This is a genomic window from Amycolatopsis suaedae, assembly GCF_004214935.1.
In the GTDB taxonomy this organism is placed as follows: Bacteria; Actinomycetota; Actinomycetes; order Mycobacteriales; family Pseudonocardiaceae; genus Amycolatopsis; species Amycolatopsis suaedae.
The window spans coordinates 1-114,192 of sequence record NZ_SFCC01000012.1; the positions used below are offsets into that span (position 1 = coordinate 1).

The 114,192-nt window shown below is 72.9% G+C and carries 106 protein-coding genes (1 of these 106 only partly in view); 51 read left to right on the forward strand and 55 right to left on the reverse strand.

Going from position 1 to position 114,192, the window contains the following annotated elements:
- From EWH70_RS23220 to EWH70_RS23260, 9 genes are all read right to left on the reverse strand, one after another.
- A partial coding sequence (locus EWH70_RS23220; protein ID WP_240687164.1) for a beta-ketoacyl synthase N-terminal-like domain-containing protein occupies positions 1–3,090 on the reverse strand: 3,090 nt, incomplete at its 3' end.
- Positions 3,087–4,211, reverse strand: coding sequence for a nucleotide disphospho-sugar-binding domain-containing protein (locus tag EWH70_RS23225; protein WP_130477624.1), 1,125 nt, complete (start codon positions 4,209–4,211; stop codon positions 3,087–3,089). The genes EWH70_RS23225 and EWH70_RS23220, both read right to left, overlap by 4 nt.
- The gene (locus tag EWH70_RS23230) at positions 4,211–9,208 is read right to left on the reverse strand and encodes a type I polyketide synthase (protein WP_240687165.1); all 4,998 of its coding nucleotides are present in this window, start codon (positions 9,206–9,208) and stop codon (positions 4,211–4,213) included. Before EWH70_RS23230 ends, EWH70_RS23225 begins: the two co-directional genes overlap by 1 nt.
- Entirely contained in the window at positions 9,205–10,266 is a 1,062-nt protein-coding gene (locus EWH70_RS23235; RefSeq protein ID WP_130477625.1) for a ketoacyl-ACP synthase III family protein, read from the reverse strand. The genes EWH70_RS23230 and EWH70_RS23235 overlap by 4 nt, the downstream gene beginning before the upstream one ends.
- Before the next feature lie 176 nt (positions 10,267–10,442).
- Positions 10,443–11,651 (reverse strand): nucleotide disphospho-sugar-binding domain-containing protein, encoded by a 1,209-nt coding sequence (locus EWH70_RS23240; protein WP_130477626.1) that lies wholly within the window; start codon positions 11,649–11,651, stop codon positions 10,443–10,445.
- Entirely contained in the window at positions 11,648–12,862 is a 1,215-nt protein-coding gene (locus EWH70_RS23245) for a cytochrome P450 (protein ID WP_130477627.1), read from the reverse strand. Before EWH70_RS23245 ends, EWH70_RS23240 begins: the two co-directional genes overlap by 4 nt.
- Positions 12,859–13,986, reverse strand: coding sequence for a glycosyltransferase (locus tag EWH70_RS23250; RefSeq protein ID WP_130477628.1), 1,128 nt, complete (start codon positions 13,984–13,986; stop codon positions 12,859–12,861). Before EWH70_RS23250 ends, EWH70_RS23245 begins: the two co-directional genes overlap by 4 nt.
- 24 nt (positions 13,987–14,010) lie before the next feature.
- The gene (locus tag EWH70_RS23255) at positions 14,011–14,904 is read right to left on the reverse strand and encodes an SDR family oxidoreductase (protein WP_165436377.1); all 894 of its coding nucleotides are present in this window, start codon (positions 14,902–14,904) and stop codon (positions 14,011–14,013) included.
- Positions 14,901–15,740, reverse strand: coding sequence for a ParB/RepB/Spo0J family partition protein (locus tag EWH70_RS23260; protein WP_240687166.1), 840 nt, complete (start codon positions 15,738–15,740; stop codon positions 14,901–14,903). The genes EWH70_RS23255 and EWH70_RS23260 overlap by 4 nt, the downstream gene beginning before the upstream one ends.
- Positions 15,741–15,915: 175 nt before the next feature.
- Here EWH70_RS23260 and rfbH point away from each other — a divergent pair, with 175 nt between their 5' ends.
- Positions 15,916–17,220 carry a lipopolysaccharide biosynthesis protein RfbH gene (gene rfbH, locus EWH70_RS23265; RefSeq protein ID WP_130477629.1) on the forward strand — a complete coding sequence of 435 codons (1,305 nt, stop codon included), beginning with the start codon at positions 15,916–15,918 and terminating at the stop codon, positions 17,218–17,220.
- A 36-nt stretch (positions 17,221–17,256) separates the two neighbouring features.
- Here rfbH and EWH70_RS23270 read toward each other — a convergent pair whose 3' ends face one another.
- The gene (locus EWH70_RS23270) at positions 17,257–18,804 is read right to left on the reverse strand and encodes a glycosyltransferase family 39 protein (RefSeq protein WP_240687167.1); all 1,548 of its coding nucleotides are present in this window, start codon (positions 18,802–18,804) and stop codon (positions 17,257–17,259) included.
- A 220-nt stretch (positions 18,805–19,024) separates the two neighbouring features.
- Between EWH70_RS23270 and EWH70_RS23275 the strand changes: the two genes are divergently transcribed.
- Both EWH70_RS23275 and EWH70_RS23280 read left to right on the forward strand, forming a co-directional pair.
- Complete coding sequence (locus tag EWH70_RS23275) at positions 19,025–20,095, forward strand: hypothetical protein (protein ID WP_130477630.1); 1,071 nt, start codon at positions 19,025–19,027, stop codon at positions 20,093–20,095.
- 39 nt (positions 20,096–20,134) lie between these two features.
- Positions 20,135–20,974: a serine hydrolase gene (locus EWH70_RS23280; RefSeq protein WP_240687168.1), complete on the forward strand. Its 840-nt coding sequence runs from the start codon at positions 20,135–20,137 to the stop codon at positions 20,972–20,974.
- Here the strand turns inward: EWH70_RS23280 and EWH70_RS23285 are convergent.
- Positions 20,962–21,846 carry a bile acid:sodium symporter family protein gene (locus EWH70_RS23285; RefSeq protein WP_130477631.1) on the reverse strand — a complete coding sequence of 295 codons (885 nt, stop codon included), beginning with the start codon at positions 21,844–21,846 and terminating at the stop codon, positions 20,962–20,964. The genes EWH70_RS23280 and EWH70_RS23285 overlap by 13 nt on opposite strands.
- Positions 21,847–21,941: 95 nt before the next feature.
- Between EWH70_RS23285 and EWH70_RS23290 the strand changes: the two genes are divergently transcribed.
- Positions 21,942–22,868 (forward strand): LysR family transcriptional regulator, encoded by a 927-nt coding sequence (locus EWH70_RS23290; protein ID WP_130477632.1) that lies wholly within the window; start codon positions 21,942–21,944, stop codon positions 22,866–22,868.
- Between the two features lie 103 nt (positions 22,869–22,971).
- Positions 22,972–24,135: an NAD-dependent formate dehydrogenase gene (locus EWH70_RS23295; protein ID WP_130477633.1), complete on the forward strand. Its 1,164-nt coding sequence runs from the start codon at positions 22,972–22,974 to the stop codon at positions 24,133–24,135.
- A gap of 63 nt (positions 24,136–24,198) precedes the next feature.
- On the opposite strand, the gene EWH70_RS23300 is transcribed toward EWH70_RS23295, so the two are convergent.
- The 5 genes from EWH70_RS23300 to EWH70_RS23320 are packed head-to-tail and all read right to left on the reverse strand — an operon-like array spanning position 24,199 to position 31,304.
- A complete protein-coding gene (locus EWH70_RS23300) occupies positions 24,199–25,317 on the reverse strand; it encodes a VWA domain-containing protein (RefSeq protein WP_130477843.1) in 1,119 nt (372 codons plus the stop codon).
- 26 nt (positions 25,318–25,343) lie between these two features.
- The gene (locus EWH70_RS23305) at positions 25,344–27,527 is read right to left on the reverse strand and encodes a DUF5682 family protein (protein ID WP_130477634.1); all 2,184 of its coding nucleotides are present in this window, start codon (positions 27,525–27,527) and stop codon (positions 25,344–25,346) included.
- Positions 27,524–28,609: an ATP-binding protein gene (locus EWH70_RS23310; protein WP_130477635.1), complete on the reverse strand. Its 1,086-nt coding sequence runs from the start codon at positions 28,607–28,609 to the stop codon at positions 27,524–27,526. The genes EWH70_RS23305 and EWH70_RS23310 overlap by 4 nt, the downstream gene beginning before the upstream one ends.
- On the reverse strand, positions 28,606–29,994 hold the full coding sequence (locus EWH70_RS23315) for a DUF5691 domain-containing protein (protein WP_130477636.1): 1,389 nt from the start codon (positions 29,992–29,994) through the stop codon (positions 28,606–28,608). Before EWH70_RS23315 ends, EWH70_RS23310 begins: the two co-directional genes overlap by 4 nt.
- Positions 29,991–31,304: an SWIM zinc finger family protein gene (locus tag EWH70_RS23320; protein ID WP_240687169.1), complete on the reverse strand. Its 1,314-nt coding sequence runs from the start codon at positions 31,302–31,304 to the stop codon at positions 29,991–29,993. Before EWH70_RS23320 ends, EWH70_RS23315 begins: the two co-directional genes overlap by 4 nt.
- A 601-nt stretch (positions 31,305–31,905) precedes the next feature.
- Between EWH70_RS23320 and EWH70_RS23325 the strand changes: the two genes are divergently transcribed.
- Genes EWH70_RS23325 through EWH70_RS23340 form a run of 4 tightly spaced genes read left to right on the forward strand, consistent with a single transcriptional unit; the run spans position 31,906 to position 35,048 of the window.
- Positions 31,906–32,403, forward strand: coding sequence for a hypothetical protein (locus EWH70_RS23325; RefSeq protein WP_130477638.1), 498 nt, complete (start codon positions 31,906–31,908; stop codon positions 32,401–32,403).
- 55 nt (positions 32,404–32,458) lie between these two features.
- The gene (locus tag EWH70_RS23330) at positions 32,459–33,313 is read left to right on the forward strand and encodes a DUF4097 family beta strand repeat-containing protein (RefSeq protein ID WP_130477639.1); all 855 of its coding nucleotides are present in this window, start codon (positions 32,459–32,461) and stop codon (positions 33,311–33,313) included.
- A 20-nt stretch (positions 33,314–33,333) separates the two neighbouring features.
- The gene (locus tag EWH70_RS23335; RefSeq protein WP_130477640.1) at positions 33,334–34,284 is read left to right on the forward strand and encodes an ATP-binding cassette domain-containing protein; all 951 of its coding nucleotides are present in this window, start codon (positions 33,334–33,336) and stop codon (positions 34,282–34,284) included.
- The gene (locus tag EWH70_RS23340; RefSeq protein ID WP_130477641.1) at positions 34,281–35,048 is read left to right on the forward strand and encodes an ABC transporter permease; all 768 of its coding nucleotides are present in this window, start codon (positions 34,281–34,283) and stop codon (positions 35,046–35,048) included. The genes EWH70_RS23335 and EWH70_RS23340 overlap by 4 nt, the downstream gene beginning before the upstream one ends.
- Positions 35,049–35,115: 67 nt before the next feature.
- Here EWH70_RS23340 and EWH70_RS23345 read toward each other — a convergent pair whose 3' ends face one another.
- From EWH70_RS23345 to EWH70_RS23365, 5 genes are all read right to left on the reverse strand, one after another.
- Positions 35,116–36,435 (reverse strand): type I glutamate--ammonia ligase, encoded by a 1,320-nt coding sequence (locus tag EWH70_RS23345; protein WP_420809087.1) that lies wholly within the window; start codon positions 36,433–36,435, stop codon positions 35,116–35,118.
- Positions 36,432–38,174 (reverse strand): IucA/IucC family protein, encoded by a 1,743-nt coding sequence (locus EWH70_RS23350; protein ID WP_130477844.1) that lies wholly within the window; start codon positions 38,172–38,174, stop codon positions 36,432–36,434. Before EWH70_RS23350 ends, EWH70_RS23345 begins: the two co-directional genes overlap by 4 nt.
- A 74-nt stretch (positions 38,175–38,248) precedes the next feature.
- Complete coding sequence (locus EWH70_RS23355; protein WP_130477643.1) at positions 38,249–39,556, reverse strand: lysine N(6)-hydroxylase/L-ornithine N(5)-oxygenase family protein; 1,308 nt, start codon at positions 39,554–39,556, stop codon at positions 38,249–38,251.
- Positions 39,553–40,998, reverse strand: a complete 1,446-nt coding sequence (locus tag EWH70_RS23360; RefSeq protein WP_420809088.1) for a pyridoxal phosphate-dependent decarboxylase family protein — start codon at positions 40,996–40,998, stop codon at positions 39,553–39,555. The genes EWH70_RS23355 and EWH70_RS23360 overlap by 4 nt, the downstream gene beginning before the upstream one ends.
- A 74-nt stretch (positions 40,999–41,072) precedes the next feature.
- A complete protein-coding gene (locus EWH70_RS23365) occupies positions 41,073–42,440 on the reverse strand; it encodes an alpha/beta hydrolase family protein (protein ID WP_240687170.1) in 1,368 nt (455 codons plus the stop codon).
- Between the two features lie 63 nt (positions 42,441–42,503).
- On the opposite strand from EWH70_RS23365, the gene EWH70_RS23370 reads away from it, so the two are divergent.
- Entirely contained in the window at positions 42,504–43,079 is a 576-nt protein-coding gene (locus EWH70_RS23370; RefSeq protein WP_130477645.1) for a helix-turn-helix domain-containing protein, read from the forward strand.
- A 107-nt stretch (positions 43,080–43,186) separates the two neighbouring features.
- Here the strand turns inward: EWH70_RS23370 and EWH70_RS23375 are convergent, their stop codons facing one another.
- Positions 43,187–44,140, reverse strand: coding sequence for an LLM class F420-dependent oxidoreductase (locus tag EWH70_RS23375; RefSeq protein ID WP_130477646.1), 954 nt, complete (start codon positions 44,138–44,140; stop codon positions 43,187–43,189).
- The gene (locus EWH70_RS23380; RefSeq protein ID WP_130477647.1) at positions 44,137–46,212 is read right to left on the reverse strand and encodes a S9 family peptidase; all 2,076 of its coding nucleotides are present in this window, start codon (positions 46,210–46,212) and stop codon (positions 44,137–44,139) included. Before EWH70_RS23380 ends, EWH70_RS23375 begins: the two co-directional genes overlap by 4 nt.
- Positions 46,213–46,343: 131 nt before the next feature.
- Between EWH70_RS23380 and rocD the strand changes: the two genes are divergently transcribed.
- Together rocD and EWH70_RS23390 are read left to right on the forward strand one after the other, a co-directional pair.
- Positions 46,344–47,561: an ornithine--oxo-acid transaminase gene (gene rocD, locus EWH70_RS23385; protein ID WP_130477648.1), complete on the forward strand. Its 1,218-nt coding sequence runs from the start codon at positions 46,344–46,346 to the stop codon at positions 47,559–47,561.
- 23 nt (positions 47,562–47,584) lie between these two features.
- Positions 47,585–48,949, forward strand: a complete 1,365-nt coding sequence (locus tag EWH70_RS23390; RefSeq protein WP_130477649.1) for a DUF2252 domain-containing protein — start codon at positions 47,585–47,587, stop codon at positions 48,947–48,949.
- A 205-nt stretch (positions 48,950–49,154) separates the two neighbouring features.
- Here the strand turns inward: EWH70_RS23390 and EWH70_RS23395 are convergent, their stop codons facing one another.
- Complete coding sequence (locus tag EWH70_RS23395; protein ID WP_130477650.1) at positions 49,155–50,777, reverse strand: ABC-F family ATP-binding cassette domain-containing protein; 1,623 nt, start codon at positions 50,775–50,777, stop codon at positions 49,155–49,157.
- 65 nt (positions 50,778–50,842) lie between these two features.
- Between EWH70_RS23395 and EWH70_RS23400 the strand changes: the two genes are divergently transcribed.
- Positions 50,843–51,418, forward strand: coding sequence for a phosphatase PAP2 family protein (locus tag EWH70_RS23400; protein ID WP_240687171.1), 576 nt, complete (start codon positions 50,843–50,845; stop codon positions 51,416–51,418).
- Here EWH70_RS23400 and zapE read toward each other — a convergent pair.
- Complete coding sequence (gene zapE / locus EWH70_RS23405) at positions 51,360–52,385, reverse strand: cell division protein ZapE (protein WP_130477651.1); 1,026 nt, start codon at positions 52,383–52,385, stop codon at positions 51,360–51,362. The genes EWH70_RS23400 and zapE overlap by 59 nt on opposite strands.
- Positions 52,386–52,449: 64 nt before the next feature.
- On the opposite strand from zapE, the gene EWH70_RS23410 reads away from it, so the two are divergent.
- From EWH70_RS23410 to amaP, 10 genes are all read left to right on the forward strand, one after another.
- Positions 52,450–53,193: a pyrimidine reductase family protein gene (locus EWH70_RS23410; protein ID WP_130477847.1), complete on the forward strand. Its 744-nt coding sequence runs from the start codon at positions 52,450–52,452 to the stop codon at positions 53,191–53,193.
- Positions 53,190–53,729, forward strand: coding sequence for an RNA polymerase sigma factor (locus EWH70_RS23415; protein ID WP_130477652.1), 540 nt, complete (start codon positions 53,190–53,192; stop codon positions 53,727–53,729). The genes EWH70_RS23410 and EWH70_RS23415 overlap by 4 nt, the downstream gene beginning before the upstream one ends.
- Positions 53,726–54,154, forward strand: a complete 429-nt coding sequence (locus EWH70_RS23420; RefSeq protein WP_130477653.1) for a nucleotidyl transferase family protein — start codon at positions 53,726–53,728, stop codon at positions 54,152–54,154. The genes EWH70_RS23415 and EWH70_RS23420 overlap by 4 nt, the downstream gene beginning before the upstream one ends.
- Positions 54,155–54,247: 93 nt before the next feature.
- Positions 54,248–54,700 carry an Asp23/Gls24 family envelope stress response protein gene (locus tag EWH70_RS23425; protein ID WP_130477654.1) on the forward strand — a complete coding sequence of 151 codons (453 nt, stop codon included), beginning with the start codon at positions 54,248–54,250 and terminating at the stop codon, positions 54,698–54,700.
- Complete coding sequence (locus tag EWH70_RS23430; RefSeq protein WP_240687172.1) at positions 54,697–54,978, forward strand: hypothetical protein; 282 nt, start codon at positions 54,697–54,699, stop codon at positions 54,976–54,978. The genes EWH70_RS23425 and EWH70_RS23430 overlap by 4 nt, the downstream gene beginning before the upstream one ends.
- Positions 54,975–55,196, forward strand: coding sequence for a hypothetical protein (locus EWH70_RS23435; RefSeq protein ID WP_130477656.1), 222 nt, complete (start codon positions 54,975–54,977; stop codon positions 55,194–55,196). Before EWH70_RS23430 ends, EWH70_RS23435 begins: the two co-directional genes overlap by 4 nt.
- 26 nt (positions 55,197–55,222) lie before the next feature.
- On the forward strand, positions 55,223–55,399 hold the full coding sequence (locus EWH70_RS23440) for a hypothetical protein (RefSeq protein WP_130477657.1): 177 nt from the start codon (positions 55,223–55,225) through the stop codon (positions 55,397–55,399).
- Entirely contained in the window at positions 55,396–55,767 is a 372-nt protein-coding gene (locus tag EWH70_RS23445) for an Asp23/Gls24 family envelope stress response protein (protein WP_240687173.1), read from the forward strand. Before EWH70_RS23440 ends, EWH70_RS23445 begins: the two co-directional genes overlap by 4 nt.
- A gap of 18 nt (positions 55,768–55,785) precedes the next feature.
- The gene (locus EWH70_RS23450; RefSeq protein WP_130477658.1) at positions 55,786–56,322 is read left to right on the forward strand and encodes a DUF6286 domain-containing protein; all 537 of its coding nucleotides are present in this window, start codon (positions 55,786–55,788) and stop codon (positions 56,320–56,322) included.
- A complete protein-coding gene (amaP, locus tag EWH70_RS23455) occupies positions 56,319–56,921 on the forward strand; it encodes an alkaline shock response membrane anchor protein AmaP (RefSeq protein WP_130477659.1) in 603 nt (200 codons plus the stop codon). The genes EWH70_RS23450 and amaP overlap by 4 nt, the downstream gene beginning before the upstream one ends.
- 261 nt (positions 56,922–57,182) lie before the next feature.
- On the opposite strand, the gene EWH70_RS23460 is transcribed toward amaP, so the two are convergent.
- From EWH70_RS23460 to EWH70_RS23475, 4 genes are read right to left on the reverse strand one after another with little or no spacing between them, the layout of a single operon-like run.
- On the reverse strand, positions 57,183–57,569 hold the full coding sequence (locus EWH70_RS23460; protein ID WP_130477660.1) for a response regulator: 387 nt from the start codon (positions 57,567–57,569) through the stop codon (positions 57,183–57,185).
- Positions 57,566–61,438, reverse strand: a complete 3,873-nt coding sequence (locus EWH70_RS23465; RefSeq protein WP_130477661.1) for a HAMP domain-containing protein — start codon at positions 61,436–61,438, stop codon at positions 57,566–57,568. The genes EWH70_RS23460 and EWH70_RS23465 overlap by 4 nt, the downstream gene beginning before the upstream one ends.
- Positions 61,439–61,449: 11 nt before the next feature.
- Positions 61,450–61,980 carry a histidine kinase gene (locus tag EWH70_RS23470; RefSeq protein WP_130477662.1) on the reverse strand — a complete coding sequence of 177 codons (531 nt, stop codon included), beginning with the start codon at positions 61,978–61,980 and terminating at the stop codon, positions 61,450–61,452.
- Complete coding sequence (locus EWH70_RS23475) at positions 61,980–62,384, reverse strand: response regulator (protein WP_130477663.1); 405 nt, start codon at positions 62,382–62,384, stop codon at positions 61,980–61,982. Before EWH70_RS23475 ends, EWH70_RS23470 begins: the two co-directional genes overlap by 1 nt.
- A 66-nt stretch (positions 62,385–62,450) precedes the next feature.
- Here EWH70_RS23475 and EWH70_RS23480 point away from each other — a divergent pair, with 66 nt between their 5' ends.
- The 3 genes from EWH70_RS23480 (at position 62,451) to EWH70_RS23490 (ending at position 65,594) form a co-directional block, all read left to right on the forward strand.
- Positions 62,451–63,530: an ATP-dependent DNA ligase gene (locus EWH70_RS23480; protein WP_130477664.1), complete on the forward strand. Its 1,080-nt coding sequence runs from the start codon at positions 62,451–62,453 to the stop codon at positions 63,528–63,530.
- A gap of 74 nt (positions 63,531–63,604) precedes the next feature.
- Positions 63,605–65,176 carry an alpha/beta hydrolase gene (locus EWH70_RS23485; RefSeq protein WP_205669220.1) on the forward strand — a complete coding sequence of 524 codons (1,572 nt, stop codon included), beginning with the start codon at positions 63,605–63,607 and terminating at the stop codon, positions 65,174–65,176.
- Positions 65,177–65,195: 19 nt separating this feature from the next.
- Positions 65,196–65,594 carry a hypothetical protein gene (locus EWH70_RS23490; protein WP_130477665.1) on the forward strand — a complete coding sequence of 133 codons (399 nt, stop codon included), beginning with the start codon at positions 65,196–65,198 and terminating at the stop codon, positions 65,592–65,594.
- Positions 65,595–65,866: 272 nt separating this feature from the next.
- Here the strand turns inward: EWH70_RS23490 and ligD are convergent, their stop codons facing one another.
- Both ligD and EWH70_RS23500 read right to left on the reverse strand, forming a co-directional pair.
- Positions 65,867–66,886, reverse strand: a complete 1,020-nt coding sequence (gene ligD / locus EWH70_RS23495) for a non-homologous end-joining DNA ligase (protein WP_130477666.1) — start codon at positions 66,884–66,886, stop codon at positions 65,867–65,869.
- Positions 66,870–67,445, reverse strand: a complete 576-nt coding sequence (locus EWH70_RS23500; protein WP_240687174.1) for a GNAT family N-acetyltransferase — start codon at positions 67,443–67,445, stop codon at positions 66,870–66,872. The genes ligD and EWH70_RS23500 overlap by 17 nt, the downstream gene beginning before the upstream one ends.
- Positions 67,446–67,508: 63 nt before the next feature.
- Between EWH70_RS23500 and EWH70_RS23505 the strand changes: the two genes are divergently transcribed.
- The 7 genes from EWH70_RS23505 (at position 67,509) to EWH70_RS35865 (ending at position 72,805) form a co-directional block, all read left to right on the forward strand.
- Positions 67,509–68,195 (forward strand): TVP38/TMEM64 family protein, encoded by a 687-nt coding sequence (locus EWH70_RS23505; protein ID WP_130477668.1) that lies wholly within the window; start codon positions 67,509–67,511, stop codon positions 68,193–68,195.
- A 178-nt stretch (positions 68,196–68,373) separates the two neighbouring features.
- Positions 68,374–69,906 (forward strand): serine/threonine-protein kinase, encoded by a 1,533-nt coding sequence (locus tag EWH70_RS23510; protein WP_240687175.1) that lies wholly within the window; start codon positions 68,374–68,376, stop codon positions 69,904–69,906.
- Positions 69,907–69,915: 9 nt separating this feature from the next.
- Positions 69,916–70,236 carry a hypothetical protein gene (locus tag EWH70_RS23515; protein ID WP_165436398.1) on the forward strand — a complete coding sequence of 107 codons (321 nt, stop codon included), beginning with the start codon at positions 69,916–69,918 and terminating at the stop codon, positions 70,234–70,236.
- A gap of 22 nt (positions 70,237–70,258) precedes the next feature.
- Complete coding sequence (gene msrB / locus EWH70_RS23520; protein ID WP_130477850.1) at positions 70,259–70,681, forward strand: peptide-methionine (R)-S-oxide reductase MsrB; 423 nt, start codon at positions 70,259–70,261, stop codon at positions 70,679–70,681.
- A gap of 80 nt (positions 70,682–70,761) precedes the next feature.
- Positions 70,762–71,667, forward strand: a complete 906-nt coding sequence (locus EWH70_RS23525; protein WP_130477671.1) for a TIGR04222 domain-containing membrane protein — start codon at positions 70,762–70,764, stop codon at positions 71,665–71,667.
- Positions 71,667–72,464: an MbnB/TglH/ChrH family RiPP precursor modification enzyme gene (locus EWH70_RS23530; protein ID WP_205669221.1), complete on the forward strand. Its 798-nt coding sequence runs from the start codon at positions 71,667–71,669 to the stop codon at positions 72,462–72,464. Before EWH70_RS23525 ends, EWH70_RS23530 begins: the two co-directional genes overlap by 1 nt.
- Entirely contained in the window at positions 72,461–72,805 is a 345-nt protein-coding gene (locus EWH70_RS35865) for an SCO6045 C-terminal-like domain-containing protein (protein WP_130477672.1), read from the forward strand. The genes EWH70_RS23530 and EWH70_RS35865 overlap by 4 nt, the downstream gene beginning before the upstream one ends.
- 90 nt (positions 72,806–72,895) lie before the next feature.
- On the opposite strand, the gene EWH70_RS23540 is transcribed toward EWH70_RS35865, so the two are convergent.
- The 4 genes from EWH70_RS23540 to hemE are packed head-to-tail and all read right to left on the reverse strand — an operon-like array spanning position 72,896 to position 76,252.
- Complete coding sequence (locus EWH70_RS23540) at positions 72,896–73,078, reverse strand: hypothetical protein (protein WP_130477673.1); 183 nt, start codon at positions 73,076–73,078, stop codon at positions 72,896–72,898.
- Positions 73,079–73,089: 11 nt separating this feature from the next.
- The gene (gene hemQ, locus EWH70_RS23545; RefSeq protein ID WP_130477674.1) at positions 73,090–73,782 is read right to left on the reverse strand and encodes a hydrogen peroxide-dependent heme synthase; all 693 of its coding nucleotides are present in this window, start codon (positions 73,780–73,782) and stop codon (positions 73,090–73,092) included.
- A complete protein-coding gene (hemG, locus tag EWH70_RS23550; protein ID WP_130477675.1) occupies positions 73,770–75,194 on the reverse strand; it encodes a protoporphyrinogen oxidase in 1,425 nt (474 codons plus the stop codon). Before hemG ends, hemQ begins: the two co-directional genes overlap by 13 nt.
- Positions 75,191–76,252 carry a uroporphyrinogen decarboxylase gene (gene hemE, locus EWH70_RS23555; protein ID WP_130477676.1) on the reverse strand — a complete coding sequence of 354 codons (1,062 nt, stop codon included), beginning with the start codon at positions 76,250–76,252 and terminating at the stop codon, positions 75,191–75,193. The genes hemG and hemE overlap by 4 nt, the downstream gene beginning before the upstream one ends.
- A gap of 85 nt (positions 76,253–76,337) precedes the next feature.
- On the opposite strand from hemE, the gene EWH70_RS23560 reads away from it, so the two are divergent.
- The 6 genes from EWH70_RS23560 (at position 76,338) to EWH70_RS23585 (ending at position 83,604) form a co-directional block, all read left to right on the forward strand.
- Complete coding sequence (locus tag EWH70_RS23560; RefSeq protein ID WP_165436378.1) at positions 76,338–76,886, forward strand: DUF3000 domain-containing protein; 549 nt, start codon at positions 76,338–76,340, stop codon at positions 76,884–76,886.
- A 701-nt stretch (positions 76,887–77,587) separates the two neighbouring features.
- Positions 77,588–78,304, forward strand: a complete 717-nt coding sequence (locus EWH70_RS23565; protein WP_130477677.1) for a response regulator — start codon at positions 77,588–77,590, stop codon at positions 78,302–78,304.
- Positions 78,305–78,372: 68 nt separating this feature from the next.
- Positions 78,373–79,608, forward strand: coding sequence for a ribonuclease D (locus EWH70_RS23570; RefSeq protein ID WP_240687176.1), 1,236 nt, complete (start codon positions 78,373–78,375; stop codon positions 79,606–79,608).
- Between the two features lie 43 nt (positions 79,609–79,651).
- Positions 79,652–80,206 (forward strand): GNAT family N-acetyltransferase, encoded by a 555-nt coding sequence (locus EWH70_RS23575; protein ID WP_130477678.1) that lies wholly within the window; start codon positions 79,652–79,654, stop codon positions 80,204–80,206.
- Between the two features lie 102 nt (positions 80,207–80,308).
- Positions 80,309–81,499, forward strand: coding sequence for a thiolase family protein (locus EWH70_RS23580; protein ID WP_130477854.1), 1,191 nt, complete (start codon positions 80,309–80,311; stop codon positions 81,497–81,499).
- Positions 81,496–83,604, forward strand: coding sequence for a 3-hydroxyacyl-CoA dehydrogenase NAD-binding domain-containing protein (locus EWH70_RS23585; RefSeq protein ID WP_130477679.1), 2,109 nt, complete (start codon positions 81,496–81,498; stop codon positions 83,602–83,604). The genes EWH70_RS23580 and EWH70_RS23585 overlap by 4 nt, the downstream gene beginning before the upstream one ends.
- 83 nt (positions 83,605–83,687) lie before the next feature.
- On the opposite strand, the gene EWH70_RS23590 is transcribed toward EWH70_RS23585, so the two are convergent.
- Genes EWH70_RS23590 through EWH70_RS35870 form a run of 7 tightly spaced genes read right to left on the reverse strand, consistent with a single transcriptional unit; the run spans position 83,688 to position 88,964 of the window.
- Positions 83,688–84,071 carry a type II toxin-antitoxin system VapC family toxin gene (locus tag EWH70_RS23590; RefSeq protein WP_240687177.1) on the reverse strand — a complete coding sequence of 128 codons (384 nt, stop codon included), beginning with the start codon at positions 84,069–84,071 and terminating at the stop codon, positions 83,688–83,690.
- Between the two features lies 1 nt (position 84,072).
- A complete protein-coding gene (locus EWH70_RS23595; RefSeq protein ID WP_130477680.1) occupies positions 84,073–84,369 on the reverse strand; it encodes a type II toxin-antitoxin system Phd/YefM family antitoxin in 297 nt (98 codons plus the stop codon).
- 43 nt (positions 84,370–84,412) lie between these two features.
- Positions 84,413–85,237, reverse strand: coding sequence for an aldo/keto reductase (locus EWH70_RS23600; RefSeq protein WP_130477681.1), 825 nt, complete (start codon positions 85,235–85,237; stop codon positions 84,413–84,415).
- Between the two features lie 21 nt (positions 85,238–85,258).
- Entirely contained in the window at positions 85,259–85,630 is a 372-nt protein-coding gene (locus tag EWH70_RS23605) for a hypothetical protein (RefSeq protein ID WP_130477682.1), read from the reverse strand.
- Between the two features lie 28 nt (positions 85,631–85,658).
- Entirely contained in the window at positions 85,659–86,795 is a 1,137-nt protein-coding gene (locus EWH70_RS23610) for a sensor histidine kinase (RefSeq protein WP_130477856.1), read from the reverse strand.
- On the reverse strand, positions 86,795–87,466 hold the full coding sequence (locus EWH70_RS23615) for a response regulator transcription factor (RefSeq protein WP_165436379.1): 672 nt from the start codon (positions 87,464–87,466) through the stop codon (positions 86,795–86,797). Before EWH70_RS23615 ends, EWH70_RS23610 begins: the two co-directional genes overlap by 1 nt.
- A 46-nt stretch (positions 87,467–87,512) precedes the next feature.
- The gene (locus EWH70_RS35870) at positions 87,513–88,964 is read right to left on the reverse strand and encodes a PucR family transcriptional regulator (protein WP_205669223.1); all 1,452 of its coding nucleotides are present in this window, start codon (positions 88,962–88,964) and stop codon (positions 87,513–87,515) included.
- 103 nt (positions 88,965–89,067) lie between these two features.
- On the opposite strand from EWH70_RS35870, the gene EWH70_RS23630 reads away from it, so the two are divergent.
- From EWH70_RS23630 to EWH70_RS23645, 4 genes are read left to right on the forward strand one after another with little or no spacing between them, the layout of a single operon-like run.
- Positions 89,068–90,507, forward strand: a complete 1,440-nt coding sequence (locus EWH70_RS23630; RefSeq protein ID WP_130477684.1) for a sodium:solute symporter family protein — start codon at positions 89,068–89,070, stop codon at positions 90,505–90,507.
- 13 nt (positions 90,508–90,520) lie between these two features.
- On the forward strand, positions 90,521–91,474 hold the full coding sequence (speB, locus tag EWH70_RS23635) for an agmatinase (RefSeq protein WP_165436381.1): 954 nt from the start codon (positions 90,521–90,523) through the stop codon (positions 91,472–91,474).
- A gap of 2 nt (positions 91,475–91,476) precedes the next feature.
- On the forward strand, positions 91,477–93,120 hold the full coding sequence (locus EWH70_RS23640) for a thiamine pyrophosphate-binding protein (RefSeq protein ID WP_130477685.1): 1,644 nt from the start codon (positions 91,477–91,479) through the stop codon (positions 93,118–93,120).
- Between the two features lie 8 nt (positions 93,121–93,128).
- Entirely contained in the window at positions 93,129–94,532 is a 1,404-nt protein-coding gene (locus EWH70_RS23645) for an aminobutyraldehyde dehydrogenase (RefSeq protein ID WP_165436382.1), read from the forward strand.
- On the opposite strand, the gene EWH70_RS23650 is transcribed toward EWH70_RS23645, so the two are convergent.
- The gene (locus EWH70_RS23650; RefSeq protein ID WP_130477686.1) at positions 94,529–94,954 is read right to left on the reverse strand and encodes a hypothetical protein; all 426 of its coding nucleotides are present in this window, start codon (positions 94,952–94,954) and stop codon (positions 94,529–94,531) included. The genes EWH70_RS23645 and EWH70_RS23650 overlap by 4 nt on opposite strands.
- Positions 94,955–95,026: 72 nt before the next feature.
- A complete protein-coding gene (locus EWH70_RS23655) occupies positions 95,027–95,683 on the reverse strand; it encodes a GntR family transcriptional regulator (RefSeq protein WP_130477687.1) in 657 nt (218 codons plus the stop codon).
- Between the two features lie 41 nt (positions 95,684–95,724).
- On the opposite strand from EWH70_RS23655, the gene EWH70_RS23660 reads away from it, so the two are divergent.
- A complete protein-coding gene (locus EWH70_RS23660; protein ID WP_130477688.1) occupies positions 95,725–96,141 on the forward strand; it encodes a VOC family protein in 417 nt (138 codons plus the stop codon).
- A gap of 4 nt (positions 96,142–96,145) precedes the next feature.
- Here the strand turns inward: EWH70_RS23660 and EWH70_RS23665 are convergent, their stop codons facing one another.
- On the reverse strand, positions 96,146–97,723 hold the full coding sequence (locus EWH70_RS23665) for an outer membrane protein assembly factor BamB family protein (protein WP_130477689.1): 1,578 nt from the start codon (positions 97,721–97,723) through the stop codon (positions 96,146–96,148).
- Between the two features lie 176 nt (positions 97,724–97,899).
- Here EWH70_RS23665 and EWH70_RS23670 point away from each other — a divergent pair, with 176 nt between their 5' ends.
- The gene (locus tag EWH70_RS23670) at positions 97,900–98,478 is read left to right on the forward strand and encodes a hypothetical protein (RefSeq protein ID WP_240687178.1); all 579 of its coding nucleotides are present in this window, start codon (positions 97,900–97,902) and stop codon (positions 98,476–98,478) included.
- 10 nt (positions 98,479–98,488) lie between these two features.
- On the opposite strand, the gene EWH70_RS35555 is transcribed toward EWH70_RS23670, so the two are convergent.
- The 5 genes from EWH70_RS35555 to EWH70_RS23690 all read right to left on the reverse strand — a co-directional run bounded on the left by EWH70_RS35555 (position 98,489) and on the right by EWH70_RS23690 (position 104,696).
- Positions 98,489–98,665, reverse strand: a complete 177-nt coding sequence (locus tag EWH70_RS35555) for a hypothetical protein (protein WP_165436383.1) — start codon at positions 98,663–98,665, stop codon at positions 98,489–98,491.
- A gap of 460 nt (positions 98,666–99,125) precedes the next feature.
- Positions 99,126–101,699, reverse strand: coding sequence for a hypothetical protein (locus EWH70_RS23675; protein ID WP_130477690.1), 2,574 nt, complete (start codon positions 101,697–101,699; stop codon positions 99,126–99,128).
- A complete protein-coding gene (locus EWH70_RS23680; RefSeq protein ID WP_240687179.1) occupies positions 101,696–102,568 on the reverse strand; it encodes a carbohydrate ABC transporter permease in 873 nt (290 codons plus the stop codon). Before EWH70_RS23680 ends, EWH70_RS23675 begins: the two co-directional genes overlap by 4 nt.
- The gene (locus tag EWH70_RS23685; RefSeq protein WP_130477691.1) at positions 102,565–103,446 is read right to left on the reverse strand and encodes a carbohydrate ABC transporter permease; all 882 of its coding nucleotides are present in this window, start codon (positions 103,444–103,446) and stop codon (positions 102,565–102,567) included. The genes EWH70_RS23680 and EWH70_RS23685 overlap by 4 nt, the downstream gene beginning before the upstream one ends.
- Positions 103,443–104,696 carry an extracellular solute-binding protein gene (locus tag EWH70_RS23690; protein ID WP_240687180.1) on the reverse strand — a complete coding sequence of 418 codons (1,254 nt, stop codon included), beginning with the start codon at positions 104,694–104,696 and terminating at the stop codon, positions 103,443–103,445. Before EWH70_RS23690 ends, EWH70_RS23685 begins: the two co-directional genes overlap by 4 nt.
- A gap of 123 nt (positions 104,697–104,819) precedes the next feature.
- Here EWH70_RS23690 and EWH70_RS23695 point away from each other — a divergent pair, with 123 nt between their 5' ends.
- Together EWH70_RS23695 and EWH70_RS23700 are read left to right on the forward strand one after the other, a co-directional pair.
- Complete coding sequence (locus tag EWH70_RS23695; protein WP_130477693.1) at positions 104,820–105,881, forward strand: Gfo/Idh/MocA family protein; 1,062 nt, start codon at positions 104,820–104,822, stop codon at positions 105,879–105,881.
- Positions 105,878–106,702 (forward strand): DUF6807 domain-containing protein, encoded by an 825-nt coding sequence (locus tag EWH70_RS23700; protein ID WP_165436384.1) that lies wholly within the window; start codon positions 105,878–105,880, stop codon positions 106,700–106,702. Before EWH70_RS23695 ends, EWH70_RS23700 begins: the two co-directional genes overlap by 4 nt.
- On the opposite strand, the gene EWH70_RS23705 is transcribed toward EWH70_RS23700, so the two are convergent.
- The 4 genes from EWH70_RS23705 to EWH70_RS23720 form a co-directional block, all read right to left on the reverse strand.
- Positions 106,686–107,069 carry a hypothetical protein gene (locus tag EWH70_RS23705; RefSeq protein ID WP_205669224.1) on the reverse strand — a complete coding sequence of 128 codons (384 nt, stop codon included), beginning with the start codon at positions 107,067–107,069 and terminating at the stop codon, positions 106,686–106,688. The two genes, EWH70_RS23700 and EWH70_RS23705, sit on opposite strands and share 17 nt — an antisense overlap.
- Positions 107,070–107,243: 174 nt before the next feature.
- Entirely contained in the window at positions 107,244–109,412 is a 2,169-nt protein-coding gene (locus EWH70_RS23710) for a xanthine dehydrogenase family protein molybdopterin-binding subunit (RefSeq protein WP_130477696.1), read from the reverse strand.
- Positions 109,409–110,386: an FAD binding domain-containing protein gene (locus EWH70_RS23715; RefSeq protein ID WP_130477697.1), complete on the reverse strand. Its 978-nt coding sequence runs from the start codon at positions 110,384–110,386 to the stop codon at positions 109,409–109,411. Before EWH70_RS23715 ends, EWH70_RS23710 begins: the two co-directional genes overlap by 4 nt.
- Complete coding sequence (locus EWH70_RS23720) at positions 110,373–110,825, reverse strand: (2Fe-2S)-binding protein (protein WP_130477698.1); 453 nt, start codon at positions 110,823–110,825, stop codon at positions 110,373–110,375. The genes EWH70_RS23715 and EWH70_RS23720 overlap by 14 nt, the downstream gene beginning before the upstream one ends.
- Positions 110,826–110,992: 167 nt before the next feature.
- Here EWH70_RS23720 and EWH70_RS23725 point away from each other — a divergent pair, with 167 nt between their 5' ends.
- The 3 genes from EWH70_RS23725 to EWH70_RS23735 all read left to right on the forward strand — a co-directional run bounded on the left by EWH70_RS23725 (position 110,993) and on the right by EWH70_RS23735 (position 113,488).
- Entirely contained in the window at positions 110,993–111,625 is a 633-nt protein-coding gene (locus tag EWH70_RS23725; RefSeq protein ID WP_130477699.1) for a TetR/AcrR family transcriptional regulator, read from the forward strand.
- A 15-nt stretch (positions 111,626–111,640) separates the two neighbouring features.
- Positions 111,641–112,786 (forward strand): MalY/PatB family protein, encoded by a 1,146-nt coding sequence (locus tag EWH70_RS23730; RefSeq protein WP_130477700.1) that lies wholly within the window; start codon positions 111,641–111,643, stop codon positions 112,784–112,786.
- Between the two features lie 123 nt (positions 112,787–112,909).
- Positions 112,910–113,488, forward strand: a complete 579-nt coding sequence (locus EWH70_RS23735) for a hypothetical protein (RefSeq protein WP_130477701.1) — start codon at positions 112,910–112,912, stop codon at positions 113,486–113,488.
- Here EWH70_RS23735 and EWH70_RS23740 read toward each other — a convergent pair.
- A complete protein-coding gene (locus EWH70_RS23740) occupies positions 113,460–114,002 on the reverse strand; it encodes a hypothetical protein (protein WP_205669225.1) in 543 nt (180 codons plus the stop codon). The genes EWH70_RS23735 and EWH70_RS23740 overlap by 29 nt on opposite strands.
- Before the next feature lie 150 nt (positions 114,003–114,152).
- Between EWH70_RS23740 and EWH70_RS23745 the strand changes: the two genes are divergently transcribed.
- On the forward strand, positions 114,153–114,192 hold the start of the coding sequence (locus EWH70_RS23745) for an HNH endonuclease signature motif containing protein (RefSeq protein ID WP_130477702.1). The gene runs 1,151 nt beyond the window's last position; 40 of the gene's 1,191 nt are visible here — the first part of the coding sequence; it begins with the start codon at positions 114,153–114,155; the stop codon falls past the right edge of the window.

The following is a 114,192-nucleotide window of genomic DNA, read 5'->3' on the forward strand; positions in this document are numbered from 1 at the left end:
ATGCGCATTCGTCCCCGAAATACCGAACGACGACACACCCGCCCGACGCGGACCCTCCGGCCACGACACCGGCTCCGCCAGCAACTCCACCGCACCAGCCGACCAGTCGACATGCGGGCTCGGCGCGTCGACGTGGAGTGTCCTGGGCAGGAGTGCGTGCCGCATGGCGTACACGGCCTTGATCACCCCGGCGACACCGGCGGCGGCCTGGGTGTGCCCCAGGTTCGACTTCAGCGATCCCAGCCACAGCGGCCGGTCCCGGTCCTGGCCGTAGGTCGCCAGCACCGCGTGCGCCTCGATCGGGTCACCCAGCCGCGTCCCCGTCCCGTGGGCTTCCACCATGTCCACATCGGACGGCGACAGCCCCGCATCGGCCAGCGCCGCCCGGATCACCCGCTGCTGGGACAGGCCGTTCGGGGCGGTCAGGCCGTTGGACGCACCATCGGAATTCACCGCACTGCCCCGCACCACCGCCAGCACCCGGTGCCCGTTCCGCCGCGCGTCCGACAACCGCTCCAGCACCAGCATCCCGGCACCCTCGGACCAGCTCGTCCCGTCGGCCGCGGCGGCGAACGCCTTGCAGCGGCCGTCGGCCGCGAGGCCGCCCTGCCGCTCGAACTCGGTGAACATGCCCGGGGTCGCCATCACCGACACGCCACCGGCCAGCGCCAGCGTGCACTCCCCCTGCCGCAACGCCCGCACCGCCAGATGAATCGCCACCAGCGACGACGAACACGCCGTATCCACCGTCAACGCCGGACCCGTCAACCCCAGCGTGTACGCGATCCGCCCGGACAACACACTCGGCGTGCCGCCGGTCAGCACATGGCCGCGGACCTCGTCGCCGGCGTCGGCGAGCCGCTGGCCGTACTGGTGGTCGGTCGCGCCGACGAACACCCCGGTGCGGGTCCCACGCAGCGAGTGCGGGTCGATCCCGGCCCGTTCGACGGCCTCCCACGAGGTCTCCAGCAGCAGCCGCTGCTGCGGGTCCATCGCCAGCGCCTCCCGAGGGCCGACACCGAAGAACGCGGCGTCGAACAGTGCCGCACCGGGCAGGAACCCGCCGACGACCGGTGTGTCCCAGCCCCGGTCGGCGGGCGGGCCGGACACCGCGTCCACGCCTTCGGCGACCAGTCGCCACAACGCCTCCGGGGTGTCGGCCCCGCCCGGGTACCGGCACCCTGCCGCGACAATCGCGATGGGCTCGGAGTCGGCCACCACGCGCGGCTCCGGCTCGGCCGGGTCACCGGCCAGTTCGGCGTGGACGAACCGCGCCAGCCGCCGCGGCGTGGGGTGGTCGAACACCGACGTCGACGGCAGCCGCAGGCCGGTGAACACGGTGTCGAGCGCGGCACACAGTTCGACACCGGCCATGGAGTCGATGCCGAGGTCGGTGAACGTCGCGTCGGCGTCGGCCGGTGCACCGGTCAGCTCGGCCACGGCGGACCGGACGGCCGCCAGCACGTCGGCCTCGGGCACCGCCACCGGAGTGTCCACAGTGGCCTGTTCGGGCCAGAAGCGGCGGCGCTGGAAGGCATAGGTGGGCAGCGGCACCCGGCGGGCGCCGAGTGCGGCCCAGTCCGGCGGCGCGACCGGGGCGGACGGCCGGAGGTCGGCGAGCCCGGCGAGCAGTTCCTCCCGGCCGGCCGCCACCACGGTGGCCTCGTGCTCGAACCGGGTGCGGGTGGTGGCCAGCGAGAAGGCGACGTCGGCCACCCGCAGCTCCGGGTGCTCCAGCAGGTACGCCCGCAGCCGCGCGGCCTGCGCCCGCAGCGCCCCGGGCGTCCGCCCGGAGACCACACACGGCACCGGAACGTCAGGACGGTGGCCCTCCGGTGTCTCGGCCGGGGACTGCGCCAGGACCACGTGACAGTTCGTCCCGCCCATGCCGAACGAGCTGACCCCGGCGATCCGCGGCCCGGGCCACGGGCTGGTCTCGGTGACCACCCGCAGCCCGTCCAGCACGACCCCCGGCCGCTCGAAGTTGAGGCTGGCCGGGATCTGCCCGTGTGCCACCGACAGCACCGTCTTGAGCAGGCCGGCGATCCCGGCCGCGCCCTCCAGGTGCCCGATGTTGGTCTTGACCGAACCGACCGGCAGCGGGTCCGGCCTGCCCAGTACCGCGCCCAGCGCGGCGGCCTCCACCGGGTCGCCGACCCGGGTGCCGGTGCCGTGCAGCTCCACGTAACCCACGTCGGCCGGGGCGACGCCCGCGTCCGCGCATGCGGCACGGACGACCTCCCGCTGCGCCGTCTCGTCCGGCGTGGTCAGCCCGGTCGTGGCACCGTCGTTGTTGACCGCGCTGCCGCGGATGACGCAGTACACCCGGTCGCCGTCGGCGACGGCCGCGGACAGCGGCTTGAGCACCACGAACCCGCCGCCCTCACCGCGGGCGTAGCCGTTGGCGCGGGCGTCGAAGGTGTAGCACTCGCCGTCCGGCGACAGGCCGCCGAACGCGCGGGCCGCGACCGTGCCCTCGGCCAGCAGGTTCAGGTGCACCCCGCCGGCGAGCGCGACGGCGGACTCGCCGCGGCGCAGGCTCTGCACCGCCAGGTGCACCGCGACCAGTGCCGACGACTGCGCGGAGTCGACCACCACGCTCGGCCCGCGCAGGCCGAACGCGTGCGAGATCCGGTTGGCGATCAGGCCGCGGGTCACGCCGGTCAGCGTGTGCGCGGTGGTGGCGGCCATCCCGCGGCGGGCCAGCAGGGTCGCGTAGTCGTCGCCGATCGCCCCGGCGAACACCCCGGTGGCGGTCCCGGCCAGTGCCGCCGGGACGACGCCCGCGTCCTCCAGCGCCTCCCACGCCAGCTCCAGCGCGAACCGCTGCCGGGGGTCCAGTTCGACGGCCTCGCGGTCACCGATACCGAAGAACTCCGCGTCGAAGTCGGCCACGCCGTCGACGAACCCGCCGCGGCGCACCCCGGCCCGTTCCCAGGCGTCCCGGTCGTCGCCGGAGACCTCCCAGCGCCCGGCGGGGACCTCGGTGATCGCGCTGCGGCCGTCCCGCAGCAGCGCCCAGAACCGCTCCGGACCCGCCGCTCCCGGCAGCCGGCAGGACAGTCCGACCACCGCGACCTCACCGGTCACAGCAGCCGCTCCACGATCCCGGCCACCTCCACCGGCGACGGCTGGGCCTCGATCCCGGCCCGCACCTGGGCCGCCCGCTGCCGGTAGGCCGGTTCGGCCACCAGCTTGGCGCAGGTGTCGGCGACGTCGCCCGGGTCGGTCGTGCCGGTGGTCAGCGCGACGCCCACGCCGAGCCGCGCGACGTCGCCGGCGTAGCCGAACTCGTCGGTGAACAGCGACATCGCCACCTGCGGGACACCGAGCGCCAGCGCGGTCATCGTGGAACCCGACCCGCCGTGGTGCACCAGCGCGTCACAGGTCGGCAGGATCTTGCCCAGCGGCAGCCAGCCGATCAGCCGGACGTCGTCGGGCAGCTCGGGCAGGTCCGGCCGGACCCGGTGGCCCACGGCGAGCAGCACCTCGAAGCCGTCGCCGATCAGCCGCCGTGCCGTCTCGGCGAGCCGGCCCGCCGCACGCGGGCTGTTGCCCGCGGTGTTGCCCGAGGTCAGGCACACCCGCGGCCTGCCGGACGGCCGCAGTGTCCACAGTGGAAGCGAGCCGGTGCCGTTGAACGGGATGAACCGCATGCGCTGGACGTCCGGGGTGGCTCCGTACAGCTCGGCGGGCCGGGCCTGGATGGTCAGTGCCGGGTGGTCGACGTCGGCCGCGGCCAGCTCGTCGGCCAGTTCCTCGCGGGAGGCGGGCGGGATCTCCGCGGGGATCGGCATCCCCCACTCGTGCAGCACCACGGGGATGTCGCGCCGGGCGGCGGCGATGCGGGCACCGAACTCGACGACGTCGGTCACGACGAGGTCGGGCCGCCAGGTGTCCAGCAGCCGTCCGGTCGGTTCCAGCAGCAGCCTGCTGGCCCGGCCGAACCCCCGGCCCTCCCTGGTGAGCTTGCCGGACATGGTCGACGGTTCGGGAAGTTTCTCACCGCGCGGGCCGAAGCCGGCCAGCGAGGCGACGTCCAGCTCGTCGAGCACCGGCACGTGGGACAGGCCCGCGCCGGTGATCCGGGGTGCCAGGTCGGCGGGCGCGGACACCAGCACGTCGTGGCCCCTGGCCTGCAGCACACTGGCCAGCGGCACCATCGGCGCGAAGTGCGACCAGTGCGGCAGGAAGCTGAACAGTACGCGCATCAACGCTCCAGCAGGGGTAGGAGATGGTCGGCGATGGCCGAGACCGTCGGCGACTGCCACAGCAGGGTGGGCGGCAGGGTGGTGTCGAAGCGCTTGTCCAGCCGGCGGCGGACCATGATCGTCAGGATCGAGTCCAGTCCCTGCTCGGCCAGCGACCGCTCCGGGTCGAGGTCGGCCGGGGAGAGCTTCATCTCCCTGGCGATCTGCGCCCGGACCTCCTCGACGAGACCGGCCCGGTCCAGCACGGCGGGTTCCGCTGCCGCCGGCTCACTGTCCGTTTCGGACAGTTCGGACAGCACCGGCGTGGTGGTGTCCAGGCCCGAGGGGCGCAGCACGGTGTAGGCGCCGCTGCCGCGGGCGGCGGCGTGGTCCCACGCGGCGATGACGTCGTCCTCGGTGACCCCGGGCACCAGGCCCAGGACGAGGGTGAGCCCGTCCCCGGCGGCCCGGTGCGCGACGATCGCGTCGACGAACGCCGCCGCCGACCCGTCACCGGCCCGTTCGCTCACCCCGGCGACCTGTTCACCGGAGCTGACCAGCACCAGGAAGTCCAGGTCCGCCGTGCCGAACCGCTCGTGGACCAGCCACGGGCCCAGCGCACGGGTCCGCAGCGCCACCCGCAGGTCGGTGTCGTCGACCTCGGCCAGGCCCGGTTCCTCCGCCGCCGCCGTCACGCACACCACGCCGCGGATCGGCGGCAGGCCGTACCGGTCGGTGTCGCTGAGCAGCGCCGCCTGCGACGGGTCGGTGATGTCGAGGTTGACCACCCGCACGGCGATCCCCGCCGCCTCCAGGCCACGCACGTTGTCGATCTGGGCCAGCATGTGTTCGTCCGTTGTGGACTCCCACTTCGACCGGGCGGGGAACCGCTCGGCCGTGGTGAACAGGATCCGCCGCGCACCGGCCTCGGCCAGCCGCCGCGCCACCCGCAGCCCGAGCGACGTCGGCCCGCCGGTGACCAGGTAGGTGCCGTCCGGCCGGCACCGCGGCGCCTCACTGGCGGGTTCGCGGTCGGCCCGGCGCAGCCTGCCCACCAGCGCCCGGCCGCCGCGCAGCGCCACCACCGGCTCCCCCGGCGCGGCCCGCACCACCGACCGGACCGCCTCGGCTGGCGTGTCCGGTTCGACGTCGACGATGCCGCCCCACAGGCCGGGATGCGACGTCGCGGCGACCCGGCCCAGGCCGGCGATCGCGGCGGCGGCCGGTGCCACCGGCTGCTCGCCGTCGGCGCCGGTGACCACGCCGTTGGTCGTGACGCACCACAGGCGGACGGTGTCGTGGCCGGCGTAGCGGCGCACCGTCCGGGCCAGCAGGCCGGTGTAGGCGGCGGCCGACTCCGGTGCGGCCGGGGCCAGCACCAGCACGACGTCGGCCGGGCCGGTCAGCGTCGCCGGGTCGAACGCGCTCGCGGCGGTGACCGGCCGGTCACCGGCCAGCCGCTGGGCCAGCTCCACGTCCTCGCCGACCACGACCAGCTCGCGGTCCTCGCCCGGGGTCAGCTCGACCGGACGCCACACCAGCTCGTGCACGAGCCTGCGCGGGTCGGCGTCCAGTGCCTGGTCGCCGATCACCGCGTAGACGAGGCCGGTGACGGTGGCGGCGACGTCGCCGGACGGCCCGGTGACCGTCACGTCGACGGCGTCCGGCCGCCCGGCGCACACGGTGATGTCGACGGTCGCGGACTTCGGCGGCTCGCCGGTCACGGCGATCCGGTCGGCCGCGACGACCATGCGCAGTACCGGGTCACCGGGGTAGGTCACCGGCGCGAGCGTGAGCACGGCGTCGAGCAGCGGTGCCCAGGACGGGCGGCCGCCCGGGTCGAAGGTGACCTGGCCGCGCAGCGCGCCCTCGCCGCGGCCCAGTTCCGCGACGGTCCAGTCGAACCCGGTGGACGGCACGCCCACCGCGCTCAGCCGGTCCCCGACCAGCGTGGGCGGCACGGCCGGAAGGCCCGCCGGTGCCGCGCCGGCGCGGTCGAGCACGGCAGGGCCGGGCCCGTCCACCACGGCGTCGGCGTGGGTGATCCACTGGCCGTCCGGGGCGCGGGAGGCCAGCCGGACCGCGTCGCCGTCGGCGACCACCTGCACCTCCCGTGGCTCGGCGGTCATCAGCGGGCGGCGCAGCGCCACGTCCCGCAGCACCGGTGCCGGGCCGTCGGGTGCGGCGGCGTCGAAGAACGAGGTGAGGAACACGGCGGCGGGCACGATCTCGACGCCGTTGATCGTGTGGCTGCCCGGGTAGGGCCTGCTGCTGTCGTCGAGCGTGGTCTGCCACAGCCGCAGCCCGCTGCCCGCGACCGGGGTGACGGCGCCGAGCAGCGTGTGGCTCGCCGGGTCGTGCGGCCGGGGGCCGCCGCCGGACTCGGGCGTCCACCACAGGCGGCGGTGCCGCCACGGGTTGACCGGCAGGTCGGCGGGTCCGGTGGCCGGGAACAGGCGGGACCAGTCGACGGGGACACCGGCGCAGTGCGCCTCGCCGAGCGCGGCGAGCATGGTCTCGTGTTCGGGCCGGTCGCGGCGCAGCGTCGAGCCGACGAACGCGTCGATCCCGTGGTGTGCCAGCGTTTCGCCGATCGAGTGGGTCACCACCGGGTGAGCGGAGATCTCCAGGAACGCGCGGTAGCCGTCCTGTGCCGCGGCCAGCACGGCCGGTGCCAGCCGCACCGGGTTGCGCAGGTTGGCCGCCCAGTAGGCGCCGTCGAACTTCACCTCGGCCCGCGGGTCGTCCAGTGCCGTGGTGTAGACCGGCAGGACCGGGGCGGCGGCCGGCAGGTCCGCGACGGCGGCCAGCTCGGCGGTGAGCGGGTCCATCTGCGGGCTGTGGAACGCCACGTCGGAGGCGACGCGGCGCACCGTGATCCCCTCGGCCTGCCACCCGGCCACCACCTCGCCGACCGCGGCGGGATCGCCGGAGACCACAGTGGACACCGGGGAGGACACGATGGCCGCCTCGACGCCCTCGGTGCCGGCCAGCCGCCGCGTGACCTCGTCGAAGGGCAGGCCGACCATGGCCATCGCCCCGTTGCCGGCCACGCGCTCCAGCAGCCGGGAGCGCCGGCAGATCAGCCGGGCACCGGACTCCAGGTCGAGCGCGCCCGCCGTCACCGCCGCGGCGATCTCCCCCACCGAGTGGCCGATCACCGCGTCCGGGACGACCCCGTGTGCCTTCCACAGCGCGGCCAGCCCCACCTGGACGGCGAAGATCATGGTCTGGACCCTGGCGACGTCGGCACCGTCGCCGAGGTCACCGCCGAGCAGGACCTCCCTCGGGGTGAAGCCGATCTCCTCGGCGAACACCGGCGCCAGCTCGTCGATCACCGACGCGAACACCGGATTCGACCCGATCAGCTCGCGGCCCATGCCCGCCCACTGCGAGCCGTGGCCGGAGAACACCCACACCAGTCCCGCGCCCGCCGGTGCCGCGGTGGCGGTGGCGACGGTGTCCGCGGGCTCGTCGGCCGCGACCGCGTACAGGCCCGCGGCCAGCCCAGCCAGGTCCGCGGCGACCACGGCCGCCCGGTGCGGCAGGTGCGACCGGCGGCAGGCGAGCGTGTGACCGACCGACGCCGGGGTCAGGGCCGCGTCCGGCTCGCCGAGCCGGTCGGCCAGGCGGCCGGCGTGCAGGCGCAGCGCCTCCTCCGAGGCGGCCGACAGCGGGAACACGCGTGGCCTGCCGGTGCCGCCCACCGTGGCGGGCGCCCGGTCGGGTGCCTGCTCGAGCACGACGTGGGCGATGGTGCCGCCGTAGCCGAAACCGGAGACGCACGCGCGGCGCGGGCCGCCGGTGTCCGGCCAGGGCAGTTCCTCGGCGGCGATCCGCAAACCGTTGTCCTGCCACGGAATCGCCGGGTTCGGCCCGGTGGCCAGCGGGCTGGCGGGGATCCGCGCGTGCCCGAGCGCGAGCACCGCCTTGACGACGCTGGCGATGCCGGCGGCACCCTCCAGATGCCCGATGTTGGCCTTGACCGAGCCGACCGGGCAGGCGCTGTCCCGCCCCGCCCCGTAGACGGCGCTCAGCGCCGCCGCCTCCAGCGGGTCGCCGAGCAGCGTGCCGGTGCCGTGTGCCTCGACGAAACCGACCGTGTGCGGCTCGATCCCGGCCGCCCGGCAGGCACGGACCATCACGTGTTCCTGCGCGGCCCCGTTGGGCGCCATGATGCCCGGGGTGTGGCCGTCCTGACTGACCGCGCTGCCGCGGACCACCGCCAGCACCCGGTCACCGTCGCGCTCGGCGTCGGCCAGCAGTTTGAGCACCACCACACCGCAGCCCTCGCCTCGGCCGTAACCGTCGGCCGTGGCGTCGAACGCCTTCGACCGGCCGTCGGCGGCCAGCGCGCCCGCCAGGTCGAGGGTGACCGTCTCCCCCGGTGAGACCAGGATGTTCACCCCGCCGGCCAGCGCCAGCGTGCTCTCGCCCAGGCGCAGGCTCTGGCAGGCCAGGTGCAGCGCGACCAGCGACGCCGAGCAGGCGGTGTCCACTGCCAGGCTCGGCCCGCGCAGGTCCAGCGCGTGCGACACCCGGTTGGCCACCGCGCAGCGGGCGGCGCCGATCCCGCTCCAGGCGTCCATGTTGGCGATGTCCTCGAGCAGGTGCCTGCGGTAGTCGTCGGTGCACGAGCCGACGAACACCCCGGTCTCGCTGCCTGCCAGCGACCGGGGCGGGATGCCGGCGTGCTCCAGCGCCTCCCAGGCGACCTCCAGCAGGATGCGCTGCTGCGGGTCCATCAGTTCGGCCTCGCGGGGCGAGATGCCGAAGAAGTCGGCGTCGAAACCGGCGATGTCGCCGAGGAAACTGCCGCGCCGCACGGTCGCGGCCAGCGCGGCGGCCTGCCGCGGGCCGGCGTCGGCATAGGACTGCCACCGCTGCGCGGGGACGTCGGTGGTGGTGTCGCGGCCCTCCCGCAACAGATCCCAGAACCGCTGCGGGGTGTCGGCGTCGCCGGGGAACCGGCAGCCGATCCCGACGATGGCGACCGGGGCGACCGGGTCGGCGTTCACGCTGTGGTCCCTCTCTTCGGCGTTGCCCAGGACGGAATCCCGGTGATCTGCACGACCGCGCAGGACACGACGACCCCCGGTCCGGAGGCCAGCATCAGCACGTGGTCGCCCGGTTCGAGCTGCCCGGTGGTGAGCAGGTGATTCAGTGCCAGCAGCTGGTCGCTGGCACCGCAGTGCCCGACGGTGCGGCCGAAGTCCCAGGTGGACTTCGACATCGGCAGGCCGAGCGGCACCATGCAGCGCTGCTCGACGATCTCCCGCGAGGTGGTCATGAACGCGACGCGGGTGACGTCGGCCAGGCCGATCGACGCCTCGTCGAGCGCGTGACGCACCACCGAGGGGAACAGGTCCTGCAGCTTGGCCATGGCCGCCGTGCCGTCGCTGATCGCGGCCCTGCGGTGCTGTTCGCCGCGCTGGGCGAAGCTGACCGTGCCGCCGGTGGTGATGCTGGGCGGGAACAGCGGGGTGTCGCCGCGGTGCAGTGCCTCGGCCTCGGGCACGGTGGCCGAGTACACCGACAGCAGCCGGGCGAACCCCTCCTCGCCGGTGGTGAGCACCAGCGCCGTGGCCGCGTCACCGGCGATGTAGCCGGGCCCCAGCCGCCAGCGGTCCATCCGCGGCGTGCCGTAGTTGTCCGCGGCCACCACGAGGGCGCCGCCGCGTGCGGGGTCGGCCAGCAGGTAGCTCGACGCCAGCTCCAGCGCGCTGAAGATCCCGTTGCAGCCCTGGCGGATCTCGGTGGCCAGCAGGTCGCCGCCGGTGAGGTGGCGCTGCAGGTAGGAATGCGGCAGCCAGCCCTCCGGGCCCTGGTGCCACGTGGTGGCGTACAGCAGCAGGTCCACTTCGGACGGTGAACGGCCGCTGCGGCCGAACGCCTCCTTGGCGGCGGACAGCGCCATCTCGAAGGCGGGCACGTCGCCGGCCACCGCCGCCCCGCCGAGCTGGTGCAGCTCGGCCTCCACCGCGGGATAGAGCCCCCGCCGCACCGCGTCCTCGACCGTCTCCGCCGGTGGCAGGTAGACGCCGAGGCCGCTCAGCCGCACCCCGGATGTACGCACAAACCGCTCCCCAGTTTCTCCGGAACCCCCGACGTCAGTCTGGGTGACCCGTCCTTACCTGACAAGGAAATCCGCGATCCGCCAATGCGGATTCCGTATACCTGAAGTACCCCAATGTGGCATTGGGGTACTTGAACTCCCCCAATGCCACATTGGGGGAGTTTTCTCACCCACCGTCACACCAGCGCCGTCAGCGTGCCCACCACGTCGGCAGGCGCCGGCTGCGCCAGCATGCCCGCCCGCAGCGCCCGCGCGCCCGCCCGCACCTCGCCCTCGGCCAGCACGCCGGCGACCTCGTCGCGGATCCGCGCCGGAACCGCGTCCTCGATGCCGACGGTCACGCCCGCGCCGGTCTGCTGCACGCGGGCGGCGTTGAACCGGTAGTGGCCCATGGACACCACCATCACCTGCGGCACAGCGGAGACGCCCGCCGTCAGCAGGGTTCCGGTGCCGCCGTGGTGCACGACGGCGTCGCAGGTGGGCAGCAGCAGGTTCAGCGGCAGGCCCTCGACCAGCCGCACGTCCGGGCCCACCTCGCCGATCAGCTCCCGCTCGGCCTTGCCGATGGCCACCACCACCTCGACGTCCAGTTCGGACAGTCCGGCGAGGACCTCGGGGATGACGAACTCCTCCGGCCCGGTCTTCTCGGTCGCCGTACTCCCCCAGGTCACACACACCCGGGGCCGTTCGCGGGGCTGTTCCAGCCAGTCCGGCACCGTGCCCGAGCCGTTGAACGGCACGTACCGCATCCCGATCCGGTTCGGAATCCCGGGCCGCTGCAGCGCGGCCGAGCAGTTGTCCACGGTGGCCACCGTGTGGTCGCGGGCCGGCCGCACGCCGTAGCGGTCGTAGAGCGCGACCAGCTCGGCGGGCCAGCGTTCGACGGGCGAGTCGCAGCCGGGCAGGCCCATCTCGTGCAGCAGCGCCGGTCCCCACAGGTGTCCCACCAGCGGCGCGTCCACGGCGTGCGCGGCCAGCGGCGCGGCGAGCACCATGTGGTCGGCGATCACCAGGTCGGGCCGCCACCGCCGGGCGGCCTCGACCAGGTCACCGGCCATCGCGACCGCCGTGCCGACGAACGGTTCCAGCCGCATCCGGAACACCTCGTCCTGCTCGGCAGCCGACAGCTCGGCTGCCCCGTCCACCGACACCACCCGGTGGTGCTGCCGGTCCCGCAGCCGCTTGGACAACGCGGCGAACTCGGCGTCGAAGTCGTGCTCGGGCGCGATCGGGACGTGGGTCATGCCGGTGCCGAGGATGGCCCGGTCGGCCGGCGGCTGGGCGGCGACGCGCACGTCGTGCCCGGCGGCGCGGAACGCCCACGCCAGCGGCACCATGTGCAGGTAGTGCGCGGGCAGTCCCCAGGAGGCGAACAGGACCCTCATGCCGACCACCGCACCGGCAGCGCGTGCAGGCCGTAGATGGTGTGGTTCACCTTGAACTCCAGCTCGCCGACCGGCAGCGCCAGGCTCAGCGACGGGATCCGGCGGAACAGGGTCTCCAGCACCACCCTCAGCTCCAGCTTCGCCAGGTGCTGGCCGATGCACTTGTGTGGCCCGAACCCGAACGCCACGTGCCGTTCGGCCCTGCGGCCGATGTCGAAGCGGTGCGGGTCGGCGAACACGGTCTCGTCGCGGTTGGCGGACAGCCCGACGGCGACGATGCCGTCGCCCGGCTCGATGACGGCCCCGCCCAGTTCGATCCGCTCGGTGGCCACCCGCGACGCGATCGAGTCGACGACGGTGAAGTAGCGCAGCAGTTCGTCGACCGCGCCCGGCCACAGCGCCGGGTCGGCCTTCAGCCGGTCCAGCTGCGCCGGGTCGGACAGCAGCGCCACGACGCTGAGCGAGATCAGGTTCGCCGTCGTCTCGTGCCCGCCGAACAGGAACCCGAACGCCAGGCTGATCAGGTGCTCGACGTCGACCTCGCCGTCGGCGCGCTGCCGCTCGATCTGGCGGCTGATCAGATCGTCGGACGGCGTGTGCTGCTTGGTCTCGATCAGCCGGGCGAGGTAGTCGCGCAGTTCCCCGATGGCCGCGGCCCGGGACGGGCCGTCCAGGGTCCGGTCGACCAGCCGCGCCGAGCGCACCTGGAAGAACTCGTTGTCGGCGTAGGGAACGCCGAGCAGGTCGCAGATCACCAGCGACGGCACCGCCAGCGACACGTGCGACACCAGGTCGGCGGGCGAGCCTGCGGCCAGCAGCGCGTCGACGGCGCCGTCGACCAGTGCCCGCACGGTCGGCTCGGCGGCGTCGGCACGGGCCGAGGTGAACTCGGCGGCCAGCGCCCGCCGGACCCGGCCGTGTTCGGGCTGGTCCATGCCGTTGAGCAGCGGCTTGAACTTGGCGAACCCGCCCTGCCCCGGCATGGTCTTGGGGAAGTTGGGGTGCCGCCGGTCGGAGCTGACCCGGGGGTCGGTGAGGATGGCGCGGACGTCGGCGTGCCGGGTGACCAGCCACGCCGTGCCGCCGCCGCCCATGTCCACTTTGCACACCGGCCGCTGCTCGCGCAGCCACCCGTACACCTCGGGCTCGTCGAACGGCGACAGCCGTGACACCGGGTAGGTCAGGGCCTCGCTCGTGGTGCCCGCGGTCATGCCAGCCGCTCGATCATCGCGGCCACCTCGGCGGGCGAGGGCTGGCGCAGCATCTCGTCGCGGACCTCGGCCGAGCGCTGGGCGAATTCCGGTGCGGCCAGGACCTTCGCCGCGGCCCCGGCCACGTCGTCCGGGCCGATGGCGCCGGGCGCCAGCCCGATGCCGACACCGAGCTGGTTGACGCAGTCGGCGTTGATGAACTGGTCCGAGGCGATCGGCATGACGACCTGCGGCACCCCCAGCGCCATCGCCGACAGCGACGAGCCGGACCCGCCGTGGTGCAGCAGCAGGTCGCAGGTCGGCAGCGCCTTGCTCAGCGGCAGCTCGCCGACGTGCAGGACCCGCTCCGGCAGCTCGGGCAGGTCGGCCTTGACGACCTCGCCGACGGCCAGCAGCACCTCGTAGCCCTCCTGCGCCAGCCTGGTCGCCAGGTTCGCCGCCGGGCCCGCCGCCCTCGGGTTGTTGCCGATGATGCCGCCGAAGGTCAGGCACACCCTCGGCGGTTCGCCGCGCCGCAGCAGCTCCAGCGGAACGGTCGCGGCGCCGTTGACCGGGACGAACCGCATGCGCTGGCGGTTCGGGGCCTTCTCCGGCGACAGCACGGCGGGACAGGTCTCGACGGTCATCAGCGGTGACTCGGCGTCGATGCGGGCCAGTTCGTCCTTCAGCTCGGCCCGCAGGGTCAGCGTGGTCTCGTCGGGAATCGGCATGCCCCACTCGTGCATGACCGTCGGGATCCCGCGCCGTGCCGAGCTGATCCGGGCGGCGAACTCCGTCGGGTCGCCGATCACCAGGTCCGGGCGCCAGGTGTCGAAGACCTGCTCCATCGCCTCCAGCGTCGCCAGGCTCGCCCTGGCGAACCCGCGGGCGTTGCGGATCAGCTTGTCGGACAGGTTCGGCGGATCCGGGACCGGGTTGCCGTGCTTGTCGACCCCGATCATCTCGCCGAGGTTCATGTTCTCCACCGTGGGCACGTGGTTCAGCCCGGTGCCGGTCACCATCGCGGCGACGTTGGCCGGTGCCGCCACCATCACGTCGTGGCCCTTCGCCTGCAGGATCCAGGCGACCGGCAGCATCGGCGCCAGATGGGACCAGGTGGGCAGCGGGCTGAGCAGGACACGCATGGAAACTCCCGGAGGGTGCAGGTCTCACGCGACGGCGAGCAGCTTGCCCATCGTCTCGACCGACAGTGGCTGTGGCAGGTTGGCGGGCAGCAGCGCGGTCAGCGCCGAGGCGTCCATCGCGACGTTGCGTGGCCGCTGCCGCCCACCGGGCAGGTCCATCCGCGAGATCTCCTTCAGCCGCGGCGGCTGTCCCAGTGCGACGGCGATTCTGCTCAGAATGTCGTGTGGACTCAACACTTCCGGGCCTGCGGCATGGAACAGCCCGTGTGCCCGGCGCACGCCGAGCTCGACGGCGACGGCCGCGGCGTCCACGAAGGACAGCGGCGTGCGGAACTCGTCGACGCAGGCCGGCAGCGTCTGCCCGGCCCTGATCGCCTCGACCATGCGGGTCCAGGTGGTCGGTCGCGGGCAGACCGGAAGTCCCACCATCAACGGGAACCGCACCACCGCGGCGGCACCGGAGGCCAGCGCCGTCCGCTCACCGGCGGTCTTGTACCGGCCGTACAGCGTGGTCGGGGTCGGCGGGTCCGACGGTGCGTACCGCCCGTCCCGGCGGCCGTCCCAGACGAAGTCCGTCGACGGGTAGAGCAGCCACGCCCCGGTGGCGGCGGCGAACGCGGCGAGCCGCTGGGTCACCGCCACGTGCACCGTCCAGGTGTCCACCTGGTCGCGGTCGGCCTTCGTCGGCGAGGCGATCCCGGCCAGGTGCAGGATGTGCGTCGGCGCGTAGCGGGTCAGGATCCGGTCGAGCTTCTCCGGATGTCCCAGTTCGGTCCGCAGCACCTCGCCGTGGTCACCGGCACACGAGGTGCGGTTGAGGCCCAGCGTCTCCGCTCCCCGGCTGCGCAGCAGCGCGCAGGCGTGCGCGCCGAACTGCCCGCAGGCTCCGGTGACGAGCCAGCGCTGCGTCCCGCTCACGCGTGTCCCTCCAGCCGCCGGTCCAGCCTGCTGGCCAGCCGCTGCCAGCTGTCCGCGTTGTGCCGGGCGAGCGCGACGACCGCGGACAGGCAGTGCTGCGGTACCGTCTCGGCCAGCTCGGCGGGCTCGTTGACGGTGCGCGGCCCGGCGTTGAGCCAGCGCAGCAGCGTGCGGCCGGACTCGGTGTGCCGCAGCGAGGGGTCGGTCCGCAGCCGCCGCACCAGCGCGTCCCAGTCCACGCCCTGTGCCCGTACCACGGGTTCGGCGGGCTCGCGGGCCGGTTCGGCCGCGGCGGCGGTGGGCAGCCGCCGCACGCGCCCGTCCCGGCCGACCCGGGTGGCCGACTGGGGATTTTCCCCAGTTGACTTCCGGCGGACCGCGCCGACCGTCTTGTGGGCCAGCCCGGTGACCTCGGCGATCATCCGGTCCGACCACTGTGGATGCGAGCCGACGATGCGCGCCGCCGCGGCCTTGCGGTCGGCCAGCGACAGTGGCAGCCCGTGTGCGACGTTGGCCCGCACCGACTGGACGAACGCGTCGGCCTCGCTGCCGTCGAAGAACCGCACCCGGATCGTCCGGGCGCCGGTCAGCCGCGCCGCCTCCAGCCGGTGCGCGCCGTCGATCACCCGCATCGTCGCCCGGTGCACCAGGATCGGGTCCAGTTCACCCGCCCGCTCGGCCAGCACCCGCGCGTGTGCCGGGTCGACGCCGCGGCTGCGCGGCGAGTCCGCGCGCGCCACGTTCTCGATCGGCACGTCGGCGATTCCGTCCTCACCGCCGGTGATCACGTACAGGCGATGATCGGACGGATACTCGGCTCTGCGCTGGCTTTCCACTGGCCCCTCCCGGATCCGGCGGTGAACACCCCGGCGAAATCCACGATAGGTCGAGCCGGGCCCGCCGTGGAACGGCCGGCGATTGCGTATGCGTGCCAACGCTCTTACCGACACACCGGCGCGGCGTTAGTGTTCACGGCGGCAGAATCCCTTGTCCGGCCCGAAAGGCGTGAGTATGGACGGCAGCAGGGCCGAGATCCTGGAGCTGGTGCGCAAGTACCACCGGGTGACCGCACGCGACGAGTTCGTCCCCGGGGTGACCCCGGTGCTGTCCTCCGGCGCCGCGCTGGACGAGGACGACCGGGTGGCGCTGGTCGAGGCGGCACTCGACCTGCGGATCGCCGCCGGGGTCAGCTCGCGGCGGTTCGAGCGGGAGTTCGCCGCCGCGCTGGGCCTGCGCAAGGCACACCTGACCAACTCGGGATCGTCGGCCAACCTGCTGGCGCTGTCGGCACTGACCTCCCCCGCGCTGGAGGACCGGCGGCTGCGGCCGGGCGACGAGGTCGTCACCGTCGCCGCGGGCTTTCCCACCACGGTCAACCCGATCCTGCAGAACGGGCTGGTGCCGGTGTTCGTCGACGTCGAACTGGGCACCTACAACGCGACCCCGGAGCGGATCGCCGAGGCCATCGGCCCGCGCACCCGGGCGATCATGATCGCGCACGCGCTGGGAAACCCGTTCGCCGCCGAGGAAATCGCCGCGCTGGCCGAGCAGCACGAGCTGTTCCTGGTCGAGGACAACTGCGACGCGGTCGGGTCCACCTACCGCGGCAGGCTGACCGGGACGTTCGGCGACCTGTGCACCGTGAGCTTCTACCCGGCCCACCACATCACCACCGGCGAGGGCGGCTGCGTGCTCACCGCGAACCTCGCGCTGGCGCGGATCGTCGAGCAGCTACGGGACTGGGGACGGGACTGCTGGTGCGAGCCGGGCGAGGACAACACCTGCTTCAAGCGGTTCGACTACCAGCTCGGGACGCTGCCGCACGGCTACGACCACAAGTACATCTTCTCCCACGTCGGCTACAACCTGAAGTCGACCGACCTGCAGGCGGCGCTGGGCCTGAGCCAGCTGTCCAAACTGGAGGAGTTCGGCGCCGCCCGGCGGCGCAACTGGCGGCGGATGCGGGAGGCGCTGGACGGCGTGCCCGGGCTGCTGCTGCCCGAACCCACCCCGGGCGCCGACCCGAGCTGGTTCGGTTTCGTGCTCACCGTCCTGCCGGACGCGCACTTCAGCAGGGCGGGCCTGGTCTCCTTCCTGGAGTCGCGCCGGATCGGCACCCGCCGGTTCTTCGGCGGCAACCTCACCCGGCACCCGGCCTACCTGGACCGCGAGTTCCGGGTGTCCGGCGACCTGGCCAACTCCGACCTGATCACCGAGAACACCTTCTGGGTCGGGGTGTACCCGGGCCTGTCCACACCGATGATCGACTACGTGGCCGACTCGATCCGGGAGTACGTCGCCGCGGCGGGACGCTGAGTCGCGTGTCCCGCCGGCGGGACCGGTTTCAGAGGATCACGACGACAGCACCGCCATGGTGCGCAGCCCTGGCCACATCCGCGACCACGGTTCCCTCGGCCCGGCGACCAGCAGGAGCGACGCCCTGCCCAGCTCGGTACCCGCGGCCGGCCCGACCTCACCCAGTGGGATCACCTCGGCGAACAGCTCCCTGGCCGTCTCGGGTGCCCAGCCGACCAGGAGCGTGAGCTGTGTGTCGTCGGACGGCGACCCTAGGTAACCGAATCCCCGCGACGGGCTGTACACCGGGTTCGGCAGGTCCCGCCGGGGACCGAGCACCCGCAGCGCCCCGGCTTCCCAGTAGTACCGCGTGACGACCGGGGTGGCCGCCCGCTCCGGCGGCGGGAGTTCGCGCAGGGCCCGCGCCACCGAGTCCGCGAAGGCCGGCCACACGTACTCCTCCCCCGCGGTGTCCTGCATGGCCAGGTCGTCCCGCTGCCCGGCGGCGAACAGTGTGGTGGCGGCCAGCGGAAGCTGGGTGAACGTCAGCACGGCCGACAACGCGATGACCGGCCACGTGGGTACCCAGCGCCACCAGCGCGCTGGGGGCCGCAGCTGCAACTGGACGGCGGCGGCCGCGAAGGTCACCGGGAGGATCCCGAGGACATAGGTGTACCGGCCGCCCGCGATCAGGATGAGCGCGATGACGCCGAGCACCGTCCACCCGAGAAAGCGGTAGTCCCGCAGGTCCGGTGAGGACAACAGCTTCCACAGGCCGAAGCAGAAGAACACGGTGCCCGCCACGAGCCCGGTGACCAGCAGCAGGTGCGGCAGGAACAGCAGCCGTCCGCCGGACAGGATCTCCTGCTCGGCGGCGACGGCCTCGCTCATCGCCAGCTGGGGCCATCCGTTGGCCGCCTGCCACAGCAGTCCGGGTGCGGTGGTGAACAGCGCGAACGCGGCCCCAGCCCACAGCAGGGGCCTGCGCAGCAGATCCCGTGGACCGGCGATCAGGACGCCGATCCCCAGCGCCACCCACAACACGGGGATGAGGAACTTCATCTGCAGCGCGACCGCCGTGGCCACCCCGGCCCACAGCAGCGGCAGGTCGGCGGCCGTCCCGGACGCGCCGTCCCGGCGCAGCCGGACCCAGCGCACCACCAGCCAGGACACGACCGTCCACAGCAGAATGCTGAACGAGTCGGTCTGCAGGGCGCCGCCGTACCAGAGGAAGGCGAGGCCGAACACGGCGGCGGTCATGGCCTGCGCCCGCCGGTGCCCGCCCATCTCCCGGGCCAGCAGCGCGGCCACGATGACACCGGCCAGCACCGCCAGCAGCGAAGGCAACCGCAGTGCGTACACCGATCCCGGGAACCAGGTGTCCATCAGCCAGGCGACGAGCGGCACGAACGGTGGCTGATCGGCGTAGCCCCATTCCAGTTGTGCACCCGCGGCGATGAAGTACAACTCGTCCGGGTCATGACCATGACCACCCAGTGTGATCAACAGTGGTGCCGCGACAGCGGCGACCACCAGGAGCACGGGCCCCCACGCCAGGGGTGCCAGCGCACTCGCACGCGTCCCCATCTCCTTGATTTCGACCATGTTCGAGATGTACCACCGGCAAGAGCGGCATGAACGCGGCCGCCGCGATGTCCATCCCAAGGACGCGGCCGGGCTCACAGCGAGTAGCCGAAAGATCGACTGAGGACGTCCGGTTGCGACGATCGTCGGAGAAGGCAGCGACTTTGGCAGCGGCAGCCGGTACCGACGACCGAGGCGGGGCGTGGTTTCCGGCTCTAGCGTCGTGGGTATGCATCGTGCTATGACGCAGCAGCTGACCGTCCCCCCTTCCCGAGGACAGGATCCGCACGAACCGGGCCGGCCCGGGCGTAGCTGGCGCGACCGGCTGATCTGGTGGGCCCCCGTCGTGGGTCTGCTGTTCCTGGCCCCGTTCTGCGCCGAGTTCCTCAGTGGCTACCAGGGGTCGGTGCTCAACCCGATCGGCCTGCTGATCGGCGTCCTGCTGGTGACGCCGCTCTACGGAAGCGCGGCGCTGCTGATCCGCGAATTCACCCGCCGCGCGGGCCGTGGCTGGCCGACGATGCTGTTGCTGGGCGCGGCGTTCGGTCTGGTCCAAGCCGGACTGATCGACCAGGCGCTGTTCAATCACGGCTCGTTCGCCGACGGGCCCTACTGGCAGACACTGCACACGATCATCCCGGGTGTGGAGATCGACGCCAACCAGCTGATGACGTTCGTGGGCGGGCACATGCTCGTGAGCTTCGCGGCGCCGATCGCCGTGGTGGAGGCCCTGGCGCCGACCCGGGCGGCGAAACCGTGGCTGGGCCGCCGCGGGCTGGTGGTGGTCGTGCTGATGTACCTGGCCGCCGCCGGTTACTACCTGGTGGACTTCGTCATCGCGCCCGAGTTCCGGGCCCGCCCTGTGCAGCTGATCGCGACCGGCGTCACCGCGTTGCTGCTCGCGGCGGCGGCGTTCCTCGTCCCCCGGCTGCGTACCCGCTCACGGGGCCGCGCCCCGTGGCCGGTGCTGGTCGCCCTGCTGGCGACGGCGGCCCACACCGTCTTCATGGTGATCCGTGACCCCGGTAGCCCGGGGAAGTGGGCCTGGTCGAGCATCGCCATCGCGGTCGCGGCACTGGCCCTTCTCGGTGCCGTCACGCTGATCTGCTCCACCCGGCCGGGCTGGACCCCCGCGCACACTCTGGCCGCCGCGGGCCCGGCACTGGTCGTCTACGCCGCCCTCGCCTTCGCCGTGGACCCGAACGGCACCTTCAGCACGACGAAGTACCTGGCCAACGTGCTGAACCTGGCCATCGTGCTGGCGCTGCTGGGCTGGGGCTACCTGCGGACCAGCCGGGCCGCCCGGCACTGAGGCTGTCCGTCACGCACGCGCCGGCGGTACGGTGCCCTGGTGCGCGACATCTCCCGGCGGACCGCCCTCGGCGCCGTCTCCACGATGGCCCTCGGCGGCCTGCTCACCAGCCCGGTGGCACAGGCCGCGCCGGCGCCGAAAGCACCGGGCGGGTTCGACCCGCTGCTGCGGCTGCGCATCGCCGCGGCCGAGCTGTACGCCCGTGGCCGTCCCGGCTTCGCCGGGATGGTGGTGCGTGACCGCGAGACCGGGGCCGTCTGGCGCAACGCCCACTCGGCCACGCTGATCTGGGCGTGCTCGACGCCGAAGCTGGCCATGGTCGTCGACCTGCTGCTGCGCGACGACGCGGGCGCGATCCGGCTCACCGACCTGGACCGGGCGCAGATGCACGCCATGCTGCACACCAGCGACAACGACGCCGCGCACGCGCTGTGGAACCGCTACGGCGGCACCGGCTTCGCCACCCGGTTCCCGTCCTACGGCATGACCGACATGCGGTTCAGCGACGAGCACCCGCACCACTGGGGCTGGATCCTCACCACCGCGAACGACCTGGACCGGCTGATGACCTACGTGCTCGAACGGATGCCGCGGCGGCACCGCGAGTACCTGGTGCGCGAGATGCGGTCGGTGGACGTCAACCAGCAGTGGGGTGTGTGGGGTGCCGGGCCGAAGGCGCGGCCCGGGCTCAAGAACGGCTGGTCCGACGACAACGCCGACGGGTCCTGGCTGGTCAACACGGTCGGCTTCGCCGGTCCCGGTGAGCGCTACACGGTGGCGGTCATGAACAACACCCAGGTGGTCGAGGGCGGCTTCGAGACCGGCCGGGAGACCACCACCCGGATCAGCGAGATCCTGTTCCGCGGCTACTTCGGCTGACCCCGCTCGGCCGCCAGCCGCGCCGGTTTACGCGCGAACAGGTAGGCCGCGATCGTCGCCGGCACGAACATCAGGATGCCGTAGATCGCGCCGGGGACGGCCATCACCTCGTCGCCGAGCACGGTGACCGCGATGGCGATGGCCAGGGTGGCGTTGTGGATGCCGATCTCCATCGCCGAGGCGATGGCCTGCCCGCGTTCCACCCGGAAGGCCCTCGGCACGTAGTAGCCGACCAGCAGGCTGAGCACGCACAGCAGCAGCGCGGCCGGGCCGAGCCTGCCGACGTTGTCCAGGAACGTCTGGAACTCCTGCACCAGCGCACCGGCGATGACCAGCACCAGCACGACCACCGACGCGGTCTTCACCGGGCCGCGCATCCGCTCGGCCCACGCCGTCCACCGCCTGCGCACCAGCATGCCGGCCGCGACCGGGATCAGGACGATCGCGAACACCTGCAGCATCTTCACCGCCTGCAGCCCGACCGACCCGCCGTCGTCCAGGAACGCCGCCATCGACAACCCGACCACCACCGGCAGCGTGAACACGGCCAGTACCGAGTTGACCGCGGTCAGTGTGATGTTCAGCGCGACGTCGCCACCGGCGAGGTGGCTGAATAGGTTCGCCGACGTCCCGCCGGGCGAGGCGGCCAGCAGCATCATCCCGACGGCCAGCGTGCCCTGCAGCCCGAACGCGTACACCAGTCCGAAACAGACCAGCGGCAGCACGACGACCTGGCACACCAGCGCGACCAGTGCCGCTCTCGGCTGGCGCACGACCCTGCCGAAGTCGGCGACCGTCAGGGTCAGGCCGAGCCCGAACATCACCAGTGCGAGCGCGACCGGCAGGAACACCGTGAACACCGTCGATCCCATCGGAGCAGTCAACTCGATCACACGCCGATCGGGAGGTTCGCGACCAAACAGATACGGAATCGCAAAACGGACATCACCACGTGGGATGCTGGGGTGTGCTGTTGCGTCAACTGGAGTACCTGGCGGCCCTGGCCAGGGAGCGGCACTTCGCCCGCGCGGCGGCCGCCTGCCACGTGTCCCAGCCGTCGCTGTCGGTGGCCATCCGCAAGCTCGAACGCGAACTCGGCGTGCCGATCGTCCGGCGTGGACAGCGCTTCGCCGGGCTCACCCCGGAGGGCGAGCGCGTGCTGCTGTGGGCACACCGGATCCTCGGCGAGGTCGACGCGCTGCGGCAGGACCTGTCCACCATGCGGGACAGCCTGTCCGGGGTGCTGCGGCTGGGCGCCATCCCGTCGGCGCTGACCGCGGCGCCGATGCTGACCACGCCGTTCTGCGAACGGCACCCGCACACCCGCGTCTCGCTGGAGTCGTTGTCCTCGCGGGAGATCTCGCACCGGCTCGGCGAGTTCGAACTGGACGTCGCGATGACCTATGTGGACGATGACGAGCTGTCCGGGGTACGGGTGACCGCGCTGTACGAGGAACGCTACCTGCTGCTCACCCCGGCCGACGGCGAGCTGGCCGGCCGCCCGCTCGTGCGCTGGGCCGAGGTCGCGGCGCTGCCGCTGTGCCTGCTGACCCGCCGGATGCGCAACCGGCGCGTCCTGGACGAGTTCTTCGCCGGCGACGGCGTCACCGCGGTGCCCGCGATCGAGACCGACACCGTCGCCTCGCTCTACGCCCACGTCGCCACGCGACGCTGGTCCAGCGTCATCGCCCACGCCTGGCTGCACATGTTCGGGCTGCCCGAGGGCATGCGGGTGGTGCCGCTGGAGATGGCGGCTCGGCCGCCGCAGATCGGCCTGGTCGTCGCCGACCACCATCCCGAGCCGATCCTCGCGCGCGCCCTGCTCGACCTGGCACGCGGGCTGGATCTGCGCGGCACCCTGGACACCCTGCTGCGTGATCACCTCGCACGATAGCCGCGGCCTATCTCCCCATAGCGACTTTCGCTTTGACGGCCGTCACCGGAGGCGAGGAAGGTCAGAAGTACTTACCCCGCAACCATTCTTGGGAGTGACGTCCATGGCGAAGGTGCTGTGTGTGCTCTACGACGACCCGGTCGACGGACCGCCCTCGGGCTATGCCCGCGACGGCCTGCCGCACCTGGAGCGCTACCCCGGCGGCCAGACCCTGCCCACCCCCGGCGGCATCGACTTCACTCCCGGCGAGCTGCTCGGCAGCGTGTCCGGCGAGCTGGGCCTGCGCCGGTTCCTGGAAGGCCAGGGGCACACGCTCGTGGTGACCTCCGACAAGGACGGCGCGGACTCGGAGTTCGACCGGGAACTGGCCGACGCCGACGTGGTGATCTCCCAGCCGTTCTGGCCCGCCTACCTCACCGCGGAACGGTTCGCCAAGGCCCGCAACCTGAAGCTGGCCGTGACGGCGGGCATCGGGTCGGACCACGTCGACCTCGACGCCGCGATCGCGCACGGCGTCACGGTGGCCGAGGTGACCTACTGCAACAGCATCAGCGTCGCCGAGCACGTGGTGATGATGATCCTCGGCCTGGTCCGCAACTACCTGCCGTCCTACCACTGGATCCTCGACGGCGGCTGGAACATCGCCGACTGCGTGGCGCGCTCCTACGACGTGGAGGGTATGCACGTCGGCACCGTCGCCGCCGGCCGGATCGGGCTGGCCGTACTGCGCCGCCTGGCGCCGTTCGACACGCACCTGCACTACACCGACCGGCACCGGCTGCCCGCCGAGGTGGAGCGGGAACTGAACCTGACCTTCCACCCCAGTGCCCAGGACATGGTGCCGCACTGTGACGTGGTGACGATCAACGCACCGCTGCACCCGGAGACCGAGAACCTGTTCGACGAGGCGCTGATCGGGTCGATGAAGCGGGGCGCGTACCTGATCAACACGGCCCGGGCCCGCATCTGCGACCGCGACGCCGTGGTGCGGGCGCTGGAGAGCGGGCAGCTCGCCGGCTACGCGGGCGACGTGTGGTACCCGCAGCCCGCCCCGGCCGACCACCCGTGGCGGAGCATGCCGCACCACGGGATGACGCCACACATCTCCGGCAGCACGCTCTCGGCGCAGGCCCGCTACGCGGCCGGCACCCGGGAGATCCTGGAATCGTGGCTGTCCGGCGCGCCGATCCGCGACGAGTACCTGATCGTCGACGGCGGCAAGCTGGCGGGCACCGGCGCCCACTCCTACTCGGTCACCGCCCGCTGACCCCGCACCGAACGCGTGCCGTGAAGGGGGCCCTCACGGCATCTGGTGCCGTGAGGGCCCCCTTCACGGCACTTCGCCGGACTCGGCCCAGCGGGCCAGGTCGTCACGGCGGATGGCGGCCGCCATCAGGTCGGGGAACCGGTCCGGGGTGCAGGCGAACGCGGGCACACCCAGCTCCGCCAGCGCGGCGGCGTTGTCGCGGTCGTAGGACGGCCTGCCGGAGTCCGACAGCGCCAGCAGCGCGACCACCTGCACCCCGGACGCGGTCAGCTCACCGACCCGGCGCAGCAGCTCGGGCCGTGCCCCGCCCTCGTACAGGTCGCTGATCAGCACCAGCAGCGTGTTCTCCGGCCGGGTGACCAGCCCCTGGCAGTAGGCCAGCGCCCGGTTGATGTCGGTGCCGCCGCCGAGCTGCGTGCCGAACAGCAGGTCGACCGGGTCGGCCAGGTGCTCGGTGAGGTCGGCGACCTCGGTGTCGAACGCGACGTAGCGGGTGGCCAGCGACCGCATCGACGCCAGCACCGCGCCGAACACGCCGGAGTAGACGACCGACTCCGCCATCGACCCCGACTGGTCCACCGCCAGGATCACCTCGCGCTGCACCTGGTGCGTCCGGCGCCCGTACCCGACGAACCGCTCCGGCACCACCGTGCCCAGCTCCGGCGAGTAGTGCCGCAGGTTCAGCCGGATCGTCCGCGCCCAGTCCACATCGGACAGCCGGGGCCGGTGCGTGCGGGCGGCCCGGTCCAGCGCGCCGCGCACGGCCGCCCTGGTGCGCTCGGCCAGCCGCCGCTCCAGCTCGTCGACGACGGTGCGCACCACCTGCCGCGCGGTCTCCCGCGTCTGCTCGGGCAGCACGCCGTTCAGCGACAGCAGCGTGCCGACCAGGTGCACGTCCGGTTCGACCGCGCCCAGCAGCTCGGGTTCCAGCAGCAGCTGGGTCAGCCCGAGCCGCTGCACGGCGTCGCGCTGCATCACCTGGACCACCGTGCTCGGGAAGTACCGGCGGATGTCGCCCAGCCACCTGGCCACCCTCGGCGACGACCCGCCCAGCCCGCCGGTCCGCCTGCCCCGGCCCTGCTCGGGCTGACCGTCATACAGCGACGCCAGCGCCGCGTCCATCGCCGCGTCCTGTTCGGACAGTCCCTGTCCGGTGCCGTCCTCGGCGCCGCCCAGCACCATCCGCCACCGCCGCAGCCGGTCCTCGCTCACGACTCCACCCCCAGCAGCGTCGCCAGCACCGGCAGCACGGCACGGGCCCGCCCGGTGTCGATCCCGGGCTCGCCCCGGACGGCCGGGGCCGTGCCGGTCAGCGCGGCCGCCCGCTCGCCGATCGCCCGCTTCTCCGGCCCGGCGAACGCGCCGAACGTACGGCGCAGCAACGGAAGCACCTCGTCGAACACCCCGGCGGGGATGGTGGCCAGCCAGTCGTCGACGACCCGCAGCAGCCGGTCGTCGTGCACCAGCAGCAACGCGCCACCGGCGAAGAAGCCCTCGACGTAGGCCGCTCCCCTGGCCGGCTCGACACCGGCGGTGAGCACCCGGCCCAGCCGCACCTCGACGTCGGCGGTGCCGAGCCGGTCGGCGTCCAGCAGCAGCCGGGCCAGCCTGCCGCCCAGCAGCGCGGGCAGCCGCGGCGCGTCGACCAGCTCGCCGAGAGTGGCCAGCCACCGCTCCCGTGCGTCGGTGTCCAGCAGCGTGGTGGCGTCCTGCACCCCGTCGACGAGTGTGCTCATCCGCTCGGCCGCCTCGTCGTCGATGCCGCGCACGGCGGGCGGCAGCCCGGCGCAGACCCTGGCCAGCATCCGCTCGGCCACCACCCGCAGCGCGGCCAGGTCGGTGCCCCGGACGTCGCCGTAGCGGGTCGCGCGGGCCAGCGCGGGCAGGGCCGCCATCAGGTGGGCGACGTCGGCGTCGGCCGCCGCGCGCTCGTCCAGCACCCGCAGCACGTCGGTGAGCGCGTCCGCCAGGTCGGCGAGCAGGCAGTCCTCGACGGCGGCGGTGATGTCGGCCAGCGGCGAGGCCGGGGTCACCGCCTGCCGCACGGCCGCGGCCGCCGCGGCTGGCACGGTCGTGCCGTACACCGACGCGGCGATCAGGTCGACCTCCAGCGACGGGTCCCAGGCCAGCTGCCAGGTCTCCCGGAACGTGCCCTTGCCCCGCGTCGCCGACGGTTCCCTGGTGCCCCAGTGGATTCCCAGGATCCGCAGCCGGTGCAGCAGCTTCGACCGCGCCAGCCCGCCGTCGGTGCGCAGGTCCAGGTCCAGCTCGCGGACCAGCGCGTCGCGGCGCAGCCGCAACGTCTTCGCCGTGCCGATCAGGTCGGCGGCCAGCGGCGCCCTGGGCACGGTCTCGGGCACCTCGCCGAGCAGCTCGCCGACCACCAGGCGGCGGGTGACCAGCTCGGCGCGCACCTCGTCGCCGGAACACAGCACGGACAGCGTCGCGTCGCTGACCTCCGCCAGCCCGGCCGACGACCGGTCCCGCAGCGCGGCCAGCGTCTCGGCCAGCCGGACGGCCTCGATCACGTGCGCGGTGGACACCGGCAGATCCTCATCGCGCAGCACCCCGGCGACGGCGGTCAGCCAGCGGGCGGTCACGTCGGACTCGGCGGTGAACAGGTGGTGGTACCACCCGGGCGAGCGGACCCCGGCGCCGTAGCCGCTGGACCCGGCCAGCCTGCCGTGTGTCCACGGCACCCAGGTGCAGGCCACCTTCCGCTTCGGCAGTCCTTTGAGGACGGCCGCGTCCCGGGTGGCCGGCGGCAGCTTCCCGGCCAGCGCGGGCACGTGCCAGGCCCCGCACACCACGGCGATGTTCTCGAAGCCCTCCTTGATCGTGCGGCGCAGCACCGTGCGCATGTACGCCTCGCGCTGCCGTTCCCGCTGCGCGGGCTGCTCCCCCTCGCGCAGCGCGGTCATCGCCTCGGCGATCACCTCGAACGGCGAGGTGTCGCCACGCCGGTGCTCGATGACGTCATCCCACCACCGTTCCGGGTCGTCGTAGCCCGCGACGGCGGCCAGCCGCGCCAGCGGGTCGGCCGAGGCACCGGCCTGGCCGACCGGTTCGTCCGCGGCGAACTGGTGGGTGGCCGGCAGGTCGCAGAAGCGCACCGGCACGTCGTGGGTCACCGCGTGCCGCAGTGCCTGCCACTCCGGGCTGAACACCGCGAACGGCCAGAACGCCGCCCGTGACACGTCGTCGGCCGCGTAGGCCAGCAGCGCCACCGGCGGGCGCAGCCCGTCCTCGGCGGCGTGCCGGACCAGCGCGTCGGCCTCGGGCGGGCCCTCGATGAGCACGACGTCGGGCCGCAGCCGCTCCAGCCGGGCCCGCACGGCCCTGGCCGAGCCGGGCCCGTGGTGGCGGATGCCCAGCAGTGCGACCTCGCTCAACCCAGGATCTCCTGCCCGGCGCGGTAGAAGTCGTCCCAGCCGTCGCGCTCGCGCACCACGGTCTCCAGGTACTCCACCCAGATCGCCCGGTCGGCCACCGGGTCCTTGACCACGGCGCCGTGGATGCCCGCGGCCACGTCGGCGGCCCGCAGCACGCCGTCACCGAAGTGCGCGGCCAGCGCCAGCCCGCTGGTCAGCACGCTGATGGCCTCGGCGGTGGACAGCGTGCCCGACGGTGTCTTGACGGCCGTGCGGCCGTCCTCGGTGCGCCCGGCCCGCAGCTCGCGGAACACGGTGACCACGCGGCGGATCTCGGCGAGGTCGGCGACCTCGGACGGCAGCCGCAGCGACGCCCCGAGCTGCTCCACCCGGCGGCTGACGATCTCCAGCTCGGCCTCGGCGGTGTCCGGCAGCGGCAGCACCACGGTATTGAACCGGCGGCGCAGCGCGCTGGACAGCTCGTTCACGCCGCGGTCGCGGTTGTTGGCGGTGGCGATGAGGTTGAACCCGGGCCGCGCCTGCACCTCGGTGTTCAGCTCCGGTACCGGCAGCGTCTTCTCCGACAGCAGCGTGATCAGCGAGTCCTGCACGTCGGCGGGAATGCGGGTGAGCTCCTCCAGCCGGACGAGCTTCCCGTCCCGCATGGCCCGCAGCACCGGGCTCTCGACCAGCGCCCGCTCGCTGGGCCCCTCGGCGATCAGCCGGGCGTAGTTCCAGCCGTAGCGGATCGCCTCCTCCGCCGTGCCCGCGGTGCCCTGCACCAACAGGGTCGAGTCGCCGCTGATCGCCGCGGCCAGGTGCTCGGACACCCATGTCTTCGCGGTGCCGGGGACGCCGAGCAGCAGCAGGGCCCGGTCGGTGGCCAGCGTCGCGACGGCGACCTCGATCAGCCTGCGCCGCCCGACGTACTTCGGGGTGATCTCGGTGCCGTCGGGCAGGGTGCCGCCCAGCAGGTAGGTCACCACCGCCCACGGCGAGAGCTTCCACGCCGGTGGCCGCGGCCGGTCGTCGGCCGCGGCCAGTGCGGCCAGCTCGGCGGCGTGGTCCTGCTCGGCGTGTGGCCGCAGAACGTCGGTGGTCATGCCAGCTCCTCGTACATCTCCCGGCGGAAGGTCAGGGTCTTGGCCAGTGCGCGCCGCCAGGGCGCGGCACCGGGTTGCAGTGGCTCGACGGCCAGCGGGTGGTCCAGCGACTCCGGCGGCACCGCCCTGGCGATGGTGACCGCGGCGTGCGCGACGAGCCGGTGATCGTCCTGAGTGGACAGCCAGTCGAGCAGGACCGTGCCCAGCTCGGGTGTCCACGGAGCGGGCAGGTCGGGCACCAGCCGCGCGACGGCTCTCGGGTCGGCCTGCCTGCCCAGCCTGCCGACGATCTCCGCCCGGTCGGCGGGGGCCATCACACCGAGCAGCCTGGCCGCGTCCGGGCGTGCCGGGTCGGCCTCGAACAGCGCGCGGGCCCAGCGCGGGTCGCGGTGGCGCAGGGTCGCCACGGTCCAGCCGTCGGCCAGGACCCTGGCCGGGCAGCCTTCGACGTCCATCGCGACCAGCCGCTCGGGCGGCGCCAGCTCGTCCCACACCTCCGGTGGCGCGGCGGCGACGAGCTGACGCAGCCTGCGGGTCCGCTCGCCGCCGTCGTCCTCGGGCAGCGACACGACGAGCACGTCCGGTTCCCGCACCGACAGCAGCGGCCGCAGCCGGTCGGCCTGCCTGCGGCCGTAGGCCGAGCCGGGCAGCCGGGCCAGCAGCGCGGCGGCCTGCTGGCGTACGGAGGCGGCGCGGTCGCCCAGGGCCGACTCCAGGAACGGCTCGTCGCCGGGACGCAAGTGGCCGGCCAGCAGTTCCAGCACGCTGGCGCGGATCTCGGCGGGCTCGCTGGCCCAGGTCGCGGCGACGGCGGCGCGGGCGCCGTCGGGGTCGGCGGCGAGCGCGACCGCCAGCCAGGACCGGCGCTGCGGAGCGGTGCCGAACCGCCAGGCGTCGCCGCCGGCGTCCGGTGCCGCCGCGGTGAGGAAGCGCCACTCCGGGTTGAGCCCGGCCAGCCACCGGCCGCGGGGACCGGCGGCGAGGGCGACGGGACCGCGCAGTGCCGGTTTGGTGCGCGCGGCGTCGGCGAGCGCGGGCAGGCGTTCGGGCGGCACCTGGTAGCCGCGGGCGGCGACCGCGCGCAGCCATTCCTCCAGCAGCTCGGTTCCGGCGGCGCCGAGCAGCCGGGCCAGCCGTTCGCGGGCCGGGCGGGGCAGGCCGGGCCTGCTGTCCGGCTCGACCTCGGGCAGGGTGATCGCGCCGGTGCGGGCGACGCGGCCCGCCCTGCGGTAGGCGGTGAGCGCCGCCGCGGCGGTGAGGGTGGCCGCCGCCGGATCGGTGTCGGTGACCAGCCTGCGCACGTCCGGCGGCAGGGCGTCGAGGCCGGGCTCGCGCCTGCGGGTGCCGAGCAGTGCGGTGCTCACCAGGTCGTCCCACTCCCTCACAGCCGCACCGCCCGGTCGCCGTCCCAGCACAGCAGCGGCCGCAGCCCGGCCGAGGTCCATTCGCCGCCGATGGTGACCGGCCTGCCCGCGGAGACCGCCAGCAGCGGCCACGGGTCGAAGGCGGGGGTGAGCGCCAGCGCCCGTCCGTCCACATCGGACAGGAGGAGTTCGTCGCCCTCGGTGGCGGGCACGAGGTCGGCCAGCAGGGCGGGCCACCGGTCCAGCCACGGGTCGGCCGCCAGCGCCTCGGCGTGGGCGGCCAGCGCGGCGGGCACGGTGTCGCCCCGCGGACACGCGGCAGGAACCGGTTCGCCGCGCTCGGCGACCAGTGCGCGCAGCGGCAGCGCGCCGGGGTGGAAGGCCAGCTCCGCGGTGACCCGGTGCCCCGCCGGCAGGCTGCTGTCCAGCGGGCGGCCGGGCGGCGCGAACGAGAGCACCAGCGCCGGCCGTCCGGTGCGGGTGCCGCGCAGCCAGCAGCGCCGGGTGATCAGCTGGTCGCGTTCCTCGTCGACGACGCCGCAGACCAGCCAGTCGTCGGCGACCCGCTCGCCGGAGGCCAGCACACGGCCGGTGTCGGCGGGGAAGCCGAGCCGGGTGCGGACGGTGTCGGCCAGCGCGTCCGGCAGCTCGTCGACGCGGGTCTGGGCGCCGGCGAGCAGGTAGAGCAGCGACAGTTCCTCCAGCAGCCGCGACGGCCAGTCCCGTCCCCGGCCGGCCAGGCCGGAGGCGCGGCGCAGGCCGGTGGCCAGCCCCGGCGCCTGGGCGTCGATCATCCGGGCGGCCACCCGGCGCAGCTCGTCGGAGCCGGTGCGGTCCAGCCCGGACAGCCCGGCCCGCACCTGGTCGAGCAGCCACTCACGCAGCTCGGCGGCACCGGTGCCGACCCGGCCGGCCCGCCGCTGCGCGCGTTGCGCGGCGGCGGCCTCGTCCTTGGGACCGGCCTCGGCCTTGCGCTGCTCGGCCTTCTCCGCGCGAGCGGCCCGCTCGTGCAGCCAGGCCCGCACCCAGTCCGGCTCGGTGTCCTCGGGCAGCTCGCCCGCCGCCCAGCGCAGCAGCAGGCCCAGGGCGTGCTTGCAGGGGAACTTGCGGCTGGGACAGCTGCAGCGGAACGCGGGCTCGGCCAGCTCGACGCAGGTCTGGTACGGCTTCTTGCCGCTGCCCTGGCAGGCCCCCCAGACGGCAGCCGGCGAGGCGCCCGCGCCCGACCAGCCCACCGCGGCGGCCTGCGCGCGGCCGGCCCGCACCGAAGCCGCGTCCGGCGCCAGCTCCAGCACCCGCTCGGTGCTCCACCGCACCGGCGCCTCCACCACTGGACCTCCCCTGCTCCACCTGCCCGCACAGCATGCCAGTGAGCACCGACACTCCGCCGGGTCCGTGCGCGCCGCTGCCGTGAAGGGGGCCCTCACGGCGTCTGATGCCGTGAAGGGGGCTTTGACGGCATCAGAGGCCAGGGCCCCGGCAAGTCGAGTGGGTCCGGAGCGCGTCATTCGCGTTCCGGAAGACGAGACTCGCGTTCCTGCCCGGCAGCGCCGCGCGAGCGGTCCGTTCGGCCAGCCGAGGACGGGCTGGTCTCGCGATCTGGAATCGACGTGCCGGACAGTGGGACCAGGCAGGCGGGAACGTACAACTCGCGCCCCAGAACGTACGACTCGCGCGAACGGACCGTTCGCGCGGGCGACCGGCACCATCTGAGAACCCGGTCCACATCGTGAGTTCTGCGCTCACGCACGCGAGTTCTGCATTCCGGCCCGCGAGTTCTGCACTCGGGACCACCCACCTGACCCTGCCACACCCCGGACTGTGCCGGGACCTGGCGTCTGATGCCGTGAGGCCCCCTTCACGGCATCCCATTGGCGCCGGTCGACGCCACCCGGGGTTGCGGTGGCGCCACTTTGGTGCCATAGTGGCGTCATGGACCTGACGTCGTATGTCGAGAAGCTCCGCCGGGACCTGGCGGTGGCGGCGGAGGCCGGTGGCGAGGACGCTCGCGCGCTGGCCGACCGGCTGTCCGCCCCGCTGGAGTCGGCGATCCGGCTCGTCCTGCTCGACGCACTGTCCGCCGCGGCCGACGAGATCACCCGTGACCTCGCCCCCGGCTCGGTGGACCTGCGCCTGCGGGGCGGCGAGCCGGGCTTCGTGGTGACTCCCGCACCCGCGGAGCCGGAGGCACGCCACGGTGGCGCCGACGTGGCGCCACCGGCGCCACCCAGTCCCGACGACGGCGCCACGTCCAGGATCAACTTCCGCCTCCCGGAGAGCCTGAAGATCCGGATCGAGGAGGCGGCGGGCCGGGAGGGTCTCTCGGTCAACGCCTGGCTCGTGCGGATCGCGTCCGCGGCACTGGAACCGGGGTCCGCCCCGCGGACGTCCGCGAGCGGGGGCCGCCACTTCACCGGCTGGGTCAGCTAGCCACACGTCCTCGACCTGCGAGGACGCCCGCACACCACCTTTTGAGGGGACAACCATGCCTACTTTCGCCACCACCGGACCCGTCACCGTCTCACTGGCCATCGCCTCCGGTGACGTCCGCGTCGTCGCCGGAGCGCGCGACGAGGCCGTCGCCGAGATCCGCCCGCGCAACGCCGCCTCCGCCGACGACGCCACGCTCGCGGAGAACAGCCGCGTCGACTTCTCCGGCGACACACTGAGCATCAGCGTGCCCAAGCCGCCGACGTCGTGGCGCAACTTCATCGGCTTCGACTACCCGGCCGTCGACATCGTCGTCGAGGTGCCCGAGGGCTCCCGGCTGCGCGGCAAGGTGTCGGCTGGCGACCTCACCTCGGACGGCCGCCTGGGCGAGGTCCGGCTGGAGGCCGGCTACGGCGGCGTCCGGCTCGACGCCACCGGCTCGCTGCACCTGAACTGCTCCTACGGCGACGTCGTGGTGAACAGCACCTCGGGGCACTCCGACATCACCACCGCGTCCGGCACCGTCCGGGTGGCCACGATCGACGGGACGGCCGTCGTCCGCAACAGCAACGGCGACATCACCCTGGGCGAGGTCAGCGGCGACCTGCGGGTCAAGCAGGCCAACGGCGACATCGTCGTCGACCGGACCAGGGCCACGGTCGTGGCCAAGTCCGCCTACGGCGACGTCGTGCTGCGCGAGATCGTCAGCGGCGACGTGGTGCTGGAGACCTCCAGCGGCGACATCGAGATCGGCATCCCGCGTGGCACCGCCGCCTGGATCGACTCGCACACCGACTTCGGCTCGATGCACAACTCGCTCACCACCAACGACGGACCGGCCGAGAACACCGAGAAGGCCAACGTCCGCGCCCGCACCGCCTACGGCGACATCCGCCTCACCCGGTCCTGAACACACTGGAGGGAATCCACATGACCAGCACCGCGATCGCGGTCTCCGGACTGCGCAAGGCATTCGGGGACAAGGTAGTGCTCGACGGCGTCGACCTCGACGTCCGGGCAGGCACCATCTTCTCACTGCTCGGCCCGAACGGCGCCGGCAAGACCACCACCGTCCACATTCTATCCACTTTGGTCACGCCGGACGCCGGCGAGGTCACGGTCGGCGGGCACGACCTGGCACGCGACCCGGACGGCGTCCGCTCGGCGATCGGCGTCACCGGCCAGTTCTCCGCCGTCGACGACCTGCTGACCGCCGAGGAGAACCTGCTGCTGATGGCCGACCTGCACCGGCTCGGCAGGGCCGAGGGCAGGCGGCGGGCCGCCGACCTGCTCGCCCGGTTCGACCTGGCCGGCGTCGCGCAGAAGACGCCCGTGACGTTCTCCGGCGGCATGAAGCGACGGCTCGACCTGGCGATGACCCTGGTCGGCCGGCCGAGGATCATCTTCCTCGACGAGCCGACCACCGGTCTGGACCCACGCAGCAGGCACACCATGTGGCAGATCATCCGCGACCTGGTGGACACCGAGAACGTCACGATCTTCCTCACCACGCAGTACCTGGAGGAAGCCGACGAGCTGGCGGACCGGATCGCGGTGCTCGACGGCGGCAAGCTCGTCGCCGAGGGCACGGCCGCGCAACTCAAGCGGATGATCCCCGGCGGCCACGTCCGGCTGCAGTTCACCAGCGGCGACGACCTGGATCGGGCCGCCCGCCTGCTGGAGACCAGCCTGCGTGATGACGAGGCACTGAGCCTGCAGGTGCCCGGCGACGGCGACGTGCCGGCCCTGCGTTCGCTGCTCAACCTGCTCGACGACCACGCGCTCAAGGTCGACGGCCTGTCCATCCACACCCCCGACCTCGACGACGTCTTCTTCGCCCTCACCGGGCACCCGCAGACCGTGAAGGAAGCCCGCTCATGACCACGCTCGCCGCGACCCTGCACGACTCGAAAACGATGGTGGGGCGCAACATGCGCCACACCCTGCGCAACCCGGTGACGCTGTTCGGCGCGCTGGCCTTCCCCATCATCATGCTGCTGCTGTTCGTCTACGTCATCGGCGGCGCGGTCAACGTCGGCACCGACTACCTGGCCTACATCGCACCGGGAATCCTGATGATGGGACTGTGCCAGGGCGCCGGATCGGTGGCCATCGGCGTGGCCGAGGACATGGAGAAGGGCATCATCAACCGGTTGCGCACCATGGCGATCGCCCGCACGTCGGTGCTGACCGGGCACGTGGTGACCAACGTCGTGCGGTCGGTGGCCTGCGCGGCGCTCATCCTCGGCGTCATGCTGCTGATGGGCCTGCGCCCGAACGCGACGTTCACCGAGTGGCTCGCGGTGGCCGGGCTGCTGGCGCTGGTGTGCTACGCCGTCACCTGGCTGACGGTCGCGCTGGGGCTGGCGGCCAAGACCGTCACCGGCGCCAGCTTCGCCGCGTTCCCGCTGACGTTCCTGCCGTTCGTCAGCAGTGCGTTCGCACCGCCGGGCACGATGCCCGCGGGCGTGCGCTGGTTCACCGACAATCAGCCGTTCACCTCGGTGATCGACACCCTGCGCGGGCTGCTGACCGGCACCGGCATCGGCGCCAGTGGCTGGCTGGCGTTGGGCTGGTGCGCCGTGCTCGCCCTGGCCGGCTACCTCTGGTCCCGGTCGGCGTTCCGCAAGGCCCGCACCAGCTGACCGGCACAGCACGTGAAGGCCACCTTCATTACGTGAGACGTGATGAAGGTGGCCTTCACGTGCTTGGTCAGGAACGCAACGCGCCCCGGGAACGCTGCCAGTCGGTCACCGCGGCCAGGCCGGCGTCAATCTCGGCCGCCAGCAACGCCTCCTGCTGCGCGGCCACCTCCTCCCCCAGCAGCCCGGCGAGCCTGCCGTGGCGCAGCAGCTCCAGCGCCCGCCACGGCGTGGCCGCCAGCTCGCCGGTGACCTCGCCCTCCGGCGGCGGCGACAGCCCGTCGTCGATCCCGGCCAGCCCCGCCGCCAGCAACGCGGCCACCACCAGGTGCGGTTGCGCGTCGGCGCCGGCGAAGCGGAACTCCAGACGCCGCGCGCCGTCCCGCCCGGCCAGGCGCACCGCGGCGGTCCGGTCGTCGGTACCCCAGCGCAGCACCCGGGGGGAGAACGGCGCGGTCCGCAGCCGGACGTAGCTGTTCCAGGTCGGCGCCCAGACCGCGGTCAGCGCGGCCGCGTCGCGCAGCACACCGGCGAGGAACGCCTCCATCCCGGCCCGCGAGCCGTCCATTGTGGACAGCGAGAGGTGCACGTGACAGGAACTGCCCAGGCCGGTGTCCTGCGCGGCGAGGTAGCTCGCCCGCACCCCGTGCCGGGCCGCGGCCTCGCGCACGAGCAGCTGCTGCAGCATCGCGTCGTCGCAGGCCGCCAGCGGGTCGCGGTGGCGCAGCACGCTCTCGAACTGCCCGGGGTGGCACTCCGCCCGCGCCGACTCGACCTCCAGCCCGGCCGCGTCGAGCACCCCGGCCAGCTCCCGGGTCAGCGCCCGGACCGGCTCGGTGCCGCCGACGGCGTAGTCCACCGGCTGCCCGGTCAGCGGGGTGCCGGCGGCGTCGGTGAACGTCACCTCGTGCTCGATCCCCGCCGAGGGCACCAGGCCGTGCCGTTCCAGCGCTGCCAGCGCCGCCGTCAGCGCCGTGCGTGGCGCGGCCGCGACGGCCCCGCCGCCGGGCCACTCCACGTCGCAGACCACGGCGACCGTGCGGTCCGGCAGCCGGGTGACCGTGGCCAGGTCCGGCAGCATCCGCACGTCGCCGAAGCCGGTGACGTACCGCGCCAGCGGACCGTCCGGCACCGAGGCCGGGACGTCGCGGTGCGGGTCCCACGCGAAAACGTAGCTGCAGAGCCCGTAGCCGGCGGAGAGCACCTCGTCGAGCACGAACCGGGCACCCAGCTCCACCGCGGCGAACCGCGCGTGCGGATCGGGCACCAGCAGCAGCACCCGGCCGGCCTCCCCCTCGGCCAGCACCCGCCGCAGCTCCGGCTCGGCCCGCGCGGCCAGCGCGGCGCGGTCGGCGAGCGTACGGGGTCCGAGCGGGCGGACCGCCGTCACCACGCCCCGCCGGGGTCGGGCGCGTGCAGCGGGTTGGGCGCGCGGCCCCAGCGCACGTCGAACTCGTCGTCCCGGTCCACCTTGTCGAACCCGCCACCCGCCAGGTGTTCCCGGTTCAGCGTGACCCGCTCGACGTCCGGCGCGAACAGCAGGCAGGCGTCGAACCGCCGCGCCAGGTCGGGGTTGGCCTCCCGGAACCGGGTGACGACCTCACGCACCAGCGCCCAGAACTCCGCCCGCTCGAACCCCTGCTCGTCGAACAGGATCTCCGCCCAGAACCGCAGCTGACCGGAGAACACCGAGCTGAACAGCGACTGCGCCAGCAGGTGCGGCGGCCAGCGCAGCATGTCCGCGGCGGCGTCCGGCGGCAGTGTCCGGTAACACTCGACGTCCTCGTCGAGCAGGTCGACGCCCTGCGCGAAGTCCTTGATCAGCACCCGCGACGGCGCCCCGGCCCGGTCGAGGACGAGGATCAGGTTCTGGCCGTGCGGGCAGAACCCGACGCCGTAGCGCAGCAGCCACTGCAGCAGCGGCGTCAGCAGCAGGTCGAACACCGAGGCACACCAGCGCCGCGGCCCCAGCCCCGAGGACTCGATCAGCTCGGTGAGCACCGACCGGCCGTCCGGTCCCCGGTAGGGCAGCGCTGCGAACGACAGCGCCCGCTCCCCCTCGGCCAGCCGGGCCGTCAGCGGCTCGCGCCACAGCGCGCCCAGCGTCTCGTGGAACCGGTAGGGCAGCTCCTTGATCGCGCCGAACAACGGGTGACGCACCGACACGCTGGCGACCTCGCCGAGCAGTTCGAAGCGGTACTCCTTGGTCAGCAGCGGGTCGGCGTCGCTGATCTGCCGCAGCCAGGTGGTCACGCCGGGCCCGGCCAGCGTCGCCGCCGACGCCAGCCCCCGGTAGACCAGCGTGTTGCGCACGGAGACGGCCGTCTTGACGTCCCTGCGGTCCGGCCTGCTGACGTTGGCCAGCGTCCGCACCGTCTGGTGTGGACGGTAGTGGTCGAACGAGTCGCCGAGGTCGATCACGGTGCCCCGGGCCAGTTCGGCGGCGTAGAGCGTGCCGACGATCTCGTCGGCCTGCCACGGGTGCACCGGCACCCACAGGTAGTCGGCGGGATCGCCGACCTCGGCCACGACCGCGGTGAACTCGTCCCGGGTGGCCTGGTCCAGCTCCTCGGCGAGCAGGACCTGCTCGCTCAGCTCGGGCACGCACCGGAACTCGGCGTGGTCGCGGTGCACGGCGAACCAGCGCAGCACGACGTCGGCACCCGACTCCGGCGCGTAACGCTCGCGGTCGGCCGCGGAGAAGCCGACCCGGCCCTTGTTCAGCACCAGCCTCGGGTGACCGGTGAGGTGCCCCTCGGCGAAGTTGTAGTCCACTGTGGACAAATGTGCGGCGGTGGGCGCGGTGGCGATCCGGGCGGCCTCGTTGGTCACCGTCGCGGTCAGCTCGGACAGCACGTCGGCCAGCCGCGCGCCGGTCAGCGACAGCGGCCGCCTGGCGTCGACGACGAGCGTGCGCGGGTCGTCGGCCGGGACCGGCTCGCCGTCGCCCGCCCGGCGGACGGCGCTGCCCGGCCGCACCGTCCAGGTGTCGAACGCGCCGCGCCTGGCCTCGAACTCGTAGGTCACCCGCTCCGGCAGGGACAGCCGCCAGCCGCGGTGGCGTCCCGGCTCCTCCGGGCCGGCCGGCTCCGGGCGCAGCAGCCCCTCGTAGGACAGCTCGCCGAGCATCTTGCAGGTGATCAGGCTGCCCGCCGCCCGCCAGGCCTCGGCGGGGCCGGGCCCGTCGGTACTGTCCACTATGGTCACTCGTCCTCCGATGACGTTGCCAGTCCGAACGTGGTGAACGCGGTGCGGTCGGGAAGATCGTAGACGGTGCGGCCGCACACGGTGTTGAGGATCGACGCCGACCGCCACGCCGCCAGCCCCAGGTCCGGCGCGCCGACACCGTGGGTGTGCCGCTCGGCGTTCTGCACGAACAGCGACCCGGTGATCTCAGCGGGCAGTCCCAGCCGGTACTGCCGGTCGACGGTGAGCCTGCCGCTGCGGTCCCGGTGCAGCACCTCGGCCAGCGGGTCGAGCAGGTGCGCGCTGGTCTCGGCGTACCCGGTGGCGGCGACCACGGCGTCGGTGCGCACGGTCACCGTCGCGCGCTGCTGGGAGTGGTGCAGGTCCAGTGCGATCGCGCCGTCGGCCAGGCGGGCGGCGAGCACCTCGGCGCCCGGTGTCATGACCACCTTGGGCCAGCCGCCGCCGATCGAGCGGCGGTACAGCTCGTCGTGGATGGCCGCGATGGTCTCGGCGTCGATGCCCTTGTACAGCTGCCACTGGCTGGGCACCAGCCAGTCCCTGGTCTGCTCGGACAGGCCGAAGAAGAAGTCGGTGTAGTCCGGCGTGAACTGTTCCAGGCCCAGCTTCGAGTACTCCATCGGCGCGAACGACGGCGTACGGGCCACCCAGCGCAGCCCCGCGGTGGTGGGCCGGGCCCGCAGCAGGTCGAGGAACACCTCGGCGCCGGACTGGCCCGAGCCGACCACGGTGACCGTCGGCGCCGCGATCAGCCGGTCCCGCAGTTCCAGGTAGTCCGCCGAGTGGACGGCTGGCACGTCCGGGTCGGCCACCACCTCCCGCAGCGCCTCCGGGATGACCGGCGCGGTGCCGACGCCCAGCACGACGTTGCGGGCCAGCACCCGGCGCCCGCCGGTGAAGGTCAGTTCGAACGCCTCGTCGGGAAAGCTCCAGCCGATCTCGTCGACCTCGTGCGCGAACCGGCAGCTGGGCAGCCGGGTGCTCGCCCACCTGCCGTAGTCGTCGTACTCCGTGCGCGGGATGTGGAAACGCTCGGCGAAGTAGAACGGGAACAGCCTGCCGCGGTCGCGCAGGTAGTTCAGGAACGACAGCGGGCTGGTCGGGTCGACCAGGGACACCAGGTCGGCGAGGAACGGCACCTGCAGCGTGGTGCCCTCGATCAGCAGCCCGGGGTGCCAGCGGAACTCGTCGCGCCGCTCGAAGAACTCCGCGGTCAGCCCCTCGACCGGGGCGGCCAGCGCCGCCAGCGACAGGTTGAACGGCCCGATGCCGACGCCGGCCAGGTCGAGCGTCGCCTGGCTCACGAGGGCACCTGCTCACCCACGGGTGCCGCCGCGGCGGCGATGACGTCGAGCAGCGGCAGGTAGTCCGCGGCCGTGGCGTGCGGGTGCAGCAGGGTGAGCTTGAGCCACAGCTCGTCCGCGCCGTCCGGGCCGGTGGGCAGCGCGGCCCGCCCGACGACCGCCGTACCGGACTCCAGCAGCGTGCGCCGGGCGGTGGCGACCAGCTCGTCCGCGGTGGCCCCGACCGCCGGGCGGAACACCACCGTCGACAGCGCGGGCTCACCCCACAGCCGCAGCGCGGGGTGCGCGGCGACGGCCGCGGCCACCTCGGCGGCCGTGGCGCAGCACCGGCGCACCAGCTCCCCCATCCCCCGCACGCCCAGCGCGCGGAACGTGACCGCCATGCGGAAGGCGTCCGGCCGCCGGGAGGTGCGGATCGACCGGCCGAGCAGGTCGGGCAGGCCGGCCTCGGTGTCGTCGGCGGCGTTGAGGTAGTCGGCCCGCACGGTCAGCGCGTCCAGCCTGCGCGGGTCGCGGCAGGCCAGCAGCCCGGCCGAGATGGGCTGCCAGCCGAACTTGTGCAGGTCCAGTGCCACCGAGTCGGCCTCGCCCATGCCGTCGAGCAGACCGGCCAGCGTGGGCTCACACACGGCCGGCCCGCCGTAGGCGGCGTCGACGTGCAGCTGCGCGCCGTGCTCGCGGCACACCCGCGCCAGGTCCCGCAGCGGGTCGACGGCGCCGGTGTTGGTGGTACCGGCCGTGGCGACCACCACGGCCGGACCATCCACTTCGGACAGACACGCGGCGAGCGCGGACGGGACCATGCGGTCCCGCTCGCAGCCGACGACCACCGGCGCGGGCAGGCCGAGCAGCCAGGCGGCCCTGGCGACGCTGTGGTGGGCGTTGGCACCGCGCACCACCCGCAGTCCGGGCCCGGCGTGCTCGCGGGCCAGCAGCAGCCCGACCAGGTTGGACTCGGTGCCACCGCTGGTCACCACCGCGTCGGCGCCGGGCGCGCCGGGGTAACACAGCCCGGCGACGGCGGTGGTGAGCGCCCGTTCCAGCTCGCTGGCGACCGGAGCCTGGTCCCACGAGTCCATCGACGGGTTCAGCGCGCCGGCGACGACGTCGGCGGCCACGGCGACCGCGAGCGGCGGGCAGTGCAGGTGCGCGGCGCACCACGGCTGGGCCGGGTCGACCGACCCGGCGGCGAGCAGCGTGCTCAGCTCGGACAACGCTGCCCGCTCGCCGACCCCCTCGGCGGGCAGCAGCCCGTCCGGCAGCGCCGCGGCCAGCTGGGCGGCGACGGCGGCGGGGCCGCCCGCCGGGGCGGCGCCGCCCCGTTCCGCCGTCCCCGCCGCCAGCCCGGCCAGTGCCACCGGGACCAGCTCGGCCAGCCGGTCGTGCCCGGCCAGCCCCGCCGTGACCCCCGAGGTGTCCGTTCCGTTCGGTTCGCCCAACACCGACTCCTTCTTAGGTATGCCTACCCTTTGACACACTACGGACACCGTCCGTCCCTCCCATCTTGGGAGTGCGGTCAGGGCAGCAACAGACCCCAGTGGAACGCCCACACCGCGAACACCGCGCCCGCGGCCAGCAGCAGGCCGTGCCGGACGCGACCGCCGGTGCCGCGGCGGTGCAGCAGAACAGCCGTGGCGACACCGGATGCCACCGCGATCACGGCCAACGCCTGCAGCCCCAGCCAGACCAGCGGCCTGCCGGCCAGCAGCGGCGCGGCGTCGATGGTTCCGTTGGTGGTGGGTGTCCCGCCCGCGGTGAACTGCAGCCAGCCGAGGTAGACCGGCGCACCCAGCGCCGCGACGGTTCCGGTCGCCGCCAGCACCCACGCCGGCCACGGCGAGCCGGCCCGGCGCCACAGCGCGGACAACGCGAAGCCGAGGAAGCCGGCGAGCATCAGCAGCAGCGCCGCGATCTGCACGGGCACCGACTCGTACCAGGCCAGTGGCGGCACCTCGACGCTGGTCCTGGTCTGCAGGCCGGTGCCCTCGGCCGACGTCGGGGGCGTGTGGCCGGCGGCGACGTCGCCGACCCAGGAGGCGACCAGTTCCGGGTAGCCGGGTGCCAGGTCCGGGCCCCGGTCGTAGCCGTCGGTGGTGGTGCGCAGGGCGTGCTCGGCGCCGTCGAACGTCCGCAGCGTGTAGCTGGCGGCCAGTAGCGACCGGAACGCCGCGGCGCTTTCCACCGGCGGGCACTGGATGTCCTTGGCTCCCCAGATCCCGAGCACCGGCACGGTCAGCGCCCGCAGGGCCGGGGCGGGATCGTGGTAGGCCTCGGGGAACATGCCCAGGCCGGAGATCAGCCGGTAGAGGGTGCGGGAGAACGCGTCGACGATCGAGCCGTCGAGGCCGCCGTGTTCGGCCTTGACCGCCTCGGCCCAGCTCTGCTGACGTAGCGGGGAGACGCCGCTGGCGCCCACGGTGATGACGAAGGCCGCGTCCGGGTCCCTGGTCGCGGCCATCGGGGCGACCCAGCCGCCCTCGCTGATGCCGAGGAAGCCGATGCCGTCACGCTGGATCTCCGGGCGCCCGCGCAGCACGCCCGCAGCCGCGACGGCGTCGCCGGCGAGCTGGGCGTAGTCCCGCTGGACCATCGAGTAGCCGTCGGTCCGCTTGTCGTAGGCCAGTGTGGCGATCCCCTTCCTGGCGAACGCCTCCGCCTCGGCCCGGTAGTCCTCGCGCGGCCCGGGTCCGGCGCCGTGCACGAGCACGATCGCCGGCGCCGGGCCGGTCGCGCCGGGCGGCAGCCGCAGGGTGGCGGGCAGGACCTGCCCGTCGCTCGTGGTGACGCCGAGTTCCACCTCTCTGAGTGGTTGTTGTGCCTGGGCGGGCACCGCTGTGGCCACGACCGCGACGGCGGCCACCAGCCCGATCCGGATGGCGAGCATGCGTACTCCTTTGCAAAGCTTTGTGCAAAATATTGTGCACATAACTCTGCTAGAGTTGGACGGGTGACGGATCAGGGAAAACCCCGAGAAATCACCGATCCCGCGACCCTGAGGGCGTTACGCCATCCGTTGCGCAGGCAGTTGCTCCGGTTACTGCACCGGGACGGGCCGGCGACCGCGACCGACCTGGCGAAGGCGCTCGGCGAGAACACCGGGGCGACCAGCTACCACCTGCGGCAGCTGGCCGAGCACGGACTGGTCGCCGAGGACCCCGAGCGGGGGCGCGGCCGGGAACGGTGGTGGCAGGCGGTGCCGCACGACCTGCGGTTCCCGCCGCGCAGCCGGATGGACCCGGACCTGCGGGCGGCGTTCGACGCGCTGGAGCGGGTCAGCGTCGACGAGGACGAGGCAGCGCTGGCGCGCTTCGAGCGGCAGCGCGACCAGCTCGGCCCGTGGGGCGACGCGCTGCTGTTCTCCCGCGGCGAGGTGAAGCTGACCCTGGAGCAGGCGAAGCAGTTCTTCGACGACTACCTGGCGCTGCTCACCCGCTATCTGGAGATCTCGGAGCACGCGCCGGACGGCGAGGACGAGGCCCGGCGCATGCACGTGCGCTGGACCGCCTTCCCCGACGTCGACTGACCGCCCGTCGGCGTCGCCAATGCGGCTTCCGTCGCTCCCCCAATGTGGCATTGGGGTACTTCAAGTTCCCCAATGTGGCATTGGGGAACTTCGGCGAAGCGGCCCCGTCAGCGCCGCGGGGCCAGGGCGCGGACCTGCTCGGCCGGGTCGTCGCCGGTGGGCAGCAGCGCGATCACCGGCGTCGTCAGCCCGTTGTCCACATAGGACTGGATCTTCTCCCGGCAGGCGGCCGGGCTGCCGTGCACGATCAGGTCGTCGACGACCTCGTCGGGGATGACCTCGTTGGCCGCCTTGCGGTCCCCCGCCGCCCACAGCGCGTGCATCGGCGCGAGCACCTCCTCGCGGCCCAGCCAGTTGTGGAACTCGGCGTACACCGGCACGGTCAGGTAGCTGCTGATCAGCAGCCGCCCCAGCGCCCGCGCCGACTCGGCGTCCTCGGTGGGACAGACGAAGATCCGGGCGGCCAGTTCCAGATCCGGCCCGATGACCGAGCGGACCGTGCGCACGTCGGCAGGCGAGAGCCAGTTGGTGATGGCGCCGTCGGCCTCGCGCGCGGCCAGCTTCAGCATGCCCGGCCGCAGCGCGGCGAGCATGATCGGCGGCGCCTGCTCCGGCGGGCGCTCCAGCCGGAACTTGCTGACGGAGAAGGTCGGGTAGTCCTCGGTCACCTTCTGCCCGGCCAGTGCGGCCCGCAGAAACCGCAGGGTGTCGCGGGTGCGGCCGAACGGCTCGGCGAACTCGGCGGCGTTCCAACCCTGGACGATCACCGGCGACGACGTGCCGATGCCGAGCACGAACCGGCCCGGCGCGCACTCGGCCAGCGTCGCCGCGCTCATCGCCAGCAGTCCCGGCCCGCGGGTGTACACCGGGACGATCGCCGTGCCCAGCCGCAGCTGCGGTGCCCACTGCGAGGCCAGCAGCAGCGGGGAGAACGCGTCGGTGCCCGCGGTCTCGGCCGACCAGACGTCGGTGTAGCCCAGGTCCGGCAGTTCCTCCACCAGCTCGCGGTGCGCGGCCAGCGGCATCCCGGTGAACGGGATCGTGATTCCCCAACGTGTCATGCCGAGCGCTCCAGTTCGCGTGTCAGCCAGTCGACCTGCATCCGCATCATGTTCTCCGCGACCTCCTCGGCCTGCGGCGTCATGTGTGTCGCACCGGCCAGCGGCAGGAACACGTGTGCCCGGCCCGCGGCCAGCAGCTCCGAGGACAGCCGCAGGGCGTGCGCGACGAACACGTTGTCGTCGGCCAGCCCGTGGATGATCAGCAGCGCCCGCTCCAGCTTCGCGGCGTCGGCGAGCAGCGAGTTGTCCCGGTAGGCGTCCGGCTGCCCGGCCGGGGTGCCCAGGTAGCGCTCGGTGTAGTGGGTGTCGTACAGCGTCCAGTCGGTCACCGGCGCTCCGGCGACGGCGGCGTGGAAGACGTCGGGCCGCCGCAGCACCGCCAGCGCCGACAGGTACCCGCCGTAGGACCAGCCGCGGATGGCCACCCGGCGCAGGTCCAGATCCGGGTACTGCCGCGCGGCCGCGTGCAGGGCGTCGACCTGGTCGGCGAGCGTGACCTCGGCGAGCCGGCCGCCCGCGATCTCCTTCTCCCAGCCGGGACCGCGGCCCGGCGTGCCGCGGCCGTCGGCCACCAGCACGGCGAAGCCCTGGTCGGCCAGCCACTGGGAGGTCAGGAACGCGTTGCGGCTGTGCAGCACCCGCTGCGCGTGCGGTCCGCCGTAGGGGTCGAGCAGCACCGGCAGCTTCTGCCCGGCGACGTGCCCGGACGGCAGCAGCAGTGCCGCGCGCAGCCCGCGTTCGCCGAGCGTGAGCCACTCGGGTTCGGGTACCAGGCCGGGGTCGACGGTGTGCGAACCGACGGTGGCCACCGGCTCGCCGTCACGCAGCACGGCCACCTCCGGCCCGCTGTGCGCCAGGCTCCACGACGACAGCACGGTGACCTCACTGGTCCCGGCACCGACGTGCACGCCGTCCGATGTGGACAGCCGCTGCACGCCGCCGCCCGCGGTGCGGAAGACGTGGATCTGGGTCGGGTCTGTCTCGGAGGCGCTGAACAGGATCTCCGCGCCGACGTCGAGCACCGACCGCACCTGCAGCCCGGGTGGCGTGACCGGCTCGCCGTCGACGATCAGCCGGTAGCTGCCGTCGGCGGCGCTGACCCAGACCAGCCTGCCGTCGGCCGTCCACGCGGGGACGCCCTGGGTGATCTCCACCCAGTGCGGGTCGGTCTCGGTGTGCAGGACCGACAGCTCGCCGGTCGCCACGTCCAGCGACAGCACGCGGGTGGTCCGCTGGTCGCGGGACTGCACGGTGAGCAGCGGCGGCCCGCCTGCCGACCAGTGCACAGCGACCAGATACTCCTCGTCGAGCGGGATGTCGGTCCGGCTGCCGTCCAGCCCGAGCAGTGCCAGCGAGACGTCCACGTTGGACTCCCCCGCCGCCGGGTAGGCGACGGTGTTGACCTCCGCGCCCGGGTTGGCCGGATCGGCGATGTGCCAGCGCGGGACGCCGGTGGTGTCGGCCCGTTCGGCGAGCAGCCACCGGCCGTCCGGCGACCACCAGTACCCGCGGGCGCGGCTCATCTCCTCGGCGGCGACGAACTCGGCCAGCCCCCAGGTGACCTCCGGCGCGGGATCGTCGGCGAGCACGCGGTCGGCGCCGCCCGGCTCGACGACGTGCAGCGCGCCGTCGCGGACGTAGGCCACGTGGGTGCCCTGCGGATTGGGCCGCGGGTCGACGACGGCGCCGTCGACCAGCGTCGCGATCTCGCCGGTCGCCAGGTCGACGGTGTGCAGGCGGCCGGACAGGGTGAACGTCGCCAGCCCGAAGCCGGCGTCGACCGAGTAGCCGACCACGCCGCCGGAGGTCTCCCGGCTGCGCTCGCGCCGGGCGCGCTCCTCCGGCGGCAGGACCTCCTCGCCGGGCAGCAGCTCGGCGGCGTCGACGATCTTCGACTCGGAGCCGGTGGCCAGGTCCAGCGACCAGAGGCTGTGCCGGCGATCCACACCGGACTCCGCACGCAGGAACAGCACCCGGGATCCGTCCGGCGAGACCCGGAACTCCTTGGGTGCGCCGAGGGTGAAGCGCTGGGTACGGGCCTGCTGCCGGAGGAAGGAGACGTCGTCGGTCACGCAGGCACTCTGTCACACGACCGGGCCACACAACAATCGTTCGGTAAACACCGTCAAGTACGCAACGAACGGCGGGTTTGAGCAACGAAACCCGGCTGAACTCACCGCCTCGGACCCCTTAGCCTGAACGCATGACCACGTTCGCCGCCGGAACCACCGACTACATCGCGCTCGACGAGCAGTGGAGCACGCACAACTACCACCCGCTGCCGGTCGTGATCGCCGAGGCGGAGGGCGCCTGGGTGACCGACGTCACCGGCAAGCGCTACCTCGACTTCCTCGCCGGCTACTCGGCGCTGAACTTCGGCCACCGCCATCCCGCGCTGGTCGCCGCCGCCGTCGAGCAGCTGGGCAGGGTCACCCTGACCTCGCGGGCGTTCCACCACGACCAGCTCGGGCTGTTCTGCCGGGAGCTGGCCGAGCTGACCGGCACCGAGCTGGTGCTGCCGATGAACTCCGGCGCCGAGGCGGTCGAGTCGGCGGTCAAGGTCGCGCGCAAGTGGGCCTACCAGGTCAAGGGCATCCCGGACGGGCAGGCGCAGATCGTCGTCGCCGGGTCCAACTTCCACGGCCGCACTACCACGATCGTGTCGTTCTCGACCGACGAGACGGCCCGCGCCGATTTCGGGCCGTTCACCCCGGGTTTTGTCACGGTCAAGTACGGCGACGCCGACGCGCTGGCCGACGCCATCACCGAGCGCACCGCCGCGGTGCTGCTGGAGCCGGTGCAGGGCGAGGCGGGCGTGGTCGTGCCGCCGGAGGGCTACCTGGCGCGGGCCCGGCAGCTGTGTGACGAGGCGGGCGCGCTGCTGATCGCCGACGAGATCCAGTCCGGCCTGGCCCGCACCGGCACGCTGTTCGCGCTGGACCACGAGGGCGTCCGGGCCGACCTGTACACGCTGGGCAAGGCGCTCGGCGGCGGGATCATGCCGGTGTCGGCGGTGGTCGGCCGCCGCGACGTGCTCGGCGTGCTGCGGCCCGGCGAGCACGGCTCGACGTTCGGGGGCAACCCGCTGGCCTGCGCGGTCGGCCGCGCGGTGATCTCGCTGCTGGCCACCGGCGAGTTCCAGGAGCGCTCGGCGACGCTGGGCAGGCACCTGCACGCCCGGCTGGGCGAACTGGTCGGCCACGGGCTGGCCGAGGTCCGCGGCCGCGGCCTGTGGGCCGGTGTCGACATCGCGCCGGGCCGCCTCACCGGCAGGCAGGCCTCGGAGGCGCTGGCCACGCGCGGGGTGCTGTGCAAGGAGACCCACGACAACACGCTGCGGATCGCGCCGCCGCTGGTGGTCACCGCCGAGGAGCTGGACCGCGGGGTCGACGCGCTGGCCGAGGTGATCACCGGGGCCTAGGGGGTTGTGTAAGACTCCCCGGCATGACCGAGGCCGCCAGTCACGACGCCAGTAGCCTGCGCAGGGTCACCGACCCGCGTGAGGTGCATGAACGAGGCAGGGCGCTGCGTGACGCCACCCCGCCGACGGCGCACGACCACGAGGCGGCCGGAGCCGGACGGCCGGCGGTGCTGGACTTCATCGAGGCCAGCAACGCCGGCCGGGTGCCGTCGCTGGTGCCGCTGCGGATGGGCCGCATGCTGGTCTCGCCGTTCGCGTTCTTCCGCGGCGCCGCCGGGCTGATGGCCGCCGACCTGGCCGACGCGCCGGCCAGCGGCCTGCTCGCGCAGATCTGCGGCGACGCGCACGCGGCCAACTTCGGGCTGTACGGCACGCCCGACGGCGAGATCGTCATGGACATCAACGACTTCGACGAGACCGTGCCCGGTCCGTGGGAGTGGGACCTCAAGCGGCTGGCTGCCAGCCTGGTACTGGCCGGGCGCGAGGGCGGGGTGTCCGAGGCGGGCTGCCTGGAGGCGGCCGAGGACGTGGTGAAGTCCTATCGCCGTACCGTGCGCACGCTGGCCGGGTTGCCGTTCCTGCAGTCGTGGAACGCGTTGCCCAACGCCGCCGCGCTGGGCAGGGTGAAGGCCGACGAGCTGATCGACGACTTCGAGCGGGCGGCGTCGAAGGCGCGTAAGAACACCAGCGCCAAGGTGGTGGCGAAGTGGACCCGCGACGGCCGGTTCGTCGAGGACCCGCCGGTGCTCAGCTACGTCGAACCGGCGGTGGCCGAGGCGGTCACCGAGGGCCTGGTGTCCTATGTGGACACGCTGCGGGAGTCGCGGCGCAACCTGATCACCCGCTACGGCGTCGCCGACGTCGCGTTCCGCGTGGTCGGGACGGGCAGCGTCGGGTTGCGCAGCTACGTGGCGCTGCTGCGCGGCAACGGCGACGAGTCGCTGGTGCTGCAGGTCAAGGAGGCGCGGCCGTCGTCGCTGGAGCCGCACCTGGCCGTGCCGCGGGCCGAGCACGAGGGCAAGCGGATCGTGCACGGCGCGCGGCTGGTGCAGGCCGAGACCGACATCCTGCTCGGCTGGACCACGATCGACGGCAGGGACTTCATCGTGCGGCAGTTCCGCAACATGAAGGGCGACATCGACCCGACCGCGCTGCGCGGCGACCACCTCGACGACTACGGCCGCCTGGCAGGCGCCCTGCTCGCCCGCGCACACGCCCGGTCGATCGACCCGCGCCTGCTGGCCGGGTACTTCGACGAGGACGAGGACATGGACGAGGCCGTCGGCCGGTACGCGGTGCGCTACGCCGACCAGACCGAGGCCGACCACGCCGAACTGGTCGCCGCCGTCCGCGCGGGCAAGATCGCCGCCGAGACCGAGGAGGATTGACCCGCGAGTCCCACCTTCGTGCACGCGAGTTCCACGCTCGTGCACGCGAGTTCCACCTTCGCGCCCGGGAGGCCTATGGGCGCGAAGGTGGAGTTCGCGTACCGGAGCGTGGAATTCGCGTACCGGACGGTGGAGTTCGCGTGCACGAAGGTGGAATCCGTCAGGGCCGGAGCGGCTTTAGCGTGCTAAAGCCGCTTCCCGGGGGTCAGCGGGCGCGGGCCACGCGACCCTCGGTCCAGACGGGCTCGTCGGTCTCGGTGACCGTGCCGTCAGCGGTGAACAGCAGGTAGCGGTCGAATGAGCGGGCGAACCAGCGGTCGTGCGTCACCGCGACCACGGTGCCGGTGAAGCCCTCCAGCGCCTCCTGCAGGGCCTCGGCCGAGACCAGGTCCAGGTTGTCGGTCGGCTCGTCGAGCAGCAGCAGGGTCGCCCCGCCCAGTTCCAGCAGCAGCACCTGGAACCTGGCCTGCTGCCCGCCGGACAGCGTCTCGAACCGCTGCTCACCGGCCCGCGCGAGGCCGTAGCGGCTGAGCGCGAACATCGCCGCCTCACGGTCCATTCCGGACCGCAGGCCCTCGCCGCAGCCGAGGATGCCGACCAGCGTGCGGCCCACCCACTCCGGGTGGTGGTGCGTCTGGGCGAACAGCCCGGGAACGACCCGGGCGCCCAGCCGGCACACGCCGGTGTGCGCGACGCCGTCGTCACCGCCCAGCAGCCGCAGGAAGTGGCTCTTGCCCGACCCGTTGGACCCCAGCACGCACACCCGGTCGCCGAAGAACACCTCGGTGTCGAACGGCTTCATCAGCCCGGTCAGCTCCAGCCGTTCGCAGGTGATGGCCCGCACGCCGGTCCGCCCGCCACGCAGCCGCGGCGCGAGCTTCTGCTGCCTGGGCGGCAACGGCGGCGCGCCCGCCTCCTCGAACTTGCGCAGCCGGGTCTGCGCCGCCCGGTAGCGCGAGGCCATGTCGTCGTTGTTGGCCGCCATCTGCCGCATCGTGCGGACCAGCTCGATCAGCTGCTGGTGCTTCTCGTCCCAGCGCCGCCGCAGCTCGGCCATCCGCTCCCAGCGGGCCGCCCGCGCCTGCGCCCAGTTGCCGAACCCGCCGCCGTGCACCCACGCCGTCCCGCCCTCGATGGTGACCACGTGGGTGGCCGCGGCGGCCAGCAGCTCACGGTCGTGGCTGACCAGCAGCACGGCCTTGCCGGTCTCGGCCAGCCTGCTCTCCAGCCACCGCTTGCCGGGGACGTCGAGGTAGTTGTCCGGCTCGTCCAGCAGCAGCACCTGCTCCCGGCCACGCAGCAGCGCCTCCAGCACCAGCCGTTTCTGCTCCCCGCCGGACAGCGTCCGCACCTCGCGGAACCGCGCCCGGTCGTACGGGACGCCCAGCGCCGCGACGGTCACCGTGTCCCACAGCACCTCGGCGGTGTACCCGCCCGCCTCACCCCACTCGGCCAGCGCCGCCGCGTACCGCAGCTGGGTCGGCTCGTCGTCGGTGTCCATCAGCGCCAGCTCGACGGCGTCCAGTTCCGCCGCTGCCGCCCGCAGCCGGGCCGGCGCGACCGCCAGCAGCAGGTCCCGCACGGTCCGCTCGTCCCGGACCGACCCGATGAACTGCGGCATGACGGCGAACCCGCCCTGGACGTGCACGCCACCGGCGGCCGGTTTCAGCTCCTCGCCGAGGATGCGCAGCAACGTCGTCTTGCCCGCGCCGTTGTCCCCGACGAGCGCGACCACCTGTTCGGCACCAACCCGGAACGTGACATCGGAGAACAGCGTCCGCCCGTCGCTCAGGCGGTATTCGAGCCCGGTCACCTCCAGATACCCCATGCCCGCATGCTCGCCCACCACCCGCCGCCGTGGCGAACGGTTTTCCGGCGGTTACCCTCCGCCGGGTGACGAGGTGGGTGGTGGTGGCCGCCGGCATGGCGGTGTTCCTGGCGTTCGGCATCGCGTTCACCGGCGACACCGGGCCGAGCGCGCTCGACACCGCGGTCGCCGCCCTGGTGCCGGAGTCGGTGACGCTGGCGTGGTGGCTGGCCGGGCCGACCGAGCCGTACGTGCTGCTACCGGTCCTCGGCCTGCTCGCGGGGTTCTGCCTGCTGCGCCGCGACTGGCCGGGGCTGGCGCTCACCCTGGCCGCGCCCGCGCTGACCGTGGCCGTCAACACCTGGCTGCTGAAACCGCTGTTCGGCCGCTACTACGGCGGCCACCTCGCCTATCCCAGCGGGCACACGGTGAGCCTGGTCGCCGTGCTGACCGTGCTCGCCCTGCTCACCGCGGGCCGGGCCCGCGCCGCCGTCGTGGTCACCGGCGTGCTGCTGACGGCCGGGGCGGGCGCGGGAATGATCCGGCTCGGCTTCCACTACGCCACCGACGTCGCGGGCGCGGCGGGGTTCGCCGTGGCGGCCGTCACCGCGCTGGCGGCGCTCCCGTGGCCGCGTCGCGGGCCAGCGCCGTCAGCCGGCTGACCGCACGCAGGTACTTCTTGCGGTACCCGCCGCGCAGCATCTCCGCGTCGAACAGGTCCGGCAGCGGCGCGCCGGAGGTGACCACCGGGATGGCCCGGTCGTAGAGCCGGTCGGCCAGTGCGACCAGCCGCAGCGCGACCGTCTGGTCCGGCGCGGGCTTCACCCCGCTCAGATGCACCGCGGTCACGCCGTCGACGAGCTTGCCGTACCGCGAGGGATGCAGGTTCGCCAGGTGCGCGCACAGCTCGGCGAAGTCGTCCACAGTGGACCCCGGCCGTGCCCGGGCGAGCGCGTGCAGCTCGTCGTCGGCGACGGGCGGCGGCGCGTCCGGCAGGCCGCGGTGCCGGTAGTCCGGCCCGTCGACCCGGACCACGTCGAACCGGGCGGACAGGGTCTGGATCTCGCGCAGGAAGTCCTCGGCCGCGAACCGGCCCTCGCCCAGCTTGTCCGGCAGCGTGTTCGACGTCGCCGCGACGAACACCCCGGCCTCGGTCAGCTCCCGCAGCAGGCGGTTGACCAGCATGGTGTCGCCGGGGTCGTCCAGCTCGAACTCGTCGATCGCCAGCAGCCGGTGACCGGCCAGCCGCCGCACCGCCTCGCCGAACCCGAGCACGCCGACCAGGTTGGTCAGCTCCACGAACGTGCCGTACGCCTTCGGGCCCGGGCAGGCGTGCCAGGTCGACGCCAGCAGGTGCGTCTTGCCGACGCCGAATCCCCCGTCCAGGTACAGCCCCGGCCTGCCGGTGCCGGCGCGGCGGCGGCCGAACAGCCCGCGCCTGCCCGTGCGCGCGGTGATCCGGGCGGCGAAGTCCGCGCAGGCCCGCACGGCGGCGGCCTGGCTGGGCTCGTCCGGGTTGGGCACGTAGGTGTCGAAGCGCACGACGTCGAACCGGGGCGGCGGCACCAGGTCCGCGATCAGCTCGTCCGCACCGAGTTCGGGCCGACGGTCGGCAAGCCTGGAAACCATGGGGTCAGCGTAACGAGCCCGATTCGCCGCGCCCGGCGGCCCGTGTTGGGATGAGCACGTGCGGATGCTCCTGCCCGAACCCGGTGACCTGAGCGACGAGGACCTCGAGCGCCTCTACGACTACCCGGCCGGCCTGGACCGGCCGTGGGTCCAGGCCAACTTCGTCTCCTCGGCCGACGGCGCGGTGACCGTCGACGACGTCTCGGAGGGCCTGTCCCACCCGGCGGACAAGCAGATCTTCATGCTCGGCCGCGACCTGGCCGACGTCGTGCTGGTCGGCGCGGGAACGGTGCTCGCCGAGGGTTACCGCGGCGTGCAGCCCAGCAGGCGGCGGGCCGAGCGCAGGCAACGGCTGGGCCTGGCCGAGCTGACGCCGATCGCCGTGGTCAGCGGCCGCTGCACGATCACCCCGGACCTGCCGCTGTTCACCGACACGCAGATCCCGCCGATCGTGTACACCACCGAGGGCGCCCCGGCCGCGCGGCGCGAGGCGCTGGCCGCGGCCGGAGCGGACGTCGTCATCGCGGGCGCGCTGACCGTCGAGCTCACCGAGGCGCTGGCCGACCTGGGCAGGCGCGGGCTGTGCCGGGTCAACTGCGAGGGCGGGCCGCACCTGTTCGGCGCGCTGGTGGCGGAGAACCTCGTCGACGAGCTGTGCCTCACCGTGGCGCCGCTGCTGGCCGGCGCGGGCGCGGGCCGCATCGTCGACGGCCACCTCTCCGACGCCCCCCGGGCGATGGAGCTGTCGTCGGTGCTGCACGAGGACGGCTTCCTGATGACGCGGTACCGCAGGCGCCGGGGCGGATGAACGCCCCGGCCGACGACGTGCTGCTGACCCGCGCGGCCGGCGGCGACCACGTCGCGTTCGACCAGCTGGTGCGCAGGCACACCGGGCGGATGTACCGGGTCGCGCTGCGCATCACCGGCGACAGCGCCGAGGCCGAGGACGTCGTCCAGGACGCCTGGATCGCCGCCTGGCGCGGGCTGTCCGGCTTCCGGCACGAGTCGGCGGTGTCGACCTGGCTGTACCGGGTGGTCACCAACAGCGCGCTGGCACATCTGCGGCGGCGCCGTCCGACGGTGTCGCTGGACGCCGCCTACGACGCCCCGGAGCGCAACTCCGACCCCGAGGGCAAGGCCATCCGCGGCGAGCAGGTCGCGGCGACCCTGCGGGCCATCGCGGACCTGGACGTGGCCCAGCGGGTCCCGCTGGTGCTGCGGGAACTGGAGGGGCTCAGTTACGAGGAGGTTGCCGAAGTGCTCGGCGTCGGCGTGCCCGCCTTGCGTTCCCGGCTGCACCGGGCGAGGGTGGCACTTCTGGCCAGACTCAAGGAAGTGCGATGAGCGACCCACGCCAGGATCCGCACTGGGAGCTGGTCCGCGCGGCGGCGCACCAGGTTGTGCGCACGCCGCCCGGGCTGGTGTCCCGGGTACTGCGGTCGGTGAACGGCCTGCGGGGACGCTTCGGCGACGAGCCCATCGAGATCCCGCAGGAGGGCGGGACGCTGCGGATCGGACGGCGCGCGCTGGTGCTGCTGACCCGCACGCACGGCGCCGACCTGGCCGCGCGGATCGGCGGCATCCACGTCTCGGCGGTGGATTTCGCCGAGGGCGCGCTGGACGTGCTGGTCACCCTGCGCTACGGCGTCACGGGCACCACGGCCACCGCCGAGCTGCGGACCCGGCTGCGTGCCGTGCTGACCGACGTCCTCGGCGTCGACCCGCCACCGGTCAACGTCCACATCGCCGATGTCCACCCGGCCCCGTAACTCACCCGTTCGGGGGACATTGCGGAAGAGCGGAACGGGTCGCGACATCGTAGAACCGTAAGCACCACCACTGAACCGAAGGGGAGAGACTTCATGCCGCAGAGCGAGTCCGGCGCCGCAGTGACCAAGTCGACCAAGGCGGCCGCGGCCCTCAACGAGGACGGCGCGGCCGGCAAGACCACCATTTCCTCCGCCGTGGTGCAGAAGGTCGCGGGGATCGCCGCACGGGAGGTGTCCGGCGTGTACGCGCTGGGCGGCGGGGTGTCCCGCGCGTTCGGCGCCATCAAGGAACGCATCCCCGGCTCCGGCACGGCGACCACGGCCGGTGTCTCGGTCGAGGTCGGCGAGAAACAGGCCGCCGTCGACCTCGACGTCGTCGTCGAGTACGGCGCCCGCATCGTCGACGTCGCGCGGGCGGTGCGGCGCAACGTGATCTCCACCGTCGAGCAGATCACCGGCCTCGAGGTGATCGAGGTGAACATCGCGGTCAACGACATCCACCTGCCCGAGGAGGACGAGGTGGAGGAGTCGTCGCGGGTCGAATGATGACACCGGACCTCACCGACGCCGTGGCCGGCGCGGTCCTCGCGCACCCGTCGGTGGCCCGGCTGGACGGCGGCCCGCTGGGCACCGTCGCCACGCACCTGCCGGGCCGCCGGGTCACCGGCGTGCGGACGACCGGCGAGGGCGTCGAGATCGCGGTCGTGCTGACACTGGACCGGCCGCTGGCCGAGGTGGGCCAGGAACTGCGGGCGCTGGTCCGCGACCTGGCCGGGCCGGTTCCGGTGGACGTCACGGTCACCGACGTGGTGGTCGCGGCGTGAACTCCGAGCAGCGGGCGTTCGTCCGCGCCCATCACCCCGACGTCGGCGGTGACCCGGCCGAGTTCATCGCCGGTCTGGCCCGGCTACGGGCGCAGGCCTCACCGCCGCGACCGGATCGCTTCGACGCGCCGGTCGTGTTCGTCCCCGCCCGGCGCGGGCTGAGCGGCGTTCTCCACCACCTCCGCGAGCGCAGGCGCCGCAAGCCCCGCGTGCAGTGACCGACCAGCAAAGGGAGCGAAAACCCATGAACGCAACCCAGACCGGCATCATCGCCGGGCTCGTGCTCGGCCTGGCCGCGAGCCAGAGCTTCACCGCCTTCCTCATCACCCTGGCCGTCGGCGTGATCGGCCTGGTGGTGGGCCGCGTGCTCGACGGCGAACTCGACCTCGGCGACGTGTTCGGCCGGGGCAGGGACCGGTGACGGCCGTCGACCTGCGCCCCTCGGAGACGCTGCCGGCCGCCGAGGACCGCGGCACGCTGCGGATCGACCAGAGCGTGGTGCGCAAGGTCGCCCAGCGCGCGGCCGACCAGGTGCCGGGGACCGCCCGGGTGGAGCGCAAGCTCGGCCTGGGCACCCACGGCGCGACCGCGCGGATCTCCGGTCACGACAACGACGTCGACATCGCCCTCGACGTCGCACTGCACTACCCCGCCGCCGTGCGCACGGTCGTCGGTGACCTGCGGGCGAAGGTCACCGAGGAGGTCGAGCACATCACCTCCTACCGGGTGCGCGCGCTGCGCGTCACGGTGTCGGCGCTGCTGCCCGACATCCCGCCCCGCGTGCGGTAGAGCCAGAAGGAGACTCTCGTGCGGATTCTCGTCCGTCTGCTGTCGGCGCTGCTCGGCCTCGCCGTCGCGGCGGCCGGTGCGCTGCTGGCCGTCGAGGTGGGCTGGCACTGGTGGCGTCCCGGTGACGCGCCGCTGCTGGTGCCCTGGCCGCAGTGGCGCGACCACCTGGCCGGGCTCGGCTGGGACTCCTACGCCGTGCGGCTGACCGCGGGCATCGTCGCCGGGGCGGGCCTGCTGGTGCTGCTGGCCGCCGCCGTCGCGCGGCGCAGGGCCATCCGGCTGACCGACCCGGCGACCGAGGTCAGCGTGTCCACCTCGCCCAGGGCGCTGGCGCGGCTGGTCGGCCGGACGGTGCGGGCACAGGACAACGTGACCGGCGCGACCGTCACCGCGACCGCCCGCAAGGTGCGGGTGCGGGCGACGAGCAGGCTGTCCACCGAGGCGGAGCTGCGGCCGCGGCTGCGGGAGACGGTGACCGACCTGCTGGCCGACGTCCCGCTGGTGCGCCAGCCCCGGGTCTCCGTCGTCGTCGACTCGCCGAAGGACCGCCGATGAGCCGCAAGTCCGTCTCCGCCAAGGCACTGGCCCGGTCCTACACCGCCGAGCGCACGCTGACCTCGGTGACCGGCGTGCTGGCCCTGCTCGCCGGCGCGCTGGTGCTGGTGATCGGGTTCGGCTGGCTGGGAACGTTCCGCGCCCAGCGGCCGGTGCTCGACCCGCTGGCCGTGCAGTGGCTGGGCCGCGAACCGGTGTGGGCCAAGGTGGCCGCGATCGCGCTCGGCGTGCTGCTGGTGGTGCTGGGGCTGTGGTGGTTCTTCCGCACGCTGCGCCCGGAGGGCAGGCCGGACCTGGAACTGGACCGCACGCCGGGCAGCGAGCTGACCGTCACGGCTGGCGCCATCGCCGACGCCGTGCGGGCCGACGCGGAGTCCGTCGACGGTGTCAGCAAGGCCCGCGCCCGCTGCGTCGGCGACGAGGAGCGCCCCGCGCTGCGGCTGGACCTGTCGCTGCGCGAGGGCGCGGACCTCAAACGCGTGTGGGAGGCCGTCGACACCCACGTGCTGACCCGGGCCCGCGAGTCGCTCGGCGTGGACACCCTGCCCACAGCGGTGCGGATCGAACTGGACGCCGCGGCCCGCCGCCGGGTGCGGTGAGCGCCCCGTTGTGGGGCCACCGGTGTGCGCGGGAGGTGGAGTTCGCGTGCGGGAGCGCAGAACTCGCGTGCACGACGGTGGGACTCGCGCATCCGTGCGGTGGGAGGGTGTCTCACCCGATGAACTCCACGCTCGTGCACGCGAACTCTGCCTTCCGGCGCGCGAACTCCACGGTCCCGCTCGCGCCACGGCACGTGAAGGCCACCTTCACCACGTCTGACGTAATGAAGGTGGCCTTCACGAGCTTTGAGGGGCCGGGCGTCAGGCGGCCCCGCCGATGCGGCGGATGGCGGCCAGGATCTCCGGGTTGGGCGTGCCCTTCACCAGGTATTCGGTGACACCGGCCGAGGTCATCTGCGCGATCGAGCCGGTGTCACCGTGTGCGGAGAACGCCAGCAGCCTCACCTCCGGCATCCGCCGCCGCAGTTCCCGCGCCACCCGTACTCCCCCGCCACCGGGCAGCCGCACGTCCAGCACGGCCACCGACGGCCGGTGCCGCTCGGCCAGCGAGATGGCCTCGTCGGCGTCGACGGCGACGCCCACCACCTCCAGGTCCGGTTCCGGCTCCAGCAGCGCGCACAGCGCGGCACCGATCACCGGGTGATCGTCGGCGATCAGCACCGTCCACTGCCGGCTCTGCTCGCTCATCTCCGCAACCACCGCTGCATGCAGCTCAACAGCTCACCCACGTCCACCGGCTTGGTGACGTAGTCGTTGGAACCGGCGGCCAGCGCCTTCTCCCGGTCACCTTCCATGGCCTTCGCCGTCACGGTGATGATCGGCAGGTCGGCGAACCGCGGCATGTCCCGGATCGCCGCCGTGGTGGCGTAGCCGTCCATCTCCGGCATCATCACGTCCATCAGGATCAGGTCGACGTCCTCGGTCTCCTGCAGCGTCTCGATCCCCCGGCGCCCGTTGGGCGCGTGCAGCACCGACACACCGTGCAACTCCAGCATGCCGCCGATGGCGAACACGTTGCGGGCGTCGTCGTCGATCAGCAGCACCTTGCTGCCCTCCAGCCGGTAACCGTCGGCGACCGGCGACAGGACCGGCACCCGCGGCTGCGCCGGTTCCAGTTCGCTGCCGTCGATCCGGGCCACCGGCAGGTACAGCGTGAACGTGCTCCCGTGCCCCAGCGCGCTCTCCGAGTGGATCTCCCCGCCGAGCAGGTAGGCGACCTCGCGGCAGATCGACAGCCCCAGCCCGGTACCGCCGTACTTGCGGCTGGTCGTGCCGTCGGCCTGCTGGAACGCGCCGAATATCGAGTCGAGGTTCTCCTCGGCGATCCCGATGCCGGTGTCGATCACCGAGAACGCCACCAGCGGCTCGTGCCCGCCCGCCGCGGGCGAGATCATGCTGTTGACCAGGCGCACGTCCAGCCGGACGCTGCCGTTCTCGGTGAACTTCACCGCGTTGGACAGCAGGTTGCGCAGCACCTGCCGCAGCCGCTGCTCGTCGGTGTAGAGCTGCTCGGGGACGTTGGCCTCGACCGAGACGCTGAACTCCAGTCCTTTCTCGACGGTCAGCGGACGGAACGTCGTGCGCACGTACTCCAGCAACTGCCGCAGCGGGAACGACTCCCGCTGGATCTCCATCTTCCCCGCCTCCACTTTGGACAGGTCGAGGATGTCGTTGATCAGCTGCAGCAGGTCCGTTCCGGCGGACTCGATAACCTTGGCGAACTCCACCTGCTTGTCGGTCAGGTTGCGCGTGGAGTTCTGCGCCAGCACCCCGGCCAGGATCAGCAGGCTGGTCAGCGGTGTGCGTAGCTCGTGGGACATGTTGGCGAGGAACTCGGACTTGTACTTCGACGCCAGCGCGACCTGCCGGGCGCGTTCCTGCAGCTCGGTCTGCTGTGCCTGCAGCTCGGCCGCGAGCCGCTGCGACTCGTCGAGCAGCGCGTCGGTACGCGCGTTGGCGATGATCGTGTTCACGTTGACGCCGATGGTCTCCATGACCTGTTCCAGGAACTCCCGCTGCACCGCGGTGAACCGGGAGAACGACGCCAGTTCGATGACACCGAGCACCCGGTCCTCGAACACCACCGACAGCACGATCAGGTTCGCCGGCGCCGCCGCGCCCAGGCTGGACGAGATCCGCACGTAGTCCGGCGGCGTCTGCTCCACGACGATCGGCCGCCGCGTCTGCGCGACCTGACCGACCAGCGCCTGCCCGAGCGCGAACTCCCTGGGCTGCTCGCCGTCGTCGTAGTGGCCGTAGCGGGCGATCTGCCGCAGCCGGGGCGCGCCGTCGCCGCTGTCCAGCAGGTAGAACGTGCCGTACTGCGCGCCGACCAGCGGCGTCAGCTCGTCCACGATCAGCGCGGCCACCGCACGCAGGTCCCGGTGCCCCTGCATCAGGCCGGACACCCGCGCCAGGTTCTTGTTGAGCCAGTCCTGCTCCCGGTTGGCCCGCGTGGTCTCGCGCAGCGACCGGACCATCGCGTTGATGTTGTCCTTCAGCTCGGCGACCTCGCCCTGCGCCTCGACCGAGATCGACCGGGTCAGGTCGCCGGTGGCGACGGCACTGGTCACCTCGGCGATGGCCCGCACCTGACGGGTTAGGTTGCCCGCCAGCTCGTTGACGTTCTCGGTCAGCCGCTTCCAGGTACCCGACACGCCCTCGACCTCGGCCTGGCCGCCCAGCCTGCCCTCGCTGCCCACCTCGCGGGCCACGCGGGTCACCTCGGCGGCGAACGAGGACAGCGTGTCCACCATGGTGTTGATCGTGGTCTTGAGTTCCAGGATCTCGCCGCTGGCGTCGACGTCGATCTTCTTCGACAGGTCGCCCCGCGCCACCGCGGTGGTCACCTGCGCGATGTTGCGCACCTGGCTGGTCAGGTTGTTGGCCATCGAGTTGACGCTGTCGGTCAGGTTCTTCCAGGTGCCCGCGACGTTGGGCACCCTGGCCTGCCCGCCGAGGATGCCGTCGCTGCCGACCTCGCGGGCCACCCGCGTCACCTCGGCGGCGAACGCCGACAGCGTGTCCACCATCGTGTTGATGGTCTGCGCCAGCGCGGCGACCTCGCCCTTGGCCTCGACGGTGATCTTCTGCGACAGGTCGCCGCGGGCCACGGCCGTGGCGACGCTGGCGATGGAGCGGACCTGGTCGGTCAGGTTGTCGGCCATCACGTTCACCGACTCCGTCAGGTTCTTCCAGGTACCCGACACACCCTTCACATCAGCCTGACCACCCAGCCGGCCCTCCGTACCGACCTCCCGCGCCACCCGCGTCACCTCGTCCGCGAACGACGACAACTGGCCGACCATGGTGTTGATCGTGTCCTTCAGCTCCAGGATCTCCCCGCGAGCGTCCACCCGGATCTTCTGCGACAGGTCGCCCTTGGCCACCGCCGTGGTCACCTGGGCGATCGAGCGGACCTGGTCGGTCAGGTTGTCGGCCATCACGTTCACCGACTCCGTCAGGTTCTTCCAGGTACCCGACACACCCTTCACATCAGCCTGACCACCCAGCCGGCCCTCCGTACCGACCTCCCGCGCCACCCGCGTCACCTCGTCCGCGAACGACGACAACTGGTCCACCATGGTGTTGATCGTGTCCTTCAGCTCCAGGACCTCGCCGCGGGCGTTGACCCGGATCTTCTGGGTGAGGTCGCCGGTGGCCACCGCGGTGGCGACCTGGGCGATGGAGCGCACCTGCGCGGTGAGGTTGCCCGCCATGAAGTTCACCGAGTCGGTCAGGTCCCGCCAGGTGCCGCCGACGCCGGGCACCCTGGCCTGCCCGCCGAGGATGCCCTCGGTGCCGACCTCGCGGGCCACCCGCGTCACCTCGTCGGCGAACGACGAGAGCTGGTCGACCATGGTGTTGATGGTGTTCTTCAGCTCCAGGATCTCGCCGCGGGCGTCGACGCTGATCTTCTGCGACAGGTCGCCCTTGGCCACCGCCGTGGTCACCTCGGCGATCGAGCGCACCTGGTCGGTCAGGTTGCCCGCCATGAAGTTCACCGAGTCGGTGAGGTCGCGCCAGGTGCCGGACACGCCCTTGACGTCGGCCTGACCGCCCAGCCTGCCCTCACCGCCGACCTCGCGCGCCACCCGCGTCACCTCGGCCGCGAACGACGAGAGCTGGTCGACCATCGTGTTGATGGTGTCCTTCAGCTCCAGCATCTCGCCCTTGACGTCCACGGTGATCTTCTGCGACAGGTCGCCCCTGGCCACCGCGGTGGCGACCTCGGCGATGTCGCGCACCTGGCCGGTCAGGTTGCCCGCCATCGCGTTCACCGAGTCGGTCAGGTCCTTCCAGGTGCCCGACACCGCGGGCACGGCCGCCTGGCCGCCGAGCTTGCCCTCGGTCCCGACCTCGCGGGCCACCCGGGTCACCTCGGAGGTGAACAGCGCGAGCTGGTCGACCATGCCGTTGAAGACCCCGGCCATCTCGTCCATCAACGGGTCGCCCGACCCGGGCAGCCGCGTGCTGAAATCGCCGTCGCGTACCGCCTTCAAGCCTTCCAGCAGTTGTTGAAGCCCCGCGTCTTTCACTGCAGCCGATCCACCCATGAGGTTCTCCTTCAGCCGGGTGTCGGAACCCAGAAGTCGACCGTTACGCCGTCGCGGCACCAGCCGTCGACGGCCGCCACCCGGGCCGCCGCGAGACCGGCGCCCGCCGGGTCGCCACCACGCACCCGAGTCAGCAGGCCGCCCTCGTGCGGCGTCAACCGGATCTCGGCCGCGGGCAGCAGGCACTGCACCGCGCGGAAGACGGCCAGCGCCACGTCACCGGCCGGTTCGGGCGGGTCCTGCGCGGTCAGCTCGCACTCCGGCGCTACCGCGGCGACGTGCTCGCGCAGTGCCGCCACCAGGCCGTCGTCCAGCGCGGGCGGGCGCAGCCGGGCGATCACCTCGCGCAGCACGTCCAGTGCCCGCGCCGCGGCGGCGGTCACCGTGTCGGCCTCGCCGCGGTGCGGGTCGGGCAGCCTGGCCGCGAGCAGCTGGGTCCGCATGGCCAGTGCGACGAGGTCCTGCACCGGGCGGTCGTGCAGCAGGCCGGCCAGCCACCGGTACTCCGCCTCCACCGGGTCACGGGCCGGTTCGACGGTCATCAGGCCACCCCCGGGTCGACCACCACCCGGCCGGCCGCGGCCTCCCGTACCCCGCTGACCAGCCCGCCCAGCGCACCGGCCTTGAGCAGGACGCCCGCGCCGCCGAGGCGGACCACCCGGTCGGCCAGTGCCGACGTCGCGTCGCCGGTCAGCAGCAGCACCCGGGCACGCGGCGCGGCCGCCAGGAACCGGCTGATGGCCTCGACGCCGTCGCCGTCGGGCAGCCTGCGGTCCAGCAGGACGACGGCGGGCAGCTCCTCGGCCGCGACCCGCACCCCGTCGCCCACCGAGGTGACGGTCGCGACCAGCTCGACGTCGGGGACCTCGGCGAACGCCGACGCCAGCGCGTCCGCGACCATGTCGTGGTCTTCGACGAGCAGTACCCGGACCGGGCCGGTGGGCATGGGCGTCTCCGGGGTCGCTCGGGGTGTCGGGCTCACCCATTGTGGCCCGCCGGAGACAATGAGGCCATGACGCTCCCGCTGTCGCCGCCGGTCAAGCCGATGCTGGCCAAGCCCGCGAAGGCCATTCCCGACTCGGGCAGGCTGCTGTTCGAGCCCAAATGGGACGGTTTCCGCTGCCTGGTGTTCCGCGACGGCGACGAGCTGACCCTGCAGTCGCGGACCGGCAAGCCGCTCAATCGTTACTTTCCCGAGCTGCTGGCCGCCCTGTCCGGAGTGCTGCCCGAGCAGGTGGTGCTCGACGGCGAGCTGGTCATCGGCAGGGGCGGCAAGCTGGACTTCGACGCGCTGACCGAGCGGATCCACCCGGCGGACAGCCGGGTGCGGCTGCTCGCCGAGCAGACGCCGGCCAGCTTCGTCGCGTTCGACCTGCTCGCCCTCGGCGCGGAGTCCTTTGTGGAGGAACCGACCGGGACGCGGCGGGAACGGCTGGAGCGGCTGGCCGCGGACACCGGGCTGTACATCACCCCCGCCACGACCGACCCGGACACCGCGCGGCACTGGTTCACCCTGTTCGAGGGCGCCGGGCTGGACGGCGTCATCGGCAAGCCGCTGGACGCGGGCTACGAGCCGGGCAAGCGGCTGATGTTCAAGTACAAGCACTCGCGGACCGCCGACTGCGTGCTGGCCGGGCTGCGCTGGCACGTCGACGGGGAACCCGGCGAGATGGTCGGGTCGTTCCTGCTCGGCCTGCACGACGAGGCCGGGGTGCTGCACCACGTCGGCGTCGTCGGGTCGTTCCCGGTGGCCCGGCGCAGGGAGCTGGCGGCCGAGCTGGCGCCGTTGATCACCGACGGCCCGCACCCGTGGCTGGGCGAGGCCACCGTCGAGCGGCAGCGGCTGCCCGGCGGGATCAACCGGTGGCGCTCGGCCGAGCAGCCGTGGGTGCCGTTGCGGCCCGAGCGGGTGGTGGAGGTCGGCTACGAGCACACCGAGGGCGGCACGCCGAGCCGGTTCCGGCACACGGCCCAGTTCGTCCGCTGGCGGCCCGACCGGGACCCGTCCTCGTGCGACTACGCCCAGCTGGAGGAACCCGCGCGGTACGACCTGGACGCGGTGTTCCGCGGCGAGGCCGTCCGCACCCGGTGAGGCGTTCACCGGAGCCACACCCGTGGCGTGCAATTCTTGGCGGGTAGGTCGGTGGCAGAAGGTAGGTCTGTGTAGTGGCGCGGCGTGGTACCGCCCGGTGGTCCCGGGCGCCGAAACTCGTGCTCGCCACGCTCGTCCCGGCGATCCTGGCCGGGTGCACGGTCGGGCCGTCGACCCGTCCGCCGGTGGTGGAGAAGGACGGGCCCCCGCCGCAGGTGAAGCCGTCGGCGCCGCCGCCCGCGCCGCTTCCCGAGCTGGTCGAGCCCACCGATCCGCGGGTGTCCTGGAGCCCCTGTGACCCCGACCTGCTGACCCGCATGGAGCCGCCCGCCGTGCCCGCGGGCATGCAGCTGTCCTGCGGCCGCGTCACCACCACGCTCGACTCGCCCGAGCAGCCCGGCCGCGGCGTGGCCAGGGTGTCGGTGCTCAAGGCCGGCACCGGGCCGATCCCGCTGGTCGTGGTCAACGACATCGACAGCGAGCCCGGCACGCTCTACGCCGCCCGGCTGGCCGCGGCGCTGCCGCCCGAGCTGCTGCAGCGGTTCTCCCTGGTCGGCGTCGACCGGCGGGGCAGCGGGCAGTCCGACCCGATCAACTGCATCCCGCACGACGTACGCATGCAGCTGATCGGGTTCGATCCGGGTGCCGAGTCGGTCGAACCGCTGGTGGACAGCGCGCGGCGGGCGGGCCAGCAGTGTGCCGTCACCGAGGAGAACGACCTCGTCGCCTACGACAGCTGGCGCGCCGCGGGGGACCTGGAGGAGATCCGCGAGCAGCTCGGCGTCCCGCACCTGCACGCGCTGGCCAGGGGCGAGGGCACGCGGGTGCTGGCCACCTACGCGGCGCGCTTCACCGACCGGGTGGGCCGGTTCGTCTACGACGGCGCGCCCGACCCGTCCACCGACGTCGCCACCGCCCTGGAGGGTGCCGCGACCGGGGCGAAGGCCGCGCTGGACGCGTTCGGCGCGGACTGCGCCGCCCGCGGCTGCCCGCTCGGCGCCGACGCGGCGGGGGCGGTCGGCGGGCTGCTGGAGACGTTGCGCGGGGCGCCGCTGGTGACCTCGGACGGCACGATCCTGGGGCCGGGGCTGGCGATGTACGCGGTGACCAGCGGCCTGGCGCAGCGGGCCCGGTGGACCGAGCTGGGCAACGCGCTGGTGGCCGCCCGGTCCGGCGACGGCGGTCCGCTGGCGGCGTTCGCGCTGCCGCTGACGTCGGACACGCACGGCAGGCGGTCGCGGCTGGACAGCTGGGTGGCGACGAAGTGCAACGACTCGATGGCCCGGCTCTCGCCCACCCAGATCGACGACATGGTGCGGGCCCTGCGGGCTCGGCAGCCACTGTTCGCCGGGTTCGCCGCGCAGCAGCTGGCCTGGTGCAGCCCGTGGCCGGTACGCCGCGACCCGCTGCCGCCTGCCACCGTGCCGGGCCTGCCGCCGATGCTGCTGGCCAGCACGGCCGCCGACCCCATGACGCCGGAGCAGGGCACCGTCCGCGCGGCCGACCAGATGCCCACCGCGGTGCGGGTGTCCTGGCTGGGCGCCGGCCACGGCGCGGTGGCCGCGTCGCCGTGCGTGGCCGAGACCGTGCGGGCGTTCCTGATGGACGGCAAGGTGCCCAGCGAGAACACCCTCTGCCCCGCCTGAGGCTGGGACACTGGACGGCGTGGACGGCCTTGACGACGCTCGCCGGCACCCGTGGGAGGACTGGCCACCGGTGGACCGGCCAGGCCCCGTCGTGCGGGGCGTCGTCTCGCTCGCCGGGCGCACGCTGACGCTGTACGACAGCGAGTGCCAGCTGATCAGCCTGGAGCTGTGGTCGACGATGCTGGTCCTGAACCTCACCCTGCCGGTCAGGTCGCTGCGGGAGCACCGGCAGCCGTGGACGGCGTGGGACGACCAGGGCACCCAGTACGCGGGCGGCGCGAACGCGGGCGCCGGCTCGCCCGAGCTGTTCGTGGCCAGGGTGACCTTCTCCCCCGGCCCGCCCGCCGGGGCCCGCCGGATCACGCTGGCCGTCGAGGGTCGCACGCTGGCGGTCGACCTGCCCGGCCCAGGCTCGTGAAGGCCACCTTCATTACGTGTGACGTGGTGATGGTGGCCTTCACGTGCTCTGGTGCTCGGTGGGTTGTCTCGTTCGTGGTGGCTGGTGGGGTGGTTGTGGCGTGCGAGGCTGGTGGGGCGGGTGTGCCGGGGTGAGGGCGGATGTGGTGGCGTCTGATGCCGTGAAGGGGGCCCTCACGGCAACCGCCCACGACTCCCGACTTTGCCGGGCCCTGACGTCAGACGTGGTGAAGGTGGCCTTCACGTGCTTTGCGGCACCACTCGCGGCCCAGGTCAGGTGTCGGAGCGGGCGCGGCTGGGCTGCACCCGCTTGGGCTCGCCGGGCATCTTGGGGTAGTCCGGCGGGTAGGGCATCTCGCCCAGGCCGTAGTCGCGCTCGTCGCGGGCGTACCAGTCCAGCAGCGTCTCCAGGCCGAACGCCGTGTCGTCCATGGCCGCGTGGGCGTCGCCGTGCTCGGCCAGCCAGCCCGGCACGGTGAACACGTCGAAGTCGTCCGCGTCGACCTCGCCGAGCTGGTCCCAGGTCAGCGGCGTCGACACGGTGGCCCTGGGCGTCCCGCGCACCGACCAGCTCGACGCCACGGTCCGGTCCCGCGCGGCCTGGTTGTAGTCGAGGAACACCCGGCCGCCGCGTTCCTCCTTCCACCAGGCGATGGTGGCCAGCTCCGGGATCCGCCGCTCCACCTCGCGGCCCAGCGCGATCACCGCGTGCCGGACGTCGATGAAGTCCCACTCCGGCCGGATCCGGACCAGCACGTGCACGCCGCGGCCGCCGGAGGTCTTCGGGTAGCCGGCCAGGCCCGCGTCGTCGAGCACCTCCCGCACGGTCTGCGCCACCCGCACTGCGTCCGCGAACCCGGCGGCCTCCGGCGGGTCGACGTCGATGCGCAGCTCGTCCGGCCGGTCGACCTCGGGCCTGCGCACCGGCCACGGGTGGAAGTCGAACGTGCCCAGGTTGGCCGCCCAGGCGAACACCGCGGGCTCGGTCGGGCACACCTCGTCGGCGGTGCGCCCGGACGGGAACGTGATCCGCGCGGTCTGCACCCAGTCGGGCGCCCCCTTGGGCAGGCGCTTGGCGTAGAACACCTCCCCGGTGACACCGTCGGGAAACCGCTTCAGCGTGGTCGGCCGCTCGCCGATGGCCCGCAGCAGCGGCTCCCCCACCGCGATGTAGTACTCCACGACCTGGCGCTTGGTGATGCCGCGCTCGGGAAAGTACACCTTGTCCGGGCTGGACACCCGCACCGTCCGCTCGCCGACCTGGTACTCGACTGGATCACCGTGTTTGGGCACGGGCCCACCGTAGCCGCGAATCGGTCGCCAGCACGGACATATCGATCGCGTCGACCCACTCGCCGTCCCAGTACAGCGCGTGCCGGCGCACGCCCTCCTGCCGGAAGCCGCACTTGCGGTAGACGTGCGCGGCGCGCGGGTTGAACGCGAAGACCTCCAGCGCGATCCGGTGCAGCCCGACCACGTCGAACCCGAAGTCCAGCACCAGCCGCGTGGCCTCGGTGCCGTACCCCCGGCCCAGCTGGCGGCTGGACAACGCGATCCGGAAACTCATCGACTGGTTCGGCACGTCGAGGTCCTGCAGGACCACCTCGCCGACGTAACCGCCGTCGGTACCGCGTCGCACGGCCCAGCCGGCGCGATCCGGCCGCGACGGCAGCTCCGCCAGGTGCCCACGCACCTGGTCGGGGGTGAACGTGGGGTGCGTCCCGGTCAGCCTGCGCACCTCCGGTTCGGCGACGAGTGCCGCGGTCTCGCCGAGCCAGCGTTCGTCCAGCGGCGTGAGCAGGACGTCCTGCCCCACCAGCTCCGGTGTGTCGACGAGAACGGACGGATTCACGGCGGAAGGCAACCACAACCCGCCCGGCGGCGTCATCCGGTTACCGCCGTACCGTGGAGACCCATGTCCAGCCGGACCAAACTGTTCGCGGCACTCACGCTGCTGGCCGCCCTCGTGGCGGCCGCTTTCGTCCTGCCCATCCCCGGTCCGGCCGACCTGCGCGCCTGGGCCACCGGCGCGGGCCCCGCCGCGCCGGTGCTGTTCCTGCTCGCCTACTCGACGCTCACCGTGGCGCCGGTGCCACGCACCGCGTTCAACCTCGCCGCCGGGCTCCTGCTGGGCAACCTGGTCGGCATCGGCATCGCCCTGGTGGCGACCGCGGTGTCGGCCGCACTCGGGTTCGGGCTGGCCCGGCTGCTCGGCAGGGACCTCGTCGAGCGCAATCTGCACCGGACGTCGCTGCGCACCGTCAACGACCATCTCGCCGGTGGTGGTCTGCTCGCGGTGGCGTCGCTGCGGCTGATTCCTGTCGTGCCGTTCGCGCCGCTGAGCTGGTGTTGCGGAGCGTTGTCGGTCCGCTTCACGCCGTACCTGGCGGGTTCCGCGCTGGGCAGCGTGCCCGGAACGGTCGCCGTGGTCACACTCGGCGACGCCCTCACCGGGACCACACCACCGGCATTGTTGGCTTGCTACGGGGCATTCGCGCTTCTCGGCGCCGCCGGCCTGTGGCGAGTCGTCCGTCACACCAAGCGGAAACCCATGCACCACAACGATTCCACGGAAGACGACGTGGAGTACGTGGTGTCATGACCTCCGTCGTCGCGGCGACCGGTACACTCGGCGAGTGCGCTGAGCCGTCGCTCGCGTACGGCGAACCCAGCCAGTTTTGCCACCAATGCCGGACGTTCTCCAAGGAGTAGGCGCCATCGATACCGGTCAGTTGATCGCAGGGCACTACCGCCTGGTCGAGCACATCGGCAGCGGTGCCATGGGGATCGTATGGCGCGCTGTCGACGAGCGGCTGGAGCGGACGGTCGCCGTCAAGCAGATCCTCCCGCAGCCCGGCCTGTCCGAGGCCGAACGGGAGAACTCCCGCCAGCGGGCGATGCGGGAAGCACGCAACGCCGCCAAGTTCCAGCATCCGAACGCCATCGTCGTGTTCGACATCGCCGAGCACGAGGGCGAACCCTGCCTGGTGATGGAGTACCTGCCCTCGCGCAGTCTCGCCGCCGTCCTCGCCGAGCAGATCACGCTGCCGCTACCCCAGGTGGCGCGCATCGGCGAGCAGGTGGCCTCGGCGCTGGTGGCCGCGCACCGGGCGGGCATCGTGCACCGCGACATCAAGCCGGGCAACATCCTGCTCGACAACGAGACCGGCACCACCAAGATCGTCGACTTCGGCATCTCGCGGGCGGCGGGTGACCTGACGCTCACCGCGACCGGCCTCATCGGCGGCACCCCCGCCTACCTGGCGCCGGAGCTGGCCAGGGGCGCCGACCCGGCACCCAGCTCGGACGTCTTCGCCCTGGGCGCCACGCTCTACCAGGCACTGGAGGGCCAGGCCCCGTACGGCAACTCGACCAACCAGCTGGCCCTGCTGTACAAGGCCGCCAACGGCAAGATCGAGCCGCCCCGCAAGTCCGGCGCCGCGACCGACCTGCTGATGAGCCTGCTCAGAGTCGAGCCGGACGAGCGGCCGACCATGCTCGAAACCCGCGAGCGGTTCGCGGCCCTCGCCTCCGGCGATCGCGTCACCCCCGCCGCCGCGGGCCCGGCCACCCTGGTCGGCCCGCCGCTGAGCGGACCTGTCGGCGGACGCCAGCCCGCCACCCCGGCCTCCGGTGCTCCGGTGGCGCCGTGGAAGCGCTCCACCAACGGTGCCGCCCCCGCCACCACCCAGGCTCCGGCCGCTCCCCCACCGTCCGCCGCCGCACCCGTCCGGCCGGCCGCGCCGCCGACGAAGTCCGCGAACGGCAAGCGGAACGGGATCCTCGCCGGCGCCGGTGTCGCCGCCGTGGCCGTCATCGCCCTGGTGGTCTACCTCGTGCTGTCCTCCGGCAACGACGGCGAGAAGCAGCCGCCTCAGGCCGGCGGCGCCGGCAACTCCCCCGCACCCGCGACGTCCCAGCCCCAGGTGCCGCCCGCCTCCAGCTCGCAGTCCCCGGCGTACCAGGTCGGCCAGACGCCGTCGGAGGGCCCGGTCAACGGCGCCGTCGCCCTGGTGGACGGCTTCCTCCGGGGGCTCACCGAAGGCCCGTCAGGTTGGGACAAGCTCACCCCCGCGGTGCAGAAACTCTTCGGCAGCCAGGCCGACTACAACGCGTTCTGGGCGGGCAAGCTCCCGGGCTACAACTCCATCAAGAACCCCGCCAACGCGGGCGACGGATCCCAGAACGTCCCGGTGAACGTCGACATGGGCAACGGCCCCCAGCCACAGACCATCCGGGTGGTCAACGTCGGCGGCCGGGTCCTCATCGACACCGACATCCGCTTCGGCCGGTCGTCCGCGCCACAGCAGTAACCGGGCGTGATGGCCTACCGTTGGGACATGGCCGACAGACGTTCCGAGGACGAGCCGCATCCGCGGTTCCACGACGACCTGGTCGGGCTCGATCCCCACGACCCCGAGGCCCGCGCGTTCGCCGAACACCTGGACCGCGTGCAGCGCTGCGACCCCGCCTACACGGTGGAGGCCTCGATCGACGGGGTGGGCGACTTCGCCCGCTCCAGCCACCGGGCCGGTGGCCTGCGCTGGTGGGTCGCCGTGGTCGTGGTGGTGCTGATCCTGTTCGGCGTGCTGGTGGCGTCCTGGGACATCCTGGTCCGGATCAGCCAGTGGCTGGCGGGGTAGCCTGGACAGGGTGAAGCACAGCATGAAGCCCGTGGTCGGAGCCACCCCGAAGGTGGTCAAGTCCGAGCAGGAGTGGCGGCGGCAGCTGTCGCCGGAGGAATACGCGGTGCTGCGCGAGGCAGGCACCGAGCGCCCGTTCACCGGCGAGTACACCGACACCAAGACCGAGGGCGTCTACGAGTGCCGGGCCTGCGGCGCCGAGCTGTTCCGCAGCGACACCAAGTTCGAGAGCCACTGCGGCTGGCCGTCGTTCTACGCGCCCAGCGAGTCCGACAACGTCCTGCTGCGGGAGGACCGCAGCATGGGCATGGTCCGCATCGAGGTGCTCTGCGGTACCTGCCACAGCCACCTCGGCCACGTCTTCGAGGGCGAGGGCTACCCGACGCCGACCGACCAGCGGTACTGCATCAACTCGGTGTCCCTGCGCCTGATCCCCAGCCCCTAGGGTTTCTGTTCGATCTCGCCTGGCCCACTGTGACGCTCGCGCCCGTATCGTAACGTCATACGTGCCAGGGGAGGTGCGCGATGAACGGCAATCCGTGGGGCCTGTCCGGTCCCGAATTCCTGTGGATCTACGCGGGACTGCTGATCCTGCCCGCGCTGGCCGGGGCCATCGCCGTGCGGCGGCTCCGGTCGGCGAACCGGCAACCACCGGACCACCTGCCGGTCTACCACCTGGCCTACCTCACCGGCGGGCCGTGGCGGACGGCCGAGACGGCGATCGCCGCCCTGCTGGAAAGCGAGCACCTGCGCATCGACAGCAGCAGCAGGCTGTACAAGACCGGCACCCGCCGCCCGACCGACCCCATCGAGCGGGCGGTCTTCGACACCGTCGGCTCGGCGAGCAGCCGGACGGTGGCCTCCGTCGTGGACGCCGCGATGTACACCGGTTCGATGACCCAGCTGCGGGTGGAACTGGAGAACGCCGGGCTGCTGGCCAGCGAGACCGGCAGACGGCGTATCTGGCGGTTCGTGACCGCCGCCTACGGCGCCGTGCTGGTGCTGGGCATCGTCCGCGCGGTGGCCGGCACCTCGGCCGGGTATCCCATCGGATATCTGGTCCTGATGATGGTCGCGGTGGTCGTGGCCGGTGCGCTGACGCTGTGGCTGACCAGGCGGCGGCCGTCGCGGCCCACCGAGGCGGGGTGGCGCGCCCGGGACGGGGCCGCGGCGCTACCGGAGGGGCCGGTACGGACCGTGCTGATCAGCGGCCTGACCCGGCACCCCGACCGGGAGATCCGGGTGGCGATGCGGCTCAGCAGACCGCGGGTCATCCGGCGGCCCGCGCATCCCGGCGGTGGCTACGCGGCCCACACACCCTTCTTCCTCGCGGGCGGCTCGCAGTGCAGCTCGGTCGGCGGCGACAGCGGGGGCGGCAGCAGCTGCGGCGGCGGCGGTGGTGGTGGCTGCGGCGGCGGGGGCAGCGCCTGATGCGGCTGGGCGTCGGCATCGGCTGGCGGCACGAGATCGACCTCAGCGTCGCCGGGCTGCCCGGGGTGGACTGGGTCGAGGTGGTCGCCGAGAACCTCGACCCCGGCAACCTGCCGGACTCGCTGACGCGGCTGCGCGAGCGGGGCACCCCGGTACTGCCGCATGCCGTGTCGCTGTCGCTGGGCGGTGCCGACCCCCTGGACACCGCACGCGTCGAGCACCTCGCGGCCGTCGCGGCGGCACTGGACGCGCCGCTGGTCAGCGACCACGTGTGCTTCGTCCGGGCGGGTGGACTCGACTCGGGTCATCTGATGCCGCTGCCCCGCACCAGGGCGGCACTGGACGTGCTGGTGGACAACGTCACGCTGGCCCAGTCGATGCTGGACCAGCCGCTGGCGCTGGAGAACATCGCGGCGCTGCTGGAGTGGCCCGGCGCCGAGCTGGACGAGGCACGGTTCCTCGCCGAGCTGACCGACCGGACCGGCTGCCTGCTGATCGTCGACGTGGCCAACCTGTACGCCAACGCCCGCAACCTGGGCACCGACCCGGAGCGGTTCCTCGACGAGCTGCCGCTGGAGCGGGTGGCCTACGTCCACGTGGGCGGCGGCGTCGAGGAGGACGGCGTCTACCACGACACCCACGCCCACCCGGTTCCGCCCGCGGTGCTGGAACTGCTGCGTGAGCTGCGGTCGCGCACCGAGCCACCGGGCGTGCTGCTGGAACGCGACGACCACTACCCCACCGACACCGAACTGGCCGCCGAGCTGGCCGCGATCCGCGCGGCGGTCGGCTGGTGACCGGCCGCGAGCGGCTGGCACGGGAGCAGGCCGGGCTGCTGCGTGCGCTGCTCGCCGGCGGGCCGGCCCCGGCCGGGTTCGACCCGGGCCGGCTGGCCACCGAGGCGAGGTCGCTGCGGGCCAAGCGGCGCCGGGTGACCGCGCTGCTGCGCCCGGACGTCGCGCACTACCTCGGTGAGCGGTTCACGCCGCTGTTCCACCGCTGGGCCGCCGATCACCCGAAGGCCGCCGGGACCCGGGCCCGGCAGGACGCCGAGGACTTCGTGGCGTGGCTGCTGGAGACCGGCGAGCTGCCCCGTCCCCGGCGGAGTCTGCTCAGCCGGGTCTTCAGGGCAGGTTGACTGCGCCTGTGTCACCGCCGGGGGACCGACAGTCGTCGCCAAAGCTCGTGAAGGCCACCTTCACCACGTCTCACGTAGTGAAGGTGGCCTTCACGAGCCCGTTGCGTCCCGTACGGCCCGGATCTCCGCGTTGACCTCCTCACGGGTCAACCCGGAGCTGGGATCACGTTCCCAGGCCGTCAGCACAGCATCGACCGCGGCGTGCTTGCGCGCCCGTCGGACGGCCGCCTCGTCGTTGTCGGCAGGCTCCCCGATCGTCCGGTTGGTGGCCATGGCGCTACCCGTCAGGGCAGATTGAGCACCAGGTCGGCGGCCGGGACGCGGGTGCCGGTGTAGAACGGGATCTCCTCCCGCACGTGCCGCCGCGCCTCGGTGGCCCGCAGGTGACGCATCAGGTCGACGATGCGGTGCAGCTCGTCGGCCTCGAACGCCAGGATCCACTCGTAGTCGCCCAGCGCGAACGACGCGACCGTGTTGGCCCGCACGTCCGGGTAATCGCGGGCCTCCTTGCCGTGGTCGGCCAGCATCTTGCGGCGCTCGTCCTCCGGCAGCAGGTACCACTCGTAGGACCGCACGAACGGATAGACGCAGACGTACTTGCGCGGCTCCTCCCCGGCGAGGAACGCCGGGATGTGGCTGCGGTTGAACTCGGCCGGCCGGTGCAGCGCGACCTGGCTCCAGACCGGCAGCGACGCCCGGCCGAGCGGGGTCCGGCGAAAGCCCGTGTAGGCAGCCTGCACCTGCTCGATCTCCTCGGCGTGCCACCAGATCATGAAGTCGGCGTCGGCCCGCAGCCCGGCCACGTCGTACACGCCGCGCACGACGACGCCCTTGTCGGCCAGCGCGTCGAGGTACTCGGTGGTCTCCTGCGCCGCCGCCCCCCTGTCCTCGGGCAGCACCCCGGGTTCGACCTGGAAGACCGACCAGGCGGTGTAGCGGATCGTGTCGTTGAGTTCCTGGTAGTTCAGCCGCGCCATGCCCCCATCTTGGCACTGCCGGCGAGGTGGGCGGCGGCCGCGTCCGCCGTCGCCACACAGGCCGGGACACCGACCCCGTGCAACGTGGCGCCGGTCACGGCCAGACCCGGCAGCGCGGCCACGGCCGCCTCGACGCGCGCGATCCTGGCGGCGTGGCCGGGGCCGTACTGCGGCAGCCCGCCGCCCCACCGGGTCACCACGGTGTCGACGGGCGCCGCGGTGATACCGGTCAGCTCGGCCAGATCGTCCAGGACCAGGCGGACCAGCTCGTCGTCGTCGGCACGCAGCGCACCCGGCTCGCCGAACCGGCCGACCGAGCCACGCAGCAGCACCGCGTCGCCGGAGTGGTGGGCCCACTTGCGGGCGGAGAAGGTGAACGCCTTGGCGGCGAACGGCCTGCCGTCCGCCCTGCGCTCGGACGCCCCGATGAGCACCCCGGAGGCGTCGGGCAGCTCCGTGCCCGGCGGCAGCGCGATCCCGACGACGGCCATCGACGCCAGCTCGACCTCCCCCAGCGCCGCGGCGGCGTCCGGCGCCACCGGCTCCAGCAGGCGGCGCGCGGCGGGCGCGGGCACGGCCAGGACAACGGCGTCGGCACGCAGCACGGGCTCGGCCGGCGCGTGCGCCGTGGCCGCGGCGCCGAGGTCGAGCGCCCAGCCGTCCGGCTCGCGGCGCAGGCCCCGCACCGTGGTGTCCAGCAGCACCCGTGCGGCCGAGGCCTCGGCCAGCCGGGCGATCAGGGCGCCGAGCCCGCCGGTCAGCGTGCCGAACACCGGCGCACCGCTCGGAGTGGCAGGCACCAGGCCGGCGGCGGCCGCCGTCAGCGACCGCGCGCCGCGCTCGACGGCGGTGGCCAGCGCCGGCAGCACGGCCCGCAGTCCCAGGCCGTCCGCCCCCCCGGCGTACACCCCGCCGAGCAGCGGATCGACCAGCCGGTCCACCAGCTCGTCACCGAAGCGCTCCCGCAGCAGCGTGCCCAGCGCGACGTCGCCGTCGGGCAGCCGCACGGGCGGCAAGCCCGATTCGGCTTCGACGGCCCGCAGCCCCGCACCGGACAGCACCCCGGCCAGGTCTCCTGCGTCGGCGGGGACGCCCATCAGGGTGCGGCGTGGCAGCGCCACCACGCCGGTGCCCGCCCGCACGGTCGCCCTGGCATCGGTGGGATGCGCCAGCTGGTCACCCAGCCCCAGCTCGCGGACCAGGTCGACGGCTTCCGGGCGGCGTGCCAGGAACGCCTCGGCGCCCACGTCGAACGGCCGTCCGGCCAGCTCGCCGGTCCGCAGCTTGCCGCCCAGCGCCGACGTCGACTCCAGCACGGTGATCCGGGCGCCCTCGCCGAGCAGGCGGCGCAGCCGGTAGGCGGCGGCCAGCCCGGAGACACCGCCGCCGACGACGGCGACCCGGGTGGTCATGCGCCCAGGGAGTGCACCAGCTCGACGACCCGCGTCAGCACCTCCGGGTCGGTCTCCGGCAGCACGCCGTGGCCGAGGTTGAACACGTGGCCGTCGGCGGCGCGGCCCTCCCCGACGATGCGCCGCACCTGCGCCTCGATCACCGGCCAGGACGCGAACAGCACCGCCGGGTCCAGATTGCCCTGCACCACCGCACTGCCGCCCAGCCTGCGGACGGCCTCGTCCAGCGGGATCCGCCAGTCCACCCCGACCACGTCGGCGCCCGCCTCGCGCATCGCGGGCAGCAGCTCACCGGTGCCGACGCCGAAGTGGATGCGCGGCACGCCCGCGTCGGCCAGGCCACCGAGCACGGCCGCCGAGTGCGGCAGGACGAACTCGCGGTAGTCGCGTTCGCTCAGCGCGCCGGCCCAGGAGTCGAACAGCTGGACGGCGTCCACCCCGGCGGCGAGCTGCGCGCGCAGGAACGTGAGCGCGACGGTGGCGAGCTTGCCCGCCAGCGCGTGCCAGACGTCCGGCTCGGAGTGCATCAGCGCCTTGGTGCGCTCGTGGTTGCGGCTGGGGCCGCCCTCGATCAGGTAGGACGCGAGGGTGAACGGCGCCCCGGCGAACCCGATCAGCGGCGTCGCGCCGAGCCGGTCGACCAGCAGGCGGATGCCGTCGGCGACCGGGCCGACCTGGGCCGGGTCCAGCTCCGGCAGCGCGTCGACGTCGGCGGCGGTGCGTACCGGCCTGGCCACGACCGGCCCGGTGCCGGCGACGATGTCGATGTCCAGGCCTGCGGCCTTGAGCGGCACCACGATGTCGCTGAACAGGATCGCCGCGTCGACGTCGTGCCTGCGCACCGGCTGGATGGTGATCTCGGCCAGCATCTCCGGGTCGAAGCAGGCGTCGAGCATCGGAACGCCCTCGCGCAGCGAGCGGTACTCCGGCAGCGACCGGCCCGCCTGGCGCATGAACCACACGGGGATCCGGGACGGGGTGCCGCCGCGGGCGGCGACCAGGAACGGCGCGTCGGGCAGGGCGCGACGGGCGGCGACGGGAGCGGGTGAGGAGGACATCACCGGCCATCGTGCCACGGTCACGGCTGCCGCCGATCGGCGCGTCAGCCCACTGCGTACCGGGGTGTCGCCGTAGAGTCGGGTGGTGACCGCGATGACGCACGCACCCGAGCTGTTCCGTGAGGCCGTCGCGGCTCTGCGGTCGGTGCGTACCCGGCCGGAGATCGCCCTGGAGGTGATCCGGCCGCCGCAGCGGCTCGCGCCGTACTCCTTCGCGCTGAGCTGCGAGGTCACCGGTCCCGGCGACGTGGGCGCCTCCGGGCGGCTGGTGCTGCTGCACGATCCGGACGGGCAGCAGTCCTGGGACGGCGTGCTGCGGCTGGTCGCCTACGTGCGGGCCGAGCTGGACCGCGAGCTGGCCACCGACCCGTTCCTGCCGGAGGTCGGCTGGTCCTGGCTGACCGACGCGCTGGAGACGTCGGGGGCGGCGTGGAAGGCGCTGGGCGGCACGGTCACCGAGACGTCGTCGGCGCGGTTCGGCGACATCGCGGGCCCCGCCCACACCGACGACCTGGAGCTGCGGGCGTCCTGGACGCCGGTGGACGCGGCACTGCGGCCGCACGGCAAGGCGTTCTGCCAGATGATGGCCAGCGTGGTGGGCCTGCCGCCGGTGGGCGTGACGCTGTTCGGCTAGTGCCCTGCGCCGGAAGTCCGGTGCCTGAGTCGGCGAGTCCAGGTTTTCGCTGGCAAGGCGCCGGTTCGTCCTCGTACTGGACCGTACTCGGGCGGACCGGCAACGCCGTCGGCGGAAAGCTGGGCCCGGCGAATCAGACAGCGGACTTCCGACGCTGGGCACTGGCGTCAGGGCGAGTGACCAGGCGGCTCTCACGATGCGCGAACGCCGTGCCCCGTTCGTGAGCAGTTGATCATTACCGACGGCTACTACTCCATACGGCCGTTCGGGTCCTGGCGAGCGCTCCAGCGGACTGTTGGCCTACCGTCAACCCTCAAGTGCGAGTAGAGACTTCGCCGCTCGCGATCCCTGCCGTGGCACCGATTTTGATCTTGAAGCGGACTCCGGAGAGCGCACGCGCAGCTGCTGAAAGCGCCTGCACGCACCGAATGCACAACCGGTTCAGACCACTCAACCTCTGTTCATCGCCCCCGCTCAGGCTTCCGTTAGCCACTCGCCACGTACTACCCCGATCGTGTGACAACAACGCCGGTGAGTAACTACTCGATTGGGATACGTACCCGTTCGAACGCCCCATTGACGCTCAGGTCCGGCTACAGTGCCTTCGACGACACCACTTTCGGTCTAAAGCTGGCGCGGCTGATTGGCCGAAGGTCCCGGTGCCGGTCGGGGGGCACGACCGACTCCAGGGAGGTAGTGACGTGGCTACCGTCGGCTTATCTCAGGCCGTCCGTTCCACGCCAGCCGGTGCTTTGCCGGCGAGCATGGTTCCGCATCCGCGGGAGGAGCTGTTTTCCGTGCTGGTGGTCGATGACCACCCGCTGCTGAGGGAGGCAATAGCCGCAAGACTCGCACAGATGGGTGCGGGCACCGTTCACGAGGCCGCATCGGTGGCCGAGGCGAGGGCGAGGGCAACGGCCACCGGGCCGTGCGACCTGGCCATTCTCGACCTCGGGCTGCCCGATGGCAGCGGCATCGAGCTGGTTACGGAGCTCCGTAGCCATGGCTGGCCTCGGGTCGTGGTGCTCGCTTCCTCAGACGATCCGTACGCCGTGCGGTCGGCCTTCCAGGCCGGCGCCCAGGCGTACCTGTTGAAGTCCGCGTCGCCGGTGGTGGTCACCGACGGCGTACGGCGGGTGCTCGAGGGCGGCGTGTACGCCGACCCCAGCGTCGCTCCTGTTCTGGCCACCGGCACGAGGGTCGCCGGCACCGACAACACCCCGCGGGAACTGTCCGCGCGGGAGGTCGAGGTGCTGCAGCTCGTCGCCGACGGCCAGTCCAACAAGGAGATCGGCGAGGAGCTGAGCCTGTCCGCGCTCACGGTGAAGTCTCACCTGTCGCGGATCGGGCGCAAGCTCGGCACCGGCGACCGGGCGCAGATGGTCGCGTTGGCCATGCGCGCGGGCGTCATCCGCTGACAGAGACGACGAACCCGGCGGGACGGGCTGACCAGGCGCGGCTTGCCCGTCCCGTAGGGTTCATCTCCGTGGACGACAACGCGGGTGAGGAGATCGACCCGGCGGAGCCGACACCGCTCACCGAGCCGGTGGAGGGCACACCGCCGGTGATCAGCGATGCCTCGGCGCTGGCCGAGGCATGTCAGCGGCTCGAGGCTGCCCACGGCGCGATCGCCGTGGACACCGAGCGTGCCTCCGGTTACCGGTACTGGCCCAAGGCCTACCTGGTGCAGCTGCGCCGGGACGGCGCCGGCACGTTCCTGGTCGACCCGGTGGCACTCGACGGCGAGCTGGCGCCGCTGGCCGCCGTCGTCAACGACGCCGAGTGGGTGCTGCACGCCGCCTCGCAGGATCTGCCCTGCCTGGCCGAGCTGAACCTGCATCCGCCGTCACTGTTCGACACCGAGCTGGCCGGCCGGCTCGCCGGCTACGACCGGGTCGCCCTGGGCACCCTGGTCGAACGGCTGCTCGGGTACCGCCTGGAGAAGGGCCACAGCGCGGCCGACTGGTCGCGCCGCCCGCTGCCCCAGGACTGGCTCAACTACGCGGCGCTCGACGTCGAGCTGCTGATCCCGCTGCGGGAGAAGCTGGAGGCCGAACTCGACAGCCAGGGCAAGCTCGAATGGGCCCGCCAGGAGTTCGAGGCCGTCCGCACCGCCAAGCCGCCGGGCCCGAGGGCCGAGCCGTGGCGGCGGACGTCCGGCATCCACAAGATCCGCAGCCCCCGCGGGCTCGCCGCGGTGCGCGCGCTGTGGGAGCTGCGTGACGAGATGGCCCGCAAGCGGGACCGGGCGCCCAGCCGGGTCCTGCCCGACAGCGCGATCGTCGCCGCCGTCACGGCCGACCCGAAGACGGCGGCCGACCTGCAGAAGCTGCCCGTGTTCAGTGGCCGGGTCCAGCGCAGGTACGCCTCGACGTGGATGCGCCCGCTGCAGGCCGCCAAGGCCCTGCCCGCCGCGGAGCTGCCCAGCCCGGCGCCGCCCCACGACGGTCCCCCGCCGCCCAACCGCTGGGCCGACAAGGACCCGGACGCGGCGGCCCGGCTGTCGGCCGCGCGGGCCGCGCTGACGAAGATCGCCGAGCACCACCAGTTGCCGGTGGAGAACCTGCTGTTGCCCGATCTGGTGCGGCGCACCTGCTGGCGGCCACCGGCGGAGCCGGGTGCCGAGGGCGTCGCCGAGGCCCTGCGGACCGGTGGCGCGCGCCCGTGGCAGATCGAGCTGACCGCCGCCGCCCTCGCCGCGGCCCTGGCGGCCACCGCCTGAAAACCGGTCGCCCCGGGCCGGACGGGCTGGTTGGCTTGCGGGCGTGACCTCGATCTGGACCGGTGAGAAGGTGCGCCTGCGAGGCGTCGAGCCGGAGGACTGGCGGGCGTTCCAGCGCTTCGACGAGTATTCGGCCGACATGCGCAGCGTCGACATGCTGCACCCGCCACGATCGGCGGCCGGTTACCGGCGGTGGGCGGAGGACACCGAGGCCCGTGAGGGCACCGACGACGAGTTCCTGCTCGTCATCGAGTCCCTTGTGGACAACACGGCGGCCGGTTCGGTGTCGACCCACGACACCGACCAGCGGGCCGGCCGGTTCAGCTACGGCATCGCCGTCGGTCACGAGCACAAACGCCGGGGCTACGCCGCCGACGCGGCCGTGCTCGTCCTGCGGTACATGTTCGGCGAGCGGCGCTTCCACAAGTGCGAGGTCGGCGTGTACGCGTTCAACGAGGCCTCGCTGGCGCTGCACCGCAAGCTCGGCTTCCAGGTGGAGGGCACCCTGCGCGAGCACGAGTTCTTCGCCGGCCGCCGCCACGACCTCGTGCTGCTCGGCCTCACCGCCGGCGAGTTCGCGTCCTACCACGGCATGTGAGCCACTCGACAGGGTAGACCCCCTGGTTACCCATCGGTAACTTCCGCTATGGTCGGCCGTGGAGCACGATTCCACGACCGAAGGAGCACACCCGTGTCAGCAGTGCGCAACGTGGCGTTCGTCGAGGGGGTGCGCACACCGTTCGGCAAGGCCGGCGACAAGGGGATCTACGCGAACACCCGCGCCGACGACCTCGTGGTCAAGGTCATCAGGGAACTGCTGCGCCGCCACCCCGGCCTTCCGCCGGAGCGGATCGACGAGGTCGCCGTCGCGGCCACCACGCAGACCGGCGACCAGGGCCTGACCATCGGCCGCACCGCCGCGCTGCTGTCCGGGCTGCCGAAGTCGGTTCCCGGCTTCGCCATCGACCGGATGTGCGCCGGCGCGATGACCGCCGTCACCACCACCGCGAGCGGCATCGGGTTCGGTGCCTACGACATCGTCGTCGCGGGCGGCGTCGAGCACATGGGCCGCCACCCGATGGGCGAGGGCGTCGACCCCAACCCGCGCATCATCGCCGACAAGCTGGTCGACCCGACCGCGCTGGTGATGGGCCAGACCGCGGAGAACGTGCACGACCGCTACCCGGAGATCACCAAGCAGCGCACCGACGCCTACGCCGCGCGCAGCCAGGAGCGCTACGCCGACGCGGTCAAGGCGGGCAAGATCGGCCCCGAGCTGGTCCCGGTCGCCATCCGCCACCCGGAGCTGGGCTGGGGCCTGGCCACCGAGGACGAGCCGCCGCGCCCGGGCACCACCGTCGAGCAGCTGGCCGGCCTGAAGACACCGTTCCGCCCGCACGGCCGGGTCACCGCGGGCAACGCGGCCGGTCTCAACGATGGCGCGACCGGCGCGATCCTCGCCGAGGAGGGCGTCGCCCGCGAGCTGGGCCTGCCGGTCGGCATGCGGCTGGTCGGCTACGCCTTCGCCGGCGTCGAGCCCGAGGTGATGGGCATCGGCCCGGTCCCGGCGACGGAGAAGGCGCTGCGCCGCGCCGGCCTGTCCATCTCCGACATCGGCCTGTTCGAGATCAACGAGGCGTTCGCCGTGCAGGTGCTGGCGTTCCTCGACCACTTCGGCATCGCCGAGGACGATCCGCGGGTCAACCCGTGGGGCGGCGCGATCGCCTGCGGCCATCCGCTGGCCTCGTCCGGTGTCCGGCTGATGACCCAGCTGTCGCGGCAGTTCGCCGAGCGGCCCGACGTCCGCTACGGCATCACCACCATGTGCATCGGCATCGGCATGGGTGGGACGGTCATCTGGGAGAACCCCGCGTGGGAGGGCGACAAGTGATCACCGCAGAGCAGGCGAAGGCCGCGTTCCCGGACGAGGTCGTGACCAGGGCCGTCACCCGGCTGGTCACCGTGCCGGGGCTGGACGGGCAGGTCGCGCTCATCACCCTGGACAACGGCCACGACCACACCCGGCCCTCGACGTTCGGCCCGCAGAGCCTGGTGAGCCTGAACGCCGCCGTCGACGAGGCGGTCGCGGCCGGGCCGGTGGCCATCGCCGTCACCGGCAAGCCGTTCGTCTTCGCCGTCGGCGCCGACCTGTCCGGTGTGGAGCAGGTGTCCGACCCGGAGCTGGCCCGGCAGATCGCGCAGACCGGGCACGACGTGTTCCGGCGGTTCACCGAGTCGGCCGTGCCGACCTTCGCCTTCGTCAACGGCGCGGTGATGGGTGGCGGGCTGGAGCTGGCGCTGTCGTGCCACTACCGGACGCTGTCGGAGAACGCGGCGGCGATCGCGCTGCCCGAGGTGTTCCTCGGCCTGTTCCCCGGCTGGGGTGGCACGCAGCTGCTGCCCAACCTGATCGGGCCGGACGCCGCGGTGACGGTGATCATCGAGAACGCGCTGAACCAGAACAAGATGCTCAAGCCGGCGCAGGCGGGCGAACTCGGCATCGTCGACGAGGTGTTCGGCTCGGCCGACTACCTGGAGCAGTCGCTGCTGTGGCTGGCGAAGGTGGTCCGCGGCGAGATCACCCCCCAGCGTGCCGAGATCGACCGCGGCGCGGGCTGGGACGCCGCGATCGCCCGCGCCAAGTCCATTGTGGACGGCAAGACGAAGGGCGCCTCCCCCGGCGCGGCCAAGGCCGTCGAGCTGCTGGAGCTGGCGCGGGCCAACGACCTCGACCGCGGCTACGCCGCCGAGACCGACGCGCTGGCGCAGCTGCTGATGGACGACACGCTGCGGGCCGGGCTGTACTCGTTCAACCTGGTCAACAAGCGGGCCAAACGGCCCGCCGGGGCGCCGGACAGGTCGCTGGCGCGGCCGGTGAACAAGGTCGGCATCGTCGGTGCCGGGCTGATGGCCAGCCAGCTCGCGCTGCTGTTCGTGCGCAGGCTCAAGGTGCCGGTGGTGCTCACCGACATCGACCAGGCCAGGATCGACAAGGGCGTGTCCTATGTGCACGGTGAGATCGACAAGCTGCTGGGCAAGGGCAGGCTGTCTGCCGACGAGGCCAACCGGCTGAAGGCGCTGGTGTCCGGTTCGCTGGACAAGGCCGCGTTCGCCGACGCCGACTTCGTCATCGAGGCGGTGTTCGAGGAGCTGTCGGTCAAGCAGCAGGTGTTCGCCGAGGTCGAGCAGCACGTGGGTGAGCACGCCATCCTGGCGACCAACACCTCGTCGCTGTCGATCACCGAGATGGCGTCGAAGCTGGCGCATCCGGAACGGGTGGTCGGGTTCCACTTCTTCAACCCGGTGGCCGTGCTGCCGCTGCTGGAGATCGTGCGGGGCGAGCGCACCGACGACGCCGCGCTGGCGACGGCGTTCGCGGTGGGCAAGCAGCTGAAGAAGTCGAGTGTGCTGGTGTCGGACGCGCCGGCGTTCGTGGTCAACCGGCTGCTGACCCGCTTCCTCGGCGAGGTGCTGGCCGCCGTCGACGAGGGCACGCCGTTCGAGGTGGCGGACAAGGCGCTGGACCCGCTGGGCCTGCCGATGAGCCCGCTCACGCTGCTGCAGCTGGTCGGGCCCGCGGTGGCGCTGCACGTCGCGGAGACCATGCACCAGGCGTTCCCGGACCGGTTCGGCGTCAGCGAGAACCTGACCCGGTTCGTGCAGGCGGGCAAGACCGCCGTGTGGCAGTGGGACGAGAAGGGCAACCAGACGATCGACCCGGAGGTCGCGGCCCTGTGGCAGCAGGGCGACAGCCCGTCGACCGCCGAGCAGCTGCGCGAGCGGGCGCTGGCCGCGCTGGCGCAGGAGGTGCGGATCATGCTCGACGAGGGCGTGGTCGCGCAGGCCCAGGACATCGACCTGTGCCTGATCCTCGGCGCGGGCTGGCCGTTCTGGCTCGGTGGCATCACCCCGTACCTGGACCGCTGCGGTGTGTCCGAGCGGGTCAACGGCAAGGCGTTCCTGGCGCCCGGCGTGGCGAGCGTGCCCGCGGCCTGACGCTCGCGGCCCGGCCGAAGCTCGTGAAGGCCACCTTCATTACGTGAGACGTGGTGAAGGTGGCCTTCACGTGTTCGCGGGGATCAGACCTCGATGATCTCGACCAGCCGCTCCAGACCGGCGAAATCCTTGCCGTTTCGGGTGACCAGCGGCAACGAATGCGCAGCCGCGGTCGCCGCGATCTGCAGGTCCATTCTGCGCGGCCGCGGATCGCGGCCGATCTGGCGTACCAGTGCGCACAGGACGCCGTACAGTTTCGCGGCCTCGGTGGTGAACGGCAGGACGTCGAATGCGTCCAGGATCGCGCGGAAACGCTCGTCACGCCGATGACGCTCCAGCGGATCGCTCGTGTCGAGACCCGAAGCCAGTTCCGCGACCGAGATCGCGCTCAGCAACGGCACCGCGTCGCCCAGAGGTCCCGGGTCGATACGCTCCAGATCGATCACCGTGCACGTGTCGAGCAGCACCTCAGCTTGCCGGGGCACGGCGCTCCCAGGGGTCCACAGGCACGTCAGCGCCGAAGACTTCGTCGTCGGCTTCCCGTTCCTTCCGCCACAACTCGGTATCCACCGGCGGCAATTGCCGGAAAGCCGCTTGAAGTTGGCGAATGGTCAGCCGCGTTCGCCGCCTGTCCGCCTGATGCGGCACCACGTCCGCGATGGGCTTGCCGTTGCGAGTGACCGTGAAGCTCTCGCCGCGTTCGACCCGGCGCATGATCTCCGCGTTGTCGTTGCGCAGCTCGCGCTGCCCGATGGTCTCGGCCATGCTACCAGTGTAGCTAACCATACGGTGAAATGCTACAGATGTGCTACGACCCCATGGTGTCCGGGTCGGGGCCGGTGCGCTCGGCCCGCTCCAGCGCCGCGAAGCCCGCGATGTCGTGCTGGTCAAGCTCGAAGTCGAACACGTCGATGTTGGCCGCGATGCGCTCCGGGGTCACCGACTTCGGGATCACCACGTGCCCCAGCTCGATGTGCCAGCGCAGCACCGCCTGCGCCGGGGTCTTCCCGTGCTTCTCGGCGACGGTGCGCACCACCTCGTGCTCCAGCAGCGCTCCCCCGCGGGCCAGCGGCGCCCACGCCTGGGTGGCGATCCCCTTGCTCTCGTGGAACGCCCGCAGCCGCGCCTGCTGCATCCGCGGGTGCAGCTCGACCTGGTTGACCGCGGGCACCACGCCGGTCTCCGACATCAGCCGCTCCAGGTGCGCCCGGGTGAAGTTGGAGACGCCGATCGCCCGCACCCGGCCGTCGGCCAGCAGCCGTTCCAGCGCCCGCCAGGTCTCGACGTAGCGGTCCAGGGCCGGCTGCGGCCAGTGGATCAGGTACAGGTCGACGTAGTCCAGGCCCAGCTCGCCCAGGCTGGTGTCGAACGCCCGCAGGGCGGCGTCGTGGCCGTGGTCGGTGTTCCACAGCTTCGTGGTGATGAACAGTTCCTCGCGGGGCAGCCCGCTGTTGCGTACCGCCAGGCCGACGCCGCGCTCGTTGCCGTACAGCGTCGCCGTGTCGACCGCGCGGTAGCCGGCCTCGAACGCGGTGTGCACCACCCCGGCGACGTCGGAGTCGGGCACCTTGTACACCCCGAGCCCGAGCACCGGCATGGACACGTCGTTGTTCAGCTTCACCGCAGGGACCATGCCGCGATCGTAACGGCGACACTAGGCCGGGGCAGCGAAGCGCACGAAACCCGCGATACGCGGGGAGATCGTGACCTCACCGACCGCCGAGCGCACGCCGTCGGCCACGTCGGGGTCCGGTTCGCCGAACACCTCGAACGTTTCCACGGTGCAGTACTCCATCACCTCGCGGATGTAGGGGTCGGCGAGCTTCCAGTGCGTGCGGACCGCCTCGGAGTCCCGGTAGAGCTGGAAGCTGTGCGCGAGCATCCGTTCCTCGTCGACGAAGGTCTGCACCATCAGCTGCGGCCCGTGCCGCTGCGCGAAGTCCACCGCCCGTTCGATGGCGGCGCGGAAGCCCTCCAGCTGGCCGTCGTTGATGCGCATGGTGTTCCGGAAGAGCAATGTGTTCATGAGCCCAGCCTGCTACCTCGACCTTGGTTCAGGTCAAGGCCGGCAGGCGCACCGCCACCGACAGCCCGCCGCCGACCACCGGCTCGGCGGTCACCACGCCGCCGTGCGCCTGCACCGCGGCCCGCACGATGGACAGGCCCAGCCCGGCACCGTGCCGGGCGGTGCGGGCGACGCCGGAGCGCCGGAACGGTTCGAACAGCTGCCCGACGGTCTCCGGATCGACCAGCCCGCCGGACGACCGCACGCCCAGCAGTGTCCACTGTGGATCCTGGCGTACCAGGACCTCCAGCCAGCCGCCGTCGACGTTGTGCCGCACGGCGTTCTCCAGCAGGTTGCCGGCCACCCGCTCCAGCAGCGCCGGATCGCCGACGGTACGCGCGGAGGCGACCTGCAGGTCGGTACGCAGCCCGCGCCGCCCGGCTTCGGCCCGCACCGCACGCCACGCGCTGGCCACGACGTCGGCCAGGTCGACCGGCTCCCGGACGACCAGCCCGGCACCGTCGGTGCGGGCGAGCAGCAGCAGCGACGACACCAGCTGCTCGGCACGCTCGGTGGCGTCGCGGACCACCCCGGCCATGCGGCGCAGCTCGGCCTCGTCGGCCTGTTCGTCGGCCAGCGTGACGTCCAGTTCGGTACGGATCACCGCCAGCGGCGTACGCAGCTCGTGCGAGGCGTTGGCGACGAACCGGCGCTGGGCGTCGAACGCCACCTGCAGCCGGTCCAGCATGGCGTCGAACGTCTCGGCCAGCTCGGCGAGTTCGTCGCGTGTGGACACCTCGCCGATGCGCTCCCCCATCGACTCGATCGACAGTCGCCTGGCCGTGCCGGTGATGTCGCGCAGCGGGCGCAGCACCCGGGAGGTGGCCGCCCAGGCCAGGATGGCCGTCGCGGCGACGACGAAGCAGAACGCGGCCGTGCCCGCCAGCAGCACCCGGGTGCGGGCCTGGTCGCGCAGGTGCTCGGCGAGCACCCCGGCGTCGACGTCCAGGCCGTCGACGCGGACCGTGGTGCCCGGCGGCATCTGCGGTACGGCGGCGACCGAGTCGCCGACCAGCCGCCAGGTCAGCCACAGCAACACGAGACTGACCCCGGCGGCGATCCCGGTCGCGAGCAGCGTGATGCGGGCGCGCAGGCTGCGCGCCGGGAGTCCGCCGGCGCGGCCGATCACCCTCGGCCGGCGCCGGGCACGCGATAGCCCGATCCCACCACGGTCTCGATGATCCCAGGTTCGCCGAGCTTCTTGCGCAGGGTCATCACCGTGACCCGCACGGTCGTGGTGAACGGGTCGGCGTTCTCGTCCCACACCCGTTCCAGCAGTTCCTCGCTGCTGACCACCGAGCCACCGGCGGCGAGCAGGACCTCCAGCACACCGAACTCCTTGCGGGTCAGCTCCACCGGGCCGCTGTCGCGTTCCACCGTGCGCTTGGCCGGGTCGAGCCGCACGTCACCCGCGGTCAGCAGCGGGGGCGCGGCCGGCGTGGCCCTGCGGCCCAGCGCCCGCACCCTGGCCACCAGCTCGGGGAAGGCGAACGGCTTGGCCAGGTAGTCGTCGGCACCCAGCGACAGGCCCTCGACGCGGTCGGCGACCGCGCCGCTCGCGGTCAGCATCAGCACCCGGGTCAGCTCGCCGGAGCCGACGATCTCCCGGCACAGGTCGTCGCCGGACATCCCGGGCAGGTCCCGGTCCAGCAGCACCACGTCGTAGCGGGTGACCGTGGCCTTCTCGTGGCCCTCGTCGCCGGTGAGCGCGACGTCGACGGCCATGCCCTCCCGGCGCAGCCCGCGCGCGATCGCCTCGGCGAGTGGTTCTTCGTCTTCGACTACCAGAATCCGCACGGTTCCACGTTCCCACAGTTTTCTGAGAGAACCTGAGAAACGCGCCCTACTCCGACCAGCGCAGGGCGAACCAGAGCTCCATTCTGGACTCCGGGTCGGCCAGGTCCAGCCCGAGCGCCCGCTCGGCCAGCCGGATGCGGTGGCGCACACTGTTGCGGTGGACGCCGAGCGCGGCGGCCGTCCGGTCCCAGCTGCCGTGGTGGGCCAGCCACGTCCGCAGCGTGCGCACCAGCTCGGCGGCCCGCTCCTCGTCCAGCTCCCGCAGCGGTGCCAGCAGCGTGCCGGCGAACTCCGCGGCCCGGCCGGGTTCGACGGCGGCGGCCAGTCCCCCGCCCTCGGCGACCAGCGGCCTGCCCAGTGCCACCGCCCGTTGCTCCAGCGCGGCCAGCTCGGCCCGCGCCGCGGGCAGGCGCCCGGCGGGCGCGGGGCGGCTGGCAACGGTCAGCCAGCCGTGCGCGAGCAGCTGGTCCGTGTCGGGTGCGCGGGTCACCACCGCGGTGAACCGCGGCCCGGGGGACCGCCGCACCAGCGGGGTGCCCAGGCGGTCGCGCAGCCAGTCGTAGCCCGCCGTGACGTCGGTGGGTCCCGCGCCGTGTGCGGTGCCGGACACCACGCGGTAGTCGCCGGGGCCGAGCAGTTCGGCCAGTGGCGCCGGCTGCCCGAGTACCAGCGCGGTCACCGCCGCGCCCAGCCCCGAGGTGTCCGAACCCGCCCGCACGGCCACGCCGAACAACGCGGCCCCCACGGCGAGGATCGCGCGGTCGGTCGCGCCGAACCGCTCGCGCCTGCCGACCACGACGAGCTGCGCGGCGGTGGCCTGCGGGTAGACCGGCTGGGCGAGCACGACGGTCCCGCCGGCCAGTTCGGTGCTGGCACTGCGCGGTCCCCGGCCGCCCCGCAGCCGGGCCAGCAGCGGCTCCAGCTCGGCGGGGAACGGCACCGGGACGTCGTGCTCGGCCAGCAGCGTGCCGTCCCTGGCGACCAGGGCGACCCAGCCGGACAGCCTCCCGCCCAGCCCGCGGGCCAGTGCCGCGAGGCCGTCGGCGGCGGCGTCGGTCAGCTTCTCCCTGGCCTCGGTGACGACCCGCTGCCCGCGCTGCGACTCCTCGGCCAGCGCGACGGCGACCGCGCGGTTGACGGCCAGGAACGGCGTGTGCACCGGGATCACCAGCAGCGGCAGCCCGAACCTGGTGCACGCCTGCCGCAGCGAGTCGGGCAGGCGGTCGTTCAGCGGCGGTGTCACGCCGAACCCGAGCGCGGTGACGCCCGCGGCTCGCAGGCCCCGGACGTAGCTGTCCACCTCGGCCTGCTCGGCAGGCAGGTTGACCCCGGCGGTGAGCAGCAGCTCGTCGCCAAGCAGGTACGGCGCCGGATCCCGCAGCTCGCTGACGTGGGCCCAGCGCACCGGCAGGTCCAGTGCGCCCGGCCGCAGGGTCTCCGGCACCACCTCGACGGCGAGGTCGGCCCGGTCCACCACCGCACTCAACGGAATGGTCATATCGGCCAGAGATTACCTCAATCTGGGACGGAACATCCCATTCAGTTGATCGCGTGGCCGAGCCTACGGTGACCCGAACATCGCCATCTGGCAGGAGACCGCCGTGTTCGCTGACTACGTCGTCATCGCCCTCTACATCGCCGGCATGGTCGGCATCGGCTGGTGGGGCCTGCGCCTGGCCAAGACGAAGAGCGACTACCTGGTCGCCGGCCGCAGGCTCGGCTGGTTCATGTACTCCGGCACGATGTCGGCCGTCGTGCTCGGCGGGGCGTCCACGGTCGGCGGCGTCAAGCTCGGCTACACCTGGGGCCTGTCCGGAGCCTGGCTGGTCGTCTCCATCGGCCTGGGCATCCTGGTGCTGCACGCGTTGTTCGCCCGGCGGCTGGTCAAGCTGCGTGTGTACACCGTCGGCGAGATGCTGCACCTGCGTTACGGCGGCTCCACCTCGGCCATCTCCGGCGTGGTCATGTGGGCCTACACGCTCATGCTCACCGTCACCTCCACGCTGGCCTTCGCCACGGTGTTCAAGGTGCTGCTGAACGTGCCGGAGTGGGTGGGCATCGCCATCGGCGGCTCCATCGTGGTCCTGTACTCGGTGCTGGGCGGCATGTGGTCGATCACGCTGACCGACATCGCCCAGTTCGTCATCAAGACCGTCGGCATCCTGCTCATCCTGCTGCCGGTGGCGGTCAGCTCGGCGGGCGGCTTCGGCGGCATGCGTGAGCGCCTCGACGCCAGCTTCTTCGACTTCACCAGCATCGGCACCGAGCTGATCATCACCTACGTGCTGACCTACGGCTTCGGGCTGCTGATCGGGCAGGACATCTGGCAGCGGGTGTTCACCGCCCGCACGCCGAGGGTCGCCACGGCCGGTGGTATCGGCTCGGGCGTGTACTGCCTGGTCTACGGCGTGGCAGGCGCCCTGATCGGCGCGGCGGCCAAGGCGCTGTACCCGCAGCTGGCCAGCGCGCAGGACGCGTTCGCCACCATCGTCGAGGACCTGCTGCCCGCGGGGGTGCGCGGGCTGGTGCTGGCCGCGGCGCTGTCGGCGATGATGTCGACGGCCAGCGGCGCGCTCATCGCGTGTTCCACGGTCAGCACCACCGACCTGCTGGCCAGGCTGCGCGGGCGCCCGGCCTCCGGTGAGGACGCCGAGGTCAACCGCAACCGGGTCACCACGCTGGTCCTCGGCGTGGTCGCCGTCGGCATCGCGATGGTCGTCAGCGACGTGGTGAACGCGCTGACCATCGCCTACAACATCCTGGTCGGCGGGCTGCTCGTGGCCATCCTCGGCGCGCTGTTCTTCAGGCGGGGCACCCGGCAGGGCGCGCTGGCGTCGATGGTGGTCGGCACCGGCGTGGTGATCGTGCTGATGATCACCGAGGGCATGGAGTCCGTCGCGCCGATCTACCTCGGCCTGGCCGCGAGCCTGGTGGTCTACCTGGTGGTCAGCCTGCTCACCCCGCCCACCCCGGCCGCCGTGATGGCCGAGTGGACCCGGCGCCTGGCCGGACGGGAAACCGAAGAAACCGTTACCGCGTAAGGAGAACCGACCAGTGAACGCGCAGTCCCCGATCGGCCCCGTCGACTCGTCGAAGGTGCCGCGGTTCGCCGGGTTCGCCACCTTCGCCCGGTTGCCCAGGGCCGACGAGGTGGAGCGGGCCGACGTCGCCGTGGTCGGTGTCCCGTTCGACGCCGGAGTGTCCTACCGGCCCGGCGCCCGGTTCGGCCCGGCCGGGCTGCGGGAGGCCAGCAGGCTGCTGCGGCCCTACCACCCGGAGCTGGACGTCTCGCCGTTCGCCGCGGCCCAGGTGGTCGACGCCGGTGACATCGCGGTCAACCCGTTCAACATCGGCGAGGCCATCGAGACACTGCAGCACGAGGCCGAGGCGCTCACCGCCGACGGCACCCGCCTGGTAACCGTCGGCGGCGACCACACCATCGCGCTGCCGCTGCTGCGGGCCGCTGCCCGCAGGCACGGACCGGTGGCGCTGCTGCACTTCGACGCCCACCTGGACACCTGGGACACCTACTTCGGCGAGCCCTACACCCACGGCACGCCGTTCCGGCGGGCGTCCGAGGAAGGCATCCTGGACACCAGCGCGCTGTCGCACGTGGGTACCCGCGGGCCGCTGTACGGCAAGCGTGACCTGGAGGAGGACCGCAGGCTGGGCTTCGGCATCGTCACCTCCGGCGACGTGCTGCGCCGCGGTGTCGAGGAGACGGTGGACGCCCTGCGCCAGCGCATCGGCGACCGGCCGCTGTACGTGTCGGTCGACATCGACGTGCTCGACCCGGCACACGCACCGGGCACCGGCACGCCGGAGGCGGGCGGGATGACCAGCCGCGAACTGCTGGAGATCCTGCGCGGGCTGCGGGGCCTCAACCTCGTCGGCGGCGACGTCGTCGAGCTGGCTCCCGCCTACGATCACGCGGAGATCACCGCCGTGGCCGCCGCCCACGTGGCCTACGACCTGGTGAGCCTGCTGGCGCTGGACGTACAGGAGTGACCGTGGACCGGATCGGGGGCGACCTCGTCGTCGAGACGCTGCGGGCACTGGGCGCCGACACCGTGTTCGGCCTGCCCGGCCAGCACGCGCTCGGGCTGTTCGAGGCACTGCGGCGCGCGCCCGGCCTGACGCTGGTCGGCGCGCGGGTGGAGAACAACCTCGCCTTCGCCGCCGACGGGTTCGCCCGCGCCCGGCTCACCGCCGACCCGCACGGCCCGGTCCCGGTGACCCCGATGATCGTGTCCACCGGTCCCGGCGCGCTGCTGACGCTGGCGTCGTTGCAGGAGGCGCGGGCGGCGTCGGTCCCGGTGCTGGGCATCTCCAGCCAGGTACCGGCGGCGGGCCTGGGCGGCGGACGGCACGGCTACCTCCACGAACTGCCCGACCAGCGGGCCAGTTTCCGCGACGTCGTCAAGTCGACACACGTCGTGCGCACCGCGGCCCAGATCCCCACGGCGCTGCGCGAGGCATGGGAGTCGGCGGCGACGGCACCGTACGGGCCGGTGTGGGTGGAGATCCCGCAGGACGTCCTGCTGGCGCCCGCCACCCTGCCCGAGCTGACCTCGGTGCGGGCCGCGCCGGTGCCGCTGGAGCCGCTGCCGGAGCTGATCGCCGAGGCCGCCCGGCTGCTCGACGCGGCGGAGAACCCGGCGATCCTCGCCGGTGGCGGCGTGCTGCGGGCAGGTGCGGCCGAGCCGTTGCGGGAGCTGGCGGAGGCACTGCGCGCGCCGGTGCTGTCGACGTTCGGCGGCAAGGGCGCGTTCGGCTGGGACCATCCGCTGTCCGGCCAGTCGTGGCTGGAGGACTGGCACAGCACGGAGTTCCTCGCCGCGGCCGACGTGCTGCTGGTGATCGGCTCCGGGCTGGGCGAGCTGTCCAGCAACTACCACCGCTTCCGCCCGCGCGGGCGGATGATCCAGATCGAGGCCGACGCCGGGAAGCTGGCGGCCAACCACCCGGCGCTGGGCATCCACGCCGACGCCGGGCACGCGCTGCGGGCACTGGCCGCCGCGGTGTCCCGGCGGGATCCGGACGGGCGCGCGGAGACCGCGGTCGCGGACCTGCTGGCGGCGGTCACCGCCCGGCTGGACGCCCAGCCGCTCGACCTGGAACGCCGGGTGCTCGGCGAGGTCCGCGCGGCGCTGCCGCAGGACACACCGTCCTACTGGGACATGACGATCCTCGGCTACTGGGCCTGGTCGGCGTGGAACGCCGACGGGGCGCCGATCCACACCGCGCAGGGCGCAGGCGGCCTGGGCTACGGCCTGCCGGGCGCGCTCGGCGCGGCGGCGGCCCGGCGCGGCCCGGTGCTCGCCGTCTCCGGCGACGGCGGCGCCGCCTACGGTTTCGCCGAGCTGGCCACCGCGGTCCAGCACGGGCTGGACGTCACCTGGCTGATCGTGGACGACGGCGGCTACGGCATCCTGCGCGAGTACATGACCGGCCAGTTCGGCCGCGCCCACGCCACCGAGCTGGCCCGGCCGGACCTGGTCGCGCTCGCCCGCGCGTTCGGCGTCCCCGCCACCCTGTCCACTGTGGACACACTGCGTGCGGATCTGGCGGCGGCACTGGCCACCCCGGGGCCGGCTGTCGTGGTGCTGCCCGCGGTCCTGCGCATGTTCGAACCCACCCACCTGGACAAGTGAGGTCAGACGTGACGGTTCTCAACTTCATCGACGGCGCGGCGGTCGCGGCGGCCGGCGGCCGGACCCTGGAGCTGACCGACCCGGCCACCGGGCGGGTGTGCGGCACGAGCGCACTGTCCGGACGGTCCGATGTGGACGCGGCGATGGCTGCCGCCGGGCGGGCGTTCCGGCGGTGGCGCCGCTCGACACCCGCCGAGCGTCAGCTGGCGCTGCTGCGCATCGCCGACGCGCTGGAGGCGCGCGCGGAGGAGTTCGCCGACGCCGAGGTGCGCGAGACCGGCAAGGTCCGGTCGGTGGTGACCGGGGAGGAGATCCCGGAGTGCGTGAGCGCGCTGCGGTTCTTCGCCGGTGCCGCGCGGCACCTGGAGGGCACGGCGTCGGCGGAGTACCTGCCGGGCCACACGTCGGTGATCCGGCGTGAGCCGGTGGGGGTGTGCGCGCAGATCGCGCCGTGGAACTACCCGCTGATGATGGGCGTGTGGAAGATCGCCCCCGCGCTGGCGGCGGGCAACACCGTCGTGCTCAAGCCGGCCGAGACGACGCCGAGCACGGCAGTGCTGCTGGCCGGCGTGGCCGCGGAGTTCCTGCCGGCCGGGGCGTTCAACGTGGTGTGCGGTGACCGCGACACCGGGCGGGCCCTGGTGGCGCATCCGGTTCCGGAGCTGGTGTCGATCACCGGCTCCACCCGGGCCGGCATCGACGTGGCCACCGTCGCGGCCGCCGACCTCAAGCGCACCCACCTGGAGCTGGGCGGCAACGCGCCGCTGCTGGTGTTCGGCGACGCCGACCTGGCGGCCACCGCCGAGGGCATCGCCGGCGCGGCGTTCTACAACGCCGGCCAGGACTGCACGGCGGGCAGCCGGGTGCTGGTCGACGCGCGCGTGCACGACGCGTTCGTCGCCGAGCTGACGGCGGTGGCCGCGCGGCAGCGGCCCGGCACCGACTTCGGCCCGCTGAACAGCGCGGCCCAGCTGGACCGCGTGCGCGGCCTGCTGGAGCGGGTGCCCGCGCACGCGACCGTGCACACCGGCGGCAAGCCGTCCGGCGACCGGGGCTTCTACTTCGAGCCGACCGTCGTGTCCGGGCTGCGGCAGGACGACGAGCTGGTGCGGGAGGAGATCTTCGGGCCGGTCGTCACCGTGCAGCGGTTCGCCGACGAGGCGGAGGCGGTCGAGCTGGCCAACGGGGTGCCCTACGGGCTGGCGTCCTCGGTGTGGACCACCGACCATTCCCGGGCGGTGCGGGTGTCGGGCGAACTGGACTTCGGCTGCGTGTGGGTGAACACGCACGGCCCGCTGGCCGCTGAGATGCCGCACGGCGGCTTCGGCCACTCCGGGCACGGCAAGGATCTGTCGGCTTACTCGTTCGCCGAGTACACCCGAGTCAAGCACGTGATGACCCGGTTCGCCTAGACCGGCAGGAAAGCGGGCCACCAGGGCGGGGCGCCGCCGACGCAGACGGCGGCCGCGTGCTCGGGCAGCCACACGGCCATGCTCACCCAGACCGACCCGGCCAGGACGACGGCCGTCAGCAGGCCGCACGCGATCACGCCCGCCACCGCCGCGATCCGGCTCGCGGCGCCGGTGAACAGCGGGAACACGGCACTGAACAGCACCGTGAAGGCGACGAAGTTGCCCAGCCACAGCAGCGGCTGGACGGTGAACACCACGGTGGCCGACTCGGTCAGCGCCGGCACGCCCGTCTGGCACAGCCGCCGGGCGGCCGACACCAGGTACAGGTCGAGCCAGCACACACCCGTGCCCACGCCCGCGCCCACTACGCCGAGCGTGACGGGCAGGTGTGCGCGTTCCCGCGTCACGACACCGGCCGTCATCGACATTCGCCTCCCAGTGACACCAGCGTGTCAGTGATCAACACGATCGTGGGTCACGGGAGGGTTGCAACGTCACCTGCGGGTGAGGATCTCCAGGGCGTGCCTGCGGTGCTCGGCGAACAGGTCGAGGGCGGCGGCGCGGTCCCGGGCGCGCAGCGCCGCGGCCAGCCCGCGGTGCTCGGCGGGGACACCGGCGAGGTAGTCCGCCGAGCTCACCCCGATCCGGGTCAGCAGGAACAGGTGGACCTGCGACCGGATGGCCTGCCACGCCTCCAGCAGCCGGCGGTGTCCCGCGGCCGCGTAGACGGCGTCGTGGAAGGCGATGTCGCAGCGCACCATCTCGTGCTCGCCCGCGGCACGCTCCATCCGGTCGACGACGGCGTCCAGTGCGGTCAGGTCCTCGTCGGTGGCGACGTCGACCGCCCGCTCCACGGCGAGCCGCTCCAGTGCGGCACGCAGGCTGTCGAGTTCGGCGACGTCGTCGTCGGACAGCGTGGTGACCGTCGCGCCCCGGTGCCACTCGCTGCGCACCAGGCCCTCGCGTTCCAGCCGGAGCAGGGCCTCCCGGACGGGGCCGCGGCTGACGCCCAGCTCCCCCGCCAGTTCGACCTCGCGCAGCTGCGCACCGGGCGCGTAGGCACCGCCGAAGATCGCGTCGCGGACGCGGTCGGCCACCTCGTCGGCCAGCCCGCGCCGCCGTGCGGGTGCCACCCGGCCGGACGTGCTCATCGCCACCCTCCGTTCGCTTGTCTGAATGTTAACATTACGACATGACGATTCCCCGTTTCCACCTCGCGATGCCCGTCGACGACCTGGCCGCCGCCCGGCACTTCTACGGCGAGGTCCTCGGCCTGGCACAGGGCCGCAGCTCCGACACCTGGGTCGACTGGAATCTGCACGGCCACCAGTTCGTCACCCACCTGGCCCCGCGGGGCCCGGAGCGGATCCACAACCCGGTCGACGGCCACGACGTCCCGGTGCCGCACTTCGGCCTGCTGCTCACCGTCGCGGAGTTCCACCGGCTCGCCGACCGGCTGCGGGCGGCGGGCACCGAGTTCGTGATCGAGCCCTACCTGCGCTTCGAGGGCCAGGCGGGCGAGCAGTGGACGATGTTCCTGCTCGACCCGGCCGGCAACGCGCTGGAGTTCAAGGCTTTCGCCGACGACTCCCAGGTCTTCGCCGTCTGACCGGTCAGGCGAAACCGGCCAGCTCGCCGTCCTCCAGCAACACCACGAGCGCGCCGCGGGCGGCGACCAGCACCGGCGGTTCCCGGTGGGCGGGCAGGCACGGCAACCGCCCGGCCGCCGCACCCGTGGCCCGGTCGAACAACGCCACCGCGGCGGCGCGGTCACCGCACGTCCCGAAGTCGACGGCGGCCAGCGTGGCGGGCAGCCACGCGACGTTGACCGCGGGGTAGAGCACGCTCAGCGTGTCCCGCTCGTGTGACCACCGCGGGACGGGCTCGGGCACCTGGTACAGCGAGGCGCGGCGGCCGAACGACAGGACCTGCCCGCTCGCCGGGTCCACCGAGTCGGGTTCGAAGCCCTCCGGCACCGGGCCGAGCGCCCGCCCGGTCCGCGAGTCCACAAAGGACCCATCGACGAGCACGGCACCGGGCGCGGTGGCGGGTGTGCCGATCCGGCCGTCGCGCCGCCACCGCTCGGTTCCGGTCGCCGGGTCGAGCGCGACCAGGGCGACCCGCTCACCGCAGGTCAGTTCCGCGACGACCACGTCGGCACCGCCGACGCCGCGGCGAGCGGCACACCCGGCGGGCACGTCCCATCGCCAGACCTGCTCACCGGAGCGTGCCGACACCGCGGTGTGCGCACGTTCGCCTGCGGTGACCAGCACCGGTCCGGCGGCCTGCCAGCCGGTGTCCCACGGCAGCGCGCCCTCGTCGCGCCACAGCAGCTCGCCGGTGAGCGCGTCGAACCCGTGCAGCCGGGCGCCGATGTCGGCCACCACGACACGACCCTCGTCGAACACCCACAGCCGGTTGCCGTAGTCGGGCAGCGGCGCACGCCCGGCCGGGAGGTCGGTGCGGCGGTAGTGCCAGCGTTCGGTCCCGGTCGTCCCGTCGACGGCGGTCACTCCGGAGCCGGTGAGCACCACGACGCCCGTTCCGGCGGGCTTGAGGTTGATCACCGGCTCGTCCCCGGCCCGCCGCCAGGTCTGCCGGGACGGCAGGTCCGGCACCGGGCCGGGCGCGGCGGAGGCGGCCGTCGTCGCGTCGACCGCGTCGGCCGGGGTCACCGCGACCGCCGTCGCGGCGACGGCCGTCCCCACGGCGAGCCCCGCGAGCAGGGCACGCAGCCGTCCGCCGGGAACCGGCCCGGCACGCCGGGGCAGCGCGACGGCGGCCAGCACCGCACCCGCCACGAGCAGCCCGGCCGCCCAGCCCAGCAACGGGATCCGGTTGCCGAGGTAGGCGGCGTCGGCGGGCAGCCGGCCCCAGGTGCCGAGCATCCGCGGCACGGTGAACGGCAGCGCCAGCGCGAGGAAGACGAGCACCACCCAGGCGAGCCCGCGCCCGGCGGCGCCCCGGCCCGCGTACGCGGCGGACACCGCCAGGGCCAGCAGCACCCCGGCGCAGGCGACCACCAGCGCGACCGCCAGCGCCCGCTGCTCGAGGTCCTGGCCGTCGAGCTGCCAGCGCTGCCACCGGTAGCCGACGTCGGTCCCCAGCAGTGCGCCCACCGCCAGGACCGCGCTCGCCAGTGCCAGGCCAGCCCCCGCGAGGCCCGCGGCTCGCGCCGATGTGTCGGTCATGGGTCACCAGCTCCTCGAAGTCCGCCGCCGATTCGTGAGATGGGACCCCGCAACCCCGGGCCCGGTTCAGGCGGAGGTCCTTACCGGCCTCTTACGGACGCCGAGTTGTGACATTCGCAGGCAACCTGTCAGACCCCAGAAGCGTGTCGCGGATACACCGACAGAGGGGGAACACCATGCGCAGCACCCTCCGCTGGCTCACCGCGCTGGCCGCCTGCCTGTTCGCGGTGGGTTGTTCGACCGCCCCGCAACCGGCGCCGCCGACCACCACCGTCACGCAGCCGCCGCCGGCGCCGCCCGCACCGGATCCCCAGGCCGTCGCCTGGATGGACCAGCTCTGCGGCGCCGTGCACGGCTACCGGATCGCCAACAACGAGCGTTCGAAGCAGTCCGAATCCGGCACCGTCGTCACCAAGAAGGTGCTGACCGAGCACCTCACGCAGCTGGAGGAACTCGCGGGCAAGACCGTGCGCGAACTGGAAGCACTGCCGGCCTCGCCGCTACCCGAGGGCGATGCGGCCAAGCAGCACTTCCTGCAGAAGTACACGACATCGCGGGACATCGCCGCCGAGGGCAAGCGGAAGCTGGCGGCCGCCGGGGGCGAATCCGGCCTCGAGGCGGGGCTGCAGGCGATGCAGGACTCGCAGAACGCGGTCTCGGACGCCTACGACCCGCTGGCACCGCTCAAGCCGGAATCCTCACCCGCGGTGACCGCCGCCGCGGCCGGCGCGAAGAAATGCGCACCGGCCTCGTGAGCTGACCGGCTCATTTCCCGCCGAGGACGGTCACGTGTTCCAGTACGTCTTCGAGTATGTCGACGTCGCCGATGTTCACCGTGATGTTCACCAGGGAATCGGCCGCCGCGGCGGCCGACGGCAGCAGGAGAACGCTCGCGGCGAACGCGGCGACGCACACGCCGAGGACACGAATAGCCGTTCGCATGGGGACGCCCTTTCGTTTCCGGAGAAATGGGACAAAACGGGCGGCGAACAGTCACGGTAACTCACGGCGGCAGTTGTTTTCCTCCGCTTTCCGGGTGGACCGATGTCACGGAGAGTTGCCGGGCTCAGCCGCGGTCGAAGCACGTGAAGGCCACCTTCACCACGTGAGACGTCAGGGTCCGGCAAAGTCCGTGGCCGGGCGATCGTGCGCGAAGGTGGGACTCGCGTACCGGAACGTGGAACTCGCGTGCACCAGCGTGGAGTTCATACCGTGAGACACGCCTCTCACCGCGTGGCCCCGCGAGTCCCACCTTCATGCACGCGAGTCCCACGCTCCCGCACGCGAACTCCACCTTCACGTACACCACCCGACCTTGCCGGGGCCGCGCGGGAACGTACAACTCGCGCGTCAGAACCTACGACTCGCGCCCCAGAACGTACGACTCGCGCGAGCGGGCCGTTCACGCAGGCGACCGGCGCCACGGGAGAACCCGGTCCACCAGGTCGATGACGTGCCGGTGCGTTCCGGTGTCGATCACCATCTCCGGGTCGCCGAACGCGACCTGGCACAGCGGGTTGTCCAGGTGCAGTGCCCCGGCGCCGGCCGGGCGGCCGTCGACGGTGAACGGCCCGGTCCAGTCGAGGGCCAGGTCGGCGCCGTGGCGGGTGCGGTAGGCGACCGAGCCCGGGCCGAACTCCGGTGTCCCGAGCGCGGCGACGAACTCGGCGAACGAGCCGTCGGCCGCCTGCCGCCCGACCACGCACACCCACGCCGTGCCCGGGCCCACCGCCCGCACCTCCTGGTAGGCGTTGGGCCCCGAGGTCAGGACCCGCACCCCGCCCTCGGTGCCGAGCGCGACGTAACCCTGGCCCAGCCGGCCGGCCAGCCACGGCCCTGCGTGCACCCATTCGTCCAGTGTGGACAGCGGGAACCAGCCGTGGGTGAAACCCATCGGGTCGTCGGCGGGAATCCGGTAGACGGCCAGCACGGTGTCGGCGTGCTGCCGCGCCCTGGGCAGGATCCGGTTGCCCGCCCACGCGTTGGGCCGCGACGAGGAGTGGGTGGCGGCGTTGGGCGGGTGCGTCACGTACACCTGCGTCTCCGGCCCCAGCGCCGCGCCCCACACGTGTTCCTGCAGCCCGGGCAGCCCGGACCGGTAGTCCTGCACGCTGGACAGCATCGCGTCCGGGGTGCGGTACACCACCAGGTCCGACTCGTACGGCCGGGACAGCAGGTCGTGCCGCGCCCGGTACTGCCCGGCATACCGCTGCCTGCCCAGCCACTCACCCGGCCGCGGCCTGCCCGCGTCGGCGATGGCGGGCGGCAGCCGGTAACGCCGTGCGGTGGCCAGCGCGGTCGCCGGGAGCATGGCGTGGTTGAGCGCGCCCATCCCCCAGCACAGCCACATGATCGGTGCGGTCTCCTCGAACCTCGCCGACCGCTGGGTCGGCACGTAGGACCGGCCGTGCGCGGCCAGGTGCGCGCCACGCCAGGAGTTGACCGCCAGGGTGAACAAGGTCTTGTCCAGCACCGCACCGGCCAGCCGGGCGATCCGGTCGTCGGCCGCGAACTCGACCAGCGACACCAGCGCGAACACGTCGACGGCGAGGTAGGCGTTCGAGTCGAACTCGCTGAACCCGCCTGTCAGCTTGCGGGTCAGCCACTGCTCGGCCAGTTCCCGCCCGTGCTCGGCGTGCCGCCGCCCGGTCCAGCCCGCGTTGCCGAACACCTCGTCCCCGAACGCCTCCCCGGCGAGCAGTTCCGCGGTGTGCCAGACCAGCTGGTGGTTCTCGGTGAAGAAGCACATCGCGTCCAGGCCGGGCTGGTCGATCCAGTACCGCAGGCCCCGCAGCGCCGCGCCGACCCTCTCGTGCAGCCCGTCCGGCCAGTGCCGCGCCCGGTGCCACAGGTGCAGCAGCCCGAGTGCCTCGAAGTCGGCGCAGTCCGCCCGGTTGTCGATCATCCACAGTGGATGGTCGAGTCCGGACGCCCGGATTTCCTCGCCGAGTTCGGTCCTGGCCAGCTCCGCGGCACAGCCCGAGCCGGTGGTGGCGGCGTGCTCCAGCAGCTCGGCACGCCAGTCCGCGGGGTCGCCTGCCGGCTCGGTCCGGTGCCGGGACGGCAGCACGGCGACCGGCAGGTCCCGGAACACCGGCCCGATCGACACCCGGACGGTCAGCTCACCGGTGACCAGCATCGACGCCGAGCCGGTCGCCCGGTCGGCCTGCCCGTCCAGGTCGACGCTCGCGCGGCCGCCGTCGAGCACCACGGTCCGGTCGGCCGTGCCGCAGCGCACCCGCAGCTCGGCGCCGTCCGGTCCGGTCAGCTCGACCCTCGGCTCGGTCAGTCCCCAGCGCGGGGTGCCCACGGCGTCGAGGATCCGGTCGGCCTGCTCGCCGGTCTCCTCACCGCCGGGCAGCACCACGCGTACGGGCAGGCCGCCCACCCGCAGCCGCAGCACCTGCCTGCACTCGCGGAACCCGGCCTGCCACGAGTGGACCACCAGCTCGGTCCGCCCGGACGGCAGCCACACCCGCACCTCGTGCTCGGCGGGTTCCATGTAGGTCACCTGGCCGGTGTGCAGCACGCATTCGCCGCCGACGTAGAGCCGGACCGGACCGGTCGCGGCGAGCCGAAGCGTGCGCCACTCCGCCTGGTCCACCTCGACCACCGTGCCCGCCAAGGCGACCCGCAGCTGCGGGGTGAAGCAGAACTCGCTGAGGTCGACCAGCCCGTCGGCCGCCGTGTGCACCCGCCGCCACCGGCCCTCGTGGGACTGCCCGGGCCCGGGACAGCGGACCTCGCCGTCCTCGGTCACCTGCGGCGGCTCCAGGTCCGGCAGCGGGAAGCGGCGGTAGAGCTCGGCCTTGAGCGGCGTGGAGTCCGGCCCGTTGGTCAGCACCCAGCGCCCGCCCGGACCCCACGGTGACCCGTCCGCCTCCAGCGTGCCGGTCAGGTCCAGCGGTTCGGGCCAGGCGCCGGCGACGAACCAGTCCAGCACGGTGCCCCGCTCGTCGGTGACGTGCACGCTCATTTGAACCCCGTCTGTGCGATTCCCTTGACGATCTGCCGCTGCATGATCAGGAAGATGAGCACGACCGGGATCATGCTGACCACCGACATCGCCAGGATGTAGTTGAACGGCACGACCTCCTCGCTGCTGAACTGCGCCAGCGCGACCGGAAGCGTGTACAGGTCCTGGGTCTGCGCGATGACCAGTGGCCAGAGGAAGTCGTTCCACCGCCAGATAACCGAGAAGATGGTGACCACGGCCAGCACCGGGCGGCACAGCGGCAGCACCAGCCGCAGGAAGATCCGCAGCTCGCCCGCGCCGTCGATCCTGGCGGCCTCGATCAGCTCGTCCGGGATGGTGAGCATGTACTGGCGGATCAGGAACACGCCGGTCGGCGTGGCCGCGGGCGGGATGATCATGCCCCACAGCGAGTTGGTCATCCCGAGTTCGGAGACCACCTGGTGCAGCGGGATCACGATGATCTGCAGCGGGATCATGATCGTGCCCAGGGTGACCAGGAAGAGCACGTTGCGGCCGCGGAAGTTGTACTTGGCCAGCGCGTAGGCGGCCATCGTGTTGATCACCAGGGTGAGCACGGTGGCGCCGACGGTGACCAGGGTGCTGTTGGTCAGGTAGACGCCGAAGTCGAAGCGCGACAGTGCCTCGGTGTAGTTGGCGGTGTCCAGCGACTCCGGCAGTGGCGCGGGTGGGCGCGCCGCCAGTTCCGCCCGGGTCTTGAACGACGACAGCACCGTCCACACCACCGGCGCCAGGAACACCAGCGCCAGCGCGATCAGCCCGGCGTAGGTCAGGATCCTCCGGGTGGACGGCGGCCGTCCCCCGGCGACCCCGGTCCAGCTGCGCCGGGATCGCGTCGCCGCGGCGGTCACACCGACTCCTTCCGCCGCCCGTACAGGAAGTTCAGCACGGTCAGCGCGAAGATCGTGATGAACAGGACCACCGAGCCCGCTGCGGCGAGGCCGTACTGGATGGGCGGGCGGAACGCGCGCTCGTAGACGTACTGGACCATCAGCGTGGTCGCGCCGAGCGGTCCGCCGCCGGTGAGCGTGTAGATGAAGTCGAACGCCTGGAACCCGGCGATCAGCGACAGGATCACCACGACCAGTGTGGTCGGTCGCAGCAGCGGCAGCGTGACGTGCCGGAACCGCTGCCACGGCGACGCGCCGTCGATCCGCGCGGCCTCGTAGAAGGAGTCGTCGATGCCCTGCAGGCCAGCCATGATGATCAGCGTGTAGAAGCCCACGTGCATCCACACCCCGACGAACACGGTGACTCCCAGCGCCAGCGGCCCGCTGGTCAGCCAGTCGGGTTCGGGCAGTCCCAGCTGGCCGAGCACGGCGTTGACCACACCGGACCGGCCTTCCAGGATCCAGCCCCAGAGCAGCCCGACCACCACCGGCGAGAGCATCACCGGCAGGAAGAACGCCGCGCGGAAGAAGCCCCTGGCGCGGATCGGCTGGGTCAGCAGCACCGCCAGCCCGATCGACGCGGCGGTGCACAGCACCACGAACGCCAGCACGAAGGTCGCCGAGTTGAGCGCGGCCTCCCAGAACTCGTCGTCGGTGAGCAGCTTCTCGTAGTTGTCCGTGCCCACCGGGGTGAACGTGCGGCCGTTGGCGCTGTCGTAGGCGCTGATGTTGAAGCCGTTGAGTGCCGGGTAGATGATGAACACGCCGAACACCAGCATGTTGGGCAGGACGAACAGGTAGGGCGCCAGACGCTGGTTCCACGGCTTGCGGCTGGTCATCGGCTGCTCGCCTCCGCCGCCTCGGCCGCTTCGGCGCGGATCCGCTCCACCGTGTCGGCCGCCGACTGCTGGCCGGCGATGGCCGCGGCGAACTCCTTCACCGCGGCCCGTGCCGCCGTGTCGAACGCCGGGTGGTAGTTGTCGGCGAACGCGTCCGGGTCGGTGCGCGCGACGTCGCCGAGGAACACCGCCATGTCGGCGCCGTGGTCCGGATAGGACACTCCGGAGGCGATCAGGTCCTTGCGGGTGGGCAGGAACTTCGCCTCCCTGGCGTAACGTTCCTGGGCCGCGCGGGAGTTCATGAACGCGACGAACTCGGCGGCGGCCCGCTGATTGGGGCTCTGGTTGAACACGATCATGAACTTCCCGCCCGGGTAGCCGCCGCAGCGCTGCGCGCACGGGTTGGGAATCGCCGCCCAGCCGAACTTCGCGGACTTGGCGAGCTGGCTCACCTGCCAGTTGCCGCTGAAGTACACCGGGGCGTCCTGGCGCAGGAAGATCTCGTTGGCGCCACGGTACTTCGTCCCGGACTCGATCCAGAAGTCCTTGTACATCAGGCCCTGCTGGTTGAGGTCGACGAACAGCCGGACCGCCCGCTCGGCCTTGACCGGGTCGAACGCCACGCCGCCGCCGGGCCCGAAGTAGGTGGTGCCGAACTGGCTGAACAGCCCGGCCAGCCGGTGGCCGGACTTGTCGAACGCGATCGCGTGCGGCGCGCCGACGGCCTGCTGGACGCGCCGGGCGTTGGCCAGCAGCTCGTCCCAGGTCCACGGCCGGTCCGGCGGCGGCAGTGCGACGCCGGCCCTGGCGAACTGGTCGGTGTTGACCAGCGGGCCGTTCATGGTGAGGTCGCTGGGCACGGCCAGCGTCTCGCCGCCGGGACCGCGGATCGCCTGCTGTGCCTGGTCGAGGAACTCCCCGCCGATCGGCCCGAGGTCGGCGAGCTCCCCGCGGTAGGCCCCCAGGTTGTGCACCCTGGCGACGTCCGGCGCGTTGCCGCTGGCCAGCCGCGCCTGCAGCTGCTGTTGCAGCTCGGAGAACGGCACGATCTGCAGGTCGACGCGGACCCCGCGGGTCTTCTCGTACTCGGCGATGAGCGACCGGGTGACCTGTTCGTCCGGGCCGTCGGTGAAGTACACGTAGCTCAGCCGGCCCGGCGTCGGCTCCCGGCCGGCGGTCGGGTCCGAGCTGCCCGGTGCGCAGCCGCCCAGCAGCAGGACGACCGCGGCGGCGATCCCCCATCGTCGCACCGATACCACCTCCGTGGTGGACCGTTCACAGAAAACGCTTTCAGATGGTCGGGACTGTACGGCCGGGCGCGGCTGATCGTCAACGCCTTGACAGGCCGTCAACGCCTACCTAGTTTCCGTTTCATGCGGGTCGGGCTGGCCGGAGTGTCCGGATACGGCCACTGGCATCTGGAGAACATCCGGCGCCTGGCCGCCCTGGACGTGGTCGAGCTGGCCGGGCTCGCCGACCCGGCGGACCTGCCCGGCGATCTCCCTCCGGTCCCCCGCTTCCGCACCCTGGACGCGTTGCTCGACGCGGTCGCGCCCGACATCGTCGTGATCGGCACCCCGATCCACACCCACGCCGACCTCGCGGGTGCCGCCCTGGAGGCCGGCGCGCACGTGCTGCTGGAGAAGCCGCCGGTGGCCGCGATGGCCGACCACGAGCGGCTGCTCGACACGCAAACCCGGACCGGGAAACAGATCCAGGTCGGCCTGCAGGCCATGGGATCGGCCGCGCTGCGGCGGCTGGGCGCACTGATCGCCGCCGGGGAACTGGGTACCGTCCGCGGCGTCGGCGCCGACGGGGCCTGGCGCCGCGACACCGCCTACTTCCGGCGCGCGGACTGGGCCGGGCGCCGCACGCTGGCCGGCAGGCCGGTCACCGACGGTGCGCTGACTAACCCGTTCGCGCACGCCGTGCAGGCGGCGCTGTGGCTTGCCGGGATGGCCGGTACGCGGCCGGAGGTCGAGCTGGAACTGTTCCACGCCAACGACATCGAGTCCGACGACACGTCCTGCCTTCGTGCCACCGGCCCCGGTGTCCCGGTCGTCGTGGCGGCGACGCTGTGTGCCCAGCGGGACCGTCCGCCGCGGGTGGTCGTGCACGGTGACGCCGGGCGCGCCGAGCTGTTCTACGAGTCCGACGAGCTGGTCGTGGACGGGCGGCGGCAGCGGTTCGGCCGGACCGACCTGCTGGCCAACCTGGTCGACCACGCCGGCACCGGCGCCGATCTGCTCTGTCCACTGTGGATGACGACCGGGCTGTCGGCGGTGGTGGAGGCGGTCCGGACCGCGCCCGCCCCGGCCGCGTTGCGGCGGTGGACCGACGACGGCGGCGTCCGCGTGGTGTCCGGTGTGGACGAGTGGGTGGCCGCGGCCGCCGAGCGGCTGCTGTTGTTCTCCGAACTGGGAGCGGGCTGGTGACCACGCTCCGGCTGTGCTTCGGTGGCGACGACGTCGCCGTGCTGGCGGGCGAGGTCACCCTGCTGCGGTACGTCCACCGGCCCCGGCTGACCGCCGATCTGGCGCCCCGGCCGTACGCACATGAGGTGCGGACGCTGTCCGGAACGGTGGTGACCGGCTTCCGGCCCGGCGACCACCCGTGGCACGCCGGGCTCGGCGTGGCGGTGCCGCACGTGTCCGGGGTGAACTTCTGGGGCGGGCCGACCTACGTCCACGGCCGGGGCTACCGCGACCTCGGTGACCACGGCCGGATCAGGCACGACCGCTGGTCCGATGCCCGGGTGACCAGCGGCGCCGTGGAACTGGCCGAGGAGCTGACCTGGCTGGACGGCCAGGGCAGGGCGCTGCTGCGGGAGCGGCGGACGCTGCGGGTCGGCGACGTGGGTTCCGGGTCCTGGGTACTGGGTTTCGGCTTCCACCTGCGGTCGCTGTCGGCGCGCCCGCTGCGGTTCGACAGCCCGGCGACCCGCGGCCGCGCAGGCGCCGGGTACGGCGGGCTGTTCTGGCGGGCGTCCGACGCCTTCCGCGGCGGCCGGGTGCGGACCGGCACCGCCGCCGGCGAGGAGGCGGTGAACGGCACGCGGGCGCCGGAGGTGGTGTTCGAGAGCGCGCAGGGGCCGCCGTGCACCGTGACGTTCACCGCGGACGGGGACCCGTGGTTCGTGCGCAGCGCCGAGTACCCGGGCGTGTGTGCCGCGCTGGCGTCCGACGTCCCGCTGACGCTGCCGCCCGGCGGTGAGCTGAGCCGCCGCCACCACCTCACCGTCACCGGTGAGGCATGACCCGCCAGCCGGAGTCGAAGCCCAGTTCGAAGCGGTCCCGCAGGCCGAACGCGTCGGCCACGGCCAGCGTTCCGGCCGCCCGCACGGCGGAGGCCTCCAGGTCGGTCAGGTACACCCGTGCCTCGACGATCTCGACGGCGTGACCGTCCACGTCGGCTCCGATGCCGTGCAGCAGGCCGAGCCCGTCCCGCACCCCGGCCAGTGCCGCCTCGACGAACTCGGCGTCCACGCCGGGCCGCAGCGACGCCCGGTCGGCCGGCGGCACCGCCCAGGACACCGACGGTGCCGCCGCGGGTACCGCGCGCACCTTCACGTGCCCGAAGTAGCCGCGCCCGTTCTTCTGGCGCTGCAGCCTGAACTCGCCCATACGCACGCGGCTAGTGTCCCGAGTCGGGAATCCGCTGAACAATTCGCCGGCCCAGCTTCCCGCTGGCGGCGTTGCCGGTCGGCCCGAGTACGGTCCAGTACGAGGGCGAACCGGCGCCTTGCCAGCGGAAACCTGGACTCGCCGACTTATGCACCGGACTCCCGACTCAGGACACTAGTCCAGCAGATCCTCGATCAGGATGGGGATGTGCCGCACGCGGATGCCGGTCGCGTTGAAGACGGCGTTGGCGACGGCGGCGGCCATGCCGACCACGCCGATCTCCCCGACACCCTTCGCCCCGACCGGGTTGTGCAGGGTGTCCGGGTGCTGGACGAACTCGACGTCCACCTCGGGGATGTCGGCGTTCACCGGCAGCAGATAGCCGGCGAGGTCGCCGTTGGCGATCCGGCCGTCCGGCTCGAACTCCAGCGCCTCGTGCAGCGCGGCCGACACACCCCAGATCATCCCGCCGGAGATCTGCCCCCTGGCGGTCTTCTCGTTGATGATCCGGCCGGCGTCGAACACGCCGAGCAGGCGCGACACCCGCGCCTCCCGCGTCCACCGGTGCACCCGCACCTCGCAGAACTGGGCGCCGAAGGAGCTGAACGAGTGCTTGGTCCGCTCTTCACCCGGCGCCGACGACCCGGTCGCCGACAGCGACGGGCGGTCCAGCGCCCGCAGCACCTCGCCGAACGTCATCGCCCGGCCGCCTGCCAGCACCCGGCCGTCCTCATAGGACACCTCGGCACCGTCGAACGGCCCGCCGGGAGCCGATGCCAGGGTGAGCAGCTCGTCGACGACCTTGCCCGCTGCCGCCATGATCGCCGAACCGGCGCTGGCCGTCGCGGTCGAACCGCCGGACACGCCACCCGGCGGCAGCGACGAGTCGCCCAGCCGCGGCGTGACCCGTTCCGGTGCGATGTCCAGTGACTCGGCCCCGACCAGCGACAGCACGGTCAGCAGCCCGGTGCCCGGGTCCGACCCGCCGGTGGCGACCACGGCGGTGTCGTCGGCCAGCAGGGTGACCCCGACCGTCGCGGGGAACCGCAGGGCGGGGAACATCGCGGTGGCCGTGCCCATCCCGACCAGCCAGTCGCCGTCGGTGCGCCCGCCCGGCTGTCGGTCGGCCCAGCCGAAACGCCGCGCGCCGATCCGGTAGCAGTCGTCGAGGTGCTTGCTCGACCACTGCAGGTCCACGCCGGGCGGCGCGATCGAGTTGTTGCGCAGGCGCAGCTCGATCGGATCCATGTCCAGTGCCACGGCCAGCTCGTCCATCGCGCACTCCAGCGCGAACGAGCCGGGTGCCTCGCCCGGTGCCCGCATGAACGTGGTCTGCGGGAGGTTCAACGGCACCATCTTCTGGCTGATGGCCAGGTTCGGGGTGGCATACCACTCCCGGGAGGTGCCGTGCGAGGTCGGCTCGACGAACGAGCGGTCCATCGCGGTGCTGCACCACGAGTCGTGGCGCACCGCCACCAGCGTGCCGTCGGTGCTGGCGCCGAGCGCCACCTTCTGCACGGTCGCGGCACGCCCCGCCGTCGCGGTGAAGACCTGCTCCCTGCTCAGCACCGCCTTGACCGGACGGTCCAGTGCCCTGGCGGCGGCCGCCGCCAGGAACGCCGGCACGGACGTGCGAGCCTTGCCGCCGAACGCCCCTCCCACGAACGGGTTCACCGCGCGCACCGTGGCCGGGTCGACGTCCAGCGCGGCCGCCAGATCGGCCATCTGGAGGAAGGCGCCCTGGTTTCCACTGTAGACGGTCAGCTTCCCGGACTCCCACACCGCGACCGCCGAGTGCGGCTCCATCGCCGCGTGGTGCTGGGCCGCCGTGCGGTAGGTCCGCTCGACGACGACCGGGCTGGCGGCCAGCGCGTCCTCGATGGACTCCACGCCCGGTGCGAGCACGGCCAGCGAGGAGGGCGCACCGTCGCGGCCGGGCGCGTCCTCGGCGGTGGCCAGGCCGTCCTCCAGCGACGTCACCGCGGGCCGTTCCCGGTAGGTCACGCCGATCAGGGCCGCGGCGTCACGTGCCTGCTCGTAGGTGCGCGCCACCACGAAGCCGATCGGCTGACCCCGGTAGGCGACCTCCCGGTCCTGCAGCGGCACCCACGTCGGTCCCAGCAGCTCCGACGTCGGCGGATGCAGGACCAGCGGGTCGAACGGCGTGTACACGGCCAGCACGCCCGGGGCGCCCCGCGCCGCCGTGACGTCCATCGCCTCGATCTCGCCGCAGGCGATGGTGCTGTGCACGACGTAGCCGTACGCCATGCCGGGGAAGTTGTGGTCCGCCCCGTACTTCGCCGCTCCGGTGACCTTCAGCGGGGCATCCACCCTGGCGGTCATGCGCGACTCCCCTCGGTCAGCTCCAGCAGCGCGCGGACGACGGTCCGCCGCAGCAGGGACACCTTGAACCCGTTGGCCGGCAACGGCCGGGAACCGGCGGCGGCCAGTTCGGCGGCGGCCAGTTCGGCGGCGGCCTCGAAGGACTCCCGCGTCACCGGCCCGCCGCGCAGCGCCGCCTCGACGGCGTCCAGCCGCCACGGCACGGTGGCCACCCCGCCGGCGGCCACCCGCGCGTCGGCGACCTGCCCGTCCTCGATCCGCAGCGCGACCGCGGCCGAGCAGAGGGCGAACTCGTAGGACGCGCGGTCGCGCACCTTGACGTAGGTGGAGTGCGCCGCCCAGTCCAGCCGGGGGACGACGACCTCGGCGATCAGCTCACCGGGGCGCAGGTCGTTCTCGACCTCGGGCGTGCTGCCCGGCAGGCGGTAGAACTCCGCCAGCGCGACGGTCCGGGTGCCCTCGGCGCTGATCAGCCGCAGCCGCGCGTCCAGTGCGACGAGTGCGACCGCCAGGTCGCTGGCGTGGGTCGCCACGCAGTGCTCGCTCGTGCCCAGCACGGCGTGCATCCGGCCGGCTCCGGAGACCGCCGGGCAGCCGCTACCGGGGTCACGTTTGTTGCACGGCGTGCTGACGTCGCGGAAGTAGGTGCACCGGGTGCGCTGCAACAGGTTCCCGCCGATGGTGGCCATGTTGCGCAGCTGCTGCGACGCGCTGGCCCGCAGCGCGCGGGTGATCACCGGGTAGACGCCGGGGTGCGCGGCGACGTCGCTCATCCGTTCCAGCGCACCGATCCGCAGGCCGTCGCCGGTGCCGATGCCGTGCAACGGCAGGCCGTTGATGTCCACGACCCGCCGGGGCGTGAGGACGTCGAGCTTCATCAGGTCGACGAGTGTGGTCCCGCCCGCCAGGAAGGTGCCCGGTTCGGCGAGTGCGGCGTCGAGTGTGGTGGGTGCGGTCAGGTCAAAGGGACGCATCGGCCCTCCTGGCCTGCTCGACGGCGGCGACGATGTTCGGGTAGGCCGCGCAGCGGCAGAGGTTGCCGGACATGAACTCCCGGACGTCGTCCACCTGCTGCTCGACGGCCGCGACCGCCGACATGATCTGCCCGGAGGTGCAGAAGCCGCACTGCAGGGCGTCCTGCTCGGCGAAGGCCCGCTGGACCGGATGCAGCGTGTCCTCAGTGGACAGGCCTTCCACCGTGGTCACCGGCTGGCGCACGGTGGCGGCCAGGGTGAGGCAGGACAGCACCGGCCGCCCGCCGACGTGGACGGTGCAGGCACCGCACTGGCCACGGTCGCAGCCCTTCTTGGGACCGGTGATGTCGAGCCGTTCCCGTAGCGCGTCCAGCAGTGTCACGCCGGGCTCGACGGTGAGCCGTCGCGAGCTACCATTGATTTCGAGTGAGATGTCCACAGGATCTCTTTCCCGGGTCGCGGAATCCGAACCGGATGTTCATCCGCTTCGTGCTTTCCCACGTTAGCGGATAGATATCCGCTCCGCAATGCGTCGAGTTACTCCAGGTCCGGCCGTGCGTGCATTAGATTCATCGGGGACATCGCAGCGGCCCGGGAGGAGGAACGATGGTCAGCCCGCGACGTGCGGACACCCGGCGCAACCACGAGCGCATCCTGGTCGCCGCCGCGAAATCCCTCGCCAGGACGGGCGAGGTCTCCTTCAACGGCATCGCCAAGCAGGCCGAGGTCGGGGTCGGCACGGTCTACCGGCACTTCCCCACGCCGGAGGCGCTCATCGTCGCGGTCTACGAGCGCGAGGTCCGCCACCTGGTCGACGTGGTGCCGCGGCTGCTCGACGAGCATCCACCCGACAAGGCCTTCCAGGTGTGGACGGCCGACCACCTGGCGCACTACATGATGACCAAGCGGGGCCTGGCCAACGCGCTGCGGACGTCGAAGGGCGAGCTGCCGGCCACCGCGCAGGAGTCCCTGCTCGGCGCGGTCGCCACGCTGCTCGCGGCCAACGTCGAGGCCGGGACCGTCCGGCCGGGCCTGGATCCGGAGACGGTGTACCGCGGGCTTGCGGGGTTGTTCTTCCTCGACCCGCACGGCGACTGGAAGGCCGAGACCGAGCGCCTCACCGACCTGATCTGGCGCGGAATGCGCGCCGACGGGCCACCGTCCCGCCCCGCGGCCGGCGCCGAAGTCGGTGCGCAGCACGACATCCGGATCGAGAACCCGCCGGGCCGGCGAACGTGACACTAGGGTGGCGACATGGCCGTGCCCAACCCGCTGACCCAGCTGTCGGTGGAGCAGCTTCGCCGGCGCAGCAGCATGAAGTGGCGCACCTACCCCGAGGACGTGCTGCCGCTGTGGGTGGCGGAGATGGACGTCCCGCTCGCCGAGCCGGTGGCCCAAGCCGTCCGGGCGGCGGTCGACCTGGGCGACACCGGCTACCCGGCGGGCACCGCGTACGCCGAGGCGCTGGCCGCGTTCGCCCGCGGGCGGTGGGGCTGGGACGGGCTGGCCGTGGAGCGCACCGCGCTCGTGCCCGACGTGATGCTGGGCGTGGTCGAGATGCTGAAGCTGGTGTCCGGCCCCGGCGATCCGGTCGTCGTCAACTGCCCGGTGTACCCGCCGTTCTACCTGTTCCTGCGCAGCCTGGGCCGGCCCGTCGTCGAGGCGCCGCTCGACCCGGCGGGACGGATCGACCTCGCCACGCTGCGCGACGCGTTCGCCCGCGCGGGCGAGCGGGCGGCGTACCTGCTGTGCAGCCCGCACAACCCGACCGGCACCGTGCACACCGCGGCCGAACTGGCCGATGCCGCCCGGCTGGCCCACGACCACGGCGTCCGCGTGGTCGCCGACGAGATCCACGCCCCGGTCGTCGCCACCGGTACCACCTTCACGCCGTACCTCAGCGTGCCCGGCGGGGAGAACGGGCTGTCGCTGATGTCGTCGTCCAAGGCGTGGAACCTCGCCGGGCTGAAGGCCGCGCTCGCCATCGCCGGCCCCGAGGCGGCCGCCGACCTCGCCCGGCTGCCCGAGGAGGTCGGGCACGGCCCGAGCCACGTCGGGATCCTGGCCCACACCGCCGCCCTGCGCGACGGCGGCGACTGGCTCGACGCCCTGCTGACCGGGCTGGACCGCAACCGGGCGCTGCTGGCGGATCTGCTCGCCGAGCACCTGCCGGCCGTGCGCTACCGGCCGGGGCAGGGCACCTACCTGGCCTGGCTGGACTGCCGCGGGCTCGGCCTGCCGGACGATCCGGCCGCGGTGTTCCTGGAGCGCGGCCGCGTCGCGCTCAACTCCGGCGCCGACTTCGGCACCGGCGGCGCCGGGTTCGTCCGGCTGAACCTGGCCACCTCACCGGAAGTGATCACCGAGGCGGTACGCCGGATGGCGGACGCCGTCAGCTGACCGGTTCTCATACTCTGTGAATTTCCCCAGCAACCGAAGGTGCCGATCCGGCCACGAACCGTGCCAGGATGGAGGTGCGACGGCGGTGACGCGCCGGCGTTGCGGGGACGGGGGACTGAGACGGTGGGTGAGACAACCGCGCTCGAAGCACGGTCCGCGGTGGTGGAGGCAGCACACAGCGCCGCGCAGGGATTGCTCTATACCGAACGAATCATCGACATGGCGGCGGAGTTGCTGACCGATGTGTGGACCGCCGCCGGGCGGCACGGTCTGCCACCGGGGGACGTCGACCTCGCCGGCTGGTGCCTGACCGCGGTCGACCGCCGGTCCCGCGCGCGCACCAGGGCCGCCGAGGACGCCCACGCACTGCTCGCCGCGCTGACCGAGGAGTTCACCCAGGCAGGCGTCGAGGCCTTCGTCGCGCCGGGCCGCGGAATGGTGGTACTCCCCCGCGGCCCGCGGACGCCGACCTGGGGCTACCGCGAGCCGCCACAGCTGGCCGTCACGGTACTCACCGACGGCCTGCGTGGCTGGTATCTGGCGACCTACCCGGCCGGCGCGCTGCTGGGCCGGATCGCGGCGCCGAGCGGCCGGGAGGGTGCCGCCGCGGTCGCCCGCCTCGCCATCGCGGTCAACGCGGGCAGGCGTTCCCAGCCGTGGACGGCCCGGGACGTCACGCCACCGACCGGCGAGCGCGGCTGAAGCGGCGTTTCGTCCGCGGCCGGATGCGCCGGACCGGTGCGGCACCACGCCGTCCGCCGGACCGGAACTCCGCGAAACCCGCCGCGAGCAACCCGCTCTCCGCCAGGCGGGAGACCCGGACGGGCAGTGCGTCGCGGCGTGCCGTCCCGTCCGGCGCGGTGACCAGAGTGCAGCCGACCAGTAGCAGAACGGTGCGCTGGGTGGCGGCCAGCCACTGCCAGCGGGCGGGAAAGCCGACCTCGGCCGCGTCGATCAGCGGGCGTGGACGGGGCCACCGGACAGTGAGCCGCGTGCGTGGATACCGCGTGACATCGACGTCGATTCCCCAGCCCGGCACGGGAGCCGACGACAGGTGGTGGAGATCGGTCGTCAGCGGCAGGCCACGCGACTGGGCCGCGAGCAGCAACGCCTCGGGCCCGTCGCGCACCGTGTGCCCGTCCAGCAGCAGAGCCGCCAGTTCGCGGTCGCCGAAGGTCCAGACGACGCCCTGCAGAGTGATCCTGTTGTTGCGCACCAACAGAATATGCACCCGCCGGCACGCCGGCCGGCGGTGAGTCACCTCAACCGACGCAGCGAGGTTAAACGGCGGGCAAAGGACTCCCCACGACAAGCATAGCTCGATCGTGTGATTGTTTCGAACACCTGTTCGTAATACGATGGTGATGTGTTCGAGAAACCTGGCACCCGCCTGTGGCGGCACTCCG

Bases quoted from the DNA above. Each gene is read 5' to 3' on its own strand.
- EWH70_RS23225 (WP_130477624.1), bottom strand. From the start codon at position 4,211: ATGCGCGTACTGTTCAGCTTCCTGCCGCACTGGTCGCACTTCGCGCCG.
- EWH70_RS23240 (WP_130477626.1), bottom strand. From the start codon at position 11,651: ATGAGGGTCCTGTTCGCCTCCTGGGGACTGCCCGCGCACTACCTGCAC.
- EWH70_RS23245 (WP_130477627.1), bottom strand. From the start codon at position 12,862: ATGACCGCGGGCACCACGAGCGAGGCCCTGACCTACCCGGTGTCACGG.
- EWH70_RS23250 (WP_130477628.1), bottom strand. From the start codon at position 13,986: ATGCGTGTCCTGCTCAGCCCGCTGCCCACCTGGTCCCATCTGGCGCCG.
- rfbH (WP_130477629.1), top strand. From the start codon at position 15,916: ATGGACGGCAGCAGGGCCGAGATCCTGGAGCTGGTGCGCAAGTACCAC.
- EWH70_RS23270 (WP_240687167.1), bottom strand. From the start codon at position 18,804: ATGGTCGAAATCAAGGAGATGGGGACGCGTGCGAGTGCGCTGGCACCC.
- EWH70_RS23275 (WP_130477630.1), top strand. From the start codon at position 19,025: ATGACGCAGCAGCTGACCGTCCCCCCTTCCCGAGGACAGGATCCGCAC.
- EWH70_RS23285 (WP_130477631.1), bottom strand. From the start codon at position 21,846: ATGGGATCGACGGTGTTCACGGTGTTCCTGCCGGTCGCGCTCGCACTG.
- EWH70_RS23295 (WP_130477633.1), top strand. From the start codon at position 22,972: ATGGCGAAGGTGCTGTGTGTGCTCTACGACGACCCGGTCGACGGACCG.
- EWH70_RS23300 (WP_130477843.1), bottom strand. From the start codon at position 25,317: ATGGTGCTGGGCGGCGCCGAGGACGGCACCGGACAGGGACTGTCCGAA.
- EWH70_RS23310 (WP_130477635.1), bottom strand. From the start codon at position 28,609: ATGACCACCGACGTTCTGCGGCCACACGCCGAGCAGGACCACGCCGCC.
- EWH70_RS23325 (WP_130477638.1), top strand. From the start codon at position 31,906: ATGGACCTGACGTCGTATGTCGAGAAGCTCCGCCGGGACCTGGCGGTG.
- EWH70_RS23330 (WP_130477639.1), top strand. From the start codon at position 32,459: ATGCCTACTTTCGCCACCACCGGACCCGTCACCGTCTCACTGGCCATC.
- EWH70_RS23335 (WP_130477640.1), top strand. From the start codon at position 33,334: ATGACCAGCACCGCGATCGCGGTCTCCGGACTGCGCAAGGCATTCGGG.
- EWH70_RS23340 (WP_130477641.1), top strand. From the start codon at position 34,281: ATGACCACGCTCGCCGCGACCCTGCACGACTCGAAAACGATGGTGGGG.
- EWH70_RS23350 (WP_130477844.1), bottom strand. From the start codon at position 38,174: ATGCTCGGCGAGCTGTCCTACGAGGGGCTGCTGCGCCCGGAGCCGGCC.
- EWH70_RS23365 (WP_240687170.1), bottom strand. From the start codon at position 42,440: ATGCTCGCCATCCGGATCGGGCTGGTGGCCGCCGTCGCGGTCGTGGCC.
- EWH70_RS23375 (WP_130477646.1), bottom strand. From the start codon at position 44,140: ATGACACGTTGGGGAATCACGATCCCGTTCACCGGGATGCCGCTGGCC.
- rocD (WP_130477648.1), top strand. From the start codon at position 46,344: ATGACCACGTTCGCCGCCGGAACCACCGACTACATCGCGCTCGACGAG.
- EWH70_RS23390 (WP_130477649.1), top strand. From the start codon at position 47,585: ATGACCGAGGCCGCCAGTCACGACGCCAGTAGCCTGCGCAGGGTCACC.
- EWH70_RS23395 (WP_130477650.1), bottom strand. From the start codon at position 50,777: ATGGGGTATCTGGAGGTGACCGGGCTCGAATACCGCCTGAGCGACGGG.
- zapE (WP_130477651.1), bottom strand. From the start codon at position 52,385: ATGGTTTCCAGGCTTGCCGACCGTCGGCCCGAACTCGGTGCGGACGAG.
- EWH70_RS23410 (WP_130477847.1), top strand. From the start codon at position 52,450: ATGCTCCTGCCCGAACCCGGTGACCTGAGCGACGAGGACCTCGAGCGC.
- EWH70_RS23415 (WP_130477652.1), top strand. From the start codon at position 53,190: ATGAACGCCCCGGCCGACGACGTGCTGCTGACCCGCGCGGCCGGCGGC.
- EWH70_RS23420 (WP_130477653.1), top strand. From the start codon at position 53,726: ATGAGCGACCCACGCCAGGATCCGCACTGGGAGCTGGTCCGCGCGGCG.
- EWH70_RS23425 (WP_130477654.1), top strand. From the start codon at position 54,248: ATGCCGCAGAGCGAGTCCGGCGCCGCAGTGACCAAGTCGACCAAGGCG.
- EWH70_RS23430 (WP_240687172.1), top strand. From the start codon at position 54,697: ATGATGACACCGGACCTCACCGACGCCGTGGCCGGCGCGGTCCTCGCG.
- EWH70_RS23440 (WP_130477657.1), top strand. From the start codon at position 55,223: ATGAACGCAACCCAGACCGGCATCATCGCCGGGCTCGTGCTCGGCCTG.
- amaP (WP_130477659.1), top strand. From the start codon at position 56,319: ATGAGCCGCAAGTCCGTCTCCGCCAAGGCACTGGCCCGGTCCTACACC.
- EWH70_RS23460 (WP_130477660.1), bottom strand. From the start codon at position 57,569: ATGAGCGAGCAGAGCCGGCAGTGGACGGTGCTGATCGCCGACGATCAC.
- EWH70_RS23465 (WP_130477661.1), bottom strand. From the start codon at position 61,438: ATGGGTGGATCGGCTGCAGTGAAAGACGCGGGGCTTCAACAACTGCTG.
- EWH70_RS23470 (WP_130477662.1), bottom strand. From the start codon at position 61,980: ATGACCGTCGAACCGGCCCGTGACCCGGTGGAGGCGGAGTACCGGTGG.
- EWH70_RS23475 (WP_130477663.1), bottom strand. From the start codon at position 62,384: ATGCCCACCGGCCCGGTCCGGGTACTGCTCGTCGAAGACCACGACATG.
- EWH70_RS23480 (WP_130477664.1), top strand. From the start codon at position 62,451: ATGACGCTCCCGCTGTCGCCGCCGGTCAAGCCGATGCTGGCCAAGCCC.
- EWH70_RS23505 (WP_130477668.1), top strand. From the start codon at position 67,509: ATGTCCAGCCGGACCAAACTGTTCGCGGCACTCACGCTGCTGGCCGCC.
- EWH70_RS23510 (WP_240687175.1), top strand. From the start codon at position 68,374: ATGGGGATCGTATGGCGCGCTGTCGACGAGCGGCTGGAGCGGACGGTC.
- EWH70_RS23515 (WP_165436398.1), top strand. From the start codon at position 69,916: ATGGCCTACCGTTGGGACATGGCCGACAGACGTTCCGAGGACGAGCCG.
- msrB (WP_130477850.1), top strand. From the start codon at position 70,259: ATGAAGCCCGTGGTCGGAGCCACCCCGAAGGTGGTCAAGTCCGAGCAG.
- EWH70_RS23525 (WP_130477671.1), top strand. From the start codon at position 70,762: ATGAACGGCAATCCGTGGGGCCTGTCCGGTCCCGAATTCCTGTGGATC.
- EWH70_RS23530 (WP_205669221.1), top strand. From the start codon at position 71,667: ATGCGGCTGGGCGTCGGCATCGGCTGGCGGCACGAGATCGACCTCAGC.
- EWH70_RS23540 (WP_130477673.1), bottom strand. From the start codon at position 73,078: ATGGCCACCAACCGGACGATCGGGGAGCCTGCCGACAACGACGAGGCG.
- hemQ (WP_130477674.1), bottom strand. From the start codon at position 73,782: ATGGCGCGGCTGAACTACCAGGAACTCAACGACACGATCCGCTACACC.
- hemG (WP_130477675.1), bottom strand. From the start codon at position 75,194: ATGACCACCCGGGTCGCCGTCGTCGGCGGCGGTGTCTCCGGGCTGGCC.
- hemE (WP_130477676.1), bottom strand. From the start codon at position 76,252: ATGTCCTCCTCACCCGCTCCCGTCGCCGCCCGTCGCGCCCTGCCCGAC.
- EWH70_RS23595 (WP_130477680.1), bottom strand. From the start codon at position 84,369: ATGGCCGAGACCATCGGGCAGCGCGAGCTGCGCAACGACAACGCGGAG.
- EWH70_RS23600 (WP_130477681.1), bottom strand. From the start codon at position 85,237: ATGGTCCCTGCGGTGAAGCTGAACAACGACGTGTCCATGCCGGTGCTC.
- EWH70_RS23605 (WP_130477682.1), bottom strand. From the start codon at position 85,630: ATGAACACATTGCTCTTCCGGAACACCATGCGCATCAACGACGGCCAG.
- EWH70_RS35870 (WP_205669223.1), bottom strand. From the start codon at position 88,964: ATGACCATTCCGTTGAGTGCGGTGGTGGACCGGGCCGACCTCGCCGTC.
- EWH70_RS23650 (WP_130477686.1), bottom strand. From the start codon at position 94,954: ATGACGGCCGGTGTCGTGACGCGGGAACGCGCACACCTGCCCGTCACG.
- EWH70_RS23655 (WP_130477687.1), bottom strand. From the start codon at position 95,683: ATGAGCACGTCCGGCCGGGTGGCACCCGCACGGCGGCGCGGGCTGGCC.
- EWH70_RS23660 (WP_130477688.1), top strand. From the start codon at position 95,725: ATGACGATTCCCCGTTTCCACCTCGCGATGCCCGTCGACGACCTGGCC.
- EWH70_RS23665 (WP_130477689.1), bottom strand. From the start codon at position 97,723: ATGACCGACACATCGGCGCGAGCCGCGGGCCTCGCGGGGGCTGGCCTG.
- EWH70_RS23670 (WP_240687178.1), top strand. From the start codon at position 97,900: ATGCGCAGCACCCTCCGCTGGCTCACCGCGCTGGCCGCCTGCCTGTTC.
- EWH70_RS35555 (WP_165436383.1), bottom strand. From the start codon at position 98,665: ATGCGAACGGCTATTCGTGTCCTCGGCGTGTGCGTCGCCGCGTTCGCC.
- EWH70_RS23675 (WP_130477690.1), bottom strand. From the start codon at position 101,699: ATGAGCGTGCACGTCACCGACGAGCGGGGCACCGTGCTGGACTGGTTC.
- EWH70_RS23685 (WP_130477691.1), bottom strand. From the start codon at position 103,446: ATGACCAGCCGCAAGCCGTGGAACCAGCGTCTGGCGCCCTACCTGTTC.
- EWH70_RS23695 (WP_130477693.1), top strand. From the start codon at position 104,820: ATGCGGGTCGGGCTGGCCGGAGTGTCCGGATACGGCCACTGGCATCTG.
- EWH70_RS23705 (WP_205669224.1), bottom strand. From the start codon at position 107,069: ATGGGCGAGTTCAGGCTGCAGCGCCAGAAGAACGGGCGCGGCTACTTC.
- EWH70_RS23710 (WP_130477696.1), bottom strand. From the start codon at position 109,412: ATGACCGCCAGGGTGGATGCCCCGCTGAAGGTCACCGGAGCGGCGAAG.
- EWH70_RS23715 (WP_130477697.1), bottom strand. From the start codon at position 110,386: ATGCGTCCCTTTGACCTGACCGCACCCACCACACTCGACGCCGCACTC.
- EWH70_RS23725 (WP_130477699.1), top strand. From the start codon at position 110,993: ATGGTCAGCCCGCGACGTGCGGACACCCGGCGCAACCACGAGCGCATC.
- EWH70_RS23730 (WP_130477700.1), top strand. From the start codon at position 111,641: ATGGCCGTGCCCAACCCGCTGACCCAGCTGTCGGTGGAGCAGCTTCGC.